This is a genomic window from Gillisella vitis (assembly GCF_021559775.1).
Classification (GTDB): domain Bacteria; phylum Pseudomonadota; class Alphaproteobacteria; order Rhizobiales; family Rhizobiaceae; genus Allorhizobium; species Allorhizobium ampelinum.
Window position 1 is genome coordinate 230,686 of the sequence record NZ_CP056050.1, and the last position, 115,343, is coordinate 346,028.

General features: G+C 57.4%; 107 protein-coding genes and 3 pseudogenes (2 of these 110 only partly in view). 45 read left to right on the top strand and 65 right to left on the bottom strand.

From position 1 onward, the window contains the following. Positions 1-2,034, bottom strand: partial view of a response regulator gene (locus AVCG78_RS25270; RefSeq protein ID WP_012650524.1) — the 5' portion only. It extends 1,404 nt beyond the left edge of the window; 2,034 of the gene's 3,438 nt are visible here — the first part of the coding sequence; its start codon is at positions 2,032-2,034; its stop codon lies beyond the left edge, outside the window. Positions 2,035-2,316: 282 nt separating this feature from the next. Between AVCG78_RS25270 and AVCG78_RS25275 the strand changes: the two genes are divergently transcribed. The 4 genes from AVCG78_RS25275 to AVCG78_RS25290 are packed head-to-tail and all read left to right on the top strand — an operon-like array spanning position 2,317 to position 4,277. Continuing rightward, positions 2,317-2,691 carry a YsnF/AvaK domain-containing protein gene (locus AVCG78_RS25275; protein WP_049777445.1) on the top strand — a complete coding sequence of 125 codons (375 nt, stop codon included), beginning with the start codon at positions 2,317-2,319 and terminating at the stop codon, positions 2,689-2,691. Positions 2,692-2,707: 16 nt separating this feature from the next. Further along, a complete protein-coding gene (locus AVCG78_RS25280) occupies positions 2,708-3,163 on the top strand; it encodes a hypothetical protein (protein WP_012650526.1) in 456 nt (151 codons plus the stop codon). Between the two features lie 47 nt (positions 3,164-3,210). Further along, a complete protein-coding gene (locus AVCG78_RS25285; protein WP_234618167.1) occupies positions 3,211-3,849 on the top strand; it encodes a DUF433 domain-containing protein in 639 nt (212 codons plus the stop codon). Next, positions 3,846-4,277, top strand: a complete 432-nt coding sequence (locus AVCG78_RS25290) for a type II toxin-antitoxin system VapC family toxin (protein WP_071585017.1) — start codon at positions 3,846-3,848, stop codon at positions 4,275-4,277. Before AVCG78_RS25285 ends, AVCG78_RS25290 begins: the two co-directional genes overlap by 4 nt. Before the next feature lie 34 nt (positions 4,278-4,311). Here AVCG78_RS25290 and AVCG78_RS25295 read toward each other — a convergent pair whose 3' ends face one another. Beyond that, the gene (locus AVCG78_RS25295) at positions 4,312-5,172 is read right to left on the bottom strand and encodes an addiction module antidote protein (RefSeq protein ID WP_012650529.1); all 861 of its coding nucleotides are present in this window, start codon (positions 5,170-5,172) and stop codon (positions 4,312-4,314) included. A 726-nt stretch (positions 5,173-5,898) separates the two neighbouring features. On the opposite strand from AVCG78_RS25295, the gene AVCG78_RS25300 reads away from it, so the two are divergent. Beyond that, entirely contained in the window at positions 5,899-6,498 is a 600-nt protein-coding gene (locus tag AVCG78_RS25300; protein WP_234618168.1) for a S1 family peptidase, read from the top strand. 252 nt (positions 6,499-6,750) lie between these two features. Here AVCG78_RS25300 and AVCG78_RS25305 read toward each other — a convergent pair. Both AVCG78_RS25305 and AVCG78_RS25310 read right to left on the bottom strand, forming a co-directional pair. Further along, positions 6,751-6,939: pseudogene (locus AVCG78_RS25305) on the bottom strand (integrase core domain-containing protein); the annotation flags it as partial. A gap of 233 nt (positions 6,940-7,172) precedes the next feature. Continuing rightward, a protein-coding gene (locus AVCG78_RS25310) for an IS5 family transposase (RefSeq protein WP_085946654.1) occupies positions 7,173-7,933 on the bottom strand; the annotation gives its coding sequence in 2 pieces (ribosomal slippage) (positions 7,173-7,606 and positions 7,606-7,933; 762 coding nt in all). A gap of 116 nt (positions 7,934-8,049) precedes the next feature. Here AVCG78_RS25310 and AVCG78_RS25315 point away from each other — a divergent pair. Next, the gene (locus AVCG78_RS25315) at positions 8,050-8,916 is read left to right on the top strand and encodes a ThiF family adenylyltransferase (RefSeq protein WP_235694962.1); all 867 of its coding nucleotides are present in this window, start codon (positions 8,050-8,052) and stop codon (positions 8,914-8,916) included. Positions 8,917-9,032: 116 nt separating this feature from the next. Next, positions 9,033-9,533, top strand: coding sequence for a hypothetical protein (locus tag AVCG78_RS25320; protein WP_012650533.1), 501 nt, complete (start codon positions 9,033-9,035; stop codon positions 9,531-9,533). A gap of 254 nt (positions 9,534-9,787) precedes the next feature. On the opposite strand, the gene pyk is transcribed toward AVCG78_RS25320, so the two are convergent. From pyk to AVCG78_RS25340, 4 genes are read right to left on the bottom strand one after another with little or no spacing between them, the layout of a single operon-like run. Then, on the bottom strand, positions 9,788-11,221 hold the full coding sequence (pyk, locus tag AVCG78_RS25325; protein WP_081355443.1) for a pyruvate kinase: 1,434 nt from the start codon (positions 11,219-11,221) through the stop codon (positions 9,788-9,790). A 6-nt stretch (positions 11,222-11,227) separates the two neighbouring features. After that, entirely contained in the window at positions 11,228-12,496 is a 1,269-nt protein-coding gene (locus AVCG78_RS25330; protein WP_087730414.1) for a glycerate kinase type-2 family protein, read from the bottom strand. After that, positions 12,493-13,581: a tartrate dehydrogenase gene (locus AVCG78_RS25335; protein WP_071206386.1), complete on the bottom strand. Its 1,089-nt coding sequence runs from the start codon at positions 13,579-13,581 to the stop codon at positions 12,493-12,495. The genes AVCG78_RS25330 and AVCG78_RS25335 overlap by 4 nt, the downstream gene beginning before the upstream one ends. Positions 13,582-13,602: 21 nt before the next feature. After that, positions 13,603-14,901 carry an MFS transporter gene (locus tag AVCG78_RS25340; RefSeq protein WP_087730415.1) on the bottom strand — a complete coding sequence of 433 codons (1,299 nt, stop codon included), beginning with the start codon at positions 14,899-14,901 and terminating at the stop codon, positions 13,603-13,605. A gap of 123 nt (positions 14,902-15,024) precedes the next feature. Between AVCG78_RS25340 and AVCG78_RS25345 the strand changes: the two genes are divergently transcribed. Continuing rightward, entirely contained in the window at positions 15,025-15,939 is a 915-nt protein-coding gene (locus AVCG78_RS25345) for a LysR family transcriptional regulator (RefSeq protein WP_012650538.1), read from the top strand. A gap of 403 nt (positions 15,940-16,342) precedes the next feature. Here the strand turns inward: AVCG78_RS25345 and AVCG78_RS25350 are convergent, their stop codons facing one another. The 5 genes from AVCG78_RS25350 to AVCG78_RS25370 all read right to left on the bottom strand — a co-directional run bounded on the left by AVCG78_RS25350 (position 16,343) and on the right by AVCG78_RS25370 (position 21,559). Beyond that, complete coding sequence (locus AVCG78_RS25350; protein ID WP_234618169.1) at positions 16,343-16,909, bottom strand: gluconokinase; 567 nt, start codon at positions 16,907-16,909, stop codon at positions 16,343-16,345. A gap of 96 nt (positions 16,910-17,005) precedes the next feature. Then, entirely contained in the window at positions 17,006-17,776 is a 771-nt protein-coding gene (locus tag AVCG78_RS25355; RefSeq protein WP_071206390.1) for an SDR family oxidoreductase, read from the bottom strand. Positions 17,777-17,778: 2 nt separating this feature from the next. Next, positions 17,779-19,197 carry an ATP-binding cassette domain-containing protein gene (locus tag AVCG78_RS25360; RefSeq protein WP_234796154.1) on the bottom strand — a complete coding sequence of 473 codons (1,419 nt, stop codon included), beginning with the start codon at positions 19,195-19,197 and terminating at the stop codon, positions 17,779-17,781. A 65-nt stretch (positions 19,198-19,262) separates the two neighbouring features. Then, the gene (locus tag AVCG78_RS25365) at positions 19,263-20,315 is read right to left on the bottom strand and encodes an ABC transporter permease (RefSeq protein ID WP_012650542.1); all 1,053 of its coding nucleotides are present in this window, start codon (positions 20,313-20,315) and stop codon (positions 19,263-19,265) included. Positions 20,316-20,443: 128 nt separating this feature from the next. Continuing rightward, positions 20,444-21,559, bottom strand: coding sequence for a sugar ABC transporter substrate-binding protein (locus AVCG78_RS25370; protein ID WP_071206393.1), 1,116 nt, complete (start codon positions 21,557-21,559; stop codon positions 20,444-20,446). Positions 21,560-21,909: 350 nt separating this feature from the next. Here AVCG78_RS25370 and AVCG78_RS25375 point away from each other — a divergent pair, with 350 nt between their 5' ends. The 4 genes from AVCG78_RS25375 (at position 21,910) to AVCG78_RS25390 (ending at position 28,459) form a co-directional block, all read left to right on the top strand. Further along, positions 21,910-23,952 carry a hydantoinase/oxoprolinase family protein gene (locus AVCG78_RS25375; protein ID WP_071206395.1) on the top strand — a complete coding sequence of 681 codons (2,043 nt, stop codon included), beginning with the start codon at positions 21,910-21,912 and terminating at the stop codon, positions 23,950-23,952. Positions 23,953-24,017: 65 nt separating this feature from the next. Beyond that, positions 24,018-25,940 carry a hydantoinase B/oxoprolinase family protein gene (locus AVCG78_RS25380; RefSeq protein ID WP_012650545.1) on the top strand — a complete coding sequence of 641 codons (1,923 nt, stop codon included), beginning with the start codon at positions 24,018-24,020 and terminating at the stop codon, positions 25,938-25,940. A gap of 15 nt (positions 25,941-25,955) precedes the next feature. After that, positions 25,956-27,347: an aminotransferase gene (locus tag AVCG78_RS25385; RefSeq protein ID WP_012650546.1), complete on the top strand. Its 1,392-nt coding sequence runs from the start codon at positions 25,956-25,958 to the stop codon at positions 27,345-27,347. 41 nt (positions 27,348-27,388) lie between these two features. After that, positions 27,389-28,459: a LacI family DNA-binding transcriptional regulator gene (locus AVCG78_RS25390; RefSeq protein WP_071206396.1), complete on the top strand. Its 1,071-nt coding sequence runs from the start codon at positions 27,389-27,391 to the stop codon at positions 28,457-28,459. A gap of 579 nt (positions 28,460-29,038) precedes the next feature. Here AVCG78_RS25390 and AVCG78_RS25395 read toward each other — a convergent pair. Both AVCG78_RS25395 and AVCG78_RS25400 read right to left on the bottom strand, forming a co-directional pair. Beyond that, the gene (locus AVCG78_RS25395) at positions 29,039-29,644 is read right to left on the bottom strand and encodes a hypothetical protein (protein WP_174083642.1); all 606 of its coding nucleotides are present in this window, start codon (positions 29,642-29,644) and stop codon (positions 29,039-29,041) included. A 230-nt stretch (positions 29,645-29,874) separates the two neighbouring features. Then, positions 29,875-30,039 (bottom strand): hypothetical protein, encoded by a 165-nt coding sequence (locus AVCG78_RS25400; RefSeq protein WP_156556149.1) that lies wholly within the window; start codon positions 30,037-30,039, stop codon positions 29,875-29,877. Positions 30,040-30,264: 225 nt separating this feature from the next. Here AVCG78_RS25400 and AVCG78_RS25405 point away from each other — a divergent pair, with 225 nt between their 5' ends. From AVCG78_RS25405 to AVCG78_RS25415, 3 genes are all read left to right on the top strand, one after another. Then, positions 30,265-30,798, top strand: a complete 534-nt coding sequence (locus tag AVCG78_RS25405) for a hypothetical protein (protein ID WP_071206401.1) — start codon at positions 30,265-30,267, stop codon at positions 30,796-30,798. A 301-nt stretch (positions 30,799-31,099) separates the two neighbouring features. Beyond that, positions 31,100-31,507 carry a type II toxin-antitoxin system death-on-curing family toxin gene (locus tag AVCG78_RS25410; RefSeq protein WP_071206403.1) on the top strand — a complete coding sequence of 136 codons (408 nt, stop codon included), beginning with the start codon at positions 31,100-31,102 and terminating at the stop codon, positions 31,505-31,507. Positions 31,508-31,606: 99 nt separating this feature from the next. Further along, complete coding sequence (locus AVCG78_RS25415; RefSeq protein ID WP_139191544.1) at positions 31,607-31,903, top strand: hypothetical protein; 297 nt, start codon at positions 31,607-31,609, stop codon at positions 31,901-31,903. Between the two features lie 710 nt (positions 31,904-32,613). Here AVCG78_RS25415 and AVCG78_RS25420 read toward each other — a convergent pair. Further along, positions 32,614-32,955, bottom strand: a complete 342-nt coding sequence (locus AVCG78_RS25420; RefSeq protein WP_071206407.1) for a hypothetical protein — start codon at positions 32,953-32,955, stop codon at positions 32,614-32,616. Between the two features lie 127 nt (positions 32,956-33,082). On the opposite strand from AVCG78_RS25420, the gene AVCG78_RS25425 reads away from it, so the two are divergent. Beyond that, on the top strand, positions 33,083-33,319 hold the full coding sequence (locus tag AVCG78_RS25425; RefSeq protein ID WP_071206408.1) for a hypothetical protein: 237 nt from the start codon (positions 33,083-33,085) through the stop codon (positions 33,317-33,319). A gap of 1,371 nt (positions 33,320-34,690) precedes the next feature. After that, positions 34,691-35,122, top strand: coding sequence for a hypothetical protein (locus tag AVCG78_RS25430; protein ID WP_087730417.1), 432 nt, complete (start codon positions 34,691-34,693; stop codon positions 35,120-35,122). 137 nt (positions 35,123-35,259) lie between these two features. Here AVCG78_RS25430 and AVCG78_RS25435 read toward each other — a convergent pair whose 3' ends face one another. From AVCG78_RS25435 to AVCG78_RS25495, 13 genes are all read right to left on the bottom strand, one after another. Continuing rightward, the gene (locus tag AVCG78_RS25435; RefSeq protein WP_071206413.1) at positions 35,260-35,577 is read right to left on the bottom strand and encodes an Acb2/Tad1 domain-containing protein; all 318 of its coding nucleotides are present in this window, start codon (positions 35,575-35,577) and stop codon (positions 35,260-35,262) included. Between the two features lie 38 nt (positions 35,578-35,615). Further along, entirely contained in the window at positions 35,616-36,386 is a 771-nt protein-coding gene (locus AVCG78_RS25440; RefSeq protein ID WP_139191545.1) for a hypothetical protein, read from the bottom strand. Between the two features lie 105 nt (positions 36,387-36,491). Continuing rightward, complete coding sequence (locus tag AVCG78_RS25445) at positions 36,492-37,502, bottom strand: IS30 family transposase (RefSeq protein ID WP_156620490.1); 1,011 nt, start codon at positions 37,500-37,502, stop codon at positions 36,492-36,494. A gap of 199 nt (positions 37,503-37,701) precedes the next feature. After that, positions 37,702-38,481 carry a transporter substrate-binding domain-containing protein gene (locus AVCG78_RS25450; protein WP_234618203.1) on the bottom strand — a complete coding sequence of 260 codons (780 nt, stop codon included), beginning with the start codon at positions 38,479-38,481 and terminating at the stop codon, positions 37,702-37,704. Between the two features lie 83 nt (positions 38,482-38,564). Next, on the bottom strand, positions 38,565-39,710 hold the full coding sequence (gene alr / locus AVCG78_RS25455; RefSeq protein ID WP_071205409.1) for an alanine racemase: 1,146 nt from the start codon (positions 39,708-39,710) through the stop codon (positions 38,565-38,567). An 8-nt stretch (positions 39,711-39,718) separates the two neighbouring features. Then, positions 39,719-40,477, bottom strand: a complete 759-nt coding sequence (locus tag AVCG78_RS25460; RefSeq protein WP_071205410.1) for an ABC transporter permease — start codon at positions 40,475-40,477, stop codon at positions 39,719-39,721. A gap of 9 nt (positions 40,478-40,486) precedes the next feature. After that, positions 40,487-41,173 (bottom strand): ABC transporter permease, encoded by a 687-nt coding sequence (locus AVCG78_RS25465; RefSeq protein WP_156601695.1) that lies wholly within the window; start codon positions 41,171-41,173, stop codon positions 40,487-40,489. After that, positions 41,170-41,979 (bottom strand): ABC transporter ATP-binding protein, encoded by an 810-nt coding sequence (locus AVCG78_RS25470; protein ID WP_071205412.1) that lies wholly within the window; start codon positions 41,977-41,979, stop codon positions 41,170-41,172. The genes AVCG78_RS25465 and AVCG78_RS25470 overlap by 4 nt, the downstream gene beginning before the upstream one ends. Before the next feature lie 94 nt (positions 41,980-42,073). Next, entirely contained in the window at positions 42,074-42,976 is a 903-nt protein-coding gene (locus AVCG78_RS25475) for a helix-turn-helix transcriptional regulator (protein WP_071205413.1), read from the bottom strand. Beyond that, positions 42,963-43,133: a hypothetical protein gene (locus tag AVCG78_RS25480; protein ID WP_156556151.1), complete on the bottom strand. Its 171-nt coding sequence runs from the start codon at positions 43,131-43,133 to the stop codon at positions 42,963-42,965. The genes AVCG78_RS25475 and AVCG78_RS25480 overlap by 14 nt, the downstream gene beginning before the upstream one ends. Positions 43,134-43,441: 308 nt before the next feature. Further along, positions 43,442-44,626 carry an MFS transporter gene (locus AVCG78_RS25485; RefSeq protein WP_081355446.1) on the bottom strand — a complete coding sequence of 395 codons (1,185 nt, stop codon included), beginning with the start codon at positions 44,624-44,626 and terminating at the stop codon, positions 43,442-43,444. Between the two features lie 108 nt (positions 44,627-44,734). After that, complete coding sequence (locus tag AVCG78_RS25490; RefSeq protein WP_071205415.1) at positions 44,735-45,613, bottom strand: AraC family transcriptional regulator; 879 nt, start codon at positions 45,611-45,613, stop codon at positions 44,735-44,737. A gap of 258 nt (positions 45,614-45,871) precedes the next feature. After that, on the bottom strand, positions 45,872-46,090 hold the full coding sequence (locus tag AVCG78_RS25495) for a hypothetical protein (protein ID WP_234665167.1): 219 nt from the start codon (positions 46,088-46,090) through the stop codon (positions 45,872-45,874). Positions 46,091-46,138: 48 nt separating this feature from the next. Here AVCG78_RS25495 and AVCG78_RS25500 point away from each other — a divergent pair, with 48 nt between their 5' ends. Both AVCG78_RS25500 and traR read left to right on the top strand, forming a co-directional pair. Next, positions 46,139-46,876: a class I SAM-dependent methyltransferase gene (locus AVCG78_RS25500; protein WP_234891518.1), complete on the top strand. Its 738-nt coding sequence runs from the start codon at positions 46,139-46,141 to the stop codon at positions 46,874-46,876. 201 nt (positions 46,877-47,077) lie between these two features. Then, positions 47,078-47,782, top strand: coding sequence for an autoinducer-binding transcriptional regulator TraR (traR, locus tag AVCG78_RS25505; protein ID WP_071205417.1), 705 nt, complete (start codon positions 47,078-47,080; stop codon positions 47,780-47,782). Positions 47,783-48,015: 233 nt separating this feature from the next. Here the strand turns inward: traR and AVCG78_RS25510 are convergent, their stop codons facing one another. From AVCG78_RS25510 to traA, 4 genes are read right to left on the bottom strand one after another with little or no spacing between them, the layout of a single operon-like run. Beyond that, positions 48,016-48,666, bottom strand: coding sequence for a TraH family protein (locus AVCG78_RS25510; protein ID WP_071205418.1), 651 nt, complete (start codon positions 48,664-48,666; stop codon positions 48,016-48,018). An 11-nt stretch (positions 48,667-48,677) separates the two neighbouring features. Further along, the gene (locus AVCG78_RS25515; RefSeq protein WP_234636843.1) at positions 48,678-49,913 is read right to left on the bottom strand and encodes a conjugal transfer protein TraB; all 1,236 of its coding nucleotides are present in this window, start codon (positions 49,911-49,913) and stop codon (positions 48,678-48,680) included. Then, on the bottom strand, positions 49,834-50,364 hold the full coding sequence (gene traF, locus AVCG78_RS25520) for a conjugative transfer signal peptidase TraF (RefSeq protein WP_071205420.1): 531 nt from the start codon (positions 50,362-50,364) through the stop codon (positions 49,834-49,836). Before traF ends, AVCG78_RS25515 begins: the two co-directional genes overlap by 80 nt. Beyond that, positions 50,361-53,663, bottom strand: coding sequence for a Ti-type conjugative transfer relaxase TraA (gene traA / locus AVCG78_RS25525; RefSeq protein ID WP_071205421.1), 3,303 nt, complete (start codon positions 53,661-53,663; stop codon positions 50,361-50,363). The genes traF and traA overlap by 4 nt, the downstream gene beginning before the upstream one ends. A 248-nt stretch (positions 53,664-53,911) precedes the next feature. On the opposite strand from traA, the gene traC reads away from it, so the two are divergent. From traC to traG, 3 genes are read left to right on the top strand one after another with little or no spacing between them, the layout of a single operon-like run. Then, complete coding sequence (traC, locus tag AVCG78_RS25530) at positions 53,912-54,208, top strand: conjugal transfer protein TraC (protein ID WP_071205422.1); 297 nt, start codon at positions 53,912-53,914, stop codon at positions 54,206-54,208. A gap of 4 nt (positions 54,209-54,212) precedes the next feature. Then, a complete protein-coding gene (traD, locus tag AVCG78_RS25535; RefSeq protein WP_071205423.1) occupies positions 54,213-54,428 on the top strand; it encodes a type IV conjugative transfer system coupling protein TraD in 216 nt (71 codons plus the stop codon). Next, entirely contained in the window at positions 54,415-56,382 is a 1,968-nt protein-coding gene (traG, locus tag AVCG78_RS25540; RefSeq protein ID WP_071585024.1) for a Ti-type conjugative transfer system protein TraG, read from the top strand. Before traD ends, traG begins: the two co-directional genes overlap by 14 nt. 282 nt (positions 56,383-56,664) lie before the next feature. On the opposite strand, the gene AVCG78_RS25550 is transcribed toward traG, so the two are convergent. After that, entirely contained in the window at positions 56,665-56,874 is a 210-nt protein-coding gene (locus tag AVCG78_RS25550; RefSeq protein WP_071205425.1) for a hypothetical protein, read from the bottom strand. Positions 56,875-56,957: 83 nt separating this feature from the next. Here AVCG78_RS25550 and AVCG78_RS25555 point away from each other — a divergent pair, with 83 nt between their 5' ends. The 11 genes and pseudogenes from AVCG78_RS25555 to AVCG78_RS25605 all read left to right on the top strand — a co-directional run bounded on the left by AVCG78_RS25555 (position 56,958) and on the right by AVCG78_RS25605 (position 66,644). Beyond that, positions 56,958-57,248, top strand: coding sequence for a hypothetical protein (locus AVCG78_RS25555; RefSeq protein WP_071205426.1), 291 nt, complete (start codon positions 56,958-56,960; stop codon positions 57,246-57,248). Then, complete coding sequence (locus AVCG78_RS25560; RefSeq protein ID WP_071205427.1) at positions 57,233-57,490, top strand: WGR domain-containing protein; 258 nt, start codon at positions 57,233-57,235, stop codon at positions 57,488-57,490. The genes AVCG78_RS25555 and AVCG78_RS25560 overlap by 16 nt, the downstream gene beginning before the upstream one ends. Positions 57,491-57,871: 381 nt before the next feature. Next, complete coding sequence (gene tssI / locus AVCG78_RS25565; protein ID WP_071205428.1) at positions 57,872-60,097, top strand: type VI secretion system tip protein TssI/VgrG; 2,226 nt, start codon at positions 57,872-57,874, stop codon at positions 60,095-60,097. Between the two features lie 10 nt (positions 60,098-60,107). Next, the gene (locus AVCG78_RS25570; RefSeq protein ID WP_071205429.1) at positions 60,108-61,178 is read left to right on the top strand and encodes a DUF2169 family type VI secretion system accessory protein; all 1,071 of its coding nucleotides are present in this window, start codon (positions 60,108-60,110) and stop codon (positions 61,176-61,178) included. Then, a complete protein-coding gene (locus AVCG78_RS25575) occupies positions 61,175-62,569 on the top strand; it encodes a DUF4150 domain-containing protein (protein ID WP_071205430.1) in 1,395 nt (464 codons plus the stop codon). Before AVCG78_RS25570 ends, AVCG78_RS25575 begins: the two co-directional genes overlap by 4 nt. Before the next feature lie 8 nt (positions 62,570-62,577). Next, positions 62,578-63,636, top strand: coding sequence for a hypothetical protein (locus tag AVCG78_RS25580; RefSeq protein ID WP_071205431.1), 1,059 nt, complete (start codon positions 62,578-62,580; stop codon positions 63,634-63,636). Between the two features lie 4 nt (positions 63,637-63,640). After that, on the top strand, positions 63,641-64,693 hold the full coding sequence (locus tag AVCG78_RS25585) for a hypothetical protein (RefSeq protein WP_081355457.1): 1,053 nt from the start codon (positions 63,641-63,643) through the stop codon (positions 64,691-64,693). A gap of 4 nt (positions 64,694-64,697) precedes the next feature. Beyond that, positions 64,698-65,171, top strand: a complete 474-nt coding sequence (locus tag AVCG78_RS25590) for a hypothetical protein (RefSeq protein WP_071205433.1) — start codon at positions 64,698-64,700, stop codon at positions 65,169-65,171. A 41-nt stretch (positions 65,172-65,212) separates the two neighbouring features. Continuing rightward, on the top strand, positions 65,213-65,800 hold the full coding sequence (locus tag AVCG78_RS25595; RefSeq protein WP_234636846.1) for an AP2 domain-containing protein: 588 nt from the start codon (positions 65,213-65,215) through the stop codon (positions 65,798-65,800). Positions 65,801-66,069: 269 nt separating this feature from the next. Beyond that, positions 66,070-66,282: pseudogene (locus AVCG78_RS25600) on the top strand (WGR domain-containing protein). Positions 66,283-66,365: 83 nt separating this feature from the next. Beyond that, positions 66,366-66,644: an HU family DNA-binding protein gene (locus AVCG78_RS25605; RefSeq protein ID WP_071205435.1), complete on the top strand. Its 279-nt coding sequence runs from the start codon at positions 66,366-66,368 to the stop codon at positions 66,642-66,644. 43 nt (positions 66,645-66,687) lie between these two features. Here the strand turns inward: AVCG78_RS25605 and AVCG78_RS25610 are convergent, their stop codons facing one another. Both AVCG78_RS25610 and AVCG78_RS25615 read right to left on the bottom strand, forming a co-directional pair. Next, positions 66,688-66,999 (bottom strand): DUF736 domain-containing protein, encoded by a 312-nt coding sequence (locus AVCG78_RS25610; protein WP_041699667.1) that lies wholly within the window; start codon positions 66,997-66,999, stop codon positions 66,688-66,690. 416 nt (positions 67,000-67,415) lie between these two features. Next, positions 67,416-68,342 (bottom strand): AraC family transcriptional regulator, encoded by a 927-nt coding sequence (locus AVCG78_RS25615; protein WP_071205484.1) that lies wholly within the window; start codon positions 68,340-68,342, stop codon positions 67,416-67,418. An 81-nt stretch (positions 68,343-68,423) separates the two neighbouring features. On the opposite strand from AVCG78_RS25615, the gene AVCG78_RS25620 reads away from it, so the two are divergent. Next, entirely contained in the window at positions 68,424-69,251 is an 828-nt protein-coding gene (locus AVCG78_RS25620) for an oxidoreductase (protein WP_071585025.1), read from the top strand. A gap of 95 nt (positions 69,252-69,346) precedes the next feature. Here AVCG78_RS25620 and AVCG78_RS25625 read toward each other — a convergent pair whose 3' ends face one another. The 3 genes from AVCG78_RS25625 to AVCG78_RS25635 form a co-directional block, all read right to left on the bottom strand. Beyond that, entirely contained in the window at positions 69,347-69,931 is a 585-nt protein-coding gene (locus AVCG78_RS25625; RefSeq protein ID WP_071205485.1) for a hypothetical protein, read from the bottom strand. A gap of 685 nt (positions 69,932-70,616) precedes the next feature. After that, entirely contained in the window at positions 70,617-71,279 is a 663-nt protein-coding gene (locus AVCG78_RS25630) for a DUF7007 domain-containing protein (protein ID WP_071585026.1), read from the bottom strand. A gap of 81 nt (positions 71,280-71,360) precedes the next feature. Beyond that, complete coding sequence (locus AVCG78_RS25635; protein WP_071205439.1) at positions 71,361-73,076, bottom strand: ParB/RepB/Spo0J family partition protein; 1,716 nt, start codon at positions 73,074-73,076, stop codon at positions 71,361-71,363. Between the two features lie 306 nt (positions 73,077-73,382). On the opposite strand from AVCG78_RS25635, the gene ligD reads away from it, so the two are divergent. Beyond that, complete coding sequence (gene ligD, locus AVCG78_RS25640) at positions 73,383-74,429, top strand: non-homologous end-joining DNA ligase (RefSeq protein WP_071205440.1); 1,047 nt, start codon at positions 73,383-73,385, stop codon at positions 74,427-74,429. Between the two features lie 172 nt (positions 74,430-74,601). On the opposite strand, the gene AVCG78_RS25645 is transcribed toward ligD, so the two are convergent. The 4 genes from AVCG78_RS25645 to AVCG78_RS25660 form a co-directional block, all read right to left on the bottom strand. After that, on the bottom strand, positions 74,602-79,689 hold the full coding sequence (locus tag AVCG78_RS25645; protein ID WP_071585027.1) for a helicase-related protein: 5,088 nt from the start codon (positions 79,687-79,689) through the stop codon (positions 74,602-74,604). Positions 79,690-79,787: 98 nt separating this feature from the next. After that, complete coding sequence (locus AVCG78_RS25650) at positions 79,788-80,393, bottom strand: DUF1419 domain-containing protein (RefSeq protein WP_071205442.1); 606 nt, start codon at positions 80,391-80,393, stop codon at positions 79,788-79,790. A 130-nt stretch (positions 80,394-80,523) separates the two neighbouring features. Beyond that, the gene (locus tag AVCG78_RS25655; protein WP_071205443.1) at positions 80,524-81,459 is read right to left on the bottom strand and encodes a DUF3991 and toprim domain-containing protein; all 936 of its coding nucleotides are present in this window, start codon (positions 81,457-81,459) and stop codon (positions 80,524-80,526) included. Between the two features lie 174 nt (positions 81,460-81,633). Then, the gene (locus AVCG78_RS25660) at positions 81,634-81,813 is read right to left on the bottom strand and encodes a hypothetical protein (RefSeq protein WP_071205444.1); all 180 of its coding nucleotides are present in this window, start codon (positions 81,811-81,813) and stop codon (positions 81,634-81,636) included. Positions 81,814-82,356: 543 nt separating this feature from the next. On the opposite strand from AVCG78_RS25660, the gene AVCG78_RS25665 reads away from it, so the two are divergent. After that, the gene (locus AVCG78_RS25665; protein ID WP_071205445.1) at positions 82,357-83,202 is read left to right on the top strand and encodes a type IV toxin-antitoxin system AbiEi family antitoxin domain-containing protein; all 846 of its coding nucleotides are present in this window, start codon (positions 82,357-82,359) and stop codon (positions 83,200-83,202) included. Beyond that, the gene (locus tag AVCG78_RS25670; RefSeq protein WP_071585028.1) at positions 83,192-84,109 is read left to right on the top strand and encodes a nucleotidyl transferase AbiEii/AbiGii toxin family protein; all 918 of its coding nucleotides are present in this window, start codon (positions 83,192-83,194) and stop codon (positions 84,107-84,109) included. Before AVCG78_RS25665 ends, AVCG78_RS25670 begins: the two co-directional genes overlap by 11 nt. 215 nt (positions 84,110-84,324) lie before the next feature. Here the strand turns inward: AVCG78_RS25670 and AVCG78_RS25675 are convergent, their stop codons facing one another. Together AVCG78_RS25675 and AVCG78_RS25680 are read right to left on the bottom strand one after the other, a co-directional pair. Beyond that, a complete protein-coding gene (locus AVCG78_RS25675; RefSeq protein WP_071205447.1) occupies positions 84,325-85,359 on the bottom strand; it encodes an LLM class oxidoreductase in 1,035 nt (344 codons plus the stop codon). A 64-nt stretch (positions 85,360-85,423) separates the two neighbouring features. Continuing rightward, complete coding sequence (locus AVCG78_RS25680) at positions 85,424-86,605, bottom strand: MFS transporter (RefSeq protein ID WP_071205448.1); 1,182 nt, start codon at positions 86,603-86,605, stop codon at positions 85,424-85,426. Positions 86,606-86,762: 157 nt separating this feature from the next. Between AVCG78_RS25680 and AVCG78_RS25685 the strand changes: the two genes are divergently transcribed. Continuing rightward, on the top strand, positions 86,763-87,659 hold the full coding sequence (locus AVCG78_RS25685; protein ID WP_071205449.1) for a LysR family transcriptional regulator: 897 nt from the start codon (positions 86,763-86,765) through the stop codon (positions 87,657-87,659). A gap of 195 nt (positions 87,660-87,854) precedes the next feature. Here AVCG78_RS25685 and AVCG78_RS25690 read toward each other — a convergent pair whose 3' ends face one another. The 15 genes from AVCG78_RS25690 to AVCG78_RS25760 all read right to left on the bottom strand — a co-directional run bounded on the left by AVCG78_RS25690 (position 87,855) and on the right by AVCG78_RS25760 (position 105,066). Continuing rightward, positions 87,855-88,820: a 2-hydroxyacid dehydrogenase gene (locus AVCG78_RS25690; protein WP_071205450.1), complete on the bottom strand. Its 966-nt coding sequence runs from the start codon at positions 88,818-88,820 to the stop codon at positions 87,855-87,857. Positions 88,821-88,863: 43 nt separating this feature from the next. Continuing rightward, positions 88,864-90,450 (bottom strand): gamma-glutamyltransferase, encoded by a 1,587-nt coding sequence (gene ggt, locus AVCG78_RS25695; RefSeq protein WP_081355458.1) that lies wholly within the window; start codon positions 90,448-90,450, stop codon positions 88,864-88,866. 104 nt (positions 90,451-90,554) lie between these two features. Beyond that, positions 90,555-91,535, bottom strand: coding sequence for an ABC transporter ATP-binding protein (locus AVCG78_RS25700; protein ID WP_071205487.1), 981 nt, complete (start codon positions 91,533-91,535; stop codon positions 90,555-90,557). 5 nt (positions 91,536-91,540) lie between these two features. After that, complete coding sequence (locus AVCG78_RS25705; protein WP_071205451.1) at positions 91,541-93,382, bottom strand: dipeptide/oligopeptide/nickel ABC transporter permease/ATP-binding protein; 1,842 nt, start codon at positions 93,380-93,382, stop codon at positions 91,541-91,543. Positions 93,383-93,425: 43 nt separating this feature from the next. Further along, positions 93,426-94,358 carry an ABC transporter permease gene (locus AVCG78_RS25710; RefSeq protein WP_322267447.1) on the bottom strand — a complete coding sequence of 311 codons (933 nt, stop codon included), beginning with the start codon at positions 94,356-94,358 and terminating at the stop codon, positions 93,426-93,428. 146 nt (positions 94,359-94,504) lie between these two features. After that, complete coding sequence (locus tag AVCG78_RS25715) at positions 94,505-96,031, bottom strand: ABC transporter substrate-binding protein (protein WP_071585030.1); 1,527 nt, start codon at positions 96,029-96,031, stop codon at positions 94,505-94,507. Between the two features lie 87 nt (positions 96,032-96,118). Continuing rightward, a complete protein-coding gene (locus tag AVCG78_RS25720) occupies positions 96,119-96,841 on the bottom strand; it encodes an amino acid ABC transporter ATP-binding protein (protein ID WP_071205453.1) in 723 nt (240 codons plus the stop codon). Then, on the bottom strand, positions 96,838-97,491 hold the full coding sequence (locus AVCG78_RS25725; RefSeq protein ID WP_071205454.1) for an amino acid ABC transporter permease: 654 nt from the start codon (positions 97,489-97,491) through the stop codon (positions 96,838-96,840). The genes AVCG78_RS25720 and AVCG78_RS25725 overlap by 4 nt, the downstream gene beginning before the upstream one ends. Positions 97,492-97,501: 10 nt before the next feature. Beyond that, complete coding sequence (locus AVCG78_RS25730) at positions 97,502-98,164, bottom strand: amino acid ABC transporter permease (protein ID WP_071205455.1); 663 nt, start codon at positions 98,162-98,164, stop codon at positions 97,502-97,504. Between the two features lie 175 nt (positions 98,165-98,339). Next, positions 98,340-99,161, bottom strand: coding sequence for a transporter substrate-binding domain-containing protein (locus tag AVCG78_RS25735; RefSeq protein WP_071205456.1), 822 nt, complete (start codon positions 99,159-99,161; stop codon positions 98,340-98,342). 77 nt (positions 99,162-99,238) lie between these two features. Further along, on the bottom strand, positions 99,239-100,246 hold the full coding sequence (gene lhpH, locus AVCG78_RS25740) for a trans-3-hydroxy-L-proline dehydratase (protein ID WP_071205457.1): 1,008 nt from the start codon (positions 100,244-100,246) through the stop codon (positions 99,239-99,241). A gap of 192 nt (positions 100,247-100,438) precedes the next feature. Continuing rightward, on the bottom strand, positions 100,439-101,827 hold the full coding sequence (locus tag AVCG78_RS25745) for a M20 family metallopeptidase (RefSeq protein ID WP_071205458.1): 1,389 nt from the start codon (positions 101,825-101,827) through the stop codon (positions 100,439-100,441). Between the two features lie 315 nt (positions 101,828-102,142). Next, complete coding sequence (locus AVCG78_RS25750; RefSeq protein ID WP_202909991.1) at positions 102,143-102,958, bottom strand: transporter substrate-binding domain-containing protein; 816 nt, start codon at positions 102,956-102,958, stop codon at positions 102,143-102,145. Positions 102,959-103,111: 153 nt separating this feature from the next. After that, positions 103,112-104,119: a trans-3-hydroxy-L-proline dehydratase gene (gene lhpH / locus AVCG78_RS25755; protein WP_071205460.1), complete on the bottom strand. Its 1,008-nt coding sequence runs from the start codon at positions 104,117-104,119 to the stop codon at positions 103,112-103,114. A 281-nt stretch (positions 104,120-104,400) separates the two neighbouring features. Beyond that, a complete protein-coding gene (locus AVCG78_RS25760) occupies positions 104,401-105,066 on the bottom strand; it encodes a GntR family transcriptional regulator (RefSeq protein ID WP_071205461.1) in 666 nt (221 codons plus the stop codon). 290 nt (positions 105,067-105,356) lie between these two features. Between AVCG78_RS25760 and AVCG78_RS25765 the strand changes: the two genes are divergently transcribed. The 5 genes from AVCG78_RS25765 to AVCG78_RS25785 all read left to right on the top strand — a co-directional run bounded on the left by AVCG78_RS25765 (position 105,357) and on the right by AVCG78_RS25785 (position 110,336). Further along, a complete protein-coding gene (locus AVCG78_RS25765; protein ID WP_071205462.1) occupies positions 105,357-106,379 on the top strand; it encodes an Ldh family oxidoreductase in 1,023 nt (340 codons plus the stop codon). 32 nt (positions 106,380-106,411) lie between these two features. Then, positions 106,412-106,849, top strand: coding sequence for a GNAT family N-acetyltransferase (locus AVCG78_RS25770; RefSeq protein ID WP_071205488.1), 438 nt, complete (start codon positions 106,412-106,414; stop codon positions 106,847-106,849). Positions 106,850-106,881: 32 nt separating this feature from the next. After that, a complete protein-coding gene (gene solA, locus AVCG78_RS25775; protein ID WP_071205463.1) occupies positions 106,882-108,054 on the top strand; it encodes an N-methyl-L-tryptophan oxidase in 1,173 nt (390 codons plus the stop codon). A gap of 150 nt (positions 108,055-108,204) precedes the next feature. Continuing rightward, entirely contained in the window at positions 108,205-109,365 is a 1,161-nt protein-coding gene (locus AVCG78_RS25780; protein WP_087730428.1) for an amidohydrolase, read from the top strand. A gap of 149 nt (positions 109,366-109,514) precedes the next feature. Next, entirely contained in the window at positions 109,515-110,336 is an 822-nt protein-coding gene (locus AVCG78_RS25785; protein ID WP_071205465.1) for a transporter substrate-binding domain-containing protein, read from the top strand. A 185-nt stretch (positions 110,337-110,521) separates the two neighbouring features. On the opposite strand, the gene AVCG78_RS25790 is transcribed toward AVCG78_RS25785, so the two are convergent. From AVCG78_RS25790 to AVCG78_RS25805, 4 genes are all read right to left on the bottom strand, one after another. Further along, positions 110,522-110,917 (bottom strand): hypothetical protein, encoded by a 396-nt coding sequence (locus AVCG78_RS25790; protein WP_139191498.1) that lies wholly within the window; start codon positions 110,915-110,917, stop codon positions 110,522-110,524. Continuing rightward, positions 110,914-111,408, bottom strand: a complete 495-nt coding sequence (locus AVCG78_RS25795; RefSeq protein ID WP_071205467.1) for a DUF1097 domain-containing protein — start codon at positions 111,406-111,408, stop codon at positions 110,914-110,916. Before AVCG78_RS25795 ends, AVCG78_RS25790 begins: the two co-directional genes overlap by 4 nt. Positions 111,409-111,476: 68 nt before the next feature. Continuing rightward, positions 111,477-112,376: an SDR family oxidoreductase gene (locus tag AVCG78_RS25800; protein WP_071205468.1), complete on the bottom strand. Its 900-nt coding sequence runs from the start codon at positions 112,374-112,376 to the stop codon at positions 111,477-111,479. 80 nt (positions 112,377-112,456) lie between these two features. After that, positions 112,457-113,197, bottom strand: coding sequence for an SDR family oxidoreductase (locus tag AVCG78_RS25805; protein WP_071585031.1), 741 nt, complete (start codon positions 113,195-113,197; stop codon positions 112,457-112,459). A 109-nt stretch (positions 113,198-113,306) separates the two neighbouring features. Between AVCG78_RS25805 and AVCG78_RS25810 the strand changes: the two genes are divergently transcribed. Then, complete coding sequence (locus tag AVCG78_RS25810) at positions 113,307-114,206, top strand: LysR family transcriptional regulator (protein ID WP_071205470.1); 900 nt, start codon at positions 113,307-113,309, stop codon at positions 114,204-114,206. 110 nt (positions 114,207-114,316) lie between these two features. On the opposite strand, the pseudogene tnpC reads toward AVCG78_RS25810, so the two are convergent. Then, a pseudogene (gene tnpC / locus AVCG78_RS25815) lies at positions 114,317-114,993 on the bottom strand (IS66 family transposase); the annotation flags it as partial. Between tnpC and AVCG78_RS25820 the strand changes: the two are divergent. Then, on the top strand, positions 114,907-115,343 hold the start of the coding sequence (locus AVCG78_RS25820; RefSeq protein ID WP_081355459.1) for a LysR substrate-binding domain-containing protein. Its footprint extends 454 nt past the window's final position; the window shows 437 of its 891 coding nt (coding positions 1-437); the start codon lies at positions 114,907-114,909; its stop codon lies off the right edge, out of view. The pseudogene tnpC and the gene AVCG78_RS25820 overlap by 87 nt on opposite strands.

The following is a 115,343-nucleotide window of genomic DNA, read 5'->3' on the forward strand; positions in this document are numbered from 1 at the left end:
GAGCAGACGGACCAGTTCTCGCGAGATCGAAAGCCCGAGGCCCGTTCCGCCGAACTTTCGACTGATCGTGCTGTCTGCCTGATGGAAGGCCTCGAAGATGTTGCGCTGCTGGTCCTCGGCAATTCCAATTCCGGTATCGACCACGGAGATCGCAATCTGCGCATCACCGGCAGGGCGGACAAGGAGCGATACCTGCCCCTCTGCGGTGAACTTGACGGCATTTGCCAGAAGGTTCTTGAGGACCTGCTCGAGGCGTTGTGGATCCGTCTCGATGACCGATGGGACGTCCGGGGCGACTTCGATCGAGAGGTTCAGTCCCTTTTGGGCAGCGAGCGGATCGAACAACTGCCGAAGTCCATCGACAGTCCGGTTGATGGCAACTGGCTCCGGACTGACCTCCACATGGCCGGCCTCGATCTTCGAAAGATCAAGGATATCGTTGATGAGGTTCAGCAGATCGTTCCCCGAAGACTGTATCGTCTGTGCGAACTTGACCTGTTCCGCCGTCAAATTCTCGTCGGCGTTGTCCGCCAAGAGCTTGGCAAGGATCAGCGAAGAGTTCAGCGGGGTACGCAGTTCGTGTGACATGTTGGCCAGAAAATCTGATTTGTAGCGGCTGGCACGCTCCACTTCTTGTGCCTGCAATCTGACGGCGTCGTTCGCTTTTTCAAGGTCGTCCTTCTGTCGCTCAAGCTCCTGCGCCTGCTCCTCGAGCTGGGAATTCGTCTGCTCCAGTTCCACCTGCTGCTGTTCCAGACGGGCCTGAGATTCCTTCAGCGCCCTACTCTGCTCTTCCAGTTCCTCGTTGGATACTCGCAGTTCTTCGCCCTGGACCTGAAGCTCTTCCGTCTGCCGCTGCGTCTCGTGGAGCAGTGTTCGTAGCTGTGTACGGAATTCGGCTGAGCGAATGGCTGCCGCGATCGTGTTGGACGACCGCTCGAGGAGGGCGAGAACGTGATCGCCGACCGGGTGAAGAAAGCCCAGTTCGAATACCGCCTTGACCTCGCCGTCCACCATCGCCGGCGCCAGCGTCAGGTAGCGGGGCTTCTGTTGGCCGAGGCTGGAGCCAAAACTGATATAGCCGTCAGGAAGCTCACCTACCGTGACAGGACGGTGATCTCGAAGAACATGACCGAACAGACTATCGCTTTCTTCGAATCGCTCTGGAATAACTGTACCTGCAGGAACACCATGAACGGCTGTAAGAGCGTATCGCGCTCCATCCCTCACATAGAGCGAGCCTGCAACGGCACCCAGGTAGCTTGTGAGAAAGCGCAATATGTTCTGTCCAAGCTCTTGCGTAGACTGTTCCCCGATTACAACCGGTCCAAGACCGACCTGCGCTTCCTGCTGCCACTGCTCGTTCTTGCGTGCCAAGGTGGCACGGCGCATCAGGCCACCGATGACCAGCGTCAGGACGATGCCAAGAAAGCCCGTCAACAGGCTCGTGGCGAATGCAACGACGTAGGCCCTGTTCATCTCCGCGACACGCTGGGTACGCACGTCGGTTTCTGCATTGCGGATTTCTGACACGAGTGTGCGGATCGCGTCCATGTCGAACTTACCGCGGTCCGTATTAACGAGCGCGAGGGCCGCAGCAGGGCCGGCGGTTCGGTAGGTTCGAAGCGTTTCGTCGAGCTCGGCTAACTTTGAGGAAACGGAGTTACGGAGATCTTCTAACCGATAGCTTTGCGCGGTGTCCGTTGTGATCAAGCTCTCGACCCGCGCAAGCCGCGCCTGTATCTGCGCAACGGCCCGCTGATACGGCTGCAGGTACTGCTCTTTGCCGGTCAGCAAATACCCACGCTGACCTGTCTCGGCATCCTGGACATCAGACAGGAGAAGGTCGATCGAGACAATGACCTGATGGGTCTTGACTACGCTTTCGTTGCTCGTCCTCAACGTTTGCGTAGTGTAAACCGCAACGGCGGCACTGATGACGAAGAACGCCAAGGCAGTGGATAGACCGAAGGCCAAAGACTTATCCAGCCCAAGACCACCTATCTTGGTCACAGCAGCACTTTTCCTATGCATCTCTTCTCACACAATTTTCGAAGCGGAAGTTGTATGCGCATGAGCCATGACGACGGGAATCATGCAAGCGTCGAATCTGACTTCTCAGTTGGTTCGCCGCAGATATTACTCATTCTAACAGAGATTCATGAGGGCCGCCCGGGCCGCCACCGGCGAAATCGTACCGCAACATAAAATGGACTTTCAACTGGATCGCCGTTTGCCGCGTGTTGCAACCAAAAATCGCCGACACGGAACATATCGCAATCCGCCGGGTTTGCTTCCCGACCTCGAGGCGTGACCATGACAGACCAAGACGAAACCACAATCCAGATCGTCGAAGAGAGTGTCAGCGTCGGCAAGGAACGCGTCGCGACGGGACGTGTCCGTGTCTCCACTTCCAGCTCGGAAGTAGACGAGCTAGCGCAGGCCACTTTGTATGGCACGCGCGTCGAGGTCACGCGGGAGCGCATAGATCTTGAGATCGATGCGATCCCCGAAACCAGGGTTGAAGGCGATACCACGATCATTCCCGTCCTCGAGGAGATCGTCGTTATTGAGAAGCGTCTAGTCCTTATAGAAGAAATCCGCATCCGCCAAATCGTGACTTCGGAAGACGTCTCCGTCCCGGTAACCGTTCGCAAGCAGACCGCCACCGTCGAGCGTATCGACGAATAGCATAGGAGGAAACACCATGGCCTACATTGACCAGAACACCGTGCCATCCCATTCCAATACGATCACCGCCTTCTTCCACGACCGTTCTGAAGCAGACCGCGCGATCGAAGGACTGAGCGAAGCGGGTATTCCCCGCTCCGCAATCAAGATGATCGCCGACGGCAGTGAGACAACCACGACGACGCACGAGAGCAAAGGCTTCTGGGCTGCGCTTGGTAGTTTTTTCTCGCTGACGATGACCGCAACACCTACGCCGCGTCAAAACGGTGGTGGCGTAGAAGGGCTTTCCGCAATGCTGTCGATACCAGAGTCTGAAATTGTAAAGCTTCTTTTCGGGCTCGTGACGGTTGCCGTGCCGTCTTCAACAAATACGACCTTAACTCCCGGACGAGGCACTCTGAGGCTCGTCAAGATAAGTCGGCAGAAATTGTTCTTAGTCGAGCTGATGACGACTGATTGGCGCCTTGCGTAGTGTCTAATTCATCCCTATATTGGGATGGATTGATGAAGGAGTCATGCTTGTCCCAAATCCAGAATTTCACGCTGAGCGAAGCAGGGTATGTCCTGGGCAGAACCCCAGCGATGCTCAACAAGGCGGTTGACACAGGTGTCATTCACGCCCGGCAAAAGAAGGTGGGGAACATGGTTCAAAGGCTCCTTGGCCCGGCCGAACTGCGCTTCCTGCGGCTTGCAGATGAACTCGACAAGGACCTGACGCCAGCAGGGCGGCGCCGGCTCTATGGTGCCTTGCGCAAATTGCCCGATGATGCTCACAAACTCCAGCTCGGTAGGCTTGAACTGGATCTTGCGCAAATCGATACCGATCTTAAAGTCCGAATGGCGAGACTTGAGGCCGTCAGAGACAGGATTGAGAGAAAGGGCGATCGGGGTGAGGCGGTTGTTCGTGGAACGACTATTTCGGCGCACTTGATTGCCGCTTTGACGCGCGCCGAGGGTGTCGATGTGGTCCTTAAAGATTTTCCTTCCCTTACGCGGGATCAGGTCGAAGCTGCAGTCGAGTATGCGAAGGCTTACCCGAAGCGCGGGCGTCCCTATCCAACGAAGAGCCTGAAGAGCACTTTGGCCGATTTGGCTGATGCTGGTGCATTCGATGATGACGGTGACCCTGGTGAAGTCGCACCAAGGGCCATTCCGTGACGCTTTATCTGCTCGATGAAAATGTTCTCCGTGAACTCAAGCACGGCGGGCACAAGAATGTGCATCAATGGATCGCGACGGTCGATGACACGGATCTTCGGCTGAGTGTCGCGACGCTATTCGAAAAGCGTCGGGGAGCCGAAGCATTGATGAAGCGTGAACCGGAACGCGCTCAAAGGATCCTTGATGGCATCGAGATGCTCGAAAAATCGTTTTCTGATCGCATCATTCCGATTGACGGGCCGGTTGTCGCCGAGTGGACGCGCCTTCTCGGAAGCAAGAACAAGGACCTATGGGACGTTGCACTGGCCGCGACCGCACGCGTCCACCGGCTCGTGGTGGTGACGCGAAACGTCTCCGATTTTACGGGGCGTGGTGTTCGAATCCTCAATCCGTTCAAGTCACCCCCGGAAGTGTTGGATATTTAGGCGACCGCTCCGACGCGCAACGTTTCTTTCGGGGTTACGGGTTGGTTTGCATCTTCGCTTCGAGCGTGAGGCCCAGCGCGGAAATGACCTTGAGTATTGACACCAGTTCCGGATTGCCATCTTTTCCGAGCGCCCTGTAAAGGCTTTCTCTAGCTAACCCTGTTTCTTTCGCTATCTGCGTCATTCCTCCCTTTTTCGCACGGGCAAGATGGCCCAACGCGTCGATAAATGAGGAGGGGTCGCCAGAGGCCAGGGCAGCATTCACATTGGCAGCTGGATCCCCGACCGGTGGAAGGCCTGTGGTGGTGGAGTCCTTCACCGGCTCAACGTCTCGAACCGTTTCCAGCAGATCGGCTTGCGCGCTTGATTCCTCTACTTCCCATTCGTCAGAAGTCGCGCGGTCGCGTAAATTTTCGCGGAGGTCAGCGCTACATTTGGCTAGAAACGCGCTCCATTGTTCTCCGGTTTTAAATGTTACCGGTGACTTCTCAGGAACGTTCAAAAGGACAGCTTTTTTCCCAGCCTTGATTAGGCGCAGGACGTTCAAGACCGTGCCAGGGCTCTTGCCGTCCCAGATCATGAATCCGAAATCGGCCTCTCGGGTCATCTCGCGGTCCTTCGCCGCATAAAACTGGAAGCCCTTCACGTGCTTAGGCGGCGTGATATTTTGCGTTCGCCATTCACCGAGATTATTGCGAGGTTTGTCGCCGGAGCAGAATACGGTCACCTTTTCATAGGCTGCGTCTGAAAAGTGCTTTTGGACTGCTTTGTCCGCACCATTGGCGTCGCCGACAACTACGTGATGCCCATTCTCAATGATATTGTTTAATCGCTCTTTCGCTTGAGCAGGCAGCCGCGAAATGTGTCGCGAGCCACCGATGAAGACGGTGTTCAATGGTTGCTCCGTGTCTTGGTTATCGTGAGGACGCGTACACTAGATGCTTGGCCTTGTCCGAGCAGGACTTTGGTGATCTCGTTTAGCGTGGTGCCGGATCGGAAAACATCGTCGAATAGAAGAATGTTTTTCCCAGCTGTATACCGGGGGTCAACAGCGTAAAGACCGCACGCTAGGTCTTTGCGCTTCGCCGGATCATTCTCATTTTTCAGCTGAGCCGTTGGGCGAGTGGTGGCGACGCATTTTATGACGGGGATCTGGACGCTTGCGCCAATCCCGTCTGCCAGAACGTACACAGGCTGGACAGCGCGGGGGGTGACGGAGGCGCGGGGATAAGAATGTCAAATTTTGCGCGGTGAGGCTGGATGAAGGCGGCCGCGGCTTCGATGATACCCTGCGCCGCCCCTTGGTTGTTCTTATACTTCAACTAATAGAGAAAGTCTGCAATAGAGGGCCTCACAGTATCGAATTGCATATGACCAGCTTCATTGTAACCAACTGGCGTGCTGCTGGTCGTATGGAGATCGAGCGCCACGCCAGACTGCCAGTTGACGTTTATTTCTTGCCAATGAATCTCGACCGCCATTCTGCCCTCAGTTGCGATATATGTAGCCTATGGGTTACATCTCTGCAAGGGCCTTGATCTTATATGGCTCGACCGATCAAGGTGATCCAGTCATAAGAAGCCGGAATTGTACGCGCAACACGCGTTGCGGAGCGGAGCTGATGGCGATGTCCGAAAAGAGCGTATTCCAGGAAACCTATATACGGGCGGCAGGAGCAACAGCCTTTATCGCTGTGGTCAATACGAACGGTGATGAAGGGATTGGTTCGGCATTCCATATCGGCGAAGGTATATTCGTCACGGCTCGGCATGTGATCGATGGCGTTACCATCAAAGAAATTGCGACCACAAAGTCCGCACACCTGAGCGAAGAAACTGGCGGGAAGGCTGCCCCGCCGCGATGGCTTGAGATCATCGATGGACCCTATTACGGACCGGATGAACTAGACGTCGCAGTCTTCCGCGTCGACCTCGGTGAAACGCCGTGGCCTGCGATCACGGTCAGCCAGCACACGGACTATTCCCTCGAAGAGAATGACCTTATCCTATCAGACGTACTTGTTATTGGTTATCCTCCGATTCCATTCACAACTGTGCCAACCCAAGTTGTAACGCTGGGACAGATAAACGCTGTTGCGCGTTCATCATTCGAAGATCCTGCACTTCATCGCATCTGCTACAGCCCGTGGCGGCTTCAGCGGTGGTGTGGTGCTCGACAAGTCAGGCATCGCGCTTGCTTTGGTTACCGAAAGTCTCGGTAAAAGCGATATGCCCGTAGAAACGGGATATATGAGCCTGTTGTCGATCGAGCCCGCGGTGGATCTGGCGGCCGAGAAGTTTGGCTTCAGCACGCACGGCAGCTATCCCGGTCGATACAGTGACACGCTGTTCGCTGTGAAATTCTCAAACCCCAGCGCTCGTCCGCTCAGCTCGTTCATCTGTCCGTCGTCGAATGATTTGAGACTTCCTCGGCTTTGGAAGAATGGAGTTTCCGGCTCGGTTTGCGCGTTGATTTAAGCTGCTTTCTTTTGGTGGTTCAAGCGGCGTTGTCTGATGGTGTCTCTTTTGATCTTTTCGCGTTCGAGCAGTATGGTCTGGCCGCGCCCGGAGTAGACGTCGGCTGGGGTAAGATTGTCGAGGCTTTCGTGATAGCGCCGATGGTTGTAGTGCTCGACAAAAGCCGCGATCTGAGCTTCGAGGTCCTCCTGGAAGAACTAGGACCGGATTCCGTCAACGCGCTCGAAGATGCCGCCCACCAAATACCTGAAGAAATTGTCACGGTCGTTGGTGCCGAAGGCCGTGGAGGCGCCGGCCTTATTGCCGTCCGGGCATTGAATCCGAAGTTTGCACGTAGCCGACCATCACCGGTCGCTGAGCCAGTGACGAAGGGATTTCGCGCTGGCAAGGCTCCGCCAACACTAGGAATTGTGGACAGTTATTTAAGCCACAATATTGTCGCTGCGAGAGCGACCATGGCTCGATAGTTCCGGGCCGTTTTCTCGTATCTGGTGGCAATACGCCGAAATTGTTTGAGCTTTGAAAAGCAACACTCGACCAGATGGCGCTGCGCGTAGAGTTGCTTGTCGAGTGGATATTTCTTTGCGCGAGCGGGGGTGTTTGGAATGACGGCTTTCGCTCCCTTCTCGGCGATAGTTTTGCGCAGTCGGTCACTGTCGTAGGCGGTATCCGCCATGACGACCTCGGCGGGAAGCTCTTCAACCAGAGCGTCGGCCTGTGGTGCATCACCTTTCTGGCCTGCTGTGAGAATGAAGCGCACGGGGCATCCAAGACCACGCACAGCCATATGAATTTTGGTGCTTAGGCCGCCGCGAGAACGGCCAAGGGCCTGATCTTCAGCCCCCTTTTTGCGCCGGAGGCGTGCTGGTGAGCGCGGATGATGGTGCTGTCGATGATCAGGTATTCGAAATCACGGTCATCTGACATCGCTTCGAAAACCCGCCACCAGACGCCCTTTTGGCTCCAGCGGCTAAAGCGCCGAAAGACGCTGTTCCAATCGCCGAACACCTCAGGCAGGTCACGCCAGGGTGAGCCTGTGCGTGCGATCCAAAGTACCGCTTCCACGAACATGCGATTATCCCGCCCGGAAGAGCCGCGGGTGCGAGCATCACCGATGATGTGTCGGGAAATCCGATCCCATTGGTCGTCTCGAAGAATCAAACGCTCCAGGACACCCATGACGGCCTCCAAAAGACAGTCTTGAATCGCATATCTAGATGTTTGGGAATCCTAAGAGTCCACACATCCTAGTCAGTCAGCGATTTTTCGGGAGGACACCTGTGGTGAGATCGTCAGTGCAGCGCGCCGATGCAGCCTGGATACACGGACGAGGGCAGGATCCCCGAACCGAGCGACTTTTCTCCTCCACCGTTGTGATCATCGGTTGCGGTTCGGTCGGCGCGCCGGTCGCCTGTTCGCTGGCGCAAGCTGGCGTCGGCCATCTTGTACTTGTCGATCTTGATGAGTTGAGCTGGCCGAATGTCGGCCGCCATCCTCTCGGCGCGACTGCAATCGGCAAGAACAAGGCGATTGCACTGGCTGAGCGCTTGCAGATGGATTACCCCCATCTTCTTATCGAAAGCCGGTCATGTGGCATGAGCGCGCTCCTTCAGTTGGACACCGAATTGCTCGCCGGGGCCGATCTTATCATCTCGGCGACGGGCAGTTGGGCGGCGGAGCATGCTTTGAACGAGTGGCATCTTGAGCAAGGCAGGAAAAAGCCAGTCCTCTATTGCTGGACTGAGGCACACGCCTGTGCGGGTCATGCGGTGGCAATAGCCGAACACGGCGGATGCCTGCAATGCCATCTTAGCACCACCGGTACCCCGGATTTCAAGGTGGTGGATTGGCCAGATGGCCTTGGGCAGAGTAGGGAAGAACCGGCGTGCGGCGCGCATTTCCAGCCTTACGGCCCTGTTGAGCTTTCCTTTGTGAACGCTATGGCCAGCGACATGGCGCTCGAATGCTTGCTTGATGCACCTAGCACGTCAGTCCATCGGATCTTTGCTGCCCCGCACAAGCGCATTGGAATGCTGGGCGGGGTCTACAGTACTGACTGGTGTTCCGAGTTCGGGACAAAAGATGGCGATGGTAGGGTAGTCGATCGTCACTGGAGCGTACGCGGTTGCGCTGCTTGCCGCCGAGCGCCTTCTGATAAATAATTATGATATGCAGAACGTTGAGGTTCTGGCTGACTTTTTTCTGTGGGTAAGGGAAAATCAGGCAGGACAGGCAGCGGAAGCAAGCAAACGCCTTCTTGTTTTGTGAAAGTCTGGAAATGGCAGATCGCGTTGCACATACCAGCCGGGGCAAGTGGTCTTCACCAGGAATTCCGCATAAGGGGTGGACCTGCGTAGGCATCGACGATCTTGAAGCGCCGTCGCAGGAATGTGAAATGTGCGAAAGCGTTGATGTTCGCTACGTACACTACATGGAGCATCCGAACTATCCGGAGACACTTGCTGTAGGTTGCGTATGTGCAGAACACATGGAAGGCGACTACGTCAGGCCAAAGCAGCGAGAGACGGGGATGCGGCTGATCGCCCGCCGGCGGAAATCCTGGGCCGGGAAGAAGTGGCGGGTTTCGCAACTAGGCAATCATTTCGCCAACACTGAAGGCTTTAATCTTACTGTCTTTGAACGCGGTGAAGGATTTGGGATCTCTGTCGCGCGTCGCGGGACGGATAAGCGTCAGATTGGTAGGAAGAATTATCCGAGCCAGGAAGGGGCTAAAGCTGCCGCACTAAGCGCGCTCCTATGGGCGAAAACGCACTTGTGATGGCGCCGCAAGAGTCTAACGATCGCCCATAGAAGATGTCCCTTCCGGCAATTCGCGGCGTAAGCACCTCATAGGTTGCCCTGTATCACAGCGCAGCTTGATCTCAGGGCGGCTGTGACTAGAATGGGGCCTACCGGGGCGACAGAAACAAACTGAGTTATTGAATTCCAACATATACAATCATGCCGGGTTATGGGGCCGCGCGACCTGCTCCGGGAAACGCACGCCGTCAACCCGTTGCGACACACCAATGCCTAGCAACGCGGCTTGATCTCCTTGACGCGCAGATTGTTGGTGCCGCCGCTCGTCGCGAAGGGAAAGCCCGCGACGATCACGATATTGTCGGACGGACGCGCCATGTTCGCAGCGATCGCCGTGCGTTCGGCAAAATCCACCGATCGCTCGTAATCGAAGACACCGTCAAGCCGGGTACTGGTTACGCCCCACATCAAGCCCATTCGTCGTGCTACATCCGCCGCCTGCGTCACACCGAGGATCGGCATTGACGGACGAGCTCGTGAAATTCGAGACGCCGTCGTGCCGCTGACCGTGAAGGCAAGGATGAGCGGCGCGTTCAGTGCAGTTCCCACACTGGCTGCGGCGTAGGCCACGGCATGCGACGGCGTCTTCTCGATTTCCGGGTCGGTGGCCTCGAGGATGGGGCGATAGAGCTTGTGCCTCTCGGTCTTCTCGATGATCCGGTCCATCATGGCGACCGCCTCGACCGGGTAAGCGCCCGTCGCGGATTCGGCCGACAGCATCACGGCGTCCGCTCCATCATAGATCGCGCCGGCCACGTCGGATGCCTCGGCCCTCGTCGGCGTCGGCGAGGATACCATCGAGTCCAGCATCTGCGTCGCGACGATGACGGGTTTCGCCGCCATCCTGCAGGCGCGAATGATTTCCTTCTGCCTGCCGGGAACGTCTTCCGGTGGGATCTCGACACCGAGATCGCCACGGGCCACCATTATGGCGTCGGACAGCCGGACGATGTCTTCAATTTCGTCGAGAGCCGACGGCTTTTCGATCTTTGCAACAAGGCCGGCACGGTCGCCGACCAGAGATCGCGCCTCGATCATGTCCCGTGCTTTCTGAACGAATGACAAAGCGATCCAGTCGACGCCGAGATCGAGGCCGAATTCGAGGTCTTCGCGATCCTTCGCCGTCAGAGGCGATATGTCCAGAACGGCTCCGGGGATGTTGACCCCTTTCCGGTTCGATATGAGACCGGCAGTTATGACCTCCGCCTCGATGTGGTTGTCATCGACCCGGTTCACCCGGACACGCACGCGTCCGTCGTCGATCAGCAGGTCGTCTCCCGGCACCACCGCTTTGAAAATCTCGCGATGGGGCAGCGGAATATTCAGGAGACCCGTTCCGGGTGTCGAGCCGCACACGAAACGGACTTCCGCTCCCTTTTCGAGAGTTAGTCGCCCGTCGGCAATGGTTCCGATCCGGATTTTCGGGCCTTGGAGGTCCTGCAGGATTCCGATCGGCGATCCAAGTTCCTGTTCGATAGCCCGGATGCTTCGGAACACCTGCTCGTGGCCGCTTCGCTCGCCATGACTGAAGTTTAGCCTGAAGGTATCGACGCCCGCCATAAAAAGTGACTTGAGAATTTCGGGTGTATGCGAGGCGGGGCCGACCGTCGCGACGATCTTGGCCCTGCGGTTGTTGCGAATGAACATGATGGTTTAGCCAATCAGGATTGCACGGATGTCGTTGACGTTGGTGAGTGTCGGACCGGTGATGATGAGGTCGTCGACGGCTTTGAACGCCGTATAGCTGTCGTGGCGGGCCAGAGCGGTGCGTGGCGTGACGCCTGCATTGCGCATGCGCGAAAGGGTGTCGGGCGTTACGATTGCTCCGGCCGCATCCTCGATACCGTCGATGCCGTCGGTGTCGCCTGCGATTGCCCAGACCCTGTCCAGGCCATTCAATCCGATCGCGAGACTGAGGAGAAATTCTGTGTTTCGACCGCCGCGCCCCGTCGCGTCCGATGAAAGCGAGACCGAGGTTTCGCCACCGGAGAGAATGACAGCAGGACCGGAAACCGGTTCTCCTTTCTGTTTCGCCGAGGTCGCAATTGCGGCGAGGACCGTACCGACGTCCTTGGCTTCACCCTGGAGCGCATCGCCAAGAATGAGAGGATTCAGTCCCTGGTCCCGCGCGACCTGCGCCGCAGCAGCCAGGGCTTTGCCCGGCGAGGCGATCATTCGAACCACGGTGTTCGGATTTGCAGGACCACTCGGTGCGCCGCCACTAGACAGAACTTCTTCTGCAGCCGCCGGCAGCGACAGGCGATACCGCGCGACGATCTCGCGCGCGTCGTCGATGCTGGTTGGGTTGGCGACGGTCGGGCCAGAGGCGATCTCCGAAGGGTCGTCGCCGGGTACGTCGGAAATCAGAAGGCTGACGACACGGGCGGGATAGGCGAGTTGCGCCAGACGACCGCCCTTAATGGTCGACAATTGCCGGCGCACGGTGTTCATCTCGGAGATTGTTGCACCGCTTTCCAGCAGGGCCTTGTTGACCGCCTTTTTGTCGTCGAGCGTCATGCGCCCGGCCGGAGAAACAAGCAGCGCGGACCCGCCACCCGAAATCAACGCAATCACCAGATCGTCAGGACCGAGATCGCGGATACAGGCGGTGATACGTCCCGCCGCTTCAAGGCTCATTGCGTCAGGTACAGGATGGGCCGCCTCGATGATGTCGATCCGTCCCGCCGGAACAGCGTGACCGTAACGGGTGACCACGACACCACTAAGGTCGACACCGGTCCATGCTGTATCGAGGGCAGCCGCCATGGCCGCCGATGCCTTGCCAGCACCGATGACCACGCACCGACCCTTCGGCGGTTCGGGAAGGTGATACGCGACCACCTTCGCCGGGTCGGCACTTGCTACGGCTGCATCGAACATTCGGCGCAGCGCGTTGCGAGCGGAAGTATCCGTCCAGATCATTCGGCAGCCACGAGGATGTTCGAGCCGGCGATCGCCTCGCAGACGGCATCCGTAACTTGCTGGGTCGTTGCCTTGCCGCCAACGTCGGGTGTCAGAATGCCCGCCTCGGTAACCCGCTCCACGGCTGCCATCAGCCGTGCAGCCGCATCGCGCTCGCCCAGATGTTCCAGCATCTGTGCCGCAGTCCAGAAAGTGGCGATCGGGTTTGCGATACCCTTGCCGGTGATATCGAACGCCGAACCGTGGATCGGTTCGAACATCGAAGGGAAGCGACGCTCGGGATCAATGTTGCCTGTGGGAGCGACGCCCAGAGACCCTGCCAATGCACCGGCGAGGTCAGACAGGATGTCGGCATGCAGGTTGGTGGCGACGATCGTGTCGAGGCTCTCGGGCTTGAGCGTCATGCGCACTGTCATGGCATCGACGAGCATCTTGTCCCAGGTGACGTCAGGAAACTCTTTCGAAACTTCGGCCGCGATCTCGTCCCACATGACCATGCCGTGGCGCTGGGCGTTGGACTTGGTCACGACCGTTAGCAGCTTGCGCGGGCGAGACTGCGCGAGCTTGAAGGCGTAGCGCATGATACGGGTGACACCGACACGGGTGAAGATCGCAACTTCCGTTCCGACTTCTTCCGGAAGTCCCTTGTGGGCGCGGCCGCCGTGGCCGGAATATTCACCTTCGGAGTTCTCACGAACGATGACCCAGTCGAGATCGCCCGGGCCGCAGTTGCGCAACGGCGGCGTGATGCCAGGCAGGATTTTCGTCGGACGGACGTTGGCGTACTGGTCGAAACCCTGGCAGATCGGAAGACGAAGACCCCAGAGTGTGATGTGATCCGGCACGTCCGGTGCGCCGACGGCACCGAAATAGATCGCGTCAAAGGGCTTCAGCGTTTCAAGTCCGTCGGATGGCATCATCACGCCATGCTTCTTGTAGTAATCAGAACCCCAGTCGAAGGTTTCGGTGTGAATTTTAAAGTCGCCGCTACGCTTCTCCAGAGCTTCCAGCACCTGCAGGCCGGCAGCGATGACTTCGGGTCCGATGCCATCGGCGGGGATGGCTGCAATCTTGTATTCACGCATGTCTTTCTCCAATTCCAAAAATCAGTGTTGTATGGACGGTTTGTGTTTCGGCGAGCCCGAGGAGGTCTTGGCGAGGATCAGGGTGACGATCGCGGATATGACCAGGAGGGCGGAGACGAAGTACAGGCCGCCTGCGAAGCTACCGGTCGTGTCCTTGATCCAGCCAATCATCGACGGACCGACGAAGCCGCCGAGATTGCCGATCGAATTGATCGTCGCGATGCCCGCGGCCGCGGCCGGGCCGGATAGGAAGAGCGTCGGCATGCTCCAAAGCGGCGGCTTTGAGGCGCTGATGCCGATATTGACCAGCGTCAGGGCAACGAGGACCGTTAAGACCGTCATCGCGCCCGTGGCGAAGGCAAGTCCTGCCGCAGCGAGCAGGCAAGCGCCGACAACATGCCAGGTGCGCTCACCTGTCTTGTCGGAATGGCGTGCCCACAGGATCATCCCGACAACGGCAAAAATTGCGGGAATGGCATTGATCAGGCCGACATGGAAGGAGGCCAGACCGAAGCCCTTGATAATCTGCGGTGCCCAGATGCCGAGTGTATAGAGGCCCGCAGAAGTACCAAAGTAAACCAGCGATAAGGCGAGCACTCGAACATCGGCGAGACCGGCCCAGATGCTGTGGCTTGCCTTTGGCTTTCCGGCCTGCTCCTGCTCCATCGTCTTGACGAGCCAGTTACGCTCTTCGTCGGTCAGCCAGTTTGCCTTTTCCGGGCGGTCCGTCAGATAGAACAGGACGACGACGCCGAGGATAACTGCAGGAATGGCTTCGATAATGAACATCCACTGCCATCCGGCCAGGCCCCAGAGGCCGTGCATCTCGAGGAGCGCGCCGGAAATCGGCGATCCGATAGCTGTCGCGAGAGGCGCGGCAGCCATGAACATGGCGGTAACGGCGGCGCGACGCCGCGCCGGGAACCAGTAGCTCAGATAGAGGATGATGCCGGGAAAGAAGCCAGCTTCGGCGACACCCAGCAGGAAGCGTAGAATGTAGAAGCTCGTCGATCCCTGAACCAGCGCCATACAGCCTGATACGATGCCCCAGGTGATCATTACCCGAGCGATCCAGATACGCGCACCGACTTTGTTCAGAATGAGATTGGACGGCACTTCAAACAGGAAGTAACCGAGAAAAAAGATGCCAGCGCCGAAACCGAAGACCGTGGACGAGAACCCAAGGTCTTGGTTCATCGTCAGCGACGCGAAACCGATGTTCACGCGATCGATGAATGCAATGAGATACAGGACCATGATGAATGGCACAATGCGCCACGTGATTTTGCGCAATACGCGCGTCTCCAATTCGCCAGTCATAGCGAGCTCCTCCCAGATGTAAGTCTTCCGCCCTCCAGCGGCATCGGGCGACCCTATTATCCCCTTTCCTCAGAGCCAACACTCATATAATTGTATAATTAAATGAAATAATGGACTGTTTCGATGGAGCTTGAGCAGCTAAGGTGTTTCGTTGTTGTTGCCGACGAATTGCACTTCGGGAGAGCGGCCCAAAAAGCCGGGATTTTACCTGCGTCTCTCGGTCGTCATGTCCGTCTCCTTGAAGAGTCGCTCGGGACGCAGCTGTTCGTGCGGACGACGCGCAGCGTTAATCTCACGCAGGATGGTGTTTTGCTCCTTGAGGAGGTCAAGCCAATCCTGGACCGTCTTGAGAAGCTCGCGGATCGGTTTCGCGGCGCAAGTCATGAGCATTCCCAGTTCCTTCGCATTGGAACGATAGACAGCGCGGCGGCAGGCCTGGTCCCGCAGCTTCTACAGGATTTTCGAGAAGTCTCTCCGGGCACGATCGTCCAGATCGTCGAAGATAAGACCATTAGGCTGGTGCCTAAGCTTCTGGCCGGACGGCTTGACGTCATTCTGATCCGGCCTACGCATGGGTTGAGCCGCGCCATCTCGGTGAAGCCTTTGTTTTTCGAAACAGCGGTCGTCGCCGTTTCATCTACCAATCCGCTTGCTGCGGCTGGCGAGGTAACGGTGGACGCCTTGGTAGACGAACCGCTCATCGTCCCGGATCGCCGGTCTCGTCCCCACAGTCACGATCTTACGATGAACATATTCGCAAAGGCTGGGCTCCGCCCGCGTATCGCGCAGGTCGCGGACGAGAAGCAGACGATCATCAATCTCGTCGCAGCGGGCATCGGATCCGCGATCGTACCGCGTTGGACGGCGAAGCTGACCGTCAAAGGCCTGAAGTTCCTGTCGATCCGCACGTCGGACGACAGCCGGCTGGAAACGCTTCCGCTCGCGGCAGCCTGGATGAAGGGTGTTAGAGACGCAGGCCGGGATCAGCTCATCAAGCTTATGGGCGACAACGCTGATCGTTATTTCGAACACGCATAGACGGCACTGTGGTTGCCGCACCTAAAGATAATGGCTGCTATATCAAGCTATTACAAGCTACGTCCGAGAAATACTCTTCAAGCCGCCAATCTCGGCGCTGCTCCGCCCTCGGTTGCCAAATTACACCGTTCAAGATTTTGGCTGTATCGTCGCTGCTGTAGGCCAGATATTGGGACCCTAGCCTAGCAGGGAATTTTGTTTGAGCAAACTACCTGACGCCCTACTCGTCAGATCTCGATGCGAATTGTTTGACATTCTAATATTCAGGATAATATTCCCAGGATTTGAGGCGAGCGATTCTGATTCGGTGATTCACCTCTGGTGACTTTGGCAGCCGTAAAAGAATCCGACATATCGCGCGTTAGATAGGCCTCGATTGTTTCAGACTCATCACACTTGGCAATCACCTGGCACCGTAGCCAGTTATACGCCCCTTTTTCGTGAATAGCGCCCGCACGCAATCAAGGATATCCTCGATGCCCAATTCTGCGTTTACTTCATAGGCGTCCGGTTCTCCTGCAGGCGTCTCAAGCGTCGCGAATTGACTGCGAAGCAGTGACGGTGGCATGAAATGGTTCGTCCGGCCGCCAAGTCGGATACTAAGTGCCTCATACGAAGCGTTGAGAAATACGAAATTCAGCCTTCGGCCTAAACGGTCGCGTAGCCGTTCCCGATAAATAAATTTAAGCGCTGAGCAAGAGGCGACAATGCCTTCCCCCTTGTCCGATGCCGACAAAAGTTCGTCGGCAATCCTCTCCAGCCACGGAAGACGATCGTCATCGGATAATGGAATGCCTCGACGCATTTTCAAAATATTGGCTTCAGGATGAAGCGTATCACCTTCCAAAAAACGCCATCCAACTTCTTCCGCTAGTCGCTTCGCGACGGTGGATTTGCCGCAACCTGAGACACCTATCACAACGGTTACGCTGCCAAATGATATGCTTGGCGAGGGTTCAAAAGCAGTCACGTCAAGGCTCTCACTGGGATTGCTGGCAATTTGTCAAACGGCCGGAAGGAGGAGCGAGGCATTGGCCATGATTTCCAGCCAAGCCTATGCAAAAAGCTAGAGCGATACGGTAATCCCGCCATCGACATAAAGTGTATGCCCATTGATGAATGACGATGCATCACTCGCAAGGAACACTGCAGCGCCGATAAGTTCTGACACGTTGCCCCAGCGGCCTGCCGGTGTGCGTGTCTCAAGCCACGCGGAGAACGCCGTGTCATCAACAAGAGCCTGATTGAGTGGAGTTTTAAAATAGCCGGGTGCGATGGCGTTGATCTGTAACCCATGACGGGCCCAGTCAATGCACATGCCGCGTGTCAGGTTTTTAACTGCGCCCTTGGTTGCCGTATATGGCGCGATGCCGGGGCGTGCGAGTTCGCTTTGCACCGAGGCAATGTTGATGATCTTGCCGCCGCCCCGTTCGATCATTTGCTGCGCGACGGGCTGCGAAACGTAGAAGACGCTCGAGACATTTGTCCTCAGCAGCGCGTCCCACTTGTCGTGCGGAAACTTATCAAGTGGCGAGCGAAACTGCATGCCGGCATTGTTGACAAGGATGTCGACTGGTCCGAAACGTTCCTCAATAAGGCGGACGCCATTCGTCACTGCCTTTGCGTCCGTGACATCGAACGCAGCGGCGTTGACCTCGGCTCCTGCTTTTTTGAGCGTGTTCCGGGCCGCCTCAAGCTTGGCGGGATCGCGGCCGTTCAGGGTTACGCTTGCGCCATAGCTCGCAAGGCCTTCGGCAATCGCCAGGCCGATGCCCTGGCTTGATCCGGTGACGAGCGCATGCTTGCCGTCCAGATTGAAGAGTGTTCTTTCCAGCATTCTCAAGCCCTTTCCGAGATGGTGGAATGGGCGGATTCCAGTTCGGTGATGCGATGTGTCAACTGGGTCGCCGAGGCATGTTCGTCGATGGCCGCATTGCCCATGATGCGGCCATGCGATACAACGACCACCTCGTCGCCAACCTCATACATTTCCGGGACTTCTGTGCAGAAAAGAACAACAGCGTTACCTTTCGCAGCATAGTCACGAAGGATCGCATAGATGTCCCGTTTGCTGCTAAAGTCCACCCCGCGGGTCGGCTCCTCGATGACCAGAAGTTCCGCACCATATTCAACTGCCGCACTGACGACCACCTTCTGCTGGTTTCCACCACTGAGCGAGGTGATCGGATGGTCGATGCTCGCGGTCTTTACAAAGTATTTCTTGACCGCAGCGTCAGCCCGGGCAGCAATCTTCGAGCGGGAAAGAAAGGGTATCGGGCTGCATAGTGACGACCAATTGAGCCGGGCAACGAGATTGTCGCCAACGCTTAAGTTCGGGAAGACGGTCGATCGCCTGCTTGCAGCAACATAACTAACGGCGATTTCATTGCCGTCTTTCCGCCTGGCGTTCAGATTTCCGCTGATCGGACTGTAGCGGCCCAGAGCGCGAACAAGTTCGCGCGCTCCGGAGCCCTCAACTCCAGCGACGATGGTAACGGTTCCGGGCACAATATTCAGATCGATCCGGTCAAAACTTCCGGCTGGATCGGAGCAGCTATTGAGCGAGACGATGAACGACGGGTCCGGTGGCATTTGACGGCCCGTCGCGCGTGAAGTCGCCTCCGTCAGGCTAAGGCCATGGGTGAGCTCCTTGACGATTGCCATCTCGGTCATGCGATCGCCCGAGAGGTCGCCTTGAATGGTGCCGTCTCGCAGAACCAGAACCCGGCCGCAGGAATTGACGAAATCCTCGAGCCTATGCGTGATCAGGAGGACGATCTTGCCCGCATCGGCCAATCGCCGCATGACCGAGAAGAGCGATTTCGACTCCTCGTCGGTTAGCGCGGAATTCGGCTCGTCGAACAGGAAGATGTCCGCTTCGTACATGATTGCCCGCGCAATCTCGACGCGTTGCTGAACGGCGAGTGACAGATCGGAGAGCTGGTAGTGCGCGAAACGCTCCAGTTCCAGCAGTTTCAGCGCCGGCGATGGATCTACCTTGGGTCGCGGCGAACCCACGGCGGAGGCTTCGCGGCCGACCGCAAGGTTTTCAAGCACGGTCAGGTTTGGCCAGACCTGGGGTTCCTGATGGACGACCGCAACGTGATCCGTTACGCGGTCGACGCCACGACCGTTCCTTTCCAAGATGATCGAGCCGGAGTCCGGGAGTTCTTCGCCCGCGAGCATGCGGGTGAGGGTGCTCTTTCCAGCCCCATTTGGACCAGCCAGCCCGACGATGTCGCCCGAGGACAGTTCCATGGACAAGCCGGCAAGCGCTCTTGTCGGACCATAATTCTTGCGCAGATTCGTCGCCGAAAGCCTGATCATTCGCTTTTCGCCTCACGCTTGGCGGCAGAGCGCTGGGCCGCGCGCCGGATGAGGATCTGGGAACCCTGATCGAGCCAGACGGCACCGATCGTGACGATACCGATGAAGAGAAGCTGCGCGAAGGAACCGACACCCATCAGCGCAAGCCCGTTCGTCAGAAGCGAGAGGAGGATCGCGCCGAGCAGGGTACCGACGATCGTTCCGCGACCGCCCGCCAGGCTTGCACCGCCGATGACCACAGCTGCCACGACTGAGAATTGCAGAGACCCAGCCTGTCTCGGGCCGACCGAGCCGACATAGGAGAAGTCGACGATGCCGGCCAGACCGGCCATCAATCCACTGATGAGGAAGACCAGCAACTTGTACTTGACGATCGGCAGACGGGCGATGCGAGCAGCTTCGGCATTGCCGCCGATTGCGGCGAGGCGAAAGCCGAACACGGTGCGATGCCTTATAAACCAAAAAAGCAGGAAGGAGGCCACGAGCCAGAGCGTCGCGCTCGGGATGTTCCAAAGAAGCGGCGCCTGGCCGATGGCCTTGAAGATGGAGAGCTCCCACTCCGGCGGTGCCGGGTCGGAATAGGCGGGCGTGAATGTCTGCGCGTTGCTGATCAGAAGCTGCAAACCTTCCGCGACATTGAGCATCCCAAGCGTTACGATGAATGAAGGAAGCCTCGCCTTGACGACAAACCACCCGTTCAAAAGGCCTACGAAAGCGGCGATGGCCAGAGAAACGAGGAGGGCGGGAATCAGTGGCAGAGTGAAGGGAAGGGCTCCGCCGCCAAGCCAAAGGGTCGCCATGGTAATCGAGGTCAGGCCGTAGACAGAGCCGACCGAAAGGTCGATCTCGCCAAGCAGAATGATCAGCTTCTGCGCGAAGGCGATCATAGCGAGAGCAACCATCGAACGCAGCAGCGTCGTCAGGTTGTTAATGCCGAGAAACGAGTCATGCTGGCTCTGCACAAAGGCCGCAATGACGACGATTGCGAGCACCAGGCCTGCCGTTCGCAGCCCGTTGATCATGTTTCCCGGTTTGAGTATGGCGAGCATGCTGTGGCCCTTTACGATAGTCATGGCGGTATAGGCGCTTGTTCCGGGGTTTCGGCCCGAGACTTCGCGTTCATCACCTGGATTCTATTAAAGTGGGCGGCTCGCCGAAGCCAGCCGCCAGCGCTGGATTACTTTCCGAGCGCAGCCTTCAGGCGGGCCTTGGCGGCCTCGACCGTGATCATCCCATCTCCGCCAGCCTTCGTGATGACGATCGGGTTCAGGTATTGAAGGGGATCAGCGGGAACGTCGCCCTTGGTCAGGTAGGCCACGCATTGCTTTACTGCAGCTTCGGACTGATTGTCGAAGCCCTGATCGATGGTGACGAGCGTCCGGCCCGCTTCGATATCGTCCAGAATTGCGCCGCTGACGTTGAAGCCCGAAGTAAAGGATTTGCCGGTCAGGCCCAGATTGTTGATGACGCGCGCAACGCCCTCGACACCCTGGTCGGTATGGAAAAACAGATTGACCTTCGGGTTGCCCGTCAGGAACGGCGTCACGCTGTCGATGACTTCCGCCGTGGTGTAGTTCCGGCTCGTCGGCAGGCCGGTCTTGTAGTCGTTGAAGAACTTCACATCTGGATAGGAGGCCTTGAAGCCTTCCTGAAAGCCCTGCATGCGGCCCTGGGCCCAGGGCTCATCCGGGCCGCCGCTACCGAGGGCCACCTCGGTTATGGTTAGCCGCATTTCCTTGACCAGCTTTGCCGTCGCTTCGCCGTTGAAACGTCCGGCAGCAACTTCGTTCAGCGCCGAGAATGAGAAGCGCTTGGACTTGGCAGCATCGTTGTTCAGCGTCATCGCCGGAACGCCGGCGTCGACGTAACGGTTGATGATGGCGTTGAACTGATTGGGTAGCGGTGCCTGGACGCCAAGGCAATCGACCTGATCAGAGTTGAGAAGCGTCTCAAGTTCGTTGATCTGCTGTGCCGGATCCGGGTTGACCGGGCCGACCAGGCGGCAGTTTGCGTTGAGGCCGGCCGCCTTGGCATCTTCGCAACCCTTGACGGTACCAAACTTGAACTGGGCGCCGGAAATCGGCACGCCTGTTCCGGCAACTTGAATGACGATGTTGACCGGCTTTCCGGTCTTCAGCTTGTCGGCGATGCGGGGTGCGAGCTTAAAGTCGCCCCAAGCGAACTTGTGCGACATGACGCCATCGGGAACAGCTTTGTCCTGCGCTGCGACCGGTGTGATCGCGCTTGCACAAAGAAGAGCAGCAAGAACGCCAATGCGTGACTTGGTTTCCATGGAAAAGACCTTTCTACCTCTGAAGGAATAGCCGATTATTTTATGATTGTGCGGCAGGTGTATCGGTACACAAATAGTTGCCGTCGTCAATCGCATTTTGGCACCCCGCTGAGGAAAATTTCGAATTTTGTCTCGGGCAGTAGAATATCCATACGTGTCAGAACAGCGATAATTACCTAATGAAATCATCCCTATGATGGCGGCGCATCTTAATTCTCTTGATGCTGACGTCTCGCCTCATTAAAAAATTGAGGTTGACAGTAGTTTGTATTTTGTGGATCGATACACTAAAACGCAACACAATCCACGTAAATAAGGGGAACGTACGAGAGTACGTCAAAGAAGGCTTCATGGATAATCAGTCTCGTTTCATGCTTGGTATTGATGTCGGCGGCACGTTCACCGACTTCGTCGCCTATGATCGCGAAAAGCGCACCATCAATGTGTGGAAGGTCAGATCCGTACCGACGGATCCTGTCGTCGGCATCCTGAATGGCCTCTCCGAGTTCGCGCACAGGGACGAGATCGATTATGTTCGCCTCGGCACGACGGTTGGCACGAACGCAGTGCTCGAGCGCAAAGGCGCAACAGTTGCCTATGTCACGACAAGGGGCTTCCGCGATATTCCCTTCATTCAGCGCGGAAATCGCCGCTATCACTATGATATGAGCTGGGTGAAGCCGACGCCTCTGGTCAAGCGAAGCCATTCCTTCGAGCTGACCGAGCGTCTTGATGCCAAGGGCAACGTGCTCATGGCGCTAGACGAAGCAGAGGTCCGGACCCTGGCGGCGACCATCCGTGCCATGCCGGATATTCAAGCGGTTGCCGTTTGCACCCTGTTTTCCTACGTGAACCCCGTGCACGAGCTGCGCATCAAGGCAATCCTCGCCGAAGAGCTGCCAGGTCTACCGATCACGGCGTCCTATGAAATTCTTCCGAAATGGAAGGAATATGAACGTGCATCGACCGCCATCGCCGATGCCTATCTGAAGCCTGTCGTCACCCGCCAGCTTGCCAGCATGCGCAAGCGGCTGGACGAGGCAAAGATGGATGCCAATGTCGTCGTTATCAAATCGAACGGCGGTGAGATGACGCTGGACGCGGCCGCGAACGCGCCGGTCAATCTCGTTCTCTCCGGTCCGACCGGCGGCGTCATCGCCAGCCGTGCCGTTGCCAAGCTCACCGGCATCGAAAACCTCGTCACCATCGACATCGGCGGAACGTCAAGCGACGTCGCCACTGTTTTGGACGGTCGCGAGCGTTTCACCACCGCATTCGAAATCGAATGGGGCATGCCGATCCAGATCCCAATGATCGACATCCGCACGATCGGCGCCGGTGGCGGCTCTATTGCCTGGATCGACAATGGCGGCATGCTGCGCGTCGGCCCGCAGAGCGCCGGAGCAAATCCTGGGCCTGCCTGCTACAGCGGGGGCGGAACACTTCCAACGGTCACGGACGCCAATGTCGTGCTCGGCCGCATCGATCCCAACAACTTCCTCGGCGGCCGCATGAAGCTCGACGCTGAAGCGGCGCGAGTTGCCGTATCGAGTGTTGCCGAGAAACTGGGTCGCAGCATTGAGGACACAGCATTGGCAATCCTCAAAATCGCCAACAACAACATGGTCGGCGCGCTTCGTACTGTTCTCATCGAACAGGGTCTTGATCCCCGGGACTTTACACTGGCCGGCTTTGGCGGTGCAGGTCCCCTGCATACCAATGACCTTGCCGCTGATATGGGAATTCCGAGAGCTTTGGTTCCCAACCATCCGGGCCAGTTCTCGGCTTCCGGCTTCATACTGACCGACGCCCGCGTCGATCGGCAGCGCACGACGCATATTACCAGCAGGCACTACGACCCGGTGCTCGGCCAGTCCATCCTTTCCCAGCTGATCGCCGAGGCAACGGCGGAGCTGCATGAACAGGGCTACACCACTGACATCGAGGGGCACTACCTGCTCGAGATGCGCTATCTCGGCCAGAACTATGAACTTGAAATGCGGATCGACGAGACGGCCTTCGAGGCTGCCGATGGCAGCGCGCTCTGGGAGGCATTCCATCGCGCACACAAGGCCCGTTTCGGTTTCTCCTCGCCGGGCGACATCATGGAAATCGTAAGCTGCGCCGTCACCCTTGTGGCAACGACGCCGAAGCCGGATATCCTTCGGCTGGAGCGCACCGCGGGAACCGCGACGCCGAAATCGGCGCGGTCGGTCTATTTTGCCGACGGTTCGCATCAGGCGCCGGTCTACGATCGGGGCGACCTGCTGTTCGGAGACGTCATTCCCGGTCCAGCCGTTGTCGAGGAGCCTGCATCCGTCACGGTGCTCAATCCCGGCAGCACGCTGTCCGTTGACGAGTTCGGAAATCTGATCATCGACATCCTCGCCTGAGCCCAGTCATTCCCGGCGCCTTGCGTGGATGAGCTATCCGCAGGCCCGATACCCGGAGAAATCAAATGCGTTTTTCTGAAAACGGCTACTACATCGAAAAATATCTGAAGTGCGCCAATTGCGGTCAGCTGCTCTACGGCGTGTCCGACGAACGCTTGCACGGCGGGCACACGCTTTACTGCAGCGAGTGGTGCGAAAGCTGGGATGGCATGCGCGCGGACCGTTCGGCTCGTGCATTGCTGCCCTTCGAGCCATCGGCGCCAGTGGCATCTACGAGCACGCGGCTTGCACCGCTCGATCCCGTCACCATGAACATCCTTGAATCGACCATGGTTTCGGTCTGCCGCGAGATGGGCATATTGCTCATGAAGACGTCCTATTCGACGATCTTCAATGAAGGTCTCGATTTCACCTGCGCTTTCGCCGACAAGGACGGCGAGATGATTGCGGTGGCCGAATTCAACCCGGCCATGATCGGTGGCATGCCCATCCTGATGAAGAGCTGCGCGCAGGAGATCGATTTCGATACTCTGGAAGAAGGCGACGTCATCCTGCATAACGACCCCTATCGGGGCGGCCTCCATCTTCCCGAACATACCTTCTTCAAACCCGTCTTCATCGACGGCGAACTCGTGGGTTTTGCCGTCTGCATAGGCCACGTCGCCGAGATCGGCGGCATGGTGCCGGGCGCATTCGCGGGCGAGGCGACGGAAGTCTTCCAGGAAGGCCTTCGCGTGCCGCCGATCAAGATCAAGAAGGCCGGCAAAGATGTCGACGAGGTCTGGAAATTGCTTCTCGCCAACGTTCGCACGCCGCGCCAGAACTATGGTGACCTTCGGGCGATGATCGCCAGCGTCGATTTGGGTGTCGACCGTCTGACGGCCGTTATCCGCAAGTATGGCAAGGACGTGTTCAAGCAGACATGCTTGGATCTAATGGATTACTCAGAACGCCGTATGCGCGCCGAAATCGCGTCCTTCGATGACGGCATGTACAGCTTCGAGGACACCGTCGAGGACGACGGCATAACGGCGCAGTCTTATAAGGTCGCCGTCGACGTCTTTGTGCAGGGCGACGAGTTCATCGCCGATTTCCGCCGCACGGCAAAGCAGGCACGTGGTCCGATCAACGCCACTTATGGCGTGACGACAAGTGCTACCTACAATGCCGTCCTGCACATGACGGATCCCAGCATTCCGAAGAACTCCGGCTGCTTCCGCCCCATCAAGGTCGTCTCGCCGCCCGGAACTGTCGCCAACGTCGATTTCCCGGCGCCGGAAGTTGCCGGCAACACCGAAACCCATCCACGTCTGGCCGGGATCGTCATCGGCGCAATGGCGACCTGCGCGCCCGAGCGTGTCATGGCTGCTGAAGCCGCCACCGGCACCAACTTCGTCTTCGGCGGCCATCATCCTGATTATGACGAATACTTCGCCTGCTATGACATCATGGCCGGTGGCTGGGGCGGTCGTAGCGGCTTCGACGGCAACAATTGCAACATCGCCATCAACGGCAATTGCCGCTTCAATCCAACGGAAGTCTTCGAAACCCGCTTCCCCATCCGCGTCGAGAATTGCGAGCTGATCACGGATTCGGCTGGCGCTGGCGAATATCGCGGCGGTCTCGGCTATGAGCGGACTCTGCTGATGACCGATGTGGCCATTACCGGCAGCCAGTGCACGGATCGCCATACGATCAGGCCCTGGGCATTGTTCGACGGCAAGGAAGGCGACAATGGCGCGACCCACGTGCTGAAGGCAAGCTCGACCGAGTGGCAGAACGTGAAGGAAGCCTACGGCAAGCGTTCGACCAGCAAGTACGCCAATATCCGCTTCGAGCCAGGCGATCGCATTCGGTTGCGCACGCCGGGAGGCGGTGGCTTCGGCGCGCCGACTGCGCGTGCGAAGGATGCTATCGAACGCGATGTCGCCGAAGGCTTCGTTTCCATCGAAGCGGCAGAGCAAATCTACGGCTGGACCAAGGCCTGACAGGAGAAACGTCCCATGTCCATGATACCGAATTCTAGCGCCGCCCGTGACGTTCGTTTTCACCTGCATGCTCAGACGAATCCCGAGCGGCATGAAGGCGAGGGCCCCCTCGTCATCGCGAAGGCAGACGGCCCCTATATCTTCGACGATGCGGGAACCCGTTATCTGGACGTTATGGCTGGACTCTGGTGCGCCTCACTCGGGTTCACCAATGATGGCTTGGCGAAAGCAGCCTCGGACGCTTACGCGACCATGGGCTTCTATCACACTTTCGGCGGCCGGGCTTCTCCGGCCGTCATCGATGCCGCCGAGGCGATCGCGCAGCTGGTCCCGCTGGACGATGCGCGGGTCTTTTTCGCGACCTCCGGTTCGGAAGCGATCGAGACCATGGTCAAGATCGCCTGGCTTTATCACGCCGCCAATGGCGCGCCGCAAAGGCGAAAGATCATCGCAAGACAGCGCGCATTCCACGGCTCCACCATCTTTGCAGCGTCGTTGACCGGCCTTCCCCATATGCACCGGGAATTCGGATTGCCTCTGGAAGGCGTTGTCCACACGCTTTGCCCAGACCCCTATCGCGAGCAGCGTAAGGACGAGACCACGGGAGCCTTTGTCGAGCGCCTCGCAAATGAACTGGAAGCGCTCATTTTGGCCGAGGGAGCTGATAGGATCGCTGCATTTATCGCAGAGCCGATCAATGCTGGCGCCGGTGTCATCGTGCCGCCATCAGGCTATTTCGAACGTATCCAGGCGGTTCTCGATAAATATGGCATCCTCTGCCTGGATGACGAGATCGTTTGCGGTTTCGGCCGCACAGGCAACTGGTTCGGCTGCCAGACGGTCGGCATGATGCCGGACATGATGGCGATGGCGAAGGGCTTGTCGTCATCTTTCTTCCCCATTTCTGCAGTTGCGGTTTCCGGCAAAATTTACGAGGCGATCAAGTCGATCAACAGGGATGGAAGCCTGTTCGGGCATGGCTTCACAAATTCCGGACATCCTGTGGGTGCCGCCATCGTGACGGAAGCCATTAGGCAGTATCAGTCCATGGAGCTGCCCCGATGGGTGCAACAGCGAGGGCAAATGCTGCGGGCGAAAATCGAGCCAGTCCTTGCGGCGTGCCCGTACGTCGGTCAGTTTCGCGGGGAGGGCCTTCTGCTCGCAGCGGAGCTCGTCGCGAATCAGGAAACGAAAGAGCCCTTTGCCGCTGCTTTCTGCATTCCGCAGCATCTCCAGCGTATCGCCATGCAGAAGGGGCTCATGCTCCGGCCGCAGGGCAACTCAATTACCTTCTGCCCACCATTCATTATCGATGATGCCCAGATCGACTTCATCGTGGATGCGCTGCTGGCAAGCATGAAGGAGCTCGAGCAGGAGGTCATTTCCAAATTGCCGGCAGCCGGATAGAACCTTGAAATGATGAGAATCCAGTCGAGACGGCACAGGCGATGACCACAGGCGAAGGCTCCACGAAAATCACCATCAAAGAGGTCGCGGAAGCCGCCGGCGTTTCTCGCTCCAGCGTTTCGAACTACCTGAACGAGCGCTTTGCAAATATGGGGCTTGAGACGCGGGAGCGCATCAACCAGGCGATCGAGAGCCTCGGCTATCGGCCCAACAACGCTGCACGCCAACTGAAGACGGGCAAGGTACCGATGGTGGGATTGCTGGTTCCCACCGTCATCAACCCGTTCTTCGGTGAACTGGCACTGGCGGTCGAACAGGCTGCGGGCCGGCACAACTATCGTGTCCTGCTGTGCAATACGATGCGCGACGCTGAGCGTGAGTACGAATTCGAGGAGGAGATGCTCAGCTTTGGCATTCGCGGCGTCATCACCGTCTCGCCGATCGTCGGCCGCCGAAAGTCGGCCCCCGCGGATCTGGCGGTGGTGGCAATAGACGCCCGGCGCGGGGATCTCGGCTCGGCAAATGTTGACCTCGTGAATCTAGACAATCAGGCTGCAACGAGCATAGCGGTCGACCATCTCGTGAGTTTGGGACACAGGCATATCGCCTACGTGTCAGACTCGTCGTTCACGTTCGCTCGCGCATCGCGGGCTGCAGGGTTCGAGGCCGCCGTCGCTGGACACGGCCTTTCCGCTTGCCCTGTCGTCGTCCAGTCCTTTGTCGATGGCATTGCGAGCTATTCCGACGTTGAGCTCTTTGAGATTGGGCGCGGCAGCGTGGCACAATTGCTGTCATCTAATCCGCGTCCAACGGCCATCATCGCCCTTAACGACATGATAGCGGTCGGCATATTGTCTGCTCTCAGGCAGCACGGCGTCGCTGTTCCCGGCGAGATGTCGCTCGTGGGGATTGACGACATCGTGCTGTCGCAGCTGACCACACCTGGCCTTTCCACTATTCGCCAACCTGTGACGCAAATGGCAGAGGCGGCCGTGGAATTGCTGATCGCGCGGCTGCGTTCTCCGACCCGGTCCTCGACCGAAACAGTGTTCCAGCCGGAACTCGTGAGACGCGAATCGACAGAAAAGCCATTTTCGCATGAACGAATATAAAGGCCATCATGACGGAGATCGATCATAGCCTCCGCCGACTGTGAACTGACTATATCGATCTGTACAACCGTGTGGCGCGCGAGGAGGAGCGCGACTTTAAATGGATGAGGGCATGGCGACGATGATCTACCGTTCTCTGGCGCGTGGCAAGCTTGCCCGACGATGGGGCACGACAACGGGACGTACCGTGTCGGAACCCTCTCGCGCGGCTCAAAACCCGGTGACTGCTGAGAGCGACCGCGCGATCATCGAGGCTGTAAATGCGGTTGCTACTCGAAAAAAAGCGCTAGTGCCGCCGAAGTTTCGCTGGTGGCTGCGTCGCAACAAAGTAGTCGCGGTGCCACTCGTAGGCGCGTTGACGGAAAACCACATCGATGACGCCGTGGCGTGGCTTGCAATAAGTCTTGTCGATGACGAAGCCGCGCCAGGTATCAGTAGAGTCGGAGCGTGTTGTGAAGATCTCGGCCGAACGCGGCGGCGAATACTCTCGATTCCCCACTTTCTCACGGTCGGAGTCAAAGCGTCCACAGAGACAAAAAATAGGGCCATCGGAATACCTAGGCCCTTTAATTGTGAAGGTCAAAAACCTCCAGAGGGGAACAGCTGATACGATGGAACTGGGAGGAAGCCATCGCGTGCATCAGCTATAGGCATACTGCCTAGATATTGTGCGGTGCGCAAACAAGAATTGTGCAACGCACCTATGCAAAAGGAGATGGCCTCCATAACACCCTCGAATTTGCGGTTGCTTGCTGCGTGCAACTCATTGCCACCGTACGCCTGCATTAACGGCGAGCTACTCCCAGACCGGTGTGGACGGACCACCAGTGTGGTGTGCGGCGATGTGTTCCGGATCAGCAGATCTTTGAAACTCGAGCCCGGGTGCCCTTCTGTGAAGGGGATCTCAACCACTTGACCTTCGATACGTGGCCTGACGATGACGGATTGGAGAGGCTCGACGGTGCCAATGCCATTGATGACACGGTGCATGGTCTCCATCCTTGCCGTTACCGCCGTGACAGGAATGGTCGCATCATCCGCGGCCTGGGCGCGACAGATGGAAATACCAAGAATGAGGGCAACAAGCACCATGGAGTGAGAGGTTCGAGACTGTAATACTGCGAGAAATGATCCCGTCACCATTAAGAACTTCTCCATCGGCGTTGCGCAGAAACGCAACACCACAATGTCGGTTCCGTTACAAATGAAAGATTAATGACATATTCTTAGACCTGCGTTATTTAGCACGAAATAGTAAGTACCGAATTGCCGATGCAACTGCTTTCGGGATAAAAACAACCACTAGGATTGACTGTACAGAGCAATGACTCCAGATTGTTTCATCTTAGATCAGAAAAAACTATGCGACGGAGCTCTTCCATTCGCTTTGCGCGAAGTTGCTCACAGTGCCGTCATCATGGATGAACGCAGCATTTCAGGCTCGTTCCAGGCGGTTGCAAAACGGTCGGGCTCACGCCGAGCAAATGGGCCTCTGTCACCATCGTCATCTGCCCAACCATACGCCCGCGACCGATCTTGCGGCGTTCGTCCAAGTCGATATGGGAGTAGGTGCGTTTCATTGCGCTTTCCTTGCAAACGATAAACCTTTGTTATCTATTGCAAGTCGCACTTCATCCTTGAACCCACCCCTCTACAGATAAAAATTGGATAAGCATAATTATGGAACATTTTACGCAAGTGCCGCTCGGGTCTAGTTGAGCTGCGGTGGCCACCTTCAAGCATAACGGCGTCGAATATCGCGCCAATGTCTTCCTCGAGGAAGTCACTGACGGTCCGAGGTTCGCATGAGCCAGGTGATTGTTCCTCTTCCTAAGCCATTCCTCCCGGCAGACTTGAGAGAGACAATTACCTGGCTGCGGGAAGAAGTAACCAGACAATTCATCAATGGCAATATGAGCGCGCCCTATTTCAACAGATCCATGTGGACGCTGGTAACGCACAACGTGCGCTATGCGCTCCTACGGGACGCAAGGAACGAGCTCCGCGGCATGGTTGCTGTCTTCGCTGATGGCGAATGGGAGCACCACGATCAAGGTGATTACGACGCAATGGCGCGTGCCTATCAAACGCTCTCGGTCAGAGCCGGCCAAGTCATAGGCGCAGACCCGCCCAAGAAAGGCGGGATCGGGCACGACAGCTTTGACGCGGCTTTTCCGCATCGTAACAACTGGGAGGAAAGACAATCATTCGAGGTGGCCGGCGTCACGTATGCACTGTGGGTGCAGCGCGTGCGATCCCCTTTTCCCCCTTCAGCTTTCCTCACCTTCTGGCTGGACGGTGACGGCGATTTTCATTGGGCAGCGGTCCAAGATAGATGATCTCGTCCCGGTCTCTCCTGCCCAGATCTATGCCGCGCCTATGTTTCATGTTCTTATTTTGTTCTCACGCGCAACGGGAGTCAACCACCGCAGGAACAAATCAACAGCGTGTTGAATTCACATGCATAGACGTGCTATATAGAAAGCAGTGCAAATACGAGCACAGGAGTTATCGTTATGATCATACGATCAGCAGTTCGTCAGCCCGTAAGCCAGAGCAGCTACGAGCCGCGTCCACAGACGACGCCCGTAGACTATGCAGCTCTTGGTCAGTTGGCAATCAAACGCTTCCCGAAGGTGCATGCCGTCCTTGCTAAGTGAGCCTCTCTGGCTGCCTTACGAGGTGGTTGTCTCCTACAATTTGAATGCCGTTACCGAAACCGGTGAAAATCACGCCCTCCTCTTTCATGGTAAATTGGAGGGCGCTTTATTGCGTCCATATAATAGCTGGCGCTATGAGAGCAATAACGACGTCGTTTCCCTTGGCGTTCTTTATATGGAAGCGATCGCGCAGGCCCACGCCTTCGAGCAAGGCAACAAGCGCACTGGCTTCGACGCCGGCTTCGTCTTCATGTATACGAATGGCTGGGAGCTAACCGAGGATGCCGATCAGGAGCTCGTCGCAGTGGCGTTCCTAGAAATTATCGAGCGGACACGGACGACCGCCTCGTTCGAGGATTACCTCAAGAATTACATTCAGCCGCTCTGAGAGCATCTCGCAGCCGGCAAGTCCCGCGGTTGTCCAAAATCTCCCTTGCACGCCCTATTAGATGCCGCTATTTCGCTATTATCCGAAATAGAGGCCATCATGCAGCACATCGTCAAAGCCGCCCTTCTCTTCCTCGCCATGGCGCCAGCCGCCCAGGCTGTCACGATCACTGACAGCACACCGGCACGAGCCATAACCATTGGCAAGCCTGAGGGCGATCTCAATCGCGTTGTGGTGTCACCTGGCGTCATCTCGATGAAAGAGTGCCGCGAAGCACTGAAGGATAGTGCAGAAGCTCTGAAAGAGAACTCCGACATCATCATGTGCCTGCCCGCAGACATGACCCACGGTGAAAGGGTCATTGGCGACACGCCTTTTATCGACCTAACGCCGTAAGCTGTATCTACCCTATACTCAACGTGTGATTCACCGGCGATGATGTCAACGCGAGGCTACTGGTCTCTGTGGCTCAGCTTTCTGCCTCCATGTCTGACGGTGGATAAAAAAATCCTTCACCAAGCTTTAATCATGAAGGTTTTCAGCCAAGCCTATGAATTGTCTAAGCTAGCCTCTTTCCCCGTTTTCCATAAAGTCTGGCACTAGATATAGAGTTAATATTTTCGTCACTGACCGGCCCTTGACGGATCGGGGTGATCCAAGTTTATCTAAATTCGTTGTTTACAAACAACAAAAAAAAGAGCGCCGACTTGCAATCGACGCTCTCTTCCATCAATGCCAAAGGTCTAGACACTGATTGCTTTTCGCAAATTCAATCTTAAACGGACATCGCGTCCGGTCAAGTCCAGCGGCCCGTTTGCGAGATTGAAAATGGAATTATTATACAAACCGGTTTGGGCATTCGTCGCGAACCTCGTTTCGAAATGGCTACAAAAACCATCGCCTCAACACTCGATCACCATCCACGGTGATGTCATTGTCAACAGGTCGTGCCGCAACGTCGCAGTTCGGCGCAAGCGCCCCGTCAAAGGCAGATGAACAAGGTGGAGGCCCGGTTGAACCGGGCCTTTTCCGTGCCGGAAGAAAATTGACTTCATGAGGAAGCGAAACGCACCGACTAGGTGCGCGACCGCCTTCAACGGAAGTTTTCAATGACAGGGAAATGCCTCCGCTGCGGCCCAAAGGAGAACGATGTTCATAGTCGCCACGCTTCTGTTCGCATCTTCGGGGCGGCTATCCAGATAGACCTCTAAAATACGAAGCCACTGATCAGGCGTAACCTCAAGTTTGGGCGGCGGGCAATACAAGAGTGGTCGCTGCTGACTTCCTAGAGCGACATTTGCAGCCTCAATACCTCTTGCGATCCCAACAATAAAAGTCCTGCGGATCTCATCTGTCTTCGCATTTTCGACGACGCCACGCACAGTCGATTGAGCCGCACTCGTCTCGCCGGCAATAAGAAGCGCACAGGCGCTCAATAGCAGTCTCATTTCATACCCCCTGCCCTACAGCCCGAGATTGAAGACTATCTTGACGTATGTCCAGCGGCAGCACGCCACGCTCGACAACATTTTCCAAGCGCGCTACCGTCCTGCGGCAGCCTTATGGAGAACTGCCATGACCAGCTATAACGAACTCAGGGAATTCATCGCCAAATCCACGATCGCCAACGGCCTTCTGGATCGAGGCGGCGAGATCGCCCAGGCCAGCGGTGGAGATCTCTTCATCCGGATCGGCGCGCAGGTGTTCAAGATCGCGGTAGAAGAGATGAATCAGATCAGTCAGCACCACGATCCCATGGCCCAAGAAAAGCTCTTCATGTCCACCCTGCCCTATCCTTACGCGCAAGAATGACAGCAAATCTGACAAGCCAATCCAAACGCGCTGACGAAATCCGAAGGATTGAAGCTACGCTCAAGCAGCTGGGCGAGGCGGTAGAGCGCAACGGCATGTCCGGGGACATGCTCGATCTAATTCTCTACTACACGCTTAGACTGGCAGATCTAAAAGACGAAGCTCGACGCGCATCAGGTTGACAGACCGGTCCCTTGTAAGCCAGGCAGCCTAAAATCAGCCATTTTAGCGTCAACTTAAGTTGACAGAAAAACAGCCGTTTTTGTCTAATGACCATCTAAACAAGGTCGTTAGGTTGACACAGGTTTACACCAAGTTGACAGCGAAACCCACTTTTTCAATTTTTCCCACCCGTCAACCATTCGACAGAACGAAACACTGCGCTGACAAAAAGCTCATAACAGCTCACAGAATCGATCCGACAAGCAAGACACTGCGAGACAAGCAAGACACGCTCGAAACGCTTCACATTCAACGTGAGCGAGAGACAGCAGCTAAACGAACGCGGATCATAGAAGCACTGCCCCGCAACGCTTAAAAGACAATCAACGCATAAGACGCACAGACAGCAACACCACGCCCCACAGAGCACGTCCATCACAATAACAGACAGAGCGCCTATAGAGAGACATGTTGCGTATAGAAGAGAGATCGCGTGTGAGATCGCTATGCAAAGCGTGTGTGTCGAATGTGCATTGATGGATTGAAATCGAAGGTGAGGATTTTTGGGCGGCACCCTGCCCCGCTCCACTCAACAAACATCCCCTGAAACCGCCCAACCCCGACAGCCGTATTTATCCGCAACGAGCCAGCTTGGACGCCTACCCTCGATGACTATCTTGTAGATGTGCTTAACGAAAAGCATAGCAGACGCCGGTCGAGCATCTGTTGATCGCATACAGCGTGGTCGAGTGACGGCGACCGAGACTTAGAGGCGGACTTTTGAGTTCGCCTTTCTTTTTGGCTTTTTCTAAAAATCCAGGAACCACGAGCGCCGGAGCCATGGCTTTCCAAATATGCCGTGTCCAAGGGTGCGCTCCGGAAAACCATGGAGCGCCATAAACCGAGCCGGACATCCGTGGATTTCCACGGAAAGCCATGGTTTCAAGCCGCAGAAGGACGAATCCTCACGCCGGAAGAGATTCCGATCTTCAATCCGGTCCGTCTCTCTTCTTAGTTATTAGTGTTTATAAGATGTATTTATATAGAAGAGAGACGGACCGGAACGTGACAGGATTGTGTCCTGCGGCGAGAAGCGTGCCGTACAGCGCCTGCCCTATCCAGATGTGATGCCTACCCGAGACATTCTATGTTGTGTTCATCGAAAGCGAACGAACTTTCGAAAGTGTCAACAACGTGGAGACAATCGCAATGGCAAAGCAGTCCATCAAGTCATCGGCCGGCACGTCCAACGAGAACCAGGCAGCCTACATATTCGCCGACGCACTCAAGGCGCACAGCGATGACGACGCCAAGGCGTTTGCGTTGAAGATCGCCGCCGAGTTCGATGCCAGGGTTCAGTTTGAGATCAGCAGGGCATCGAACGGATCGGCTGATATGCCCAAGGTGAAGAAGCTCAACGGCTACCGCGCCAAGCTCGCCCTGCCCTCGCTTGCAAAGGTGATGATGGAGCTCGGCAAAGGTCCGGAGTTCATCAACACCCGGCTCGGCAAGGAAGACAGCGGCGACCGGTTCAACATTTATGCGATCGACAAGGCGATTGACTTCGTGCGTGCGCTCTTCACGTCCGGCGCCGCGCTCAAGCCACGCTTTGAATTCCTCCGGCATTCCGACCCTGTTTGAGCAGATGCCGATCAGGAAGCCCTCATACGGCCCCGAGGCAAGCCGATGTATCTTCGTCTTGTTGCCCAACGGATGGGTCGAGCCAGAATAAGCACGCGAGTCGGCAGCCATAACGCCATCGCGGTAGACGACAACGCTCATGCGATGTCCTCTGGCAGCAGAATGCGCTTTGGTTGGAAGACGGCGCGGTTGAGCCACATGAACGCCTCCTGGACGCTGCGGCGCGCCAGTTGCACCATGGCCTGATCGATATCCTGGCCGTCGCGGTTGCGAACGTGCCGGTCGATCTGGCGAAGCACACGCTCTTCGAGTTCCTTATTTTCGTTCACCAGGTCGACATTCTCGTCGCTCTGCTCTTGGTAGCCCTTCACGGGCAGGCCAGCATGGGTGACGGTCGTGGCTTCGATCTTGGCTGAATTGATCGTGAAGTTGCCGGCGAGTGGAAGACCTTCCAATGGAAACCCCCTGCGAAAAAGGCTCACATGATAAGGTTTTAGAGAGCAACGTCGTAATAAATAAGCGGCACTTTGGGACATCCGCTCACGGATTTGAGCTGTTCGGCCGGCAGCGGTTGCCGGGCAACAAGACCAATACCGAGCGTGTTTTGAATTGGAAGTGGATGCTCTATTGCCAGCACATCTTGACCGTATCGGTTATCAAGCGCCACTTCGTGGATCGGCAAATCAGCCTCTAAAACGAAGTCAATGAGCGCCTCAATCTGATCCGGCTGGATTTTACTTCCACAGGTAATGCGAAGGGCGTCTTTTTCGCGTTCTGGGTCAAAGTTCGGGGCTTTTGACGCGGTGACATGCTCATTTACCAGGAGCGCTACCAATGGCCCAGCCGCCTGATCCCCTGTGGTCACCAAAATTCTCGTGCCGCTCAATATGCGAGCGCGTCTATTTTTATCAGAAGGCGCAGGGACGTTCAGATACACGGCCCACGGCTCAGGCCAGTAAAATGCAAACGCGGAAACTGTAAAAGCGACAAAACAGCAGAAGGCGAGTGCTACAACGTAAAACATAACAAAGCCTGGAAGGGTCACTGCATCACTCTTTGCGGACGTCACAAGCCTTGAAAAGGCGAAGAGAAGAAACATGGCGCAAATCGTGCCGCCAATCAAAACTCCACTCACCTTGCTATATTCCGGACCAAGGACTCTCATTACAATGGCCGCAGCCGCTGCGATGCCTGTAACCCCTATGGCGTATTTCAGAGCGGGCAGCCTCTTTGTGGCGTCGCGCAAGATCAACATTGGATCCATGTTCTTTACCCCAATCGCTTGGAGGAACATTTCACAATTACAATCAAATTAAAATGCCGCTCTGGTGTGAGTTCACGCCGAAGTGCGACCTGCGTGGCTTTCAAGCTAGCTGGCATGTCGCATCTGCGCGAGCAGTTTCTTGCGGAAGACCTCAGCCGGCGTTCGGTAGCCGAGGCATTTACGCGGTGTCTGATTAAGCCGATTGCAGATCTCCATCAGATCGGCGGCGGCTACGGACAAGGGATCGACGTCTCTCGAAAGCCATTTTCGCGCTCGCCGGTTGGTATTTTCGACCGTTCCTTTTTGCCAGGGCGATTGTGGGTCACAAAACCATGTTTGCGTGCCTATGCCTGCCTGAAGGTACGGCCAGTCAGTGAATTCGGTGCCTCGGTCGAATGTCAACGATCGGCGGGCGAGGTGAGGGAGGCTCTTCAGCGCCTGGATGATGCCATCCATGACCGGGCGGGACTGGCGATCATTGTTGCGCAACAAGATCGTAAAGCGGCTCACCCGCTCAACAAGCGATGTCACATTCGCCTTGCCGAACTTCTTGCGGAACTGGATCAGATCGCATTCCCAATGCCCGAACTGCTTGCGTTCAGCAACGACATCCGGCCGGTGCAGAATGTTGAGTTCCGGACTAAAGCGTTGACTGTGCTCACGTCTTGCATGTCGTGGTCGCCGTCTGGCTCGATGCTCCGGCAGGTGACGCCACAGCTTGATGGCATGACCGTCGGCCGAGTATGCGAACTTGTAGATTGTCTCGTGACTGACAAAGATCGGATGCTGTTCCAGCCGCATGCGACCGGCGATTTGCTGGGGCGACCAACCATGCATGATCCGGTCGATCACGGACTGCCTCACATTCGCAAAGCGCGCCAGCTTCCGCAGCTTGGCCCGCCGTTCGCAAGCCATGTCATGCGCCGTGACGCAGTAATAGCCATTGAGGTCCGGGACCACCTCATCGATAAACGTATTCCGCTTGATTTCACGAAAGATCGTCGAGCGATGACGACCGAGTGTCTCGGCGATCATCTCAATACTCTGGCCCGCCATACGCCAGCGAGCGATCTTACGACGTTCGTCCAAGTCGATATGGGAGTAGGTGCGTTTCATTGCGCTTTCCTTGCAAACGATAAACCTTTGTTATCTATTGCAAGTCGCACTTCATCCTTGAACCCACCCTGGTTACACACAAAAGTTAGATAAGATATATTATGGAATTTATTTTGGCAGTTATTATGGGGGTATGTGCAATGGGAATCTCCGTAGCCATCGTCGAACTCAAACAACCTACGCCTGCATCCGGGAAATATCACTCTGACACCAGATCCGCCCCAAACCACTTCAAGCTGAGCGCTTTCAGTGTGCCGTCAACCTTTAGAGATTTGATCGCGGCATTGAATCGCTCAATCAATTCCTTGTCCTGCTTCCGCAATCCGATCCCGACACCGGGCCCAAACACACCACCAGAAATTTGTGGGCCATAAAGGGTCATGGCATCGCCCTCTTTCGTTCCCAGAAAACTCTTCCAGACCGAGTAATCCGCCAAGCCCGCATCAATCCGCCCGGCAATCAGGTCAAGATTGAGACTATCCTGCTTGTCATAGATGCGGACATTGACGGCCTCCCCCAGATAGTCGCGGACAAAGGATTCGGCATTTGTAGAGCCCTGGACCCCTATGATTTTCCCTTGAAGATTGGCCTTCATGACCTTCAAAGACTGGCTATCTTTCACTCCCATCGATGAGAGTGAAAGACGTGCTGTGCCGTCCATCTCTGGAAGCTTAAGCGCCTTTGCGACGACAAAATAGTTGGAGGTAAGGGCATAAGGCTCCGAAAATCCGATGACGGCTTTTCGCTTATCGGTGATCGACATGCCGGCCATGATTGCATCGACTTTGCCAACCGTCAGCGCGGGAATGATGCCATCCCATGCTTGGGTGACAAATTCGCATCTAAGTTTGGCGCGCTCGCAGATCGCCTTGCCGGCATCGACATCAAATCCTATGGCATTTCCGGATGGATCAACTGAGTTCCAGGGTGGAAACGCGCCTTCGGTGGCAATCTTGATCAGTCGCTGTTCATCAGCCATAGCCGGTCCGGCGATTGTAAGGATAGAAAGCAATATGAGTGGCAATCTGCATATATTCATTTTTTGTTCCCTTTTTTGTTGGTTCAGAGATAGCGTCTGGGGACGTGGTCCCGTAGATCGGCATAGAGGCCGACAGCATCTGTGCCCCAGATGGCGCAGACTTCGTCGTGAGTGATCATCTCCGGTCCCTGTCGACCGAGAAGAATGACCTCGTCTCCCGTTCTGGCGTTCGGGATACCGGTCAGATCAATGCGAATATGTTCAAGATGTGCCGGCGCCAGCAGTCGGGCACGCCTGCCGTGAACCAGACCAACAGCGCCTTCTGGAATATGCCGGGGCAAACCGTCTCCCCAGCCCATACCAATAACGCCGAGGGTCATATCCGTCTTGTATCCTGGGATTTCCGGCACTGGCCCAAGGGATGGGTCGAGGCGCTTGACACAAACGAGGCTCGTGGAAATAGTTTTAAGGGCTGGACGCAACTCGACTGCGCGCGCGCGCAACGAAGGGCCGCCGATCCCCACGAACAGCGCTCCTGGATCAACAGCGTCGAAATCCATTTCTGGATGGTTCAAGACACCGTCGGTGCTTGACATCATCACAACCGGCGGACGGATTCCCAGATTATCAAGATCAGTGATAATGCCGACCAAGCGCTCATGTTGCGCGTCGGCGTCGGTGGGTTGCACCGTCGGGAGCTCACTCATGTGAGCGTACATGCCCTCAACTCGGACAGTGGGATCTGCCATTGCCGCGGCGACCAGCTTCCTGGCACCCGCAGGTGTGACCCCGGCCCGAAAAAACCCGAGATCCAGTTTGATGAACACCCGCAGGGTGTTAACGACAGCAGACCATTGTTGGAGTTCATCGAGGCTCGATACACTGACGATGAGATCAAGGCTTTCCACCATGGCGGCCCCCACAGGTGTGACGCCGGGATATAGAAGGATCGGGTTCGAGACCCCCGCGCGACGGATGGCAAGAGCATCCAGCATGGAGGCAACCGCGAAGCCATCAATGTTCTCACAGGCCAGGGCCGCAGCGACCGGACCGGCGCCACAGCCATAGGCATTGCGTTTCAGGCAGGCAAAGACCTTGACATGGGCGGACAAATGTCCGCGCAGCTGACGATAATTATGCCGGATTGCGCCGAGATCAATATCATACCAGCTGCCGCGCAAAGCGGCCTCGCTCACCCCATAAAGTGGATCATTCGATGTAGGGAACATACGACCGTTCATTGTGACGCCCTTTCTTTCGTCGAGAGTGGGGGTGTTACGTTGGTCAGTGCTTTGTATTCATTCACCTCAGAACTACGCTTTTCCTGGTTGGCCAGATGTCGCTCCAAGCGAGCAAAAATGTGAACTAGAACCAGGGTCAGTCCAAGATAGACCAGGGCCGCCGACACAAAGACTTCGTATGGCGAAAAGGTTTGGGCGACGAGCTTTCGGGCCGTTCCGGTCAACTCCATGAGCGTGATCGTGCTGGCGAGAGAACTTGCCTTCAGCATCAGAACGACCTCATTTCCATAAGCCGGGAAGGATAGACGCAAGGCATTGGGAAAGATGATCCGCCTCATGCGCAACAGGGCCGGCATGCCGAGCGCCTTTGCCGCTTCCACTTCTCCTTGCGGAGCAGCACGAATTCCACCCGCCAAGATTTCGGTCGCGTAGGCCGCGTGGTTGAGTGAAAAGGCGATGAGGGCGCAGCCATAGGGGTCGCGCAAGACAATCCAGGCCGGGCTCGCTCGAAGCCAGCCGATCTGGCTCGCACCATAGTAAATCAGGAAAAGCTGGACCAGCAGTGGCGTGCCCCGAAACAGGAAAGTGAAGAACTGAACGGGCGCGGAGACGACCAATGACGGAGATGCACGCAGCAAGGACAAAGGCACAGCAATCAGAAATCCGGCCACAACGGCCGTGACCGTCAATTCTGCTGTCAGCAATGCGCCACCAAGCAGATGCGGCAGAACCTCAAGGATCAGAGTGATGTTCATGATGATTTCCTATCGGCCCAGACCACTGCTTGCTCGCCGCTCGAGCAGCGTCAAAACCACCAAAGATACTGAGGTGAACAGCAGATAGAGGCAGGCGGCAACCAGATAGAACCTGAGAGGATCGTGGGTCACTCCAGCCGCGACACCAGTCTTGCGCATGAGATCCTCCAGCCCGACCACAGATATGAGTGCCGTGTCCTTGAGCAAGGTGAGCCACAGATTGCCAAGACCCGGCAAAGCGTAGCGCCACATCTGCGGCAGGACGATCAAATGCCAGAGAGCAAAGCGAGACAGACCAAGGGCGCAAGCGGCCTCGATTTGTCCCCGTGGCACAGCGAGGATCGCGGCTCTGAACACTTCAGTCGCATAGGCACCGAACACGATGGTCAGGGCAAACACGCCGGCTGCAAACGCACTGACCTCGACATAGCGCCCGAACATCGCCGTCAGGGCAACAGTTCCCCCGAAATACAAAATGAGAATGATCAGGAGTTCGGGAATGCCCCTGATGATTGTCGTGTAGGCTTGCGCCAGACGACGGAGCAGCGGCAAGCGGCTGCACTTTGCTGCTGCCCCGGACAGGCCGACGAAGATCCCCACAGGGAGGGTTGTTAATGCTGTTTGAAGCGTCGTGGCGGCACCTGCCGCGATTTGCGCTCCAAATCCTTGCAGGCCAAGCTCTTGCAGAGATATCATCGGGTGGTCCTCCCGAACTGCGCGGATAGGAATTGCCGCAACCACGGCGATACCGGTCGTTCGAATATGGCTTCAGGCGCCCCTTCCTCTTCGATCCGCCCCTGATGGAGGAAGAAAATGCGGTTGGAGACCTGACGCGCAAACGCGAGTTCATGGGTGACGATCAGCATGGTTCGCCCTTCATCGGCAAGCGACCGAATGACATTCAGAACCTCGCCAACCAGTTCGGGATCGAGAGCCGATGTCGGCTCATCGAACAGGAGAATGTCGGGCTCCATCGCCAACGCCCGGGCGATGGCGACCCGCTGCTGTTGACCACCGGACAGATGCACAGGATAAGCATGGCGCTTATCCGCCAGGCCAACTTTCGACAGGAGGTCTTCAGCCCGAGCACATGCCATTTTCTTCGGGATCTTGCGCACGTAAACCGGCGCCTCGATCAGGTTTTCAAGAACTGTCTTATGAGGCCAGAGATTGAAGGTCTGGAACACCATGCCAAGGCGGGCACGCAGGACATTGATTTCCGACTGGGCAGCCCGTCCCCGGCGCAGGCGAATATGCTGGCCGCCAATCCAGATGTCGCCACCGCTCGGTTCCTCGAGAAAATTGAGGCATCTGAGTAAGGTGCTTTTTCCTGATCCGCTGGATCCAAGGATTGAAATCACCTCACCGCGCGAAGCACTCAACGAGATCCCCTTTAGCACCTCGAGCGGACCGAACTGCTTTTTCAGATCCTTGACGCGCAATGCTGTCTGATCAGAGGGATGTGGCAGTTGCAGACGGGATGAGACGGCTTCGAATTCCATGATGACATCCTTGCGAAAGATATCACCATGATTGCCCGCTCATTCGCGTGGCGCTTGCAGGAAATTGATCTGGCAACGGGATCTGATCACGAAATTACCCGAACGCCCTGTCGGACCATGCGGCTCGATAGTCGAGCGGCGTAGTTCCGACTTCTTTTCTGAAGACATTGGCAAAATGGCTTGCACTCGAGAAACCGCAGGACAGGGCAATCTCGGTGATCGAAAGAGCTGTCTCGCGCAAGTATTGTTTCGCACGCTCTATTCTGCGCTGAATGATGTAGCGATATGGTGGCAAGCCGAAGGTCTGCTTGAAGGCCCGGCAAAGATGGGGAATGCTGAGCCCGGCCAGATCCGCCAACTGCTGGAGAGAAAGGCCATCGTCCAACTCATCGTCGATCTTCTGGGCCACACGGTTGAGGGTGGCAGATGAAAGCCCGCCCTGGCGCCGCGTGGGTAGACTGCTTTGCCTTCGCATCAATTGCGTGAAGATCGTCGCCACATAGCTTTCGACGAGAAGATTGCTTAGTGGACCCTTCTCCCGAATTTCCGAGCCGATCCCGCGCATTGCATTCGTGACAATGGGATCTTCAAAGCCAAGATCGGGCGAAAAGGAAAGGCAGGACACGGTGCGTGATTGCGCAGGTGCAAACAGATCCGTGAGCTTTGCGGGATCGACGCCGAGAGACAGATAGGCGGCATTGGACGCCCCCGTTTCCCAGCCCCGCCAGATACTGCCAGCTGGAACGAAGAGGATTGCGCCCGGTTTTCTGCGCACGAAATCAGTTCTGCGGTTGTCCAGAAAATGCTCGCCCCGCTCCGAATGTCCCTGAAGATTGAGAAGAACAAGATGCCGGTCAGCGATAAACGCTGTCTCTTCCCGGTCAAGGCCCGTCCTGCGCACCAGATCGGCGCGCATATGGTGCCAGGATTTCGACTGATGGGATAAGGTACGGCAGGGTCCGCGTTTCAAGGTCGGGTGCAAATCAGACGCCATCATGCGCCTCGGCCCCGTTCATCAATGGCAACGATATCGCCCAGGCGCGTACCACATTCACATAATGCGGAGATGATGGATGGGATGCGGACTTCTGGCGATCATAGGCAACCACTTCTGAATGGTGCGTATCATAATGCTGAACGGCTTGGTGTCCCATCGGTTGCTCCCCATCAAGAGAGTTTGTCGCGGTCCGTCCCCGCGATAGACTCACTTAACCTCCGAATGATCGGGGAGTTGGAAACTGTCCGTGACAGCCCTGTGGCCTTTAGTTCCGGGGAATCTGGACATACGCCACAGGCTCCCCGACCCGAAAGGTCAGAGAGTTCGATGCTGAATCGACCAGCATCAGTCGCACGGAGGGGTTTCCACGCCCCAAGGCAGCACGTACTGCCTCACGTCACAAGATAAATGAGATGACAGCGCTTCGCCAGTCTGCGCTGGCGAAAAACACATCGGAACTTCGCATCAGTGGCTTTTGCGCTGAACCGGCAGGCTTGCCAGAGCGCTCACGCTCAATGCGACAAGGCCTGAAAACATCAAAAACATGGTTGAGGGTTCGAGATCATCCGATGTCAGAGAGACTATCGCAACCAGAAGCAGGCTCACGGCAACGGCGATGGAATGGATGGTGCCTTTGGCCCGGCCGAGCTCGTCTTGCGCAACGCAAGCCTGCAGCGCTACCTCGACGGACACCCTGCCAAGATTATAGAAGGCCCCCAGCATGGCGAAGACGAGCAGGTTCCAGGAAAAAGCAACGTAGGCCGTGGCTGCAAACAGGCTGGCCATGACGACAAGGACGATCAGATGCAGGCTCGAGAGCTTGATGAACCGCATCACCGGGATCAGCATGAGAACCCCGAGGATAGAACCGGCTGACCATGCACTTTCCAGATGCCCAAAATCCATGGCACCTCGCAGATGTTCCTCCCACACAAAACTGGGCCCAACCACGCTCACCAAAATACCGCCGGCGTTCAAAAGGGCATAGATGACGGCAAGCCGCCGCAAGGCGTCATTTAGCACCAATGATATGTCTCTCGATACGACCTCTCGCCACAGAGTTCGCCTTTCATTGTGCACCAGGCCACCGCAGGCAGCCGAAATGCAAAAGCATCCAGCAATGGCGAACAATGTGGTCCGAGGGGAACACGCCTGCAGCAGGAAACCGATGATGGCTGCGGAAGCGAGGCTTCCAATCTGCAGGATGACGAACACAATCGAATTGATTCTTGCCAGCGATCGGTCGGCTCTCAACGATGGAATCATAGACTGTGTCGCCGTGAGGGACAGCCTGTCGCAGCCCGAGAACACAATGGTCGACAACCACAGCATCCAAGGCAGATCAGCGACCATAATCATGGCTGCAATCAGCAGTGCAGCAAACAGTCGGGTGATGTCGGCGATCGTTGACAGGTTGCGGCGATCATATCGGTCGGACAGCCATCCGGCGATCGGACTTGTCACCAGCTCTGTCAAGCTGGAGACAGCAAAAAACACCGCAACGGATGTCGTGCCGTGACCCGAGGCAACGAGAAGCCACGAGCACGCGAAATTATAGCTGTTGCGGCCGAAGGACATAAAGAAAATTGCGACGAGAAAAAAGATTTGAGACGCCCGTCCCGTGTCTGCTGCAAGGCATCGTCGAAACATCGGGCACCTTCATCGATGGTCAAAGGCCATGATGGAGGGCTAACATGTCGCACGCTTTCATAATCGTGCCTAGATATCATGATCGTGCCATAAACAAGCGGAAAGGCTTCAACTGCGCCATCCGCGACGATATTCCAGCGGACTGACGCCGAAGGTGCGCCGGAAGGCATAGGTGAAGTGGCTCGAACTTGCGAAACCGCATTCCAAAGCAATCTCTGTGGCTGAGAGTTCAGTGCCGTTCAACAGTGCAAGGGCCTGTTTCAGTCTATATTCCGCCAGATAACTATGCGGTGTTTTCCCGGTCGACTGTTTGAAGGCGCGAAAGAAGTGGCGCCGGCTGACGCCTGCCACTGTTGCCATTTCCAGAAGGGTGGGGGGCTTTGTAAGCCGTTCCTCGATAAATGCCAGAACGCGCTTCAGATCAAAGGAAGACAGTCCGCCCTTGGTGGGCTTCAATCCCGCACCATTTATCCGCAGGATCTGCACAAAAAGCTGGATGATCTGGCTCTCGACCATCACGAGGCTGATCGGATCCGGGTTTTTCAGCTCCGCTGAGATCCGGTGCAGGCAGGCTTCGACAGTGTTGTCGCGAAAGCCGATCGCAGGTTTTAATCCAGGGATCCAATGCGAGCCGACTGTCTGCTCAATAAAACCAGTGTTGATGGAAACGAACAAGTAGGATCCAGCCGCGTCGCCCTCGTCCCAGCCTCTCCATTCGTGATGAGCCGGAATGAAAATCACCGATCCTGGCCGGCGCGGTGTGAAGGCGACCGGGCGCCCCTCGACAAAATCCTCGCCGATGCGCGCCTCGCCGTGCAGGTTGATCAGCAAGCAGTGATGCTTCAGTGCAACTTTCGTTTCCTGCCGCTTGAAGCCCGTTCTTCTGACAAGGTCGGCGCGAACGATGCCCCAATCGACATACTGATGAACCAGCTTTCGGTGGTCGCAACGACGGGCCTCATCTGGGCGAAAATCACAGGTCTTCATCAAACAGGGCAATCCTCCCACATGAAAAACCGCCAATCATCACTTTTATAGGTCGATTCAGGCCTCCTGAACAACCGCCGCGGATCCACGCTGGTCCGATCGTGGCACTTTCATGACAAAACGGCATGCCGATGAAAGCACAGCGTGAAATACCGACTTAGGACAAGTTGACGCCGCCCATATTCAGTCACCCTCCGGCATTTATCTCTTTCCAGATCTTTTGGGTTTCGTCGCGTTGATCCCCTATTTGTTAAAGGTTTAGAAATGCAGGATTTCAGTAGTTTCCTTCAAGAATGTGATCAAGGTCCACGATTGAACCGGTTGGCCGGGTTCTTTGACGAAACCGCATCCGGTAGCAGAGGCATGCCTGTTCGACGCCCCGTTGCCGATATGCGTCTTCTGCCGACCGACCCGCTGCTTTACCGGCTCGTCGAGCTTCATTCCCGCCGGCAGGGATTTTTCGACAAACACTACCACGGCAGCATTCCTTACCGGCTGGAAGAGGAATGCCGGATCGCCTATGCAATGCTTCGCTATAGCCAGTCGAGCCCGAGAAACGTCTCGTTCTACAGCCTGGGAACAGCGGAAGGCACGATGGCACGGACATTATCGGAACTCAGTTGCGGAAAGATCCGATCGCTCTCCTGCAGTCCCAACGAAGATAATTACAAATGCTTCATGGCGTTTGGCGATCCGCCGCATGCCAGTTTCTTCCTTGGCCCGTTCCATCGTCTTTCGAAAGACTATCTTAGGTCTGAGCGCCATCTCGAAGAATTCTCAGACGGATTCGACTTCATCCTCGAGGACACCACGTTTCAGATGTACTCACCCAACCGGGCCAAACAGGTTGAATTCGTTGCCCACCATCTCAAGTCCGATGGTATCCTTCTTTTTCTGGAAAAATTTCGCACAGCCGATCAGAATGACTACAAAGCACGCGAAGCGCAGAAGGATTTTGGTTTCAAAGCACATTATTTTGGTGCTGAAGAAATCGCCCGAAAAGCCGAGACTGTACTGACAGCCATGCATGGCAACGAGGTCACCCTGGCGGAGATGGCACGCGCCGTATACGCCCATTTCCAGCACTGTATCGTTACCTGGAGCTGCGGAAACTTCTACGGTCTTGCCGCCAGCAATAGTGCGGACAATCTGTCGCGTTATCTGGGTTTCATGCCCGAGCCCGCAATTCCCACGGAATATATCTACCAGCCGGTCCCGTTTACCGACTTGGCTCGATGCGTTGGCGCAACCCAAAGCCCATAAAGACCGAACACCCATGCTATCGGGAGACCAAGGCCTATCCCAGGTATATCCTGCCGCTCAATATGATAGCCATAATAGAGAGCCCAAAGTCTCGACTTATTTCCGCAAAATTTAATTTTAGATCCGCCTTTTCCAAGTCGATCCTGATCATCGACGGCGGGCGTGACTTATTTCAGCCCACAATTGAATATGGAGTAGCAGATGCAGCATTGGCTGGACCGGCTAACCGATCTCAGTGCAATACAAGGTGACGAGAGCACTTTTAGACAAGCCCTTGGGCATCTTGCTGGCCAAGCTGGTTTCGGCGGTTATGCCTATCTTCATATCCAACCGGGCCATACATTGGCGATCTCCAACTATCATCCAGAATGGCGATCGATCTATTTCAAGCGAAAATTTATCACCGTTGATCCGGTGGTGAAACGTGCGAAATCTTTAAAAAAGGCCTTCGTCTGGAGCGGTGAACAAGGCGGTATCCATCTTTCCAAAGCCGAGCGTGCTTTCTATGCTCAGGCTGCCGACTTCGGCATCCGCTCTGGCATCACCATTCCGGTGAAAGCCGCCAATGGGTCGATTTCAATCTTCACCCTGGCGTCAGAGAAAACGGCGGTCGACCTCCAAGGCGATATCGACACAGTGGCGGCCTCGGCAGCTGTCGGACAACTGCATGCTCGCCTATCGCTCTTGCCAGTCACCCCCAGCGCGCAGCACCCTGCCTGGCTCGACCCCAAGGAAGCCACCTATCTCAGATGGATCGCCGTCGGCAAAACCATGGAGGAAGTGGCCGATCTCGAAGGGGTCAAATACAACTCCGTAAAAAGCAAACTCGAAGAAGCCAGGAAGCGCCTTGAGATCCACACCATGTCTCATCTCGTCGCATTGGCCATCCGTGCAAAACTCATCTGAAAACTGATTTCAATTGATTAATATGTTTCGGATGCCGCCGAGCAAGCCTATCAGCGTAGATGGTGGCGTTTTGCAACTTGCGATGTTCAGCAGCGCTCTTCCGGTCGCCCTTCAGTATGAAGTCGCATCAGCATACCCCTTATTGTCAAGGATGAAGAGGTATCTATCCTTGGCATTTTCGCTCGCTGGGGAGACGTTGCCGAGAACATTTTGGAAGATCGGCGCCGTCAAGCCTAATTGGGATCGCCTGCTAAGCCGTTGTATTGCGAACGAGCACCAATACCTGAAAGGTCAATCCGAATGCCTGCGCTGTTTGGGTCGTCTGTATCATTGCCAGCCGGTGCTGTCGTATGGTTGATTTCATTCTCATCCTCTCTACGGGTGGAACCTTTTCCGTCTTGCTCGAGCTCATCAATCTTCCCGTCCACGGGATCCTCTGCCCGAAACACCGCCACCCCCTCGAAATAACCCGTCTGCCAAGCCATGATGGCATCGTCGAGTACCTCTGGCAGCACATCTTTGTTGGTTGGATTGCCATACCATTTGGTGACGATCCGGTAGACCTTGGCAAACAGCGCCGTGCCCATGCGGATGTTCGTACATGCATCGACGAGGTCGGGCTTCAGTTGCCCGGCCTCCAGGATGCCGAGGCCAGCGGGATATTGAGTGATCCCAACCCGCACGGTGTTTCGACCGAGGTTGTTACGGATCAACGCCAGGGCATCATCCGGTGTCGCGGGCTTAGGTACCAGAATGACTCGGCTCCCAGAGCGGACCGTCACAGCGAGTGGATCCTGAGACCCTGCCCGTTCGATGAACTGCTCGACGATTGCGGGTTTTAGAGCAGGATCGGCGCATTGCTGGATAAGGGCAGCATCGACCATCGGGAAATATCCTATGTGTTGAACGCCACGATGACGGGCACGCCGAACAGCCTGCCCCAGGCAGTCACGCTCGCCTTCTGGATGGCAACGATCGAGGTGCCGACAGTCCACCATCCATTGCCCGTGGCGACAATGACGGCAGGGGAGAGGATCATCGATTGCAGGACCGGCCAAAGGATAAGCTGCTCATAGCAGATCAAAGGCGCGATCTTCTGGCCGTCGATATCGACGGTCGGATTTCGTAAAAGGTCAGCGCGAGCCCCGCCACCCTGCCCTGTCCAATGGAGCCACGGCTGCCACATGGAGACCGGGACCGGCATGCGCTCTCGATAGAGAACACGGGCGTCGCTGGCAGAGATAGCCACCATGACGTTGTCATAACCGGCCGCATCGATGACCGCTGCACCGGCGATCACGGTGACGCTGGATCCCTGCAAGCCATCCTGCCAAAGACGCGCCACGGTCGGCGTCCAAAAGCCGAGCGCACTCTCCGGCAAAACGACGAAACGAGCCTTCTCGCCCGCCATCGCACGTGCGGTTACGATCAGACTGCGTTGGTAGGTGAGCGAGCTGTCACGACCGAGTTTTTGCCCGAGCGCGAGATCGACCCCTTTCCATCTGTCTGGTACCTTGAGCTGCGTCCAGTTCGTGGCGGACCAGGCGTATAGTCCCACCAGGGCAGCGACCCCGATTTTCCACCTTCGACCGGTCATGACGACCAACAGGATCGCGGTTGCGCAGAGACCAAACCATCCCCATCCTGGAAACAGGATGCCGGCCGCGGTCAATGGATGCGCCCAGCCAATGATTCCAAATGGCGGCAGAGCCATCAGCACCATGGCCACCACATAACGTACCGCCCGTAACCTTTCTGTTTGCTTTGCCCAGAGGACGGCATGCACGACAACGAAAGCAAGCGAGGCAACCGCCCAAAGTAGCAGGCCGGGCCAAAGATCAGCGGCGTAGAAATTGGCGACGCCCTGGGGCAAGCCGCGGGAAGCGGCGAGGAAGTAACCAGCTGAGACGGCAGCAGCGACCAAACGTGACGGCGATTGCGCCCAGAGTAGCGGGAACAGCATCACGACCGGCAAGGTCATGATGTTTCCACTCCAGCCGACCGTCCCAGCCACGATCGACAGCCCGACCAGGACCGGTCCGCGCCAGCTGTCAGGGATCAAACGTGAGGATCGGCTTGGCAAGCCCGAGGAGCCCGCTATCGGGGATCGGTCCAAAATATCGTGAGTCATAGGAGCTCTCAAAGGATGAGTGGAAAAACAGGTATCCTCGCGGCACGACACCACCGGAATACGGGACGATCGCCCGCCGTTGCCCATCACTTTTTCGGAGGCGGGATGCGCCGAGCGGCACGCCATCGACTTCGATCGTTTCGCCAATGGCGACGTGCTGGCCGGGGAGTGCTGCAACAGTCTTGATGAGCGGTGCAAAGCCGCTGGCACACAGTCCGCGCCGGAGATAACCACGGTGCCATGCCTCCTCGAACTGCGGCGTGGGCGGAGGGCAGATGAACACGAGATCTCCGACCGCGACGTCGCTATAAAGCGCCTCGATACGCCACAGCCCGAGCGGCTCGCTTGGCGTCAGGTTCAGCCGATAGCCGCCAATCCACCCGGTCGCGACAAGACTGGAGATGACCACGCCGACACCCGCCAGAGACAAGAGTAGCTGCCGCCGTGTCATTGCTTGAGCACCGAGGTCTGGCTCTGGATGAGACGCAATTCCTCCGACTGCTTCAGCGACTGGACGGTGCGTTCGTGGGCCGCAAGCTGTTGGGCTGCGCGCATCACCGGCCAGGCTTGCTTCAGACGCTCCTTCTGCTCTGGCTCCATTCCGTTTGAGAGCGTGTCGAAAATCTTGCCGGACGGTTCGCGCGCGGCATTTGTCAGCAGCGTGCGTTCCCCGAATCGCTGGGTGACGGCCTGGTTGAACCCGTCGATTTCCAGCTTGGTTTCACGATTGCTGAGCGCATTTGCCATGGCTGCTGGCAGGTCGTTACGGTCAATCGCATAGCGCACGCGCTCCAGCACCACATGTGCCGCCGGCGACAACGCTGGAATGTCGATCGATATGCGCTGGCGCAATACCTGCTCGTCAGCCTTCAGCCGCTGCACGGCAGTCTCGCGCATCCTCAGATAGTGCTCAAGATCGCGCTTCAGGGCGGGGACGTTCAGTTCTGCGACGCGACGGTGCTCGCGGTCGGCCTTACTGGCGAGAATGCCGGTCTTACCCCTGAGCGGTCCGATCGACACCGGGGCGGTCGTCAGCGTCTGAAGCGCCAATTTGGCCGTTTCCTTATCCGCCAGAACCGCATCGAAGTTCATCGCCCGGAAGGCGGTCTCGGGATCGGCAAAGACGTAAGAAAAGCGGGTCGAGACCTCCTCCCATTGTTGTCTGAGGGCTGGATCAGTGTCGAGCTTATGCTCCACCGTATCGGCAACGGAACCGGAAAATGTCTTGATGCCTGCGACCATGGGCGCGGCCTCCTTGATTGTTTGGGTTTTCGGGGGATGGTGCAGACCGAGACGCTCTGCAAAGCTTGCAAGGCGCTGGCCAAGATCGACTAGTTTCGTCTTCTGGCGCAGCGTCCAGTCGAGTTGGTCGCGGACAAGTGTGCGGGCCACCTGGACGATGTTGAGCCCGCGGCTTTCCGCAAACCGCAGCGCCTCGCGGTAAAGCTTTCCGCGCTCGTAATCGAGCGTGGTCTCCTTGGCATTCTTGCGGGAGAGTACCTTGGCCAGGCCGCCGTTGAAGGCGAAGGACCGGCGTCCGTAGTAAAGCTGCAAATCCTCGCGATGGCGGGTCATCGCCACATAGGTCAGATGCCGGTCGAGGGAAAGGCTTGCCAACACCTTCACGCGGTCGACGGTCGCGCCTTGCGATTTATGGATCGTCGTGGCGTAACCATGATCGAGATTGCTGTAGAAGCGTTGCTCGACGATGACCTGCCGGCGCTCATCACCTTCTCCGATGATAGCAACGATCCTGTTCGGTGCGGCCTCAATGACCTGAGCGATCATGCCGTTCTTGACGCCAAGCGAGGTCTCATTCTTCAGGAATACGATCTGGTCGCCCACGTCGAACTGCCTGACACCGTCAGCCGTTTTGAAGACATGGCCCTCGCCGACAATGCCGCGTTCAACGAGTTTTTCGCGGGCCATGACGTTGAGCATGCGCACGTCACGGCGCAGATGCGCGAGGATCAACGTTGTCTTCGTCTGATCGTAATCGTGGTTCCAGTCACCGATCAGACGCTCGACCGCCTCGGCCTTGAGGCGCGTTCCCGTGATCCTGACATTGGCATCATAGGCGGTCAGCGCCTTTTCCACATTGCCCCGGGCCAGATCGAGGGACGCCTTGCGCATCCAGTCCTCGCGCTGGCGATAGATTGTCTCGAGTTCGGCATAACCTATGCGGTCGACGAGGGCGCGGAAGGCAGCCCCCGCCTCGATCGGCTGGAGCTGTTCGGGATCGCCGACCAGAACGATCTTGGCGCCTGCCCTGACGACGGCATCGACAAAGCCGGCCATCTGTTTTGAGGCGACCATACCTGCTTCGTCCATGACGAAGACGGTTCTGTCATCGAGAACGTCACGACCACGGTTCCAGCGCAGTTCCCATGACGCGAGCGTCCGGCTCTGGATCCCGGCTTCCTTCTCCAGACCCTCCGCCGCCTTGCCGGCAAGCGCACCGCCGACGACACGGTATCCGGCCAGTTCCCACGCCTCGCGGGCAGCCTTCATCATCGTGGTCTTGCCAGCGCCGGCGCGTCCAACCACGGCCGCGATCCGGGAGGGTCTGGCGATCAGCTCGATTGCGGTTTTCTGCTCGTCCGACAGACGCTCATGCCGCCGGAACGTTGCGTTCAGAGCAGCATCGGAGACATCATGACCGTACCGGTTCGACAGCCATAACGCCTGCCGCACCATCGTCGCTTCCAGCCGGATCATCGCCCGGGTCGAATAACGGGCTGGCACCTTTTCTCCGGTCGCGAACTCGATCGTGTCACGCTGCAAACGCAAGACTTCCGGGTTCTGGATGATGCGTAACATCAGTTGCTGGAAAACAGCCGGGTCATCGACATAGCGATGCAGAACCTTGGCGACATCGCGTTCATCGAAAACACTCCTTTCCCGCGTGATCATATCGAGCACGATGCCCGGTTTACGAAGAATACGGCGGGCGTTATCGCGGCGAAGCTGCTCATTAAGCTCGATCCGCTCGAGTTCTGGACGCAAAGCCTTACTCTTGGCTTTACGCTCGATCGCTTTGGTGCCAACGCCGAGATGAATGGTCGGCTCCAGATCGATACCCTGCTTCTCATAGGAGCGGCCATCGACACGAAGATCGAAACCCCTGAGCGCCAGGTGATGGTTGAGCCGCTCAAACCAACCATCACGCAGGGCGTTGAAATCTTCGGTCGAACCGGCCCAGAGTTCGTAGACGATCTTACCAGATTTCGTGCGGACAGGCTGGCCATCCTCACCAATGACTGCAACCTTCTTTGCCCCAAACCCATCTTCGGAGAGCGGCCGCAATGTCGTCATCAGGTGGATGTGCGGATTTCCAGGATTGTCATGATAGACCCAATCGGCCACCATGCCCTTGGCAAGGATGTGCTTTTCCACGAAGTCGCGTACCAGTGCGATGTTCTGCTCGGCCGTCAGCTCCAGCGGAAGTGCGATTGTCAGGTCTCGCGCGAGCTGGGCATCGGAGCGCTTCTCGAAGGCCTCGACCTTGTTCCAGAAGGCTTCGACCGCTCCCGATACAGAGCGATCGGCGATAAGGGAGCGGACCCAATTCGGGGCATCGGCTGGCAGAACAAATTCCTGATGCAGCAGGCCCTGTTTGCGTGTGTAATCGATCGTGCGCGCCTCTCGCTCATATTCCATTTTCGCGCAATGCCGGTAGGCCGCAGACAGCACGGCACTGCGGCCGTCGCCGCGGCTGATGATGCTGGCTGAGAAATGGGCGATGGCCACCGCGTAAAACACTCCCGGTTCGAATCTCGTTCGTCGGGGGCGACGAGCCCACTACGGCCCCGCCAGGGCGGAAAGCAACCACGTCGCATCAGCGACGTATAATTGCGCCCTTGGAGCCATTCCTACGGAACGGCGGGATCATTCACGAAAGCATCGCCCTTGGCGATCTGCAGATCTGCAGATTCCGTTTGTCGCGCATCCGGGAGAAAGTTGGCGTCGCAACAGCAACGCCAGGGAGAGCAACCGGAATGAAAAAGCCATCGTCGAAGATCAGGGAAGAAATCGCCAGATTGCAGGACCAGCTGAGAGCAGCCGAAACACGCGAGGCCGAACGCATCGGCCGGATCGCGCTGAAGGCCGGGATTGGGGAGATCGAGATTGACGAGGCAGAGCTTCAGGCGGCTTTCGAGGAAATTGCACGACGGTTTCGCGGAGGCAAAGGACCTGCGACCGGAAAAGAAAATGGGCGTGGTGAAAAGCCAAGTCACAACACACACCCCTCGGTCGCGTCTGGCACGGATGCGAGCAGCACTGGTGAGGCTTGATCGGATGGCGAAGGGGATGACGACAGAAGCGCGCAAAAAGGACACGCGCGAAAAGATCGAGTTCGGTGGCCTGATCGTCAAAGCGGGCTTGCGCTATGAGAAGCGGGCGCTGCTGCTCGGTCTTCTGATCGATGCGAGCAAAAGGATCAAGGACAATGAGACGGAGCGATCGCGCCTGACGTCCATCGGCGTGGAGGCGTTTGGCAATGACAGCGAATAGGCTTTTGCTGTTCGTTCTGCTGGCGGCAATCATGCTTGCCGCGTTGGTAATGACATCCGGAATGGAACATCGGCTGGCGGAGTTCGGCTCCTCGACCCAGGCGAAGCTGATGCTAGGACGAACTGGCCTTGCCCTCCCCTACATCGCCGTCGCCGCAATTGGTGCCATTGCATTGTTTGCGGCAAATGGATCAGCCGACATCAAGACGGTGGGTGTGAGCGTCCTTGCCGCAAACAGTGCGGCGATCGTTATCGCGATGATACGCGAGACGATCCGCCTGACCGGCATCGCTAGCAGCGTACCGGCAGGGCAATCGGTTCTCACCTATGCCGATCCAGCGACAGCGGTCGGTGCGGGCGTCGCCTTCATCAGCGCAATGTTTGCGTTGCGCGTTACGATCAAGGGAAATGCCGCTTTTGCTCAAACCGGACCTAAGCGGATCGGCGGAAAGCGAGCGGTGCATGGCGAAGCCGACTGGATGAAGTTGCAGGAGGCGGCAAAGCTCTTTCCCGAACCCGGCGGCATCGTTATTGGCGAGCGATATAGAGTCGACAAGGACAGCGTGGCCACCATGCCTTTTCGGGCCGATGAGCCACAGAGCTGGGGTGCGGGCGGCAAGTCGCAGCTGCTCTGCTTCGATGGGTCGTTTGGCTCCTCGCACGGCATCGTTTTTGCAGGCTCCGGCGGTTTCAAGACGACGTCGGTGACGATCCCAACAGCGCTCAAATGGGGTGGCGGGCTGGTTGTGCTTGATCCGTCAAGCGAGGTTGCACCGATGGTCGTTGATCACAGGCGCAAGGCTGGCCGGAAGGTGATTGTGCTGGATCCCACCCTTCAGGGAGTGGGCTTCAACGCGCTCGACTGGATCGGCCGTCACGGCAATACGAAGGAAGAAGATATTGTCGCCGTGGCCACCTGGATCATGACCGACAATGCGCGCACCGCATCCGTCCGCGACGACTTCTTTCGCGCCTCGGCCATGCAGCTTTTGACCGCACTCATCGCCGACGTTTGTCTGTCCGGCCACACCGACGCGAAGAACCAGACACTACGCCGTGTCCGGGCCAATCTCTCCGAACCGGAGCCCAAGCTGCGGGGACGTTTGACCGAGATTTATGAACAGTCGGAATCCGACTTCGTGAAAGAGAACGTCGCTGTCTTCGTCAACATGACGCCGGAGACGTTTTCCGGTGTCTACGCGAACGCGGTGAAGGAGACACACTGGCTGTCCTATCCGCACTATGCTGGCCTCGTATCTGGTGACAGTTTTTCGACCGACGATCTAGCCAACGGTGGAACGGATATCTTCATTGCACTCGATTTGAAGGTGCTGGAAGCCCATCCAGGCCTGGCACGAGTCGTCATCGGCGCGCTGCTCAACGCCATTTACAATCGCAACGGTGATGTGAAGGGACGCACGCTCTTCCTGCTCGATGAGGTCGCCCGGCTCGGATACCTGCGTATCCTAGAAACCGCACGCGATGCCGGGCGCAAATACGGCATCACGCTGACGCTGATCTTCCAGTCGCTGGGCCAGATGCGCGAGGCTTATGGGGGTCGGGACGCGACGTCCAAATGGTTCGAGTCCGCATCCTGGATATCATTTGCGGCGATCAACGATCCTGATACCGCAGATTATATCTCGAAACGTTGTGGTGACACCACGGTTGAGGTCGACCAAACCAATCGCTCTTCCGGCATGAAGGGATCGTCACGGTCGCGATCAAAACAGCTCAGCCGCCGGCCACTGATCCTGCCGCATGAGCTGCTGCGCATGCGCAGCGACGAGCAAATCGTCTTTACTGCTGGCAATGCGCCGCTACGCTGCGGGCGCGCCATCTGGTTTCGACGTGAAGACATGAAAGCCTGCGTTGGAGAGAATAGGTTCCACCACCCCCATACGACAACAACGGCCATTACCGCACCCAAAGTGACGAAGTCGGATGAAGACTGACGTGGTACGCTCCTGTCAACAGGGCGATCCATACCTATCCGTTTTGTCCACATTGGGCGCGGCTACGTTTCTTTGCAACCAGTCGAGGCCGCTTCGACGTCGAGGTGTTTCGGCTCGGCTGTTGGCATCCAGCCTCGTGTATATCCGCAGCCCATTGCAACCGCCGCCAGCCGCAACTGTTCATGAAGATGGCGACAATCTTTGAGTAAAGTCCGGATGGCGGCCGTCGCGTCTCCATCGTGCCAAGCGATGAGGTGAGCCGCCTCATCATGAACCTGGGGTTCAATTGGTTTTGTTTGCATGGCCCGCCCCGATGTTGAGAGTGAGTTGCTGGCCACCGTATTTCCTTACCATATATGTCGGAGGACGACGTATCATGGCCTCTGCCTTGCGTTGCATTTCCAAGCGTTGAGCCATGTGGACCTCACGGGCAGCTCGTATCTTGGATATTTCCTGCCTGGCGTTTTGAATTGCAATGTCGGCTGTGTTCATGGTGGTCTCCGATCAATGTTCACTTTATGTTCTCATCATCGATAGAGAACGTCAAGCCTCAACACGACATATCGAAGATCCTCATGGCATCTGCGACCGTGCATCTTATCAAGAGATTCCGGGACACCGCGCGTTTGGTGCCATCTTCGATGGATGATCTTGCACCCACAAAAGAGCACATTGGCCGTCATTGCGAATTTGCCCGCGGGATCGCGCTGCAACCCGAATGGGGCAACATCACCTCGCCCATTTCGGTATTGTCCAACAGCGGCGGTTCATCACGGCTTCGAATCAATCAAGCCGTATCGATTCTGAAAAGTCGTTGGACGCAGCTCCAAGAGGAAACAACAATGCGGTCATGGAAAAAGACGTGAAAGACCTGGTTCATCTTCACCGTATTGACACGAAGCAGAACATGCGACGTTTCTACTTGCTTGCAATCCAGCCAACACTGTTTGGTGGCGCATCAGTCATTCGCAACTGGGGCCGGATCGGCTCAGGCGGCCAGACAATGATTGAAACCTTCGATCGCCAGGAAGATGCGAATTTGGCCGTTTCCCACCTCGAGCGCGCAAAGAAACGACGGGGTTATTCCGAGGTCAATCGCACTGAATAGCTGCCTCTTATTGTAGTGGCGCGCAATAAATGAGAATGAAATCACATTCGTTGCGATGAATGCACATGATTGATTTCGAGTATCATGCTCATTGATCCTCGAACCTACTCCGGCAGGGGTGTGCAGCTTTTGATGGCACTGATGAGTCAGGATGCTTGGGTTTTGGCCTGTTGCTCAACAAAAAGCGACGGTTTAAAGCGAATTGCTGCAAAAACACAACCAGACAAAAATCTACAACCGAGACCTTGACCTTTTGGTAGGGTGATCTAGGTTCCAAGTTCGATGTCGTGATTGCGACACTTCGTGAGTGAATATTAGAATAGCCATTGCGTGGCCAGCAATACGATCTGTTGATTTTGAAAACGACATTTGGGGGCTTCCATGGACGACGTTCTATCACCCGCCGATTTCATCCAGGCCAGCCGTGTGCTAAAATTATCATCGCCCCTGGGTGAAGACCAGTTGCTGCCTGAGCGGATGACGGTGGATGAAGGCGTCAATCGCCTGTTCGAAATCACTGTGTCAGTTCGGGCCAAACGCGAGGCAGTCAAGCCTGAAGAACTGATCGGCAAGCTGGTCGATATCTCCCTGGAAATCCGCCAGGGTGAACTGGACGGGGATGGCGTGCGCCGGCCGTTCAACGGGCTGGTGACAAACCTGTCCGAAGGACCGCCAGTGACGCGCGGACTTCGCTCCTATACCCTGACCATCCGTCCGCAACTGTGGCTGCTGTCGCGCCGATCCGATTGCCGGATCTGGCAGAATATGACGGCGATCCAGGTGATGGAAACCCTGTTTTCCGAGCATGGCATTCCGGCCCCCGCATATGCTCCTCTGCATAGAACGCCGCCGTCGCGGGAATATTCAACGCAATGGAACGAGACCGATCTTGATTATCTGCTGCGGCGGTTCGAGCAAGAAGGGTTATTCTACTGGTTTGAACATGAGACCGGCGTTCACCGCCTGAAGGTCAGCGACAGTAAGGTGGCCTGGGGCTCGCCATCGGCTGCGGCAGAAGGCGAACAGAATGTACGTCTTGCCCAAGGCTCATCAGATCGCAACCACATCAACGAATGGATGCGACAGTTCTCCTACATCCCCGGCCAGCGCGCCGGTGCGGACTGGAATTTTGAGACGCCGAGCACTGTGCCGCTGAATGTCACGCCATCTCTGATCCAGATGCCGGGGGCCGCCAAACGCGAGCTTTACGAATATCCTGCCAGCATCTCCGATGTCAAAGAAGCCGAAGTGGCCGAAACCTTTCGGATGCAGGCCGTGGAGGCTGATCATGAGAGGGTGACGGGCCAGTCCAATGTGCGCTTTCTGGAAGCCGGTCGCCGGTTCACGCCCTATGAGGAACCGCATCCGGAGCATAAATACGAAGAGCATGTGATTACCCGCATCATGCATCGGGTGGTGGACCGCTCCTATGAGACGGCCAGCAATGAGATGGAATATGCCAACGCGTTCGAGGCGATCCCGTCACGCGTGCCGCTAACGCCGCACCGGGAGACCAGGCGTCCGCGCATCGAGGGGACACAGGTGGCGATTGTCGCCGGACCATCGGGCGAGGAGATCCACACGGATCAATACGGACGACTAAAATTATGGTTCCCCTGGGATAGAAAAGCCCAGAAGGACGGCAGTGATACCTGCTGGGTGCGTGTCGCCCAGGCCTGGGGCGGTGGCACCTGGGGTGCGCAGGTTATTCCGCGGATTGGCATGGAAGTGATGGTGTCGTTCGTGGATGGCGATCCGGATCGGCCATTGGTGATTGGCGTGGTGCCGAACCCGAAAAACCCGGTGCCTTATGAGCTGCCCGCGAACAAGACCCGCATGGTGCTGCGCTCCAACACCCACAAGGGCAGCGGCTTCAACGAGATGACCTTCGAGGACGAGAACGGCAAGGAGAATATGTTCTTCCATGCCCAGAAGGATCAGACCATTAAAGTGTTGAATAATCGCGTCAAACGGGTTGATGCTCATCAGGTCGAAAGTATCGGGCAGAATAAATCGATTGATGTCGGTCAGAATCATCAGGAAAAAATAGGCGGTTCTAAAAATGTCACCGTTGGCGGAGGTGCAAGCTCTTCTCTGTTGGCGTCCCTTGCCAGTATCGCGGCGGCCGGTGGCATAGACAGCAAGAACGGTTCGTCTGCTATCGGTCACGGTCTGTTGCAGGAATTCGCCGGGGCCATGGCTTCGGCGGGAGTAACGGCGGAGGTTGCGTCTTTATCGGCGAATGCGGATGTCACCAATGCCGGCAATTTCAGAACGGCGGCCGGCACGGAGCAGGCATCGACGGGATCGACCCTTGGCGGACTGTTGGGCAAAATTCTGCCGATCAGCGGCATCGTCAACACGGTGATCGAAAAATTTCGCTCCGACACCATTGGAATTGCCCGAACCGAACAGATCGGTCTCTACAAGAACACCACCGTCGGTCACACCATGACCATCAACGCTGGCGAGGAATTCATCATCAAATGTGGCGAATCCAAGCTGATGATGGACAAGGCTGGCAATGTCACGATCGTCGGCACGAAGTTCAATTTCGCCGCATCGGGACATGTCCAGATCAACGGCGAAGTCATCGATCTGAACTGAGGGCGCGTGCATGCTGGGAAAAAATCTCACGCGCCTTGCTGCCATCGGCTTCGAGCAAGCCCATCGCGACGGCGAGGATATGGGCGTGATCGCGGTGCGAGGACGTTATCAGGTCAACGCGGACGGCTCTCTTCAGCTCAGTGATCGGCAGGATATCGTGCTGGTGGATGAGTATGACGGCAATCCCCATACCTCGCCTCTGATCAAAGCTGCTGATCTCATTCCATTCAAACCGGCAAGCGACATCACGTTTCTCGGTGCAGCCTATGCGCCGGACGGGCGCGCCAAACAGGACTGGCTCGTTGCCATCAAGGTTGGACAGCTTTCTCATGCCATTCGGGTGACAGGAGCACGGTCCTGGGTCTGCACCGCAGGCAAATGGCGCTTGTCAGATCCGCAGGAGGCGACCGAGGTTCCGATTGATTATCGATTGGCAGCCGGCGATGGCCACATCGAAGGACTGGGCTCGCCCAGCGTTCCCGGCAATCCGATAGGCGTATCGAGGCCGACGCCCGAACAGGCGTTGTCATCCGCATCAGTGCCAGCACCACGCATCGATGACGCCGAAGAAGACTATTCCGATCCGTTTTTTGCACGCAAGCCGCTAGGCCTCGGACCGGTGGCGCCATTCTGGTATTTTCGCCAGAGATATGCTGGCACCTATGACGACACTTGGCAGGCGCATCGTCATCCTCAGCTTCCCGTCGATTTCGACTATCGGTTTTATCACTCGGCCCATCCGTCGATGATCTATCCAGGTTTTCTGGCGGGCGACGAGATGGTGGAGATGGCGAGGCTGACGCCTGGCGGCGGGACGTTCAAGTTCGCGCTCCCTGCGCTGCGCCCTGTTGCGAGCTATCGGTGGCGCGACGGCCGCGAGGTTGTGGTGCAGCTCAACCTCGACGGCGTGCATATCGACTTTCGCAATGGCGCCCGGAACGTCGATTTGACCTGGCGCGCCTGGCTGCCGATCTGCCCGAATTTTCTATGTATCAACCTGTCAGACAGGCCGTTTGCGGATCAGGAAGCGGCCAGCCTGCCACGCGCCAGCCTGCATGGACTGACGGAGGTGCTGGCATGAGCTATCCATCGCAAGAGGCAAGCCGCGAGACGCGATTGGGTCTGATCATCTCGAAATATCCTGATGTTTGCCGCTCGCCGCATGCCTGCGTGCCATACAATATTATAGCCTACCAATCCGACGCAGCCGGCACGGCCGCGACAGTGCATATGACTGGGCAGCGCGCCCACAAGCAAAATTCGGTTGTCACGAAATGCTTCGGCGACGAGCCGGGCGTGGGTCTTGGCGTCAAATCGAATACTGTTGGCTCTGTGTGCCATCGCAAAACTCATTCGCGCAATGTCCGTATCGAGGGCCAATGGGCCACCCGCGACACCGACGAATGGTATATGAACAACAAGAATACCGTCGGTAAACTGGTTTGGTACACGGGGTCGAAGGATTTTAAGCCAACGCCTCCTTTAGAACAACCGTCCGCTAGCCGGAGCCAGGAAGGTCTGGTCATGAGCGATGCGACGCCCATGACCTTCGAACCTGGCAAGGAATACGCCTTCAACGATACGACCGGACAATTTACAAAACCCGCCCAAACCCAGCCGACCGATACGAAGCAGACAGCGTCGGATGGATCGCGATGGTGGACCATCATCAACGGGCTCAAAAACATCCGATCGATCAATCCGAGCGGTGCAGGCGCTATGGAGCTGATGGGGGCGGCTGACTATTATCTGAAGCAGAACGTCAATGAGCCGACGGACTGGTTGAGTCATGGCTTTCTAAAAACGCAACCGACTCACACGAATACTCCTATCGATAATGGTGTCCCAACCAACACGGCCCCGACCGAACCTGAAAAGAAGCAGGAACTTGAGGAGAAGCAAACGACGGCGCCGGCCAATGGGCGGACGGATGGAAATACCAAGATCACGGGGCAACAGAAGCGCAAAAGGGAGTGCCGGTGCGTCACGGGCGCCTATGATGATATCAAGAATGTCTGCGGTGTCGAATGTGGTTCTGATTATCAGGCGCACCATATCGTGCCGGATTATACGCTGCGTTACGGTAATCGTGCAGAGGCCGAGAAAGGGCAGAAACGAATTCCTGGACTGCCAACGTTCGGACAGGGACCTGCGATCTGTTTGAAGGGATATAAGGCCGACGCGGGGAGTGAACATGGACTGGCGCATCAGGCGGATGAAGAGGTTGCAAAACTTGGTTCAGGATGGAGTACCCCACAGGGAACGGCGGATATGGAGAGCATTAGGAGGATTTCAAGAGATGCGGCTGTTTCTGCAACCGAAGGTGAATGTGAACGGGAAATTGACACCGCACTCAATGCTCAACCGTCCTTACGTTCAAATATTCTCGGGCGAACGACCATCATGCCGCCTGCGAAAGGAACGGAACCTTATAATCTTCTGTCAACCGGTGCTCGCGCAACACTTCACTAAGAGGCGATATGTCAAAAAAACAAGTTAGCTTTACGCGTCTTTGCGCGGTCAACAGGGACATCGTCTATCTTGGCACCATGCCCGACGATCAGGAACTGGCTACGCCGTTCACGGCTATCTGCCAGTACAATGCGGGAGAGTGGTCTTATGAGACATTCGATTTCGCGCTGGCAAGTTTGACGCTTTATCGCGAGCCAGACAGTCCTCACCGCGTCCTCTATGTGTTGGGTGAAACTGGCACAGTCGTCAATTTCCACACGAAGGACCGTGAGACAATCTTGGATCTTCCCAAGGCTCCTCGCACAAAACATAGGCTCGGCTATCTGCAGGCGATCAAACAAATCGGCGATCACCTTTATGTTTGTGGTGGCGGTGGACAAACCTATCGACGCTCCTCGGAAGGGCAATGGCAGGCATTGGACTTGGATTTATTTGACGGGCCCGATGCAATTATGGATCGAAAATCAGAGTTGAGTTTGCTTAGCAGTTTGATGGCTTTACCGGAAAATCAAACTGATGAAAACTATGCAAAATCAAAGGAACTTAGGGAGAAAAATCAGTCTAATATCCTTTGGAACCTATCCGGCCTCTCCGAAGACAGCATCTACTTTGCAGGGGAAAAGAAAAAGGTCTACTGGTTTGACGGAGAGAAAATCACCGAAATCCCGACCGAGGCGGATCGTGGCCTCCTCTCCATCTTCGTGGAAAATGAGGACCGCGTCTGGGTCGCCGGCCGTGATGGGAACTTCCTCGTCGGCAATCACAAGACAGGGTTTCGTGATCTCGACGCGCTGCGGGGAATTGATGGTTGGCCAAGCTTCAACGGCATGACCATGTTCAACGGGCGCCTCTATCTCTCCAGCTATGCCGATCCTCGCGGGCTGTTCGTGTTCGATGGCCACCATGTCGAACAAGTGCGCTCCGGTCTTACGCCCGACATCGAGGATGTCTCCGCCGTCGATGCGGTCGACGGCGTGCTATGGGTCATGGGCCGCAAGGACTTGCTGCGCTATGACGGTACGCACTGGGAGCGTATCGATTTCCCTGGCAATGATCCGCTCAGGTGAGCTTATGAAAAAGGCCAGTTTCACGCGTCTTTGCGCGGTCAACAGGGACATCGTCTATCTCGGCACCATGCCCGACGATCAGGAACTGGCTACGCCGTTCATGGCTATCTGCCAGTACAATGCGGGAGAGTGGTCTTATGAGTCATTCGATTTCGCGCTGGCGAGTTTGACGCTATATCGCGAGCCAGGCAGTCCGCACCGTGTCCTCTATGTGCTGGGTGAGACTGGCACAGTGGTCAATTTCCACACGAAGGATCGTGAGACAATCTTGGATCTTTCCAAGGCTCCTCGCACAAAACATAGGTTTGGTTATCTGGTCAAGATCAGGCAGATCGGCGATCACCTTTATGTTTGTGGTGACGGCGGCCAAACCTATCGACGCTCATCGGATGGACAATGGGACGCCTTGGATGTGGAGTTCTATGATGGACCGGATGCGATCATGGATCCCACGTCGGAATTGAGCAAACTGGACGCTCTGTTGGATCAGAAAGCAAATAGAACCCCCGAAAACTTCGAGAAAATTAAAAAGCTAAGAAAAGAAAATTCGCCAAAAACGTTATGGGACCTTTCCGGCCTCTCCGAAGACAGCATCTACTTCACCGGAGAAAAAGAAACCGTTTATTGGTTTGACGGAGAGAAAATCGCTGAAATCCCAACCGAGGCGGATCGTGGCCTCCTCTCCATCCTGGTGGAAAATGAGGACCGCGTCTGGGTCGCTGGCCGTGATGGGAACTTCCTCGTCGGCAATCACAAGACAGGGTTCCGTGATCTCGACGCGCTTCGTGGCATCGATGGTTGGCCAAGCTTCAACGGCATGACCATGTTCAACGGACGTCTCTATCTCTCCAGCTATGCCGATCCTCGCGGTCTGTTCGTGTTCGACGGCCACCATGTCGAACAGGTGCGCTCTGGCCTTACGCCCGACATCGAGGATGTCTCCGCCGTCGAAGCGGTCGACGGCGTGCTGTGGGTCATGGGCCGCAAGGACTTGCTGCGCTATGACGGCACCCATTGGGAGCGCATCGACTTTCCTGGCAATGATCCGTTGAGGTGAGCTGATGAGTGGATTTGCAGACGCATTTTTCGAACGCATTAATTGCTATCACATGGCCGATTGGCTTCAAGAGACGATGCTGAAGCTAGGGCGACCTATGCCGAACCCTGCTTTGCAACCCGGAGCATTTTCCAGGTCGGATCGATCCTGGGGTCTCATTCTGACATTCGGCCGAGTTGGGACATCGCTGGATAACTGGCAGGACGAAATCATCTTGGTCAGCGCCGAAGGCGATAGCACCTCGCCAATGCCATTTGGCCTGGATCCGATAAACGAGACGCCGGCCAGCGCCGCCATGAAACTGTCTGATAATATAGCTGAACCAGGCGATGTGAGGGGCGATGCCGATGAGCGCCGGATTTCATTCTTCATGGAAGGGGGACGCCTTATCGAGCTGCGGTTTAATGAGGGCATGATTGGTTTTGATCGGATCATTATGGCCCGCCTTGGGGAGCCGCAAGAATGGCAGCCAGCCTGAGACTGATTGGTCGAATGGGCGAAATCGAACGGCAGTAAACAATGATCACACCACGATCTAAACGTGCTCCAGAGGAGCGCTTTCACGACGAAGCCATGTATGCCATCCACCGACTGGACATCGACAAGCACAGACAAGATGCCTGGATGGTCAATCTTTCTCGCGGCGGGAAATCGATCCACATGACCTTCAGCGACAGCACCTATGGTGGGAAGGATCAGGCGCTGGAAGTGGCGCAAGCCTACCGCGATGCCGTTCTCCGGGTCGTACCCCCATTGAGCAACAATGATATGCGCATGTTGGTGCGCAAAAATCGCTCAGAAGGCAGCAGCGTGCCGGGCGTCTATTATATCGGACCCACCGGGGCGCATAAAACCGGTATCTGGATGGCTCGTATTGAGATCGCCCTTGATGATAAAACGCCGATCCCTGCAGGAAAGCGCCGCCGCCGACAGTTTACGCGCACCTTCAACGTCAGCAAATTCGGCTATGAGGAAGCCCGCCGTATGGCGGAAGAAGAACGCATTCGCATGGTCATGGCTGTCGAAAATGGCGAAGATCCGGCTTTACGCAGCCCGCAAGCTTTGAAACTTCATGAGAAGCTTACTCGAGACGACAACGACGATTAGAGAAGGCATTGTCTTCAGCACCACCAGAAAAACGGCCGCTTTTCTGGTGGTCGTGAATAGACCGATATTGGCGTGAGAAAATCACAAGAAAACCCGTTTGAACTTCATCTTACCGACGTGATGGCGGCGGGCGGCGTTATGTTTGTGCGGCACCCGGGATCAATCAACCTGTTTTTGATCCGGGCCGTATAGACGCAGAACATTGAAATTTGATCCCTGCCCCAACGCCCTACCACATCTATGTCGAGCGTATCGCGCCGGAACAGAACATGGCGCGGTTCTATGCGCTTGCTGTTCAGCCGACATTGTTCGGAGAGGTGTCGCTTGTGCGCGCCTGGGGCCGGATCGGAACGCGCGGACAGTAGATGGTGCGTCTGTTCGACAATGAGAGCCAGGCCACCAACCTGTTCCTCGACGTGCTTCGCAAGAAGCGCAAACGAGGTTATCGGCCAAAACGACCTGTGGACATCCAGCGGATCTGACCCTCGCCCCAATCCTCGCCGATGACAATCCGCTCATAAGCTGACACGGATTTTATCTTTGTGAGAAGATGCAAGTAATTTCCATGACCACCACCAATGAAATCGCCGACAAGATCGCCGCCGACAACGGCCTGACAAAGGTTCAGGCCAAGGGCATCGTCGAATCCGTGTTCCAGGCCATCGCCGACGCCGCAGGCTCCGACGCGGAAACGTCAATCCCCGGCTTCGGCAAATTTAAGGTGAAAACATCACCTGAGCGCGAGGGTCGCAATCCCGCGACCGGAGAAAAAATGACTGTTGCAGCTTCGAAGAAGCTGACTTTCGCGCCTGCCAAGGCCCTCAAGGATGCACTGAACAAGTGATCCCTGACGTGGAGAGCCCCGCCGCGAGGCGGGGCATCCAGTCTCAGTCCCGGTTCGACCGGGACCAGATGAGGGAGAGGCCTTCCTCGCCTTCGACCTCGATCAGCGTTGCGTAGATCGGAGCCGGGAAGCTCGGGTCGTCGAGCTTGACGGAGAGGTAATCGCGACCTTCGTTCGAGGTCTTCTTCCAGGCGGCGCCGAATTCGACCGTAGCCCCGGCGAGGATGCGGTAGTCCGGTCCCTTTTCGGAAGTGCGCTCGACCGCGCGGATGGTTGCCTTGACGTTGAGGTTGAGGGTCTTGATGGTGCCGGAGAAGCCGTTGCCGGAAGCGGTGAAAGAGCCGATGGTTGCCATTGTCGTAATCCTTTTCGGTTGTTCGGGCCGCGTCCATCGCGGCCTCGATGGCAGTCGATAGGACCGGGGACGATCGGCCTGCATCCAACGGACCGAAACGGAGTGGAGGACGGCCAGGGAGAGGCTTTTTTGCCTCGCGAGGAATGGGCGCTTCAGCGCACAGGGGAAGAAAACGAGCCGGCCGTTGCGGATGCCGATCGAGCCGAGCCTCGCGAGGCGGTCTTTGGTCAGACATGCCCCATCGAGACCGCAGTGGACGTGCCGGCTGACAGATCAAGTGGTACGACTATGGCATTATCGGGAGGTGTCGAATGGGAACAGGTTGCATAGTGGCCACAACTCCCAATCGAATGGTCGTAGCGAACGCCCACCTGTGACAGATTGCCGGAACGGGCACTATGCCTCCTCGCTTAGGCTCAGACGAGTTCGCCAAGGTGGTGTCTGACCCATTTGGCCTCCTCCGACGCTGTGCGACCGAAATGTCGCTTAAAGTCTCGGCTGAACTGGGCCGGGCTTGCATAACCGACTGACGTCGCGACCATCGCAATCGTCTTTTCCTGGCGGGCGATGATCAATCTTGCTTCGTGCAGCCGCATGGCCTTCACATATTGCATCGGACTGGTGCAAGTCAGGTCCTTGAAATGTACATGGAAGGACGGCACGCTCATGCCCACCCTGCCTGCCAGGTCGGCGATGGAGATTTCAGTGCTGTAGTGCTCCCGCAGCCAGGCCAGGCTCCGGAAGATTTTCCCGTATGGCCCACTGTGCTGAAGCGCGGCAATCATTGCGCCGCCTTGCGGACCGACCAGCACCCGATAGTGCAGTTCGCGCAGAATGCCCGCACCCAGAACGGCACTTTCGACCGGACTGCGAAGCGCCCTCAACAGGCGTAACAGGACGTCCTCGATGTCAGCATCCATCTTGTTCGACATCAGACCGCGTGGCGGATGACCAGCCAGCTCGCTGCGCTTTTCGACCTGCAGGGCGATCTCAGCCGCCAACTGCATATCGAATTCGAGATAGACCGCAAGCAATGGCCGCTTCGGACTGGCGGTCGATTCCATCCGGAAAGGCACGGGGACAGAAACAGCCAGATAGTGGTCTTCATCGTAGCGGAAGATTTCTCCGTCCAGCATGCCCTGCTTGCTGCCCTGAAGGACGAACACCGCGCCTGGGTTATAGAGGACCGGGACATCGTGGAGCACGGCCTCAGTGCGCAGAATGCGAACGGGATCGAGTCCGGTCGGATTGTATCCGTGACGCGTGGCTAGACCGCCGGCCAATTCTACCAGCTGGTCTCGCATCGATTGGCGATGTCCGTCAATCATAGGATTTGGCAACAACTTCATCGGATCTGCAATCGTTCAGCCGGACGATTAATACTATCGGTCAAACGTCTCTGCAATCAAGGAAGTTCGCACATCATGTCGAGAAAGACCTTTTTCATCACCGGCGCAAATTCCGGTTTCGGCCTGGCCATCGCTACAGCTGCTGCCCGGATGGGCCATCAGGTGATCGGCACCGTCCGATCCGAGATAGCACGCTCGGCGCTTGCCGCAGCCGTACCCGCCATTCACCCCGTCCTTTGCGACGTAACCGCGTTCGACCGGATACCGGATGTCGTCCGTGATACGGAAGAGAAGCACGGGCCGGTCGATGTGCTCATCAACAATGCCGGTTACGGCCACGAGGGCGTCATCGAAGAATCGCCTCTCGAAGAGATGCGCAGACAGTTCGACGTGAACGTCTTTGGCGCTGTAGCTGTCGCCAAGGCGTTTATTCCCAGGTTCCGCGAACGGCGCCAGGGTTTCATAGTCAATGTCACGTCGATGGGCGGCATGATCACCATGCCCGGTATCGGGTATTACTGTGGCAGCAAGTTTGCGCTGCAAGGCATATCGGAAGTGATGCGTTCAGAAATGGCGCCGTTCGGCGTGCATGTGACGACGTTATGCCCCGGCTCTTTCCGCACAGACTGGGCCGGACGTTCGATGATCCGCACGGAAAGGTCGATCGCGGATTACGATTCCCTTTTTGATCCGATACGCGAGGCCCGGCAGGCAGTCAGTGGCAAGCAGCTTGGGGATCCAGAGAAACTCGCTGCAGCCGTCTTGATCCTAGTTGAGACCGATAACCCGCCACCGCAGCTTCTCCTTGGCAGCGACGCTCTCAAGCATGTATCGGCAAGAATCAAGCGTCTTCAAGAAGAGATCGATGCGTGGACGTCCGTGACGGTATCGACGGACGGCTGACCGGAGAAAGAGGGCGCTCGGACCCTACGGCGCATTTACCCATTTATGATTTTTCTAAATGAGGTCTCAGGCGGGGCCGAAGCCCCGCGATCGTCCTATTCGAATGCTGACATCTGGGCAGTCGCGGCTTGTCTGTCGACCGAGTTGGCGGGTTGCTCGACCGTACGCTCGTAGGGCTTCCAGGTTTCGCCGGTGATGTCCTCGTAAGCCGAGACGGCGCCTTCGGCTGCCATGCGAAGCACATGGGCCTGCAGACCCATGTCGGCTGCGAACTCTCGCTTTCGCTGGGCGCGGCTGTCGAAGCCGACCGGACCGTCGAGGTCCTCGTCCCTGGTATCGTTGGAGAGCTTCGTGGTGAGATCGCGGGCTTCGGTTACCGCGCGGCTGTAGAATTGCCCCGCGCCGTAGGCGGAGCCGACGAAGGATCCGACGATGCGCTGCATGTGGATCTGCATGGCCTTTTCGGCAAGGCCGTCCTTCAGGGCATCGGCGCTTTCGATCAACTGACCGCGGTGGAGATCGCGGATCCCGTCGCTGTCGATGAGGGCAAGGCCGAAGCTTTCGGAGATGCGCAGTGCCTGGGTGGCGTCGGGGCAGGCGAGCCTGACCATTTCGAGTGTGGTGACACGCTGGGATTTTACGGAACGGTTCTTCTGGGTGGAGCGGTTGAGCGGTGCCATGATCGGATCCTTTATGAGCGATGTTTCAGCGAAGCCCGGGGTGCCGGTCGTCGTCCGGCTCAGCCCCTTGGGTGCGGGCAAAAGGACATGGGCACCAGCGGCCCGGCCCAAGGTCAGGGCATCGCCAGGAGGAGCGAGGATGGTTTGCGGATGGTGCTGCCCGCACTTGCGGGCTGCGACAGACGCGGACCTGCCTTGCGACGAGGCGAGGATCCTGCCGCAACGCGGCGCGCCAGCGGCCTTTGACCGGGACGCGCCCATGTCAGACCGCAGCAAAACCGAGGTGCTGTGCCGGCCGACAATCTGGTCCACGACAGCATGATGCAATCGCCATGGCGATCCGACCTTGGCACCGCCGCGTCATTCACAAGGGGCCCGACAAATCTCGACCACACCACACTCCAGTGCAAGCGAGTTGCCCCTTGTCTTGGCTTCCGCCTTCGATCGAAGCGTCACCGCGCCCTCGACTTGGACAGACTTTTCGCTCTCACCCGGCTCGGTTGATCTACGTGCCGTGATCGGAACGCGGCCATGCGGTGCTTGCATTTCCACCGCGCCTTCGTTCGCGTCGTCCGCTCTGCCCGCCGGGAGCGGCAATCCTGCTGCCGTGCCCAGATCCTGCGATAAAGCTCGATGAAATCGATCACCTGATTTTCAGGAAGGTCACTGTCGCTAGGCGCGACCGTCATCGCCGCGCCGCCCAGGTCACAAAGCTGGACGGGCCATCATATGGCTCGTGCTTGGCTGGATCGATGACGAAGCCATGTCGGCCGATCACGTAGTCGGAGCGTGGAACCATAAACCGTCGTTCGCCGACCTCGCCTCGGATCCCACCCAAAGTCGCGAGACACTCGACGAGACCTGGCTGGTGATCGGAATTCAGGGCTGCGATGACCACCCAGTCGTGGCGATGTCGCTTTTCGAAATCTTGGGCGTCCCGCACGTGAGACTGACTGCCGTTCAGTATGACACCCATGACGCGCTCGTAGGCATCAGGGAAATAGTCTCGAAGCGTCCGATCGGCCACCCGACGTTCATAGGCGGTGAATAGATGCGGGAAAGCATGGGTGACCTTCGCCCATTCACAATCCTCCTCATAAAATTCGCCGTCATTCCGGAAGAGAGCATGGACGGCCGAATTGGCTTTCTCGGCCAGATGGAAACCGCCGTGACTGGCGGTAGAATGCAGAATGATCCCGTCGGCGAATTGCCGCGAAACCTGCGCCCTGCCCCATGGTGTCGAGGCTCCCGCTGGTATCGTCGGCCGCTTCAATGTCCGTAGCTCGGCCTCATGCGCCGCTTTTTCTGCGGCCGTATCTTCAGCCATGTCATCATGGATCTCTGCCATGACAAACTCCTTCTGATTGCTGGAAACAAAAACGCCGCCGGCATCAGCCAGCGGCGTTGGTTCAGATCCTTGTGCCTTGTGCTATTCGGCGGCCTCGCGGAAACCCTCGCCGGCCTCTTCCTCGACGGCGGAATGGTCAACCAGGTCACCACCCGAAAGCTGATCTTCGAGCGCATCGAGATCGTCGCGGACATCCTCCGATCCGCTATCGACGCTGGCAAAACGTCCAGCCCAGGACCGCACGTCGTCCGTGGAAGGCGCGAGCAGCGCTGCCGGATGCACCAGCTTGTCCTCGGCAAAATGCTCGACCAGAGCCGCGCGGGTATCCTTCACCTTGATCCGACCGGGCACGCCCGCCGTTTCTGCGGTCGTCTCCAGCGCAGCGCGTGAAAGGCATGAAAGGAAGTCGTCGGTTGCCATATTTGGCAGGAATTGATCAGCCCCGATGGCGTCGCCGGCAATACGCGCGATCAGGCCGCTATCGGAGCGATTACGCCGAAGAGACAGGACTTCGACCAGGACCGAGCGCGCAGCCTGCAGCAGTGTCTCACGATCGAAGGACAGCTTGCCGTCCTCGCCAATCAGCCTAGCAGCATGCGGGCCGCATTTCGCATGACCACAGGGATTGTCCGATGCGCCGCTTGCAACCGTGACATTCGTGCCGGTGAAGGCCAGAATGAGCAGAGCCATCAGCGTGTCTTCCTCGATCGGCGCGCGGGCAAGCGCCTCGTGCAAAGCATCGGTGCGAAGATCGCCAATCATGTCGAGACCCTTCTGGGTTACATTGGGACGCGATTTCGGCGCCTCGACCTCCTCAACGACGGTATCGACCCCATCTGCATCCTTGACCAGTTTCGGCTTCTTGACCTCAGGCATGCGATAGGCAACGGACTGAACCGAGCCGTCGCGCGCGTTGATGTACCAGCTGGTCAGGTCGCCCTTGCCGGGCTTGCCATAGACCTGTTGCGCCTTGGCCGGCAGCTTGGCCTGGCCGTATTCATTGGCCTCGATGATCGAGCCGCGCTTGGGCAAATTGTTGGCTAGCCACTCCTGCTGCGCTCCGAGAAACGCCTCGACGTCGGTGGTATAGCGGCTGTCCTCGTCAGCGGGTGCAAATAGGTCCTCGACCCAGGTGATGCCATAGGCCTGCGCCAGCTCGTTGCCGAAACTTGCATGTTTGGCGAGCATCCGGGTCGTGGTCAGTGCCCGAGCAACCTCCCACCACGGCACCTGCGGATCCTGCTTCTTCGGCTTGTACTTCTTCCACACCTCGGCCTGCTCATCCTGTCCGGCGGCGGCGATTGTGCGCAGTTGCTGCTCGTTCGGCATGTCACCGCGCGCCATCTGGTCGAGCATCGCGGGCAGGATATTGGCCAGAAGCCGCAGCTTGCGGATCTGCCGGCTCGGAAGTGCCAGCGCCATGGCGATCGACTCCTCGGTCCATCCGAGAGCTACCAGCCGCTCGATGGCGCGCCATTGGTCGACCGGATTCAGCGGTTCGCGGGCGATGTTTTCGGCAAAAGACTGCATGGCGCCGAGATCGTCGGAGGGATCTGCCAGCAGCAGCGGGATTTCCACGAGATCCGCGGCAATGGCTTGTGCTGCACGGCGATGGCCGAAGACGATGATGTAGCTGTTGCCGCCTTCCGGATCGAGTTTGACGATCGGTGGTTGGACGACACCGATGGCCCGGATCGATGCGCATAATAGCGCGTCGGACTGGGGTGAGGATTTCGACTGGCGTGACCGGTCGGGATTGTCCTTCAGGCTGCGCGGATCGGCTGTAATCAACTGCATGGGAATGACCTCTTGAGCTTCGGGCGGACGGACTGTCCTTGCCTCCTCATCTTCTTCTCGAAGACATCTCCCGAAACGCAGGACGGGCCGGCGGCTGCAATTGCGCCGGAGCAGACCTGGCTTGCGGGAGAGCGAGGCACACCTGCCTTGCGAGACAAGCAGGCCCGGTCTTGGCGACCGGCGCGATTGAGGGAACCGTCAGCCGTTGGACCGTCCCTGCGAACCGGTTTCCGTCTCCTTTTCCTCCCCTTCTCCATTCCTCGATGATGTCACACGATTTTAAGCAATTGCTGCTGAACTCTGGCCATGACAAAGCCGCCGCGCCAGAAATCCCAGCCGCTTTTGCGGGAGACCGACGCTCCGATCCGCTCGCGACCGCGCAAACCCCGCGATCCGGCGCAACCGCAACTTCCTTTCGACCCGATGCCCGATCGCATCGAGCCGTGCCTGGCACTGTTGAAGGCAAAGCCGCCGTCGGGATCGGACTGGATCTATGAGATCAAATGGGACGGCTATCGCGTGGCTGTTCATATCGAACCGAACTCGGTGCGGATCATCACGCGCAGAGGGCATGACTGGACGGACAGGTTTCCGGCAATCGCAGCCGCGGCGCGCACGCTCGGCGTCGGGACCGCCATTCTCGATGGGGAAGCCGTCGTGCTCGACGCGGAGGGCCGCTCGGACTTCGGGGCGCTGCAGCGCTCGCTCGGCGGACGCGGGGGGAAGAAGGCATCAAACGATGCTATCCTCTACGCGTTCGACCTGCTGTATTTCGACGGGCATGACCTGACGAACATGGAGCTGTTCGGACGTCGTCACCTGCTGGAAGACCTGATCGGCGAAAGCAAGGGCGTAGTCCGCGTCTCGCAGGAGGTCGAGGCGGATGGCGCGGCACTTCTGGCTGCCGCGCGCGAACACGGTCTGGAAGGCATCATCGCCAAGCACCGCGACAGCACCTACCGCTCGGGCCGGCTCGGCGACTGGCTGAAGATCAAATGCATCCAGAGCGAGAGCTTTGTGATTGTCGGATACGAGCCATCCTCTGCAGCACGCGGCGGGATCGGCAGTCTGCTGCTGGCGGCCTACCAGGGCAACGCGTTCGTCTATGTCGGTTCGGTCGGAACTGGCTTCAAAGAGAAAGAGGCTGTCGAACTCCGCCACATGCTGGACACGCTGAAGACCAGGCGTGCGCCGGTTGCGGTCGATAAAAAGGGGGTCGTCTTCGTTCAACCGACCTTGATCGCCGAGATCGAATACCGTGCCTGGACGGACGACGGCAAGTTGCGGCATGCCTCATACAAGGGTCTGCGAGAACAGCAGGATAACGCAGCGATCTACAAGCTCCCGGAATAGCGCCTGTAGGCCAAAACGAAAGGGCGCTCGACCCTTTCGGGGAGCGCCCTTCCAACCCGGACGGTTTCGAACGCGCGGCAATCGCACTGTGAGGCAAACCATCGAAACGGGTGATGACCGATAGATGTGTATCGACCATTTCCGTTTCAAGTGGCGGCGGATATGCCGCTGTTTACGCGGCTTCCTGGCGATCCTCCTCTGGTTCGTTGGCCGTTGCGGCCAGATCCCTTTCGATCTCGTCCAGTTGGCTCAGCTTGAGTTCAAGCTCGGCTTCGAATGAGAAGCGTTCCCCCAGACGCGGCGTGTAGGAGGTGAGACGGCGCTTCGCGTCTGCAAGCCGATTGCGATAGTTTGCGCGTTCCTGTTCAAAGCCGGAGAGCGCATGTTCGAGCCGGGAGATGGCACCGATCGGCGTCGTGGTGACGGGCAGGTCGATCTCGTAGTCGCCACCGGTACGTTGAAGCAGCGTTTCGTAGCGGTAGCCATCCTTGCCGAACCGTTCGCCATGATAGGCGAGATCGAAGCCGCCGATCGTGGCGATGATCACCTCTTTCTCCTGCTGAAGCTGAACCAGCGTCAGGATTTCCTTCATCAGCGCCCGGCCCGCGAGCTTGCGCTCGTCGAATTCGGTCTCACCCACACGCATCGCGAATGCGTCGCCAGTTGTCGGGACCAGCCGCTCGATATCCTTGCCCACATCCTCGATCCGGCGACTGGACAATTCGATGTCCCGTTCGGCGTCACGGATCTGTCGCCGGATCGCGTGCTGGTCATCAATATGCGCGGCCCGCAAGCGGTCGAGACGCGCGATCTCGGCCTCCAGGCCGGCCTTTTGCATCAGACGCTCGTCGCCGGACGCGATGGCCTTGGCCATGGCGAACTGGTTTGCTTGGCCCTCGCCCATGTCCTCAAGCCGACGGACACTGGTATCGCCGGACAGGGCCGCCGCAATGAACCGGGCTTTGCGCTCGTTATTCTGCCACATGGTGGCATCGAGGCTGCCGAGCGTGGCGTAGGCAAACACGTCGACTTCGTCATGCTGGTTGCCCTGGCGGATAATACGGCCTTCACGCTGCTCGATCTGCGATGGGAGCCACGGCACGTCGAGGTGATGGAGCGCCTTCAACCGGGCCTGGACATTGACGCCGGTGCCCATGGTTTCCGACGAGCCGATCAGCACGCGGACCTTGCCGGCATTGAAGTCGTTGAACAGCCGCTGCTTGGCGTCCAACTTCTTGTAGTCCTGCATGAAAGCGATTTCGGAGGCCGGCACGCCCAATCGGACCAGTTCATCGCGGATCCAGCGATAGGCCGAAAAGCCACGGGTCGCCTCCACATTGATCGTGCCGAGATCGGAGAAGATCAACTGGCCGGCGCCCGGGCGGTCGAACGGCTTGCCGTCCTTGCGGCGATATTCCGCCTCTCCCGTTTCCTGCCAGATCCGGTAGGTGTTTGTGACAAGTGCGTTCAGCTTGTTGGCCGCCTCGTTGCCCATCGCCTGATCGACCAGGCGCAGATCGATCGCCGCATGACGTCCGTCGGTGATGACCGAGAGCAGGATGTCATCGCCGGGCTTGGCCGGGCCATCGCGCATCTCGATCGCCTTGATACGGGCATCGAGCAGCTTCTGATAAGCTTTGAACGCAGGCGTCGGCTCGGCGGTGACGATCTGGCGCTTGCCGCCGGAGACATCGGGGACTTTCACATAGGTCCTGAGATCAACTGGCAGCACCACGTCGGCGAACGACCGGAACATGGCAATCAGTTCCGGGACATTCACGAACTGGCTGAAGCGCGTGACCGGCTTGTATTTGCCTGATGGCTGCAATTCGAGCTCGGTCGAGGTGTCTCCGAAGGTCGACGCCCAGGCATCGAACTCGTGCAGGCCGCGTTGCGACAACGCTTGGCTGTCCATCATCCGTTGGACGGAGAACATCTCGCCGAGTGTGTTGGTGATCGGCGTGCCCGAAGCCAATACCAGCGCCCTGCCGGGGTTCTTCGTCTCGATGAAGCGGGATTTGACGAACAGATCCCAAGCGCGCTGCGAGCCATTCGGATCGACACCGCGCAAGGTCGACATGTTGGTGGCAAAGGACAGCTTGCGGAATTCCTGCGCCTCGTCGACGATGATCTGGTCGATCCCAAGCTCGGAGATGGTCAGCAGATCGTCCTTGCGGGTGGCGAGCGCTTCGAGCCGTTCCTTGTGGCCCTCCTTCATGCGCTCGATGCGCTTACGCGACAGCCGGTCGTCGCGCTCGACCTTGACCAGCAGCTCCTCGTAAAGCTCCAGTTCGTCCTGGATCATCTGCGCCTCGAAGGCCGATGGCACCGCGATGAAGCGGAAGGCCGAATGGGTGATGATGATCGCATCCCAGTTGGCGGTGGCCGCCCGAGACAGGAAGCGATGGCGCTTTTCCCTGACGAAGTTGGTTTCGTCGGCGACCAGGATGCGGGCGTTGGGATAGAGCGCCAGAAACTCACGGGCGGCCTGCGCCAGGCAATGGCCGGGCACGACCAGCATCGCCTTGTTGATCAGACCCAGCCGCCGCTGCTCCATGATGGCGGCCGCCATGGTCAGCGTCTTGCCGGCACCAACGGCATGAGCGAGATAGGTGCTACCTGCCGAAATAACCCGCCAGATCCCGCGTTTCTGATGCCCATAAAGAGAAAAGGCGCCTGAGGCGCCGGGGAGCTGGAGATGATCTCCGTTGAAGGCTCGCGGCGCGATGTTGTTGAACGTGTCGTTATAGACGCGCGCCAGCCGATCGGTGCGGTCCGGGTCAGACCAAATCCACGACTGGAATGAGGCCTTGATCTTGGCAAGCTTTTCCTTGGCCGCCTCCGTTTCCACCGTGTTCAGCACCCGGCGCTCGGTCTCGCCATCCCGAACCGTGTCGAAGATCTGCGGCACGGACGAGTTCAGGGCGTCGGATAGAAGCTGGCCGGCATGGCGACGATGGGTGCCCCATTCCGTTGTGCCTGATGCCGACCATTCCAGCTGGCGGGCATTGACCGTCCATGTCGCCAGTTCCGGCAGATGATGGATGGAGATCTCGGCATCCATCGCCTCTTTGACGAAGGCAATGACGTCATCGGCTGGGATCCACGGCGCACCGAGGCGCGCGGTGATATCCGAGGGCCTGAGATCGGCCGGCTGGACGCGCTCCAGCGCCGTCACGTTCCGCGCGAAGACTGGATCAAGCTCAGCCGCAGCGCGGGCGACTGTGAGCTTCGACCGAACCGCACCGGACAGATAGGCATCAGCCATCTGCCAGGAGCCGTTGGATGGATCGCGGAAAATGGATTCACCCAACTCATCGATCACATCGTCCACGTCGCGATGCAGCAGCTCGGCGATATGATCGGGATCGACATGGCCGCGTTCGTTTAGAACAACCGCGAGCGCATCTGATGCCGAGGTGATCACGGGCGCCGGCGGCGGCGCGATCACCTGTTCGGTAAAGATCGGACCGGGTTTGGCGGTGTTTGTCTCCAGATCGTAGTCTTCGATCGAGGCCACCAGCCAGCAATCGGGATCGTCGAGGAAAGGCGCGATATTTGACCGGCGATGGACCTCCCTGACTTCACCGGTTTCCGGATCCTCCGATGTCGAGACCGAGGTGAAGTTGATCGGACCGAATTCGCGCACGAAACTCGACCAGGCGATGCGCAATGAGACCTGCGCCTGGGTCCAGGGCTGATTGCGTTCCTGAAGCTTTAGAATGAGCCGGACCGCGTCGCGGATCGGGATGAGCTTGCGGATGATCAGCGCGTGCTTGGCGAAGATGCCGTCGGTGCTGCGGCCCTTCCTGACCTCGACCGGGACAGCAACCCCGTCGACCACCTGCATCAGGGACGTGGCTTTTCCGACGAAATAGCTGCCCTCGCGCACCTTTGGATCGTCGGGCCTCTCTGCCATGGCGTCCGCAACCTCATCCTCAAGTTCGAAATCGATTGTGGATGGCTCGCCGTCATAGATGCCCGCAGGAAGGACTTCGATGGCAGCGTTCAGGATCGTTTGAAGATCATTACCTGTCGGCTTGCAGGTATAGGTCTCGCCGAAGGGACCTGACGTGAGCGCGTGGTGCCCCAACACCATGTTTGGATGATCGGCAAACCATTTGTTGATGCGGAGACTACCGCCCTCGCCTGCCGCCTGGACATCGGCGAGATCGAGCCAACTGCCGTCTCCTCCCTGCTCTTGCGTGCGGCGCTTGCGGAAGAACAGGATATCGACGACGACATCGGTGCCGGCGTCGGCGCGAAAGCTGCCCTCGGGCAAGCGGATGGCGCCAACGAGATCGGCCATGCCGGCGATGTGTTCACGGGCGCGGGCGTCAGCCTTGTCCATGGTGCCGGACGAGGTCACAAAGGCGGCAAGGCCGCCAGGCTTCAGCCGGTGGATGGACTTGGCGATGAAATAGTCATGCAACCGGAAACCGAGAGAGCGGAAAGCCGGATCACTCTTCACCGTCCTGTCAGAAAACGGCGGGTTGCCGATCGCCAGATCGAAATGGTCGGGCAGGTCGGTGCGGGCAAAATCGCCGCAGACGATTCTGGCCCGTGGCTGCAGCAGTCGGACGATACGGGCGGTGACGGGATCAAGCTCGATACCGGTGACATGGCTCACCTTGGAGAGAGCATCCGGCATCAGCGCCGGAAACATCCCCGTGCCGATCCCCGGCTCCAGGATCCGTCCACCCTTAAATCCCATGCGGCCCAAGCCTGCCCAGATGGCACGAACGATAAACTCCGGCGTGAAGTGGGCATATTGGGTGCAGCGCGCCAGCGCTGCGTAATCACTCGGCGCAACGGCGCTTTCCAGATTGCCGCCGAGTTCTTCCCAACCCTTGCGAAACGCCTCGTCGCCCGGACGCCGGAATATGCCGTTGGCCAGATCAGAGGCGCCGAAGCCGGTGAACTTGATCAACCTGGCCTGCTGGTCAGGTCGGGCAGGCAGGCCGTGACGTTCGATCTCGTTCGCCAGCAGGATGGCGGCGATGCTGTCACGCGCCCGGTCGCGCCAGGTTTTGCCGAGACCGCGAGGACCCTGCAGCCGGAAATTGACCTTCGTCCGTATCTGCGGTGTGGGCTTCGGTTCTTTGCGGACCGGAGCGGCTAGCGCCGGTGTCGAGGGCTGCGGGTCGATATCGATATCGGTCCCGAAGTCTGCTGCGAAACCCGGCACACCGAGATCAAAACCGGATGCGAGAGCTGTATTGCCGAACAGGTCGATGGTGAAAGGATCGTCATGCGCCATTAGAAAACTCCTGTGAGTGGGCGCGCCGAGACACACCCGCAGTTGGTTGCGGGTGTTGCCCGGGCACTGAATGGTGAGATTGGAAGTGAAGGATGCCGTCAGGCAGCGATGGTTTCCGGCAGGAGGCGGAATTGCACCGGCAGCTTGGCGGCGATCTCCTCGTCGGTCAGATCGTCGAGCAGCTTCCAGATCTTGCCGTGTGCTGAGGGATAGACGAGCACGATCTGGCGATTGCGAAGATCCGCAGGCCAGCGGTTGTCGGCATAGGCACGAAAATCGGGGCCGGTCGTGCTCCAGATATGATCGAGTTTTTCTTGGGCGCTCATTGCGCGCACCGGGCGGGATTCCCGGGCAATAATCTCGCCGCGCATCCGGTCGGGCGACTGGCGATCACCGAGATCGCAATAGCCATGGAACCAGCGAGACCGATCATCGATCGTCAACGCGAAGAACACGCTGGTGACGCTGGCGGCCAGAAACTCGCGCATGGCGAACATGTCACCGCGGTAAAACAGCGGCGGCAGGATTTCGAACATATAGTCGTGATCGACTTCCGTGATTTCGAACCATTCGCCGACATAGAGCGTGCCATTCATCCTGTTATCGTCGAACGGCGCCTGGCTGTGGCGATTGAACAGGGCATACATCTCGTGGCGGCTGGCCACACCTTCGAACACTTTGCGGATGGTGGGGGGGTTGAACATCGGCTGCTCCTTTGGGTTGGGACCGAAGCGGAAGCCTGATCGACCTCTCTGTTCAGTCCTTTGATCACCCCTCCTCAGCCGGCGCTTCGCGGGCAGCGGGTCAAGGGCCGCCGTCAGGCGGGCGGCAGCTTTACCCTTGATGCGCTGGCCGCGTATGCGGCAGCTCTCCTTTCTCCCTCCTGTCCTTCAGTTCCTCATTCCAGTCTTCACATCGCGGCCTCAGCCGCGAGAAATCGCAACCGGCGCGATCTGCCATCTGGCGCAGACGATCGGCAAAAACCTCACCCTGAACATTGTTGTCGGTCGCGGCCACCAGCCACGTGCCTTCCCCGGACGCTAAGTTTTCCAACGCGAGCGCGGTTAGCGGCGACCACCCGCCGCCGGTGCTGACATAGAGCGTGTCGGATCTTGTCTGCTCGATCGCGGTCAGGCTGAGCGCATCGATTGCCGCCTCCGTGACACAGATCCGACAAGCGTCATTCATTCCAAACCGGAAGAGCGCCTTGGCGCCGCCGGTGGAAAACCCGCGCCACTCGGGGCCGCGCTCTTCCCAGCCGATTAAGGTGCCAGCCTCATCGACATGTTTTGCCCACATCGAGCCATATGGGCCTTCTCGAAGAACGTCTGCATCGATCGCCGCGGAGATGACCTGCCATGGCAGCGCCCGGCATTGCCGCAGATACGTCCAGGTCGCCGATGCGCGCCACGGCCGCTTTCTATGGTTCCAGCGGTCAGCGACCGAAACCCCTGTTTGCGTTCGATGAAGAGGTTTCTCCCAGGTCGGTGCGGTTGGCAGAAGCGCGACGAGATCGCCGACCACCGCCAGGGCCTCGGCAAAGCGGATCCCATGGAGATAGCTTGCGAGCGCGAAAACATCGCCTTTGGCTTCGGATCGGGCGTCGAACCAGCCTCTGTCGTCATGGATCACGATGATGATGTCGTCGTCGCGACGGAATTTGACTGCCCGGCGCGTGCTCTCTTTCCTGTCTATCGCGAAGCCCTCATGCTCAAGGACGGCTGCGCAGCCCACCCGGGCGCGCAGCTCCTCTATGTCATTCTTCTCCATTTCACTTCCTTTAGCTTTGCTGACTGTTCGGACTGGCAGCGCACAGGCCGCGAAGATGGAAGCGCGCAAGGGCGCGGTTCGCAATGTGCAGATCTGCGAGAAAAGCTCGCGGCGAAGCCTCCCTTGCGCGGCATCAGCGCAAGCGGCACGCGCTTCCCCGAAGGGGTGATCGGCTCAATGAGCCGATCCGTAAGCAAAGGGATCATAGATATTGATGATGGCGTCCTCGTCGTCGTCATACTCGGCGGAAATCATGACGCCGATCTCGCCATCCACCTCGAAGAGGGTGACCGGGACCATCAGGGTCCGGGCAAGATCGAATGCGTGGTTTTGTGCGAGGCTGAGATCCGACATGTGAGGCTCCATCCGTTGGCGGGGCCAATCCCCGCTCGATGGCGCCCGTTCGATCCGGGCCCGGCCGCGGTCACCTCGGCGGCGCAGCCAGAGAGGTCGCAGGAACTGCGAACCCCCTGCGGGTTGACCGTCCAAGGACGGGACGGGACTGGATTAGGGATGCCAGACAAGAGAGCTGGGTTTGGCATCGCCAATGGTTGGAACGGATTGGTATTCGATCTCGCCGCACTGACCTTCGTCCGGAACATCCGGACTGCCATCAACCGGAATGAAGTGAAAATAGGGAACGGCTTTGTCTTCCAAAGTGAGACTTAGGCGCATAGCGTTCGATTTGTCGGACAGGTGTTCATCGATCGCATCATGTGCGACGGCACACAGGGTGAGACTTTGGCATTGCGTTTAAGACGCAACGAACGAAGCGCTGCCAACTGGCCCGGTACGCAGCTTCGAGATTTCCTATTCTTGTCAATTCTGAATTGACAAACGATAAAGGTTTTAAAGTAAACTTGATATTTACTTTGAACTCATGCCATAATGTCCACTATGAATGAACATCCAACACCAAAGCTAAAGCACCTCATCCAATCGGTTCCGCCGGGCTTCCTTGTCGATGCGGCCTGGACGGCACGTCATGCGATCTCACGGCAATCCGTATCGGCGTATATCAAACAGGGCTGGCTCGAGCGGATCGCGACAGGCGTCTACCGACGCCCATTTTCGGCAAGAGAAACGTCGGAAGCCGTCACGGGCTGGAAAATTCCCTTGTTATCCGCGCAATGGATCATGGGACATGCATTTCATGTTGGAGGTCTGACCGCGCTTGGATTGCGCGGCCATTCCCACTACCTGCAGTTCGGCGGCAATACACGCGTCTACCTCTATGGCTCCGATATACCTGACTGGCTTATGACATTGACAACCGATGCCAGGTTCGTCCGACGAGGTCATGGACTGTTCCCCGACGAGAACAACGGCGTGGAGAACAGCGAATTCAGCCTCTCCGATAATCCAGATGAGGAACTGGCCATGAGCCCCTGGCGCTGGCCAATCAAATTGTCGTCTGCAGAGCGGGCGATACTGGAGGTTCTCGATGAACTTCCGAAGAACGAGAGCTTTCACAACATCGACATGGTGTTCGAGGGAATGGTCAATCTGCGCCCGAAAATGTTGACGACGCTGTTGACCCAGTGTCGCAGCGTGAAGGTGAAACGCCTTTTCTTCGTCTATGCCGACAAGCACGCGCATGCTTGGCTCAAGCATATCGACAGATCGCAGATCGATATGGGACGGGGCGATCGAGCACTCGTTCCAGGCGGAAGGCTCCACCCGATTTATCGCGTAACGGTCCCTGCCGACCTGCTGCCAAAGGAGAATGTCGATGGCGCGTGATCGCTATATGCGGCAGGTCGAACTGCTCGTCCGGACGTTGCCCTATATCGCGCGGCATGATGTCTTCGCTCTCAAGGGGGGAACGGCCATCAACCTATTCTACAGGGATATGCCTCGATTGTCGGTCGATATCGACCTCACCTACCTTCCCATCGAGGATCGCGACACGACGCTCAGAGGTATCGATGCCGCGCTTGACCGCATTCGCGACGATCTGCTGAAAAACCTGCGCGGCGTCGATGTCCAGCGGATCGCCGGCGGCGGCAACAATGACACGCGGGTCTTGGTCCGTCAGGGCGCCACCGAAATCAAGATAGAGACCTCGCCGGTCGCGCGCGGAACAGTGCATCTTCCAGAGCTGCGGGCGGTAACAGATGGCGTCGCCGAAGCGTTCGGCTTTGCCGAAATGCAGGTGGTGTCATTCGAGGATCTGTTTGGTGGCAAGCTTCATGCCGCCGTGGACCGCCAGCACCCGCGCGATCTCTTCGACGTGAAGCTGCTCTACGATAACGAAGGGCTCACCGATGCGTTGTTTCGGACCTTCCTCATCTACGTCGCAAGCTCCGGCCGTCCCCCGCATGAGCTGATCAGGCCGTCATTGTCCGAAATCGAAGAAGCCTTCGTGAAAGAATTCGAAGGCATGACCATCGAGCCTGTCAGCCTGATCGAACTGAAAGACGCACGAGCCCGGCTGACAGATGACCTTCGAGCCCGCCTCGATGATAAAGCGATGCGGTTCCTGCTTACTCTCCATGATACGGAGCCGGATTTCGACGCCATCGGGTTGCCGCAGGCAGCGGCACTACCGGCAGTACGGTGGAAGTTGCTCAACCTAGCAAAGCTGAAGCAGCAGAACCCTAATAAGCACGCAATGCAGCGCGCGGAGATCGAAAATATGTTTGCCTAAGCCGACTTGAGTAACAGCCTGCCGCCCCGCCTTCGATTTCGTGGCTTTAACGACGTCGGCCTGCCTGGCACCGGAAACGACCGCTTGGTCCAGCAGGCTTTGCAAGCCACTGCGCAGTTCGTCTCGCCAGTCGTTACTCATTCACTTCTTCCGCTCGATCTGTTGTCTGATAGCTCGATTCAAACCGGCACTGTGTGACTCGTCTTTCTCCTTGGTTATCCAGCAGCGCTTTTCGCGGCGAACGAACGGGTGCTAAGGGTGGGCAGGACGTCGCTTGCCAGCTCATCAATGACCTCTTTCAAAGGCCGGCGCGACGGGCGAAGCAGAAGCGCCAGATGGTTGACCCCGGCGTCTTCGAGCGCATGAAGATGATCGCGGAAAGCATTGCGGCCGGTTCGTGCGCCGAAGCGGCGGGGTGTCGGCTGCTCGTGCGGATCGCCGGCCAGGTCGAGATGGAAGGCGCTGATAAAGGCGCCCCGGGGCAGCCCGAGCGCCGTGCGGGCTGCAGACCATTCGCGGGCCTGGGTGGCGAGCCGATCGAGGCCGTTAGGATAGACGAAACGCCCTTGCATGTTGGCAGTGATCCAGTCCGGTGTCTGGCGGCCCTGGCCGGCGATTACCATCGGGATTTCGGCCTGGAGAGGCTTGGGCAGAAGGTCGAGGAACGGTTCGATCCGCCCATCCCCAATCGGCAGGCCGTCGTTTTTCCAGGCATCGCGCATGTAAGAGACCGCACCGCGGAAGGCGTCGCCGCGGCCTTCGAAGTCCAGGCCGAGCAGTGGATATTCCACCGGTCGGTCGCCCGAGGCGACGCCAAGGATGAGACGGCCGCTAGAAAGCCGGTCGACGGACGCGGCAGCCTTTGCCACCATCATCGGATGGCGCAGCGGCAGAACGACAGCCGCCGTGCCGAGCGCGACATTCTGCGTGATGCCGGCAAGGAAGCCGAGATTGACAAAAGGATCGTAGACGGAACCCGCATCGCCGAAATTGTTCGGGTCGAACACCGGCACATCGCGCATCCAGACGGCGGCGAAGCCGGAGCGGTCGACCTGGCGGACGAGGTCGGGATAATAGGTGAGATCCGGGACGCCGAAGGGACGGCCTTCGGCGATACGCTGCGCCTCCCGCGCCTCGGACCAATCGTTGTCGAGCGGCAGCTCAATACCGAGTGTCAGGCCGCCGTCAGGCTTGGCGATGAGATCGAGAGCGCCGGACTGGCCTTGGGGTGTTGTGATTGCCGTGGACATAGGAATACTCCGGAATGAGTTGAATAAGGTGGCCCGGCGCTTGGCGTGCCGGGCCTGCCGGGACTCAAGCCGCGTTGAGGGCTGGTGCCGAACGGCGGTCGAGGGCGCCGCTCCAGATGGTCAGCAGCAGGGCTGCGGCGACGAGGATGGCACCGACCCAGGGCGTTGCAGCAAGGCCAAGCGGCGATTCCACCACCAGACCGCCGAGCCAGGCACCGATGGCGATGCCGAGATTGAAGGCGGCGATGTTGAGCGCCGAGGCGACGTCGACGGCACCGGGGCGGTGTTCCTTGGCAAGCTGAACGACGTAGAGCTGCAGGCCTGGAACGTTGGCGAAGGACAGAAAGCCCAGTGCCGCAAGCGTGATCAAGGTCAGGACCGGTGAGACGGCGGTGAAGGAGAAGATCACAAGCACGATTGCCTGCAGGGCAAAGAGGCCGGTCAGCGCCTTGACCGGGTTATGGTTGGCGATCTTGCCCCCGCCGATATTACCGGCCGCAATGGCGATGCCGTAGAGCACGAGGATAAGGCCGACGCTGGATTCGGAGAAGCCGGTCACATCCTGCAGGATCGGCGCCAGGAAAGTGAAGGCGACGAAGGTGCCGCCATAGCCGAGCGCGGTCATGGCGAAGACGAGCAGCAGGCGGCCCGAACCCAGGACACGGACCTGGTCCAGAATGCTGGCCGGCGGAGCCTTTTTGAGCGTGTTTGGCAGAAGTGCGGCGATAGCGACAAGGGCGACGACGCCGAGAGCGCCAACGGCCCAGAAGGTCGCACGCCAGCCGAAGATCTGACCGATGTAGGTTCCAATCGGGACACCGGTGACGATGGCAACGGTCAGCCCCATAAACATCATGGCGATGGCCGAGGCCCGGCGATTTTCCGGCACGAGATCGGCGGCGATGGTGGCGCCGACGGAGAAGAACACGCCGTGGGCGAAGGCGGCGATCACGCGGGCGATGAGCAGCACCTCATAGCTCGGCGACAGCGCCGCCACGGTGTTGCCGACGATGAACAGGGCCATGAGGCCGAGCAGCAGCGGCTTTCTCTCGATTTTGCCGGTGAGCGCGGTCAGGATCGGTGCGCCGAAGGTGACGCCGAGCGCGTAGACGCTGACGATCAGGCCGGCAAGCGGCAGGGTGATACCAAGGTCGTTTGCAACCGTCGGCAGAAGCCCGACAATTACGAACTCGGTTGTTCCGATCGCGTAGGCCGCGATCGTCAATGCAAATATGGCCAAAGGCATGACACGTTCCTCTCCGCCTCACAAAGTGACGACGGTGCTGAGACAGCGGGGCTGTCGGTTGAAGAGCTTAGGCTCGCAACATGATCGATTGGGATTCAATTGATAATCCGCTATATTGGATGAATACCTTTGAAAAGAATTCATAGATCGAGATATCGTGGACAATCGTGCTGGTGAAATGGAAGTGTTCGTGGCGGCCGCGGAGCTGCTGAGCTTTTCGGCTGCTGGCCGTCGGCTGAATATATCGCCGTCCGCCGTCAGCAAGCTGGTCACGCGACTTGAGGACCGCCTGGGCACTCGTCTGCTCGTCCGCTCCACGCGAACGACGAAACTGACGCCGGAAGGGGAGATCTACCTGGCAAGGGCTCAGCGTATTCTTGCGGAAATCGCGGAGACCGAACAGATTGTTGCAGGTGGAGGAAAAACTGTCCCTCGGGGCCTCCTCCGCGTGAACGCGTCCGTTGGCTTTGGAGAACGGTATCTTTTGCCGGTCGTGCCGGAATTTCTGGCTCTCTACCCGGAAGTGCAACTCGACATCTCGTTGACCGACGGTGTCATCGGGTTGATCGAGGAGCGTACGGATATTGCCATCCGCTCAGGGCCAATGAGCGACTCGGCACTAAAAGCGCGAAAGCTATTGGAAAGCCGGCGCGTCATCGTCGCTTCTCCCAAATACCTGAATGAGTATGGGGTACCGGAAACGCCGCAGGATCTTGCCCATCACAACTGCTTCAGCTTCAACTTCGGCCGCAGCCTCAACGAGTGGCCATTCTGCACCCCCGGATCATCGGACGTCTACCGCCTCCCTATCTCAGGCAATACGATCGTCAATAGCGGTATGATCATGCGCCGCCTCTGTCTTGCTGGCAGCGGGCTGGGACGTGTCGGACAGTTCCATGTTCAGCCAGACATTGACGCTGGATTGCTTGTTCCGGTCCTGGAGGACTACAACGCCGAAGACATCGAATTGATACATGCTGTCTTTGCGGGACATGAGCATCTGGCGGCGCGCATTCGCGCTTTCATCGATTTCATCGCGGAACGCTTAGTTTGAGCAGAGCCCCACGTGGCCGGCCAATACCAAACAACTCATACACAGATGGAGTCTGCGAAATCGTAAACCAGCATTGTGATGCGTGCTCAAATCCGAGGCCGTAATGATCTTTTCGGACAAATCCGCCGAACGAACTGGCGAGCGCGGTCGGCCGGGATTGGCCGTCGAATGCGTTGTTAGGATCTCACAGAGAAGCTATGGAACAACATCTTGAGAAGCCACCTGCTCTCCGCGCGAGACGCGCGCGATATTGTTCATCATCTGTGAAACAGTTTTATCGAAGTTGTCTGAGGCATTGGCAGCGATGTGTGGCGTAAGAACGAGGTTATCCAATCCCAAGAGCGGACTATCTTTCGGGAGTGGCTCAATTTCGAAAACATCCATTGCAGCCGCCATGATCGTCCCACTGCGCAAAGCCCAGATAAGGTCATTTTCTACCACGACGCCGCCGCGGGCCACATTGATCAGAACAGCAGTGGACTTCATTTGCTGAAACGCGAGCCTGTCGATCAGTCCAACAGTTTGCGGTGTCAAAGGACAACAGAGGCACACTATGTCCGATCTGCTAAGCAGGTCCGGAAATTCTGCGAACTCGACCCCTAATGCAACTTCCTCTTTTTTGTCGAGTGGGGTTGTCTTGTTGTAGAGAATTTGGCAACCAAAGCCCTGAAGGAGCTTGGCGACGGTTTTACCTATCGCCCCAAAGCCAATGATGCCGACCGTCTTATTGGAAAGCATCATTGTCTGAGTAGGGAGAGAGCCTCCCTCCCAGTTTCCATTTTTTACGGCGGCACTCGAATGGCTAATGCAGCGGAGTGCTGACAGCATCAACCCAATCGCGAATTCCGCGACAGGTATTGCATTGCTTCCAGTGGTGCGCGCTACCTTGACACCAAGCTTCCGCGCCGCTTCGAGGTCTAAATTGTCGACGCCAACGCCCCATTTGTGCAGCAATTTCAGGTTTACCGCCGAACCAAGCACATCGGCCGACACCGATGCATTTACAGCGATTGCGTAATCTGCCTGGGAGATCAGCTGTTTCAGATCCTCTTCGCTGCTGCTAGGTGCGGAGTGTAGAACCATATTTGTCGGCATCAATTTACGGAGCAAGACTGCCCACTCATCAGGTATCTGGTCGAGCACGACGATAGTTTCAGGCATGAATTTTTCCTATGATAGAAATCGATTTGCCGGTGGAGCCGCCTCATGGAATAGAGAAGCGAACACCGTCGCGAGCCAACCCACCGCTAATCGCAACCGGCGTACCGTCCGCGCGCCAACATGCAGCCCCGGTCATGGTCCCGTTCTCGTGAAATTCGATGGCACTCATTCCGCCTGCTATGCAGTTTGCCCGGACAATTGTGTGTCCTCGATCAGCCAGTTCGTTTGCCGTCGCGTCGGAAATCATCGGCTCGATTTCCAATACGCCTCCTTCCGTCCACACTCTGGGCGCCTCCACCGCCTGCTGGATCGACATCTTGTGATCGATCAAGTTTACGAGGGCTTGCATTGCCGATGGGAAAATACGCAGCCCACCGGGGAGACCAAGCGTGTATTGTAGCCGGTTACCGCGATAGGCCATCATTGGCGCCATGGAGGTAAACACGCGTTTCCCAGGCTCGATCGAAAGTGCCGAACCGGGACATGGGTCGAAGTTGTACATGTAATTGTTGGCTATCATGCCTGTGCCCGGAATTTGCACGCACGCCCCGAACAAACCATTGATCGTTTGCGTCGTGGAAACGACATTGCCAAAGCTATCAGCCACGGACACATGCGTCGTATTGGCCGACTCCAGTTTTTGAAGCCCCGTCGACCATGTCTGGGCACGGGAAGGGTCAATCTTCTCTCTCCGCTCGGCCGCATAGCCTTTGTCGATCAATGTCTCCAACGGCACGTCGAAGAAGGCTGGATCCGCTGTGGCTACGGCACGGTCAGCAAATGCGATCTTGAGAGCCTCGGCCAGGAGATGCGTCGCGTCTGCCGAACCGAAACCCATACCTGCGATATCGAACCCCTCAAGAATATTGAGCATCTGGACGATGTGGACGCCCGACGACGATGGTGGTGGTGGTCCAACGATCTCGTAATCGCGATATTGTCCACGTACCGGGTCCCGGTTGACAACCCGATATGCCTCAAGGTCCTTTTGATCCACCAGGCCACCATTGCTGGCCATGTGGGATATAAACGCCCGGCCTAGGGGCCCACTATAGAAGGCGCGAGATCCCTCTGCCGCGATTGTCCGCAATGTTAGTGCGTAATCAGTTTGGCGCAAAATGGAGCCAGCTTCGATCGGTTCGCCATCAGGCATAAACAGTGCCGCAAGGCCCGGGTCCGCGGCAAGATCGTGACGGGTGCTCTTGATGCAGTCCGAGAGATAGGGCGTCACGGTGAACCCGCGCTCGGCGAGGCGGACTGCTGGTTCCAATACGTCCGACAAGGACAGAGAGCCGTACTTCTCCAGCGTTTCGCACCAGCCTGCCAGTGCTCCAGGTGTCGCCACGGCTTTGGGGCCAACGACATTTGCCCGATCGCTCAAAAGAGTAGAGCCTGACCCAAACATATCCGGTGTTGCTGAGAGCGAGGCGGTGCTCAACCCGTCGACTATGACATGATGTCCGGACGCCAGACGGATATGTGCGACACCGCCGCCTAAAATTCCGACCATCATCGGTTCAACAACCGTTAGAGCAAAGAGGCTCGCGATGGCTGCATCGATAGCGTTGCCGCCGCGGAGGAGCATCTGCGCGCCCGCAGCGCTGGCTTGAGGATGGTTGGTGACCACCATCCCACGCGAACCGTTGGCCGGAAGCTTTTCGCACGTGAACGGCTGCCCAAGATCGCCGGGATTGATGATACCCGTGGCCTCCTCGGCGATTATGTTCGAATGCATCAAACAATCTCCTCAGCGCGAATGCAGGCGACGCGCCGTCCATCATTTAGCGTCCGCAGGGCTGGAACCCCTTCGCTACAGAGGGGGATTGCATGATTGCAGCGCGTTCGAAACACACACCCCGACGGTGGGTTCGAGGGGCTCGGCGGGTCACCCTGAAGGAGCACCCGTTTGGTGCGCTGAGCGTGTTTGATTCGCGGTGTGGCCGAGATGAGCGCCTGCGTGTATGGATGAAGCGGTGCGGAAAAAATGGCCTCGACAGGTCCCTCCTCTACCACGCGGCCAAGATACATAACGATGACGCGATTGCACAGATGACGAACGATCGACAGGTCATGACTGATGAAGGCCATCGCGAGGCCGAGGTCGCTCCGAAGATCCGACATTAGCTGGACGATTTGGGCTTGAATGGAAACGTCCAGCGCGCTGACAGGTTCGTCCGCGACTATGAAGTCCGGCTCTGTTGAAAGCGCCCGCGCAATGCCGATCCGCTGCCTCTGCCCGCCGGAGAATTCGTGAGGGAAGCGTTCCGCATGCGCTGGGTCCAGGCCCACTTTCGACAAAAGCTCGCGGACGCGCTCGTCACGCTGCTTTGTTGGTAATAACCCATGAATGGCAATGCCGTCCTCAATCTGCGCACCAATCCGTCTTCTGGGATCCAGGCTACCAAAGGGATCTTGCAGGATGATTTGCATCCGTCGACGTAGTCGACGCATATCTGCACTACTTTGTAACTTCAGATCCTTCCCATCAAAGCGCACAGACCCCTCTGAAACGGGTGTTAAACCCAGCAAGAGCTTGCCCAATGTGCTCTTCCCCGACCCAGACTCTCCCACGATTCCGATCGTCTCGCCTCGTTCCACAGATAGATCGACGGACCGTACAGCCTGAAGGATCTTCCCACGCTGGAATCTTCCGCCTACCGCGTATGTCTTGGAGATCGCCCTGGCTTCAAGAAGCGGTTCATTGTCCGATGAAATGTGCGTCACTGTGCTGCCTCTCGCGCCAGATTAAGTTCATCCCAGCGGATGCAGCGCGCTGATCGCCCCGAGCGCACTTCCTTCAGTTCGATTGGGCTACCGCCGCAGACTGGTTTTGCATGGGGGCAGCGGGGTGCGAAGCGACACCCCTTCGGAAAGGCATGCGGCTGTGGCACCGTTCCCGGAATGCCCATGAGGGTTGCTCCCCCTTCCGGCGAAGCCGCGAGCAGCGCACTCGTGTAGGGATGGAGCGGATCGCGGAACACCGCATCGACAGGGCCCTCTTCGATCACCTGCCCGGCGTACATCACCGTGACCCTGTCGGCGATTTCCGCAACCACTGCTAAGCTGTGCGTGATGAAGATCAACGCGGTCCCGGATTTGCGTTTCAGGTCGCCAAGCAGATCTAGAATCTGGGCCTGAACAGTCACGTCGAGTGCCGTCGTTGGTTCATCGGCAATCAACAGTGCTGGCTGGTTCGCCAATGCCATCGCGATCATGACACGCTGCTTCATTCCACCCGACATTTCATGCGGGAAGTTCTCTACGCGCGCTTCCGGATCCGCAATGCCGACCTGACGGAAGAGCGACAGGGCCATGGCGCGAGCTTGGGTTCGTGACATCGAACTGTGGGCCAAGATCGCTTCGCTGACCTGATCGCCAGTGCGATGAACCGGGTTCAGGCTCGACATCGGATCCTGGAACACCATGGAGATTGGACCACCTCGAAGCTTTCGCAAGTCTGGCTCGGGCAGGCGAAGCAGGTCTTTATCATCGAACCAGGCGGCACCTTCGACTGGCATTGCCGCCGGTGGCAGGAGCCCCATCGCGGCCAATGCCGTCAGGGATTTCCCCGAGCCGCTCTCGCCGACAATTGCGAGCGTTTCACCCGCCTTGACCGCGATATTGACACCCTCGACAGGACGGATCTTGCCGCGAGGTGTGTCTATCTCAACCGTCAGATTCTCTATTCGGATTATATCTTGCCCGCCCGGATTGGATGTAAGCCCGGGCAACAAGCGATCAATCAGTCGGATGCGCTTACGGGTCGCTGACGTACGTGGATCGACGACGTCTCGAAGAGAATCACACAAAACGTTCATCGCGAGGATCGTTAGCGTTAAGGCCGAGCATGGCCACACAAGCAACATCGGTGCTTGCTCCATAGTCGCGCGTGCTCCGCGTATCATAAGACCCCATGAGGGTGATGGCGGCACGACGCCCAGACCTAGGAACGAGAGCCCACTTTCCAGAACCACCGCAGCTGCGACCGCGAGGGAAAGCTGTACCAGGACTGGTCCGGCGATGTTTGGAAGAAGGGTCCGGAGCAAGATACGCCCGGTCGGAGCCCCGAGAGCTCGCACGGCAAGCACATAGTCGTGGTTGCGTGCGGTCAGGGTCTCGGCATAGGCAACGCGGACGAACCCCGGAAGGTAGAGGATTGAGAGGACGAAGATCAGTGAGCCTGCGCCGGGACCAACGAGGGTGACAACCAGAAGCGCGAGCAAGACAGGTGGGAAACACAGGATCACATCCATGCTTCTAACCGCAAAAAACTCGCCGACACCTCGGAACCACCCGCCGAACAGCCCTAGAGCGGTCCCAAGACAGCATGCAATGATCGCAGATGCAAACGCGACACTCAAACTCGTGCGAGCGCCCCAGATCAACCTCGATAACACATCGCGGCCGAACTCGTCCCGGCCAAGCCAGGCACCGCTTCCAGCCGAGGACAATCTTTGGGCAACGTCTTGCTTTACAGGGTTTTCAAGACCTAGGAGAGGTGCTGAAAGCGCAAGCAGAATTATGGCGCCGACAACCGCGCCAGGGACAAGGAGACGCTTCATGCCGCACGCACCCTTGGATCGAGAACTGCGTACAAGATCTCCATTACAGGTTGATGAGCAGAAACAGGCATGAAATCGTGAGGACGATACCAACCACCATCGGATAGTCCCGGGATTCCACTGCTCGCAGGAGTGGGGTCGACATGCCCGGCCAGTTGAAGACATATTCAACCAGAACCGTTCCTCCGAGTAATGCACCCATTTGAAGCCCAAGGACGGTAACGACTGGGCTCAATGCATTTCGAAGTACGTGGTGCACAATCACGCGAGCTGGGGAGATTCCTTTCGCGCGGGCGGTACGTACAAAATCTCGCGACAGCTCGTCGAGCACAGACGCTCTCGTTATTCTGAAAACTATCGCAGCAAGTCCCTTGGCAATGGCGAACGCGGGCAGTGCCAACAACAAGAAGTGCTGCGACGCATTTTGTGAGATCGATGTGTATCCACCGGCAGGCAGCAGCCGCAAATTTTGCGCCAGAAGCAAGATCAGCAATGTACCCAGAACGAAAACCGGAACGGCCAGTAGTAGCGCCGCGGTCGCCGAAGCGATGCGATCGAACGCACCCCCTCTTTTGATTGCGGCATAAACACCGCTAGGTACCCCGATGATCATGGCCATCAACGTCCCCGCTGCGATCAGTTCCAGCGTGCGCGGAAGACGCAAAGCAATCTCGCTCATGACCGGATAGTCATCGACAAGAGAATTACCCAGATCACCCCGCAAAGCTCCGAGAAGGAAGGCCCCGTACTGCTCAAGAATCGAGCGGTCGAGCCCGAGTTTTGAGCGAAGCTCCGCGACCGCCGTCGGGTCTGCAACGCTACCATTGCTCGACAGCAGAACCTCGGCGGGATCTCCCGGCACCAGGTGAAGTGCGAGGAACACAATCGTCGCCACGATCCATGCCAGAAGCAATGTCGTGGCTATTCGCTGACAGAGCCACAGCATCGTGCGGCCGTTACGTTGGAGGGATTTCAAGATTTCTCCTTTGCCGAAACATGCGTCAGCTACCGGGTGCATCAGCATCGTCGGTCCGCGGGGCCGCTTGATGAGTACGGCGATCGATCAGACCGCCGTACTCATGCCACAACGCTTTATTGGCCGGGCGCACCCGGCGAAGGTTCTCAGGCGAAGTAGGTTTCTTCGAGCGTCGCGCCTGAGAAAATCGTCAGGGCTCCGGGAAGGTTTGAAAAGTCCTTCACGGACTTGAGCATACCGTATCCCTGTGAACGCCAGGCAAGGCCAACCATCGGAACCTCTTCGATTGCGGCGCGCTGCATTTCGCGATAGATCGCCACACGCTTGTCTTGATCGAACTCAGCTCGGCCGGCTGCGAGGCCAGCAATGGTCCGAGGTGCTTTAAGGCCGAACGATAGACCATGTGTTGGAGGTCTTGACGTGTCCAATACGGCGGTCAAGCCGTCTGGATCGTTGTTGTCGGCAGCATTGCCGTGAATGGCAATGTCGTATTGCCCGCTTCGGCCAAGACTGACGCGCGTAGGCCAATCGGGCAGCCGAAGTTCGCAATTGATGCCAATGGCTGCAAGGTGCTGCTGAACGACCTCGGCAGTATCTTTGTGCATACCGTACTGAGCCGTCGCTAGAAGCGTCGTCTGGAAACCATCCGGGAAGCCTGCTTCCGCCAGGAGCGCTTTGGCTCGCGTCGGATCGTATTTCCAGCCGTGTGCCAAGTCGGCATCATACCAGGGTGTGCCCTCGACAATCGGGATACCTTCGAGCTTCTTACCGCGCCCGAAGAAGACGGCCTTGACGATATCGTCACGATTGACTGCATGCGCGACGGCTCGGCGCACGCGGACATCATTGAAGGGCGCCTTCGTCGCGTTGAACACGATGTACATGAACGGACCCTCGACTGCGTCGAGCTTCGTGCTGGCGCTTTTCTCGACTGCTGCCATCGACTGCCATGGCACGTATTCAATGATGTCGATATCGCCCGACATAAGTGCCGCCTGACGCAGATTCTCGTCAGCGTAAACGACGAATTTGATGCTCTTGAGCTTTGGAAGCCCTGGCTTGTAGAACTTATCGAAAGCCTCAAGGTCCAACGATGTACCGCGTTCTTGTCCCACGAGGCGGAACGGTCCAGCGCCAATTGGCTCGTTCTCAGTCGACTTACGCCAGATAATGAAGACATCATAATTTGCGAACCACAGCGGTAGCGTCGCCTGCGGCTCCGTGGTGATCAGCCGTATTGTCTGCGGATCTACGATCTCGATCTTTGCGACGCGTTGAAATTGAGCGCGCATATATGCGGTGGATTTCTCAGCGGCGATCTGTTCGATAGACCACTTCACATCCTCGGCGGTTACCGGCTCGCCGTTATGAAACACGGCATCCTGCCTGAGGCTAAAAACCCAAGCACCTTCGGCGTCGATCGACCAAGCAGTTGCCAGTTCTCCACGTAGGTTACCTTTGCTGTCGAAAGCTACGAGACTGCGGTGGATCAATGATTTTACGGTACCCGCTGATGTACCGGTTCCCACCCAAGGCTGCAAGTTTGGCGGAAAGGCAGACAGGCCAAACCGAAGTGTACCATTTGGCGCCTGCGCCCTTCCCGGTACCGACATGAACTGTATGGCTGCACCGGCAAGGCCGGCCTTGAGCAGCGTGCGTCGAGTTGTCTTCATCTTCCGTTACCCCTGTTTTTTATGTGAATACGTGCTCTCGTTCGCCTTCTTTGCGGGCGTGTAAGATGTCAGTTGGGAAAAATCCGATCAAAGGACCGATCGGAGGAAGTCAGCTGTTTCAGAACGCTGCGGGCTGTCGAAGATCTGCTCGGGCGTGCCCAGTTCGTGAATGAGCCCTTCGCGGAAGAATGCCACACGATCCGAGACCTCCCGTGCGAACCGCATTTCATGGGTGACCACGATCATTGTCATGCCTTCCTGCGAGAGCATGCGTAGGGTATCCAAAACCTCGCCGACCAGTTGCGGATCGAGCGCCGATGTGACTTCATCGAACAGCATGTAATCGGGCGACATGGCCAACGCGCGGGCAATCGCCATGCGCTGCTGCTGACCTCCAGACAGACGCGACGGAAAAGCTTTCAGCTTTTCACCAAGTCCGACGTGCTTAAGCTGCTCTACCGCAATCGCCTCGGCTTCGGCCTTCGATTTACCCAGAACCTTTCTGGGCGCCAGCATCACGTTTTCCAGCACGGTCAGATGCGGAAACGCGTTCCATTGTTGGAAGACGATGCCTATGCGTTGGCGAAGCTGATTGAGGTTCGTCGCCTTAGCATGGACGTCGACGTTATCGACGGTGATGCGGCCATCCTGGATCGGCTCAAGCCCGTTGATGCACATCAGCATCGTCGACTTTCCCGAACCGGAGCCACCGATCATCGACAGCACTTCGCCCTTGTTGACGGTGAGGCTGACACCTTTGAGGACATGGAGCGTGCTGAAATGCTTATGGACGTTTTCGATTTCAATCATTGGATCTGCCACCTTTTTTCAAGTCGGGCGCCGAGCCTCGCAATGGGGAAGCTCATCAGGAAATAAATCAGACCTGTGATGGTCAGGATCAGAAGCGGCTCCTGGACGCGGGTCGTGACGATCTGGGAACTGCGAAGGAGTTCAATGATGCCGATCCACAGAACCAACGACGTGTCCTTCATCACGCCAAGCGCCAGGCCGATCCAGCTTGGAAACACAATCCTGGTTGCCATCGGCAAGGTGATCGACATGACCTCCTGGCCCCAGGTCAGGCCAAGCGACCGGGCCGCCCGGCGCGTCGTCGTCGGCACGGCCGAAACACCGCTTCGGACGATTTCCGTGCAGAAGGCGGCTGCGTAGATGCCTAGGCAGATACAGGCAACAGCGTAACTGGGCCAATGCAGCCGAAACATACTGTTGAACGAGTTGAACAGCACCAGCTGGATCAGCAGCGGAACCGAGCGAAAGATATCGAGAACCCCACCAATTGGTGCGCTGATCCACCAAGGCGCGCCGGTGCGGATCAGGCCAAACAGCACCCCAAGCACCGTGCCGATGGCAACAGAGGCGGCGGTGATTGCGATCGTCACCAAAGCACCTTGCAAGAGATAGACGATATCGCTCCAGGACAATGAGGCGTCAAAAAACATCGGGTACTCCTCAGTAGCGAAACAGACGCCAGGCGAGCAGCCGCGCGCCGACGGTGAATGTCTTGGAGATCAGGTAGTAGAGAACGGCCGCGACCATGAAGAACTCGAAGGTCCGGTAGGTCAGGACGTTTTGCTCCTGCGTCACACCTGTCAGATCGCTGGTCAGACCGACGATCGTGCCAAGCGACGTCATCAATATCGACCACACCATCTGGTTCGTCATGGCATGGAATACCGCGCGCAACATCTGTGGCAATACGATGTGCCACATCGTTTGCGCGGCTCCCAATCCAAGCGAGCGCGCGGCCCGGATCTGCGTTTCGGGCACAGCCGAAAAGCCGCCGCGAAACGTTTCAGCGAGGTATCCGGCATTGTTGAAGGTGATCCCAACAACCAAAGCGGTGTAGGAATCTACCCGAATACCCAGCGATCCCAAGCCGAAATAGATCATGTAGATCTGGAAGAGCGCCGGGGTGTTTCGGGCAGTTTCGATCCAGACGGCGGCAAGGCCGGTAAACGTCCTGTTTCCGGATCGTTTGGCGAGCGCCAGTACAACGGCCAGAGCCGTGCCGATCACCATTGCAAGGATCGCAATCTCAAGGGTAACCAGTGCTCCCCAGAGCATTTCTGGTAGCGCCCGAAAAACCGGTCGCCACTGGAAGGTGTAAGACATTGATTGCCCCTTTATGCGATGGGATTGGGGATAGGCTGAGCCTGGTCGCGTCCTGCCCGGATCCCAGATTGGGGGACACCGCTCTTGAGAATCCGGGAAGGCTTTGCGATCGGCAAACCGCGACGAGCGCTCTGCGTCATAAGCGACGTAAAAAGCGAGCACCCGTCGACCGTAGTTAGCGGTAGGCTTTTGCGACAGTCAGGTCCGGAGCGGGACCGCCTTCCGTGCCAACCCACTTTGCGTAGAGTTCGGCGTAGCGACCGGAACGGACCTGTCGGTTCAGGAACAGGTTGACGTAGTTGAGAAGCCCCTGTTCCTGGCGCTGCACAAGGATGGCGCAATAGTCAGCATCAACCGGCGCATCGCCGACGATCTTCAAGCCTGGGTATTTGCCGGACTGAATGAGATGCGTTGCGATGGTCGATGTCGTGTAGGTCGCATCGATCTGTTTCTGGCCCAGCGCCAGGAAAGCGTCGGACTGGGACTGGAAGGTCAAGAGCTTGGTCGCCGGGTCATTGAACGATTTGACAGTGTCTCCGAGAGCAAGTGTCTCGTAGGCACCTGCCGGTCCGCCAACCGTATGGCCCTTCATGTCGGCCGCGCTCTTGATGCCGGAATCTTCACGCGCCAGGATGACAGTCGTGAAGACGAAATACGGGATGGAGAAGCCGATGGTCTTTGCACGCTCGAGGGTGTCGGAAGCGACCGCGATGCCGATATCAGCGCGGCCGGACAAAACTGCAGGAATACGATCCGGATCGGGTGTATCGACAATTTCCGCTTCAACGCCGAGAGCCTTGGCAAGATCGTTGCAGTAGTCAACGTCAAAGCCGATCGGCTTGTTGTCCTTGTCGCGTGCGCCGTTCGGCGGGAAGTCCAGCTCGACAGCACAACGAAGCTTGCCCGCAGAGATGATGTCGTCGAGCTGATCGGCGTGGGCGAATGTGGTCGCCGACGCCATCAGAGCGGTTGCCAAGACTATTGATGTAAAACGCATTCTAGTTCCCTTCTTTTGTTTGTATGGCATATCGTATACGTGACGGTATGTGACTTATCCGCCGAGAAAATCGCCTGTTACTGAACGAGAAAACCGTAGGTCAGCGGGTCTTGCTCATCGATCACCCAATTCGCAAACCCGCAAATGTAGGCCTTCCCGCTGACTTCAGGAATGACGGCGTCAAAATCGCCGACCTTTGTTTCGCTGAGCACTCGTCCCTTGAACACGGTCCCGATGATCGACTCGTTCACCAGCGTTTCCGAGGCTGAAAGTTCGCCTCGAAGATAGAGTTGTGCAATGCGGCCGGCGGTACCGGAACCCGTGGGCGATCGATCGACTGCACGATCCGCGTAGACACAGCAATTCGCCTGGGTGGAGCCTTCGTGGCGCGGATCGCCATAGATCATGACACCATAGACGTCATTGAACTCGGGAATTTCAGGGTGAACCACGGGCATCTTGGCATTCACGGCCGTTTTGATCTCGTAGCCGAACTGCTGGATCTTCTGCACATCTTTCTCGCGAATGGCGATATCGTAAGGGCGCCCATCGACGTAGAAATAGGTCGCACCGCCATAGGCGATGTCGCCGGTCACCTTGCCGAAGCTCGGGGTTTCGACGGTGACGTCGCGCATGAAGATGAAGGACGGAACATTCACGAAGCGAACGTTCCCTGCACGCTTCCCGTCCCACTCGACGAACGCCTCGATGAATCCGCATGGCGCATCGATGCCCACACGCGTTTCGGGGGACTTGCGCTCGACCCATCCCAGTTCGAGGGCTGCGGTTGCGAGCGCAATGACGCCATGACCGCAATGAGGGCTGTAGCCCATGTTGTTGAGGAAGATCACCCCGAAATCAGCATCCGCGCTGACCGGCTCGGTGAGAAGGCCTCCATAAAGGTCCTTATGGCCGCGAGGCTCCAGCATGACGGCGCGTCGGTACTGGTCCGCGTTCTCTTCCAACCAGGCCCGACGCTCGACAATGGTTGCACCCGGGATCTTCGGCAGGCCCTGGGTGACGAGACGGAATGTCTCACCGCAGGTGTGGAGCTCGACGGTTGACAGTGATCTTTCAAATTGCATGCGGATGTCTCCAGCGTATTGCACCACGCAGACGTCAGCGGCTCCAGCCGCCCGTTTGCTATATTTGGATATCGTATACGATAAACGACTATCGTCAACCGTGTTGAATAGAAAAATGGTGAATTCCGCGCCGCGTCTAATTTTTGGGCGAATCAGGCATGGATTGCTTATGCGACCCACAATGTCGCTAGACTATTGGCTTACGTCTCCGCCACAGGGAGCCTCACCAAGATCCCAGTACAATCCTGCCATAATGGCTAACCCTTCCCTTGCAATGCTTAGCGGCAGGTGCTCGTTCGGAGCATGCTGCGAACATCCGGGATAGGAGTGCGGCACCCAGATTGTGGGCAGGCCCAAAATGTCCGCAAATATGTCATTCGGCAACGATCCCCCAAGGTTCGGGAGCAGCGCAGGTCTAATACCCGTGGTGCTCTCCACGGAGGTGGCAGCCCATTTGGCCCACGGATGAAGGGGGTCGAGGCGGGTGGCATTAAAGATGTCACGCGCCAAGAAGACCTCGACCATGCCAAGACCTGCGGTATCGAGATGACGGCGCACCGCTGGTATTACGTTTTTTGGATCGACTCCCACCACGAAACGAAGCTGTAATCGCGCCCAAGCATTGGGTGGAATGGCATCCATGGGGGAACTTGGCTCGCCAGTTTCATATGCCAGCACCTCAAGCGAACACCACCCGAAGACACGCTCGGCGGGGGTTAAACCGGGCTCGCCCCAAAAAGGATCGACGGCTGGGCCGTCGGCGCCGCCATCGATTTCACAATCCGCAAGTGCCGCGCGAACCTGTGCCGGGATCGCAGATGGCAGCAATTCCGGCACCCGGATTTGCCCCCTGGGTCCAACCAGGATCGAAATCGCGTGTGCAAGCTGAATCCCAGGGTTTGAGAGTGCCCCGCCCCAATTGCCAGCGTGGTGCCCGCTAGCCCGAGCATTGATGCTGAGGTGAAACGTAACTTCGCCCCGGGATCCGAGGAACACGGTTGGACGACCGGCGTTCAAGCGTGGCCCATCGGAAGCAACAAAAAGGTCGGCAGCCAACCTTTCTCGGTGCTCTACGCACAACTCCCGAAGGCCAGGAGAACACTGCTCTTCGCCCATTTCTATCAGGTATTTGGCATTGAACCCCAACTTTCCCCGCGTTTCTAGGACAGATCTAAGTGCCGCAATGTTGATCGAATGTTGCCCTTTGTTGTCGGCAGTGCCACGTCCGTACCACTTGCCTTCAATCTCCACCATTTCCCATGGCGATCGACCTGCCGCCCAACCCTCGTCAAGGCCCATGACCACGTCCCCATGCCCGTAGCCCAAGACGGTAGGCAAACCGTCTGCCTCAAATCTTTCTGCAAGCAAAAACGGCATGTTCTCGCAAACGAGAATCTCGGTCGAGAAACCAAGCGCTCCAAATGCAGGCGCCATCTCGTCTTCAAGATAGGCGAGCAATGTCTTTGCCTTCCGGCTACCTTGGCTTTCCGTTGGCATCGCGACACGACGCGCCAGATCAGCACCAAATTCTCCAATGTCGAAAAAGCTTGTCGCGCGGTTAATCGCGGCTTCACGGCTCATGCGAGAACTCCCTACATTCCGATTTCGGAAAAAATCCTAACAACCGGGGCGTCTCTTTCCGACCGCCACGGTGATTGCGAGAACATCTCTGGAAATGTTCGGAGGGCTCAGCACCGAATGCACGAGAGATACCCCTACAATCCGTGCGAAGACTTTCTTGGGTTAAGAAGGTCAGCGTGTATCGTTAGACTCCGATGACGCGCTTTTGGTTGGAGTCCTAGATACAGTTCGGCACTGTATCTAGGATGCTTGCACTCTTCTCGGCGACTGAATCCGAGCGGGCTTCCGGAGGAACATTTGTCCGACTGGAAAGCCTTATCGGTAGGTTCCCACGACAGTCAGATCGGGGGCCGGGCCGCCCTCGGTGCCAATCCACTTTTTGTAAAGTTCAGCATACCGACCAGAACGAACCTGACGATTCAAAAACAAATTGACGTAGTTAAGCATGCCCTGCTCCATGCGAGGCACCAATATCGCGCAGTAGTCGGGATCCACTGGTGCATTGCCAATGATTTTTAGGCCTGGATATTTACCCGACTGGATGACTGAAGTCGCGATTGTTGATGTCGTATAGGTCGCGTCGATCTGTTTTTGGCCTAGAGCCAGAAACGTGTCCGCTTGAGATTGAAAGGTCAAAAGTTTTGTCTTTTCGTCATTGAAGGTTTTTACCGTATCGCCAAGAGCCAGGGTTTCATAAGCACCGGCGGGTCCGCCGACCGTGTGACCTTTGATGTCATCGATTTTGTTGATTCCAGAATCTTCGCGGACGAGTACAACCGTCGTGAATACGAAGTATGGGATCGAGAAACCAATTGTCTTGGCGCGCGCAAGCGTGTCGGATGCGACCGCGACGCCAATATCGGCACGCCCCGACAGGATCGCCGGTATGCGATCTGGGCCTGGGGTGTCTACAATTTCGGGCTGAACTCCCAACGCCTTTGCCAGATCATTGCAGTAATCTACGTCGAAACCGACCGGCTTGTTGTCTTTGTCTCTCGCGCCGTTAGGCGGAAAGTCAAGTTCAACAGCGCAGCGTAATTTGCCGGCCGATATGACATCGTCCAACTGATCTGCCGAAGCGGTCATCGCTCCAGTCATCAGGAGCATTGTGGCGATTATTGTCGTTTTGATATGCACTTCGTTCCCCTTTTCTCTTTGTTGAGGCAAGACGAGATATGGAAATTTCCTATCTCGGATATCGTATACGTTTAAAGCGAGCGCACCAAATCCGGAGTTTCCGATCATTAGGCCAATGCGCCGAAGGCACTCGTTGGACAAGAGCGACTATTGGACAAGAAAGCCGTATGTCAGGGCGTCACTCTCATCGATAATCCAATTTGCAAAGCCACAAATGTGGGCGCTCCCAGCGACCTCAGGAATGACCGCGTCATACCCGCAGACCTTCGTTTCGGCCAGCACACGCCCATTGAAGATAGTGCCAATGATCGATTCATTGACGAGCACCTCAGACTCCGACAACTGCTTTCGAAGATAAAGCTGGGCGACACGTCCGGCTGTCCCAGAGCCTGTTGGCGATCTATCTATTGCCCGATCAGCGTACACACAGCAGTTTGCCTGCGTAGATCCTTCGTAACGTGGAGCCCCGCCAACTATTACGCCGTGAACCTTGTTAAATTCAGGAATCTCGGGGTGAATGACGGACATTTTCTCATTAACGGCACGTTTGATTTCATAGCCGAGCTGCTGAATCTTTTGAACATCCTCCTCACGAATAGAAATGCCGAAGGGGCGGCCGTCGACATAAAAATAGGTCGCGCCGCCATACGCGATATCACCCGTGACATTGCCAAACGTCGGCGTTAAAACAGTGACGTCACGCTCAAAGATGAACGACGGTACGTTCACAAAGCGGACGCTCCCAGTCCGCTCTCCGTCCCACTCAACAAAAGCTTCGATGAATCCACATGGAGCATCGATCCCAACCCGCGTTTCAGGGAGCTTTCGTTCTACCCATCCCAATTCTACAGCCGCGGTTGAGAGTGCGATAATGCCGTGACCGCAATGCGCAGCATATCCTGTATTGTTCAGAAAGATGATCCCGAGATCGGCGTCGGCACTTACAGGTTCAGTTAGATAACCGCCATACTGGTCTTTGTGACCACGCGGCTCGAGCATAAGAGCGCGTCTGTAGTGATCTGCATTCTCCTCCAACCAGGCACACCGCTGGTTGATCGTGTCACCAGGTATCTTGGGCAGCCCTTGTGTCACAAGCCGAAAGGTCTCGCCGCACGTGTGCAACTCGACGGTGCGGAATGATCGTTCGTACTGCATGACGCAACCCCATCACTTTACCGCTGGCCGCCCACGTCGCACCATCAGATGACGAAGCCTCTTGGGCTGTCTCCCTCTGGTAGCATTTAGAACGGGGGCCCAATGAGCCTAAAAAGGATTATGTTAAGAACTGCTTATCTTCAGATATCGTATACGATAGACGTGTGCCGTCAATCGCTATTGTGCAAATTAGCCTGCCACGGGAAACTTCTGCGAGTTTCCCAACGATCAGGCGTCAAAAAAGCCCCAGCGGGATCGTATCCAGCTCGAACCGTTCTGTATCATTTCCGTATATGCATCAGCAGAGATTCACACGCCTTTGAAATGTGCTGCTGCAACAGTTCGGCGGCTTTGTCGGCATCTCCCTTCCGACATGCTGCGAGGATCTGGCGATGTTCGCGGTCATCCAATCCGGTCCCTCCAGAAAGAGTTAGCTGTATCCTGAGATACCGCTCGATCCGGTCGTTGACGGAGCGAATTAGATTCAAAAGGAATGATCGGTCCGCATCCTCATAAAGACATGAATGGAACTGCCAATTGAGCTCCGCCCATCTCGCGACATTGGTTTCCTGTGCGAAGGCGTTGCAATATTCTTCCGCCCTGTCAAAGGTTCTAGCTGTCATGCGGGGCACCGACAGCTTTATGGCATTCGACTCCAGCATCGCTCGGACCTCGAATATCTGAGCAATCTCCGGTTCCGAAACGCTTTTTACGACCGCGCCGCGGTTGCGTTGAAATTCAACAAGGCCTTCAGCTTCGAGCCGCTTCAATGCTTCTCGCACAGGTATCTTGCTGACATCGAAGAGCTTCGCGACGTCGTCCTGACGAATAGGCTCTCCCTCATCGAATTCCCCTGTGACAATCGCTTCGCGAATGTGATTGGCAATAATGTTCGACGCCGTCGGAGCTGAACCGAGCGATGGAAGGTCAATGGGATTGAGGGGCAACGAAATCTCCTCCAGTTTGGGGTATCAAGACGTCGTGATCGAATAACGTATTCGATATGAGCTCGCAATGTATGAAAAAGGGCGGGTTGGTCGGAAGCCTGCTGGTCATCATCTGACCAAATCTTGAAACTATGAGCTTGACACGAACAATCTTCGTATACGATATGCTATTTAGTAGGCAGCCGGCTGAATGTCCAGCGTTTGGGGCAAATCGGTTGCATTTCCTCTTCTAAGGCGAGACCGCAGTTTGCAGTCGGGTCTGAGATTCCTCCTAATGGCTGACTCGATCGATGACACTTGAAAAACTTGAAGTTCATGTCGAATACAACACATTGAGGACGCTGCTTCGACAGATCTTCCTTAAGCATGGGACATCGGAGTTCGCCGCTGACATCCTTTCAGAGAACTGCGCTGGCTGTGAGCGTGATGGTGCCATCAGCCACGGCATTTTCCGTATTCCGGGCTATCTCGCATCGCTAGACACCGGCTGGGTCGATGGAAAGGCCGAGCCTGACATTAACGTCAGTAGCTCCTCGTTCATCCGCATCGATGCTCGCAACGGATTTGCCCAACCGGCCCTCGCCGTCGCCTCAGATGCAATAGATACGGCCGTCAAGGAAACTGGCGTCGCGGTCGTTGCGACCCGCAATTCTCATCATTTCAGCGCGCTGTGGCCAGATGTCGAGCCGTTCGCACGAAAAGGACTGATGGCGATCACATTCGTCAACGGTCTGGCGAATGTCGTTCCCTACGGTGGTCGCGCCCCGGTTTACGGTACCAACCCGATTGCATTTGCAACACCGGTTGCTGCCGCGGATCCGCTGGTGGTCGATCAAGCCACCAGCGTCATGGCCAATGGCGAAGTCAGGCTTCACGCCCTGGCAAACAGAACATTGCCTGCCGGGACGGGGATCGACAGCGCCGGCAACCCATCAAACGACCCCCACGCGGTTCTGGCCGGTGGCGCACTTAACACGTTCGGTGGCTATAAGGGGTCATCCATTGCAATGATGGTCGAGTTGATGGCGGGCGCACTGACCGGTGGTCAATTGTCGTTCGAGAATGATTTCGGCGATTGCATCGGAGCGCAGACGCCGAAGGCTGGACAACTTTTGATCGTCATCGACCCGGAGCGCGGGGGCAACAATGGTTTTGCCGGCCGCGTTTCGACGCTCTGTGATCGCCTCATCGAGGCGGGACAGGAGAGATTGCCGGGCGCTCGGCGCTACGAGAACCGTCGCCAGTCCTCTCTTTTTGGCATCCCTATCGTGCAGGAGAAGCTCCTCGAACTGGAAACCCTTGCCGGCTGTTGAGCCGTTCATTCCAATTACCCAACGAGGCAGCCATGACCGATATCAAGCCCGACAAAAACCGCCTGCAGCTGCATCGCTCCTTGAGCGAAAGACAGGTCGATCAGCTGGTGGCGTTGTTTCAGGAAGAATGGTGGACCAAGGGGCGTACAAAGGCCGACGTCATCAGGGCGCTCACTTCCGGTGGGCCGATCTTCGCCTTTATCGATCCTGATGGAGACGAGCTCGTCGCGTTTGCTCGTGCAATCACGGACGGCGTCTACAAGGCGATGATCTTCGACATCATCGTCAAGAGCATCTGGCGCAACTCCGGATTGGGTGGATGGCTGATGGAGACGGTGATGAATGATCCCGCACTGATAAACGTCAAGCATCGGGAACTGTATTGCCTAGCGGAGATGGTACCTTTCTACGAGAAGTGGGGTTTCACCGATCATCTGCCGGGTCTCCATTTCATGCGCAGAACCATCTGAAGCCACCAGGTCTGGCAGGAAGACAGGGCGAGATGGACACCCATTCGACGGATTTTGCGGTAGTCGGCTTGGGCGCGGTCGGCGCAGCCACGCTCTACCAGCTCGCCAAACGAGGCGCGAAGGTCATTGGTATCGATCGATACAGCCAGCCGCATAACTACGGATCAAGCCACGGCCACGCCCGCGTTACTCGCACGGCGGTTGGAGAAGGATCCTGCTACGTGCCGCTTGTCAGGCGTTCGCAAGAAATTATCGGAGAGCTGGAGCGGAACTTCAATGCTCACCTGATGGGACGGACGGGCACGCTGATCATCGGGTCAGAACGGCCGGCTCATGGAGACGATTTCGTCAAGGCAACTGTCGATATTGCTGTGGAGCACGGCATCCATCATACCGTGCTCTCATCCACCGAGCTTGAGCGCCAATACCCACAGCTGATCGGATTGACCGAAAACGACTACGGCTATTTCGAGCCCGATGCAGGCTTCCTTCGACCAGAGCCAATAATTTCGCTCCAGCTGGACGCTGCTCGAAGATCAGGGGCAGCAGTCGTTACGAACAGCACGGTCGAGCATATCTCACAAGAGGATGGTTGCGTCACGATCAGCTGCGGCAGTATCCGAATCAAAGCGAAACATGCGGTCATTTCTGCCGGCCGATGGGCAGCCCAGCTCCTTGGTGCTCCCTTCGATGACCTCCTCGCCGTCAGCAAACAACGAACGTATTCGTTCAAGCCGCTATCCACGGCGCGGTACGATCTAAAACTGCTTCCTGCCTTGATGTGGTTTCGCTCTGCCGTGGGGGATCAGTGCATTACTGCATTTCCGCAGGGCGCCGAAGATCACGAAGTCAATTTCTTTGTCGAGGGGCAGGACCTGGATGTGGGCCCTTCCGAGGCGGCCAAGCATTTCTACCAACACCATATCAGGCCGTTCTTCGGCGGCATCTCCTCGCAGATGGTCGGTTCCGGTCACTGCTACTACACGAACACCTCAGATGGCGGCTTCATTATTGATCGCCACCCCCACTACGATCAGTTGCTCGTGCTTTCGGCCTGTTCGGGCCATGGGTTCAAGCATTCTCTCGCCGTGGGTGAGCTGGCCGCGGAATTGCTCGTGGATGGAAAGCCATCCACGGATCTCGCACCGTTTTCCCTCCAGCGCTTCAAGGCCCCTCCAGCTGGAGTCGTTCCACATCATCCGTAAGAAAGGAAAATCAATGCTGATTTCTAGCATAAGTTTTGTAACGCCTCCTCCGTCAAGGCCGGTGACTTCAGCGTCCGCGAATATCGCCAAAACATCTCTCCTGCCCGAAGGCGGTTCGCGCGAAGGTGAAGATCTCACGGAGGCATACTGATGGTCGACTTGTCCACATTGCTGAGCGAAATGACAGAGTGGAGGCGCGATCTCCACCAGCATCCGGAATTTGGCTTTGAAGAGCGACGCACAGCAGGCTTCGTGGCCGCCAAGTTACGCGAATTTGGATTTGATGATGTGGTCGAAGGCGTCGGTGGCACCGGCGTTGTCGGCACTTTGAAACGAGGCATGGGCAATCGCTCGATTGCCCTGCGGGCCGATATGGATGCGCTTCGTATCCAAGAAGAAGGCACAGCGGTCTACAGCTCGACGAATCCAGGGCTCATGCACGCCTGTGGCCACGACGGACACACCTCAATGCTTCTCGGCGCCGCCAAGCTCTTGGCCGACGAGAGCGGTTTTGATGGCACGGTCCGGTTCATTTTCCAACCGGCCGAAGAGCTGGCGCACGGCGCGACTGCCATGCTCGCCGACGGCTTGATGGAGCGGTTTCCCTTTGAGGAGATCTATGGGCTCCATAATGCACCAGGCTATCCGGTCGGAGAAATTCGGACGAGGGGCGGCGCCGTTATGTCAGCAGAAGACCTGTTCGAGATCACGCTGCGCGGAGTTGGAGGGCACGCCTCCCAGCCTCATACTACCAACGAAACGCTGGTCGCTGCCTGTGCGCTCGTCACAAATCTTCAGACAATCGTTTCTCGCCGCATCGATCCTACTGACGTGTCGGTGGTGTCGGTGACCGAGCTGACCACTGACGGTATTTGTAACGCACTTCCGGGACTGTCTCGAATCCTCGGAGACGCACGCAGTTTCAAGCCGGAAGTCAGCGCCAACATTGAGAAGCAGATGCGTATCATCGCTCAAGGTATCGCTCTCGCCTACAATGTTTCGGTGGACGTCGGGTACACGCACCGATGCCTGCCGACAATCAACGATGAGACGCTTGCAGCGGAGACGTTAGCAGCAGCGGGAGATGCGTTGGGCAAAGATGTGGTTACCGCGAGTGCACCCTTTCCGGGTTCGGAAGATTTCGCGCAATTTCTTCAGCACGTTCCGGGTTGTTACGCATTCATCGGCAATGGAGAAGGCTCCGCGCCTCTGCACAACTCCACCTATGATTTTAATGATGCCGCTCTTTTGCGCGGAGCGGAGTTTTTCGCCGCAGTCAGCAGGCGGCGCCTACCAGTCGCGTCAGCGTAAAACGGTGCCTATCCAGACGCTTGAATAAGCAATCAGCCAAGGAGAAAATTAGACATCCCTCGCCTATCCGACAGGTTTCCGGCAATCTCGCCTTGCGAATTGTCGTATACGATATCTGATACGTTCACATAATAAAGAGAGGAACCGACATGCCCATCAGATCCATATTCTTAATAGGTGTCCTTTTCGCTTCGAGCGCAACAGCCGTTCACGCGGACCAACTTGATGACATCATATCTTCCGGCAAACTGCGGTGCGCGATCATGCTGGACTATCCCCCTATGGGAGCGCGCGACAAGGGCAACAACCCGATCGGCTTTGATGTCGACTACTGCAACGACATGGCCAAAGCGCTTGGCGTCGAGGCCGAAATCGTCGACACACCAAGCCCCGATCGGGTGCCAGCAGTCCTATCCGGGCGGGCCGACATCGCCGTTGCCATTACGTCCGACACGCTCGAACGGGCAAAGACGGTTGGATTCTCGATCCCCTACTTCGTGTTCAAGACAATCGTGCTTGCGCGGGAAGATTCCGGCATCAAAAAGTCAGCCGATATCAAAGGTCACACTGTAGGCGGGGCGACCGGCGGCTACGCGACGATTGCGCTGCAAGCAACAGTCAAAGCGTTCAACGATCCGAACACGAAGATGCTGACCTTCCAGTCTCAAGCAGACACGCTCCTGGCATTGGGCCAGAAGCAGATCGATGCCACCTATACGACAGCGACGATAGCAACCGATATCATAAAATCGGGCCGGTACCCGGGCCTGAAAATCGTCGGAGATGCGCCGGTCGATGCTGACTATTGCGCTATCCTCGTGAAGCGGGAAGAGCAGGGTTTATTGAATTACGTGAACCTGTTCCTGAACCGACAGGTCCGTTCCGGGCGTTATGCAGAGCTATATAAGAAGTGGGTTGGGGAGGAAGGTGGTCCCGCTCCAGACCTTACTGTAGCGGGCGTCTATCGATAGTGATTCAGACTATCCCGGATGAAGGCTTGTGTTTTCGTCCGGGATAGTCGCAACAGGCCAGCGACAATAAGCGGAGCGAAGTGCGGGCAAGTCCACGAACGTCATTGCGAACCAAGCTGTGTCTCCGCCTCCCTCGCACGGCCCCGTGGTTTCGAAAAATGCCCGATCGATGCGATCTCATACCGTCATAGCCTTGCCAGAAATCGGAAATGGCGCAGCTGAGACTGAGACATTGCTGGGGCCATTGACCTCATCCGACCCAAAAAGGTCCCAAATGCGATTGCTGCCGGCAACAAAAACACAATCGACAAAATCGAGAACTCTTCGGCGAGCGAGTAACCTGCGTGGAAGACACCAATCGATAGATGGACGACGGAAATAACCAGCCAAAGTCCGAGGAATACGGCGAGCCCCAATCCCGTCGAGAACTTTTCGACCCATAGATGGGACAGAATATTTATCGCGGTCCAGATGAGCAGGCCTGCGACGATGATCTTGACCGTGTGCATTTTTGTTGGCCCCTTGGCTTTCCAGCAGCATTTGTAAATCATCAGCGATGATCGACACATATTTTGCGTCACGACACTTTCCGCTGAAGGCGATGCGCCAACCAGGCTGCGAACGATCCGAGACCACTGACCGACAACAATTCGGAAACTGCGAGAAGGCCGGGCTCCACGTGAGCCGCAAAGAAGGTGATGAGCCCAAGGAAATACGCGGGGATGTTGTTGAGAGGCGCCGCCACGCGAAGCGAAACGACGATCATGGCAACCACGAATACGACCGCGCCGAATGCGAATGGACCGATCAGGGGCAAAAGGGCACCAACGCCGAGAACTGCACCGACGCCCATAACGATACCAGCTGCCAGGCACAGGTAGCTGTAGGCCGCTTCCTTTGCTGAATGGCCGCGAGTGAAGAAAGCCACCCACCCCATGAACATCGCCCAAACCGGCCATCCAAGACTGGCGGAGGATGTGGCTGCCAAGGCAGCCGTGGTGGCAGCGATCACCGTTATTACGTTGAATTTCGCGAACCGTGCCTGAGCAAGGCTTTTTGTGTTGATGGTCATGTTTATCTCCGTTCTCATTCGTTTCGGTGGGTGGCCGGCTTCGCTAAAACCGGCCTGGGAGGCGGGTGCTAGAGAAGTGCAGGCTTCAGCAGATCCTGCAGGCCGATGTTGCGGAACATCTCCGCTCTGACGCGGTCGGCCACGCCATTGACGATCTCCGCACCATCCTGCGACGGATCTACGTGGACGCGGAACGGGCGCTTGCCAAAAGGCATGCCGATCACATCGACGATGGCAACAGCTACCGATCCAGCATCTGCATCGACCGGCTCCAGTGCGGCCAGCCCCTGCAATGCCTGCTCTGGCACGCCCTTGTAAGGCCCGTCATTGTATTCGGCGGCACGGGCAGTGTCGGCCGGGGATCCAGAATGGGCGAAATGATTGGTGCCCTGGGTGAAGGCACCAGGGACGATGATGGACGTTTCGATACCCCAGCGCGTCAGCTCGGCGGCGTAAGAGACAGCAAGGGAATCCATAGCGGCCTTGGCAGCAAAATACGGCGAGAGGTATGGGGGAGTGCCGCCGCGGGTGCTGGAAGACGATACCCAGACCACAAGGCCTTTGCCCTGCTTGCGAAGGTACGGGAGCGCCGCACGGTTGACGCGCTGAGTAGAGAGCACGTTGATGTCGTAAAGCTCAGCGAACTGCTCCGGGGTGAAGGCCTCGGCGGGGCCGAACGACATGTGCCCGGCATTGTGCATGATAACGTCAAGCCTGCCAGCTTCAGTGATGATCGTTTCGATACCGGCTTGTACAGAGGCGTCGGAAGCAACATCGAGTTCCACGGATCGCAGGTCTACACCGTGCTCTTCGGCGAAAGATGCTGCTTCAACGACAGCCTTGGCGTTCCGCGTCGTGGTTGCACGCATTCCAGCATAAACGGTATGGCCGGCATGGGCCAGTGCCCGTGCAGTGAGAGCGCCAAAACCGCTGGAGGCGCCTGTGATGACGATGACTTGCTTGCTCATGGGATCGATCCTTCAGATGTAGGCTGTGAGGTGGAAGCGAGCGTCTGGCGCGCTTTTGTGCGGAGACCTGGCGGCCAGGTTCAGGCGACACCGCCGTTGGCGCGGACGATTTGGCCATTGACCCAGCCCGAATCCGGACCGGACAGGAATGCGACGACGTTGGCGATATCGTTGGGCTCACCGAGGCGTTCGAGTGGCGGCATTTTCGCAAATTGTGCGATCAGCTCGTCGGACTTGCCGTTCAGGAAGAGATCGGTAGCAATCGGACCCGGTGCCACGGCATTGACCGTTATATTGCGGCCGCGAAGCTCCTTGGCGAACACGTGCGTGAATGCTTCTACGGCAGCCTTCGTACCGTTGTAGACTGCGTAACCCGGCATGTTCAGGGCCAGTGTGGTGGACGAAAAGTTGATGATCCGTCCGCCAGCCTGAAGACGCTTGGCAGCCTCGCGCATCGTGTTGAATGTGCCCTTCGCGTTGATGGCGAAATGGCGGTCGAATTCTTCGTCGCTGGTTTCTGCCAATGGCAGGGTTTTAAGGATGCCGGCATTATTGACCAGGACGTCGACGTGACCAAAAGCTGTTTCCGCAGCATCGAACATCCTTGCGACGGCAGTCGGGTCGGAGACGTCGGCCTGCGCGCTGATTGCAGTTCCACCTTCCAACTCGATCTTGCGAACCAAAGCCTCAGCAGGCGCTACACTGCCGGAATAATTCACGACGACTGCGAAGCCATCGCGGCCTAGTCGTTCGGCTATAGCAGCACCAATTCCGCGCGACGCGCCGGTTACGATGGCAACCTTGTTTGAAATATCGGACATCTGAATTCTCCTTGAGGCGTTATCGCCTGTTCACAAGGAGGAAGATGCCACTATCTCGCCCACGGATAATTATGCATTATTCCGCATCACTATGCGGGAATTACGAACAATGGATAGACTGGATGCGATGCGAATTTTCAGCCGCGTGGTTGAGCGAAGAAGCTTCACCGCCGCAGCGGAGGATCTGGGATTGCCGCGATCGACCGTCACCGATGCGGTCAAACAGCTGGAAGCTCGGCTCGGCGTGCGACTATTGCAGCGAACCACGCGCCATGTCAGCGCGACGCTGGACGGTGAAGCCTACTATCAGCGCTGCATCTCGATACTGGATGATATCGACGATGCCGAAGGCGCGTTTGCCGGCGCGGTTCCCAAGGGGCTGCTTCGGGTGGACGTGCACGGGACGCTCGCCCGTCATTTCGTCCTGCCAAACCTTCAGTCTTTTTTCGCAAAGTATCCCGGCGTCGATCTTTACATGACCGAGGGAGACAGGTTCGTCGACCTTGTGCGCGAAGGCATCGACTGCGTTCTGCGCGTAGGCGAACCACAAGGCGGCGACATGATTGGCCGCCGTGTGGCAATTCTTGAGGAAATCACCTGCGCCTCACCGAAGTACCTTGAGCGCTACGGCACCCCCAAGACCCTCGACGATCTTGCAAACCACGCCATGGTCGGCTTTCGATCCTCCGCAAGCGGAGGGCTAATCTCCTTGGAATTCAGCGTCGGTGGCAAGGTGGTCACACGGGAGCTGCCGACGACGATTACCGTCAATGCTGCGGAGAGCTTTATTGCATCGGCGAAAGAAGGCTTCGGTCTGATCCAGATACCGCGGTATCACGCTCAAAAAAACCTCGACGACTGCACGCTCATCCACATTCTTCAAGAGTTCCCCCCGACGCCGACACCCGTCTCACTTTTCTACCCGCCAAACCGGCAACTTTCGCCGCGCGTGCGGGTGTTTATAGATTGGCTGATCGGTGTTTTTCGTGAGACGCCGATCAAACCGTAAGAGTGACACTACCGCCCTCGAATAGATTTGAACCGTAAGCGCGATTTTCGATGCGCATTGACGGCTACGGCACTGAACCGCCCTCACATCGGCAGCGATATCCAGCTCTATTAGCCCGCAGATTTTTTGGAGAAGTTAAACGGTAGCAGGTCGACGATGTCGGCCGCTTCGTCGCGCTGCGGCAGCTCAGTTAGCGCATGGCGCAGCCAGGCGAGCGGGTCGACGCCACAAGCGCGGCAAGTGAGCATTAGACTGTAGATCACGGCGCTGGCCTTGGCACCCTCGACGCTGTCACTGAACAGCCACGATTTTCTTCCGATCGCAAAAACTCTGATATCGCGTTCCAGAATGTTGTTATCGATCGGCATCCTGCCGTCACTGGTATAGCGCGTCAGATACCCCCACTGGTTCAGGGTGTAGGACACGGCGTCGCCCAGCTTGGTGTCCGGCAAAACCTTTGGCGCAATGGTGTCGAGCCACATCTTTAGGCGTTCAGGACGGGCAAGCTGTGCTGTTGGCGGAAACTGCGTATGCAGTCGGCCTTCGTCTCGCCGGCATCAGGGATATTGTCTCTTGCCTGCTTTTCGATCCGGTAGAGTTGCTCGAAGAACCGGAGTGCCTGTTCCGGCGGTCCGCCTCCATTCTTGCGGGTTTTGAGTGCCTCAACGAAGCGCCGCCTGGAATGAGCCATGCATCCGACATGGGTGGAGCTATTGATGGTGCGCCAGGCTGTGTAGCCATCGCTTACCAATATGCCGCGATAATCACCGAGGAATTTCTGCGGGTGAGCCAGCCAGCCCTCAGCGCCCAGTTGAACCGTCTCCGCGACCTGTTCGAGGACCCGCTGTTGGTTCCTGCCCACCGCGGCATGATACCGACGGCGAAGGTGCTCGAGCTGCTGGAACCACTGCGGGCATCGCTGGACCAGTTCCGCAAGATGCTCCAAAGTCATGACAGGTTCGCCCCGGAGACCGCGGAGCTGAAGGTGGCCATCGCCTGCACGGATTATGTCGAGGCCAGTGTGGTAATGCCGCTGATCCTGGCTTTGCGCGAGCGAGCTCCCAAGATACGGGTCGCGGTTCATCGCCTGAACCCGCCGACATTACCTCGGCAACTTGCAGAGGGCGACGTCGATTT

What these genes read in the sequence shown, in the direction of transcription:
- traR (WP_071205417.1), top strand. Translation starts at nt 47,078, where the DNA reads ATGCAGCATTGGCTGGACCGGCTAACCGATCTCAGTGCAATACAAGGT.
- AVCG78_RS25335 (WP_071206386.1), bottom strand. Translation starts at nt 13,581, where the DNA reads ATGCGTGAATACAAGATTGCAGCCATCCCCGCCGATGGCATCGGACCC.
- AVCG78_RS25460 (WP_071205410.1), bottom strand. Translation starts at nt 40,477, where the DNA reads ATGAACATCACTCTGATCCTTGAGGTTCTGCCGCATCTGCTTGGTGGC.
- AVCG78_RS25500 (WP_234891518.1), top strand. Translation starts at nt 46,139, where the DNA reads ATGCTTCGCTATAGCCAGTCGAGCCCGAGAAACGTCTCGTTCTACAGC.
- AVCG78_RS25610 (WP_041699667.1), bottom strand. Translation starts at nt 66,999, where the DNA reads ATGGCAACCATCGGCTCTTTCACCGCTTCCGGCAACGGCTTCTCCGGC.
- AVCG78_RS25715 (WP_071585030.1), bottom strand. Translation starts at nt 96,031, where the DNA reads ATGAAGACAACTCGACGCACGCTGCTCAAGGCCGGCCTTGCCGGTGCA.
- lhpH (WP_071205457.1), bottom strand. Translation starts at nt 100,246, where the DNA reads ATGCAATTTGAAAGATCACTGTCAACCGTCGAGCTCCACACCTGCGGT.
- AVCG78_RS25630 (WP_071585026.1), bottom strand. Translation starts at nt 71,279, where the DNA reads ATGGCAGAGATCCATGATGACATGGCTGAAGATACGGCCGCAGAAAAA.
- AVCG78_RS25795 (WP_071205467.1), bottom strand. Translation starts at nt 111,408, where the DNA reads ATGACCATCAACACAAAAAGCCTTGCTCAGGCACGGTTCGCGAAATTC.
- AVCG78_RS25605 (WP_071205435.1), top strand. Translation starts at nt 66,366, where the DNA reads ATGACCACCACCAATGAAATCGCCGACAAGATCGCCGCCGACAACGGC.
- AVCG78_RS25470 (WP_071205412.1), bottom strand. Translation starts at nt 41,979, where the DNA reads ATGGAATTCGAAGCCGTCTCATCCCGTCTGCAACTGCCACATCCCTCT.
- AVCG78_RS25645 (WP_071585027.1), bottom strand. Translation starts at nt 79,689, where the DNA reads ATGGCGCATGACGATCCTTTCACCATCGACCTGTTCGGCAATACAGCT.
- AVCG78_RS25660 (WP_071205444.1), bottom strand. Translation starts at nt 81,813, where the DNA reads ATGTCGGATCTCAGCCTCGCACAAAACCACGCATTCGATCTTGCCCGG.
- AVCG78_RS25595 (WP_234636846.1), top strand. Translation starts at nt 65,213, where the DNA reads ATGATCACACCACGATCTAAACGTGCTCCAGAGGAGCGCTTTCACGAC.
- ligD (WP_071205440.1), top strand. Translation starts at nt 73,383, where the DNA reads ATGACAAAGCCGCCGCGCCAGAAATCCCAGCCGCTTTTGCGGGAGACC.
- traD (WP_071205423.1), top strand. Translation starts at nt 54,213, where the DNA reads ATGGCGAAGGGGATGACGACAGAAGCGCGCAAAAAGGACACGCGCGAA.
- AVCG78_RS25355 (WP_071206390.1), bottom strand. Translation starts at nt 17,776, where the DNA reads ATGCTGGAAAGAACACTCTTCAATCTGGACGGCAAGCATGCGCTCGTC.
- AVCG78_RS25415 (WP_139191544.1), top strand. Translation starts at nt 31,607, where the DNA reads ATGCAGCACATCGTCAAAGCCGCCCTTCTCTTCCTCGCCATGGCGCCA.
- AVCG78_RS25655 (WP_071205443.1), bottom strand. Translation starts at nt 81,459, where the DNA reads ATGGAGAAGAATGACATAGAGGAGCTGCGCGCCCGGGTGGGCTGCGCA.
- AVCG78_RS25555 (WP_071205426.1), top strand. Translation starts at nt 56,958, where the DNA reads ATGGCATCTGCGACCGTGCATCTTATCAAGAGATTCCGGGACACCGCG.
- AVCG78_RS25770 (WP_071205488.1), top strand. Translation starts at nt 106,412, where the DNA reads ATGACCGATATCAAGCCCGACAAAAACCGCCTGCAGCTGCATCGCTCC.
- AVCG78_RS25585 (WP_081355457.1), top strand. Translation starts at nt 63,641, where the DNA reads ATGAAAAAGGCCAGTTTCACGCGTCTTTGCGCGGTCAACAGGGACATC.
- AVCG78_RS25680 (WP_071205448.1), bottom strand. Translation starts at nt 86,605, where the DNA reads ATGCCTTTGGCCATATTTGCATTGACGATCGCGGCCTACGCGATCGGA.
- AVCG78_RS25475 (WP_071205413.1), bottom strand. Translation starts at nt 42,976, where the DNA reads ATGATGGCGTCTGATTTGCACCCGACCTTGAAACGCGGACCCTGCCGT.
- AVCG78_RS25440 (WP_139191545.1), bottom strand. Translation starts at nt 36,386, where the DNA reads ATGGATCCAATGTTGATCTTGCGCGACGCCACAAAGAGGCTGCCCGCT.
- AVCG78_RS25405 (WP_071206401.1), top strand. Translation starts at nt 30,265, where the DNA reads ATGAGCCAGGTGATTGTTCCTCTTCCTAAGCCATTCCTCCCGGCAGAC.
- AVCG78_RS25570 (WP_071205429.1), top strand. Translation starts at nt 60,108, where the DNA reads ATGCTGGGAAAAAATCTCACGCGCCTTGCTGCCATCGGCTTCGAGCAA.
- AVCG78_RS25515 (WP_234636843.1), bottom strand. Translation starts at nt 49,913, where the DNA reads ATGACTCACGATATTTTGGACCGATCCCCGATAGCGGGCTCCTCGGGC.
- AVCG78_RS25730 (WP_071205455.1), bottom strand. Translation starts at nt 98,164, where the DNA reads ATGTCTTACACCTTCCAGTGGCGACCGGTTTTTCGGGCGCTACCAGAA.
- AVCG78_RS25560 (WP_071205427.1), top strand. Translation starts at nt 57,233, where the DNA reads ATGGAAAAAGACGTGAAAGACCTGGTTCATCTTCACCGTATTGACACG.
- AVCG78_RS25485 (WP_081355446.1), bottom strand. Translation starts at nt 44,626, where the DNA reads ATGTTTCGACGATGCCTTGCAGCAGACACGGGACGGGCGTCTCAAATC.
- AVCG78_RS25370 (WP_071206393.1), bottom strand. Translation starts at nt 21,559, where the DNA reads ATGGAAACCAAGTCACGCATTGGCGTTCTTGCTGCTCTTCTTTGTGCA.
- AVCG78_RS25390 (WP_071206396.1), top strand. Translation starts at nt 27,389, where the DNA reads ATGACCACAGGCGAAGGCTCCACGAAAATCACCATCAAAGAGGTCGCG.
- AVCG78_RS25800 (WP_071205468.1), bottom strand. Translation starts at nt 112,376, where the DNA reads ATGAGCAAGCAAGTCATCGTCATCACAGGCGCCTCCAGCGGTTTTGGC.
- AVCG78_RS25785 (WP_071205465.1), top strand. Translation starts at nt 109,515, where the DNA reads ATGCCCATCAGATCCATATTCTTAATAGGTGTCCTTTTCGCTTCGAGC.
- AVCG78_RS25720 (WP_071205453.1), bottom strand. Translation starts at nt 96,841, where the DNA reads ATGATTGAAATCGAAAACGTCCATAAGCATTTCAGCACGCTCCATGTC.
- AVCG78_RS25360 (WP_234796154.1), bottom strand. Translation starts at nt 19,197, where the DNA reads ATGGAACTGTCCTCGGGCGACATCGTCGGGCTGGCTGGTCCAAATGGG.
- traC (WP_071205422.1), top strand. Translation starts at nt 53,912, where the DNA reads ATGAAAAAGCCATCGTCGAAGATCAGGGAAGAAATCGCCAGATTGCAG.
- traF (WP_071205420.1), bottom strand. Translation starts at nt 50,364, where the DNA reads ATGACACGGCGGCAGCTACTCTTGTCTCTGGCGGGTGTCGGCGTGGTC.
- AVCG78_RS25745 (WP_071205458.1), bottom strand. Translation starts at nt 101,827, where the DNA reads ATGAGCCGTGAAGCCGCGATTAACCGCGCGACAAGCTTTTTCGACATT.
- AVCG78_RS25445 (WP_156620490.1), bottom strand. Translation starts at nt 37,502, where the DNA reads ATGAAACGCACCTACTCCCATATCGACTTGGACGAACGTCGTAAGATC.
- AVCG78_RS25490 (WP_071205415.1), bottom strand. Translation starts at nt 45,613, where the DNA reads ATGAAGACCTGTGATTTTCGCCCAGATGAGGCCCGTCGTTGCGACCAC.
- AVCG78_RS25625 (WP_071205485.1), bottom strand. Translation starts at nt 69,931, where the DNA reads ATGGCACCGCTCAACCGCTCCACCCAGAAGAACCGTTCCGTAAAATCC.
- tssI (WP_071205428.1), top strand. Translation starts at nt 57,872, where the DNA reads ATGGACGACGTTCTATCACCCGCCGATTTCATCCAGGCCAGCCGTGTG.
- AVCG78_RS25765 (WP_071205462.1), top strand. Translation starts at nt 105,357, where the DNA reads ATGACACTTGAAAAACTTGAAGTTCATGTCGAATACAACACATTGAGG.
- AVCG78_RS25280 (WP_012650526.1), top strand. Translation starts at nt 2,708, where the DNA reads ATGGCCTACATTGACCAGAACACCGTGCCATCCCATTCCAATACGATC.
- AVCG78_RS25320 (WP_012650533.1), top strand. Translation starts at nt 9,033, where the DNA reads ATGGCAGATCGCGTTGCACATACCAGCCGGGGCAAGTGGTCTTCACCA.
- AVCG78_RS25330 (WP_087730414.1), bottom strand. Translation starts at nt 12,496, where the DNA reads ATGATCTGGACGGATACTTCCGCTCGCAACGCGCTGCGCCGAATGTTC.
- AVCG78_RS25365 (WP_012650542.1), bottom strand. Translation starts at nt 20,315, where the DNA reads ATGCTCGCCATACTCAAACCGGGAAACATGATCAACGGGCTGCGAACG.
- AVCG78_RS25650 (WP_071205442.1), bottom strand. Translation starts at nt 80,393, where the DNA reads ATGTTCAACCCCCCCACCATCCGCAAAGTGTTCGAAGGTGTGGCCAGC.
- ggt (WP_081355458.1), bottom strand. Translation starts at nt 90,450, where the DNA reads ATGGTGGTCACCAACCATCCTCAAGCCAGCGCTGCGGGCGCGCAGATG.
- AVCG78_RS25705 (WP_071205451.1), bottom strand. Translation starts at nt 93,382, where the DNA reads ATGAAGCGTCTCCTTGTCCCTGGCGCGGTTGTCGGCGCCATAATTCTG.
- lhpH (WP_071205460.1), bottom strand. Translation starts at nt 104,119, where the DNA reads ATGCAGTACGAACGATCATTCCGCACCGTCGAGTTGCACACGTGCGGC.
- AVCG78_RS25425 (WP_071206408.1), top strand. Translation starts at nt 33,083, where the DNA reads ATGACCAGCTATAACGAACTCAGGGAATTCATCGCCAAATCCACGATC.
- AVCG78_RS25380 (WP_012650545.1), top strand. Translation starts at nt 24,018, where the DNA reads ATGCGTTTTTCTGAAAACGGCTACTACATCGAAAAATATCTGAAGTGC.
- AVCG78_RS25810 (WP_071205470.1), top strand. Translation starts at nt 113,307, where the DNA reads ATGGATAGACTGGATGCGATGCGAATTTTCAGCCGCGTGGTTGAGCGA.
- AVCG78_RS25275 (WP_049777445.1), top strand. Translation starts at nt 2,317, where the DNA reads ATGACAGACCAAGACGAAACCACAATCCAGATCGTCGAAGAGAGTGTC.
- AVCG78_RS25580 (WP_071205431.1), top strand. Translation starts at nt 62,578, where the DNA reads ATGTCAAAAAAACAAGTTAGCTTTACGCGTCTTTGCGCGGTCAACAGG.
- AVCG78_RS25665 (WP_071205445.1), top strand. Translation starts at nt 82,357, where the DNA reads ATGAATGAACATCCAACACCAAAGCTAAAGCACCTCATCCAATCGGTT.
- AVCG78_RS25725 (WP_071205454.1), bottom strand. Translation starts at nt 97,491, where the DNA reads ATGTTTTTTGACGCCTCATTGTCCTGGAGCGATATCGTCTATCTCTTG.
- AVCG78_RS25345 (WP_012650538.1), top strand. Translation starts at nt 15,025, where the DNA reads ATGGAGCTTGAGCAGCTAAGGTGTTTCGTTGTTGTTGCCGACGAATTG.
- AVCG78_RS25690 (WP_071205450.1), bottom strand. Translation starts at nt 88,820, where the DNA reads ATGCCTGAAACTATCGTCGTGCTCGACCAGATACCTGATGAGTGGGCA.
- AVCG78_RS25410 (WP_071206403.1), top strand. Translation starts at nt 31,100, where the DNA reads ATGCCGTCCTTGCTAAGTGAGCCTCTCTGGCTGCCTTACGAGGTGGTT.
- AVCG78_RS25735 (WP_071205456.1), bottom strand. Translation starts at nt 99,161, where the DNA reads ATGCGTTTTACATCAATAGTCTTGGCAACCGCTCTGATGGCGTCGGCG.
- AVCG78_RS25420 (WP_071206407.1), bottom strand. Translation starts at nt 32,955, where the DNA reads ATGAGACTGCTATTGAGCGCCTGTGCGCTTCTTATTGCCGGCGAGACG.
- AVCG78_RS25385 (WP_012650546.1), top strand. Translation starts at nt 25,956, where the DNA reads ATGTCCATGATACCGAATTCTAGCGCCGCCCGTGACGTTCGTTTTCAC.
- solA (WP_071205463.1), top strand. Translation starts at nt 106,882, where the DNA reads ATGGACACCCATTCGACGGATTTTGCGGTAGTCGGCTTGGGCGCGGTC.
- AVCG78_RS25300 (WP_234618168.1), top strand. Translation starts at nt 5,899, where the DNA reads ATGGCGATGTCCGAAAAGAGCGTATTCCAGGAAACCTATATACGGGCG.
- AVCG78_RS25780 (WP_087730428.1), top strand. Translation starts at nt 108,205, where the DNA reads ATGGTCGACTTGTCCACATTGCTGAGCGAAATGACAGAGTGGAGGCGC.
- AVCG78_RS25400 (WP_156556149.1), bottom strand. Translation starts at nt 30,039, where the DNA reads ATGAAACGCACCTACTCCCATATCGACTTGGACGAACGCCGCAAGATC.
- AVCG78_RS25375 (WP_071206395.1), top strand. Translation starts at nt 21,910, where the DNA reads ATGGATAATCAGTCTCGTTTCATGCTTGGTATTGATGTCGGCGGCACG.
- AVCG78_RS25575 (WP_071205430.1), top strand. Translation starts at nt 61,175, where the DNA reads ATGAGCTATCCATCGCAAGAGGCAAGCCGCGAGACGCGATTGGGTCTG.
- AVCG78_RS25550 (WP_071205425.1), bottom strand. Translation starts at nt 56,874, where the DNA reads ATGAACACAGCCGACATTGCAATTCAAAACGCCAGGCAGGAAATATCC.
- AVCG78_RS25480 (WP_156556151.1), bottom strand. Translation starts at nt 43,133, where the DNA reads ATGGGACACCAAGCCGTTCAGCATTATGATACGCACCATTCAGAAGTG.
- AVCG78_RS25670 (WP_071585028.1), top strand. Translation starts at nt 83,192, where the DNA reads ATGGCGCGTGATCGCTATATGCGGCAGGTCGAACTGCTCGTCCGGACG.
- traG (WP_071585024.1), top strand. Translation starts at nt 54,415, where the DNA reads ATGACAGCGAATAGGCTTTTGCTGTTCGTTCTGCTGGCGGCAATCATG.
- AVCG78_RS25430 (WP_087730417.1), top strand. Translation starts at nt 34,691, where the DNA reads ATGGCAAAGCAGTCCATCAAGTCATCGGCCGGCACGTCCAACGAGAAC.
- AVCG78_RS25465 (WP_156601695.1), bottom strand. Translation starts at nt 41,173, where the DNA reads ATGATATCTCTGCAAGAGCTTGGCCTGCAAGGATTTGGAGCGCAAATC.
- AVCG78_RS25510 (WP_071205418.1), bottom strand. Translation starts at nt 48,666, where the DNA reads ATGGTCGATGCTGCCCTTATCCAGCAATGCGCCGATCCTGCTCTAAAA.
- AVCG78_RS25675 (WP_071205447.1), bottom strand. Translation starts at nt 85,359, where the DNA reads ATGTCCACGGCAATCACAACACCCCAAGGCCAGTCCGGCGCTCTCGAT.
- AVCG78_RS25635 (WP_071205439.1), bottom strand. Translation starts at nt 73,076, where the DNA reads ATGCAGTTGATTACAGCCGATCCGCGCAGCCTGAAGGACAATCCCGAC.
- alr (WP_071205409.1), bottom strand. Translation starts at nt 39,710, where the DNA reads ATGTTCCCTACATCGAATGATCCACTTTATGGGGTGAGCGAGGCCGCT.
- AVCG78_RS25590 (WP_071205433.1), top strand. Translation starts at nt 64,698, where the DNA reads ATGAGTGGATTTGCAGACGCATTTTTCGAACGCATTAATTGCTATCAC.
- AVCG78_RS25340 (WP_087730415.1), bottom strand. Translation starts at nt 14,901, where the DNA reads ATGACTGGCGAATTGGAGACGCGCGTATTGCGCAAAATCACGTGGCGC.
- AVCG78_RS25450 (WP_234618203.1), bottom strand. Translation starts at nt 38,481, where the DNA reads ATGGCTGATGAACAGCGACTGATCAAGATTGCCACCGAAGGCGCGTTT.
- AVCG78_RS25620 (WP_071585025.1), top strand. Translation starts at nt 68,424, where the DNA reads ATGTCGAGAAAGACCTTTTTCATCACCGGCGCAAATTCCGGTTTCGGC.
- AVCG78_RS25805 (WP_071585031.1), bottom strand. Translation starts at nt 113,197, where the DNA reads ATGTCCGATATTTCAAACAAGGTTGCCATCGTAACCGGCGCGTCGCGC.
- pyk (WP_081355443.1), bottom strand. Translation starts at nt 11,221, where the DNA reads ATGTTCATTCGCAACAACCGCAGGGCCAAGATCGTCGCGACGGTCGGC.